Raw genomic sequence first — 115,343 nt, 5'->3', positions numbered from 1 at the left:
CGATGCCTGCCGGATGCCGACGGCATCGGCGATGCCGCGGGTGGAGGTGCTGGCATAACCCTTGGTAGTGAACAATTCCGCGGCGGCGTCGAGGATCTCGGCGCGCGGGGTATGCCCCTGACGACGGCGCGGCTCGAGGCGCGGGCGGCCGGGTCCGAGTTGCGTCACCACTCCATTCTCACTCATCGCCGATCTCCGACCGTTCGCGTACCGGCGCCGGTGAGGTTTCTGTCATTCGACAGAAATATCGGCAACACAGAAGTTACCCCGCGACCCGGGACCGATACATCGACGTCACCGATGCGCCGAACGGGATTGGAAAACTTTCACTCGATAGATATTGGCCGCGACGCCGAAGGAATCCCGCCCATGGCCACCACACTCGCCCCGTCCGCGCAGTCCGACAGCGCCGACCTCGAACGCTTCGGTTACCGGCCGGTCCTGCACCGCAAGCTCGGCCGGTACGCCTCGTTCGCGGCCGGGTTCTCCTTCGTGTCCATCCTGACCACGATCTTCCAGTTCTTCGGCTTCGGCTACGGATTCGGCGGCGGCGCCTTCTTCTGGACCTGGCCTATCGTGTTCGCCGGGCAGTTCCTGGTGGCGCTGAACTTCGCCGAACTGGCCGCCCGCTATCCGATCTCCGGCTGCATCTATCAGTGGTCGCGGCGGCTGGCCGGGGAGCTCGTGGGCTGGTTCGCCGGCTGGATGATGATCATCGCGCAGATCGTCACGGCCGCGGCGGCCGCGATCGCGCTGCAGGTGGTGCTGCCGTCGATCTGGAGCGGCTTCCAGATCATCGGCACCGAGACCGCCCTGACGTCCCCGTCCGGCGCCATGAACGCCGTCCTGCTGGGCAGCGTGCTGCTGGTGCTGACCACCGTGGTGAACGTGATCGGCATCGAGCTGATGGCGCGGCTGAACACCATCGGCGTCACCGTCGAGATCGTCGGCGTGCTGGCGATCATCGCGCTGTTCTTCGCCCGGGCCGACCGCGGTCCGGGCGTCGTCTTCGACACCACGGCCGCGGCGCCCGGGCCCTACTGGGCCGCGTTCCTCGTGTCCGGGCTGATGGCCGCCTACGTGATGGTCGGATTCGATTCCGCCGGTGAGCTTTCCGAGGAGACCAAGGATCCGCGGCGGGTCGCGCCGCGCACCATTCTCACCGCGCTGTCGGTGTCGGCGCTGGGCGGCGGGCTGATGCTGCTCGGCGCGCTGATGGCCGCGCCCAGCCTCGGCGACGGCGCGCTGGCCTCCGACGGCCTGGCGTACGTGATCTCGGCCAAGCTGGCCACGCCGGCGGGCAAGGTGCTGCTGTGCTGCGTCGCGGTGGCGATCACCGTGTGCACGTTGGCCATTCAGACCGCGGGCTCGCGGCTGATGTTCTCGATGGCCCGCGACGGGAAGCTGCCGTTCGCCCGGCGGCTGGCCGCCGTGCATCCGCGCTTCGGCACCCCGGCGCTGCCGGCCGTCGTGATCGGCGTGCTCGGAATCGCGCTGCTGGTGCTGAATCTCGGGAACGCGGCCATCTTCGCGACCCTCGCCAGCGTCTGCATCGTGACCCTGTACCTGGCCTATCTGCTGGTGACGGTGCCGCTGCTGTTCCGCCGCATCGGCGGGTGGACCCGTTCCGGGCCAAACGGGCTGTTCACCCTGGGCCGCTTCGGAATTCCGGTGAACGCGCTGGCGGTCGCGTGGGGAATCGCCATGGTGGTCAACCTGGCCTGGCCGCGGGCCGAGGTGTACACGCCGGACGGCGGCGGATGGTGGATGCTCTGGGCAGCACCGCTTTTCACCGGCGTGGCGGCGGTGGTGGGGATCGTGGTGCATCAGATCGTGGTGGCCGCTCCCGCCCGGCGCGCGGAGGCCGTCGTGCAGCCCGCCTGAACGTCGCGTTCGGTCACGTCCCCTCGTCAGGAGCCGAAATGATGAATCGTCCCGGTCGTACGGACCTATTCGGGAGCAAGCGGGCCGACGCGCAAGGTCCCGAGCCCGACGCGCAAGGTCCCGAGCCAGCTGCCGAAAGTCCCGCACTCGGCGCGCCGGGGCGGCCGATCGACCGAACCTCCGCTGTCGAGAAATCTGCTGGGCGAATGCGGTTTTCGATGACGGGGCCGCGCTCCGCCGCGCTCGGAAGACCGGAACTGGCCACCTTGCTGGCGGCTGCGGTCGGGCGCTGGTTCGCCCGGCTCCGCGCCGGTCGATGAGTCGAACGCCGGAAACGCAGGCAATCGCCCGACGTGCCGGACACGTGAATCCCAATCCCCTACTACCGATCAGGAGTCAGCGATGACAAGTACCGCATCGACGACCGGTGCGCGGGAGCATGCGCGCGGCCAGGCGGCGGAGGCGTACGTCTCCGGGCCCGAGTTGCCGGACGACGTTCCCGCCGAGCGGATCACCTTCGCCCGGCGGATACCCGGCGGCGGGTACGCGAACGTCGTACTGGGGCGGGGCACTCGGGTCCGGATCGCCGATCCCGGCGGCGCGGCCTGCGCGCACGTACTGCTGACGCGGGCCGAATCACCCTGGGAGCGGCTGAATGTCGCCGATACGGTCAAGGTGCCGTGGCAGGCGTACCTGGGCGTGGGGCACCCGCTGCTCTCGGATCAGGGGCGCGTGCTGGCCACGGTCGTCGCGGACTCGTCGGGGCACCACGACGCGTTGTGCGGGCCGAGCAATGCGGCGCGCCGGGCACTGCGGCTGGCCGGCGCCAAACATGGTCTGACACCGCGGGATATCGGGCCGACCGTCTCGTTCTTCCGCGGCGTGCGGGTCGACCACGACGGCGCGCTGGTGCCGACGGGCGGTGCGGGAGCCGGTGCGGCGGTGGATCTCCTGATCCACCTGCCGGTCACGCTGCTGATCGCCGATGCCGCGCATCCGCTCGATCCGGAGCCGCCGACCGATCTCGACCTCGTCGCCTGGCGAGCGCCCGAAGATCTTGCCCGGCAACACAATACCGAGCCCGAATACCTTCGCGCGGTCGAGAACACCGAACAGGCGTGGCGTGCTGCACGGAACGCCGAGGCGTTGGCATGACGTGCCCGGTGGCCGGGCGCCGGCCCCGCGGCAGTACCGGGCGGCGGTGTCACACCGGCTCCGCGCGAGACCGTAACCCCGGTTCCTGTACCCGTTCCCGTACAGCCGGTGCGGCGGTTCGTGCGGCGTACCCACGATGCCCCGGTAGGCACCACCATCCCGGCGACCGGCCCGCCACCACCGGGTCGCGGGTTCGCCCGCACACCCGGCACTCCGATCCGCATCCGCATCCGCATCCGCATCCGCATCCGCATCCGCATCCGCATCCGCATCCGCAGAAAGGATGGTCCCCGAAGTGACCACGCTCGCACGCACCGTCGTCCTGGACGAGATCGTCGGCGCCTGTTCCCCCTGGTCGGCGGTGGTTCGGGCCGGGGAGCAGCTGGAGATCATCGACCTGCACGGCAATCAGGCCGTGGACTGCCTGCTGTACTCGGCCGCCGACCACGCCGACCGCTACAGCGCGCAGGCCACCATCGCGGCGCAGCGCAACGTCTTCGTCACCACCGGCACCGTGCTGCGCACGGACGCGGGTACGGCGCTGATGACCGTCGTCGCGGACGAGGTCGGCAACCACGACACCGTCGCGGGCGCCTGCTCGCAGGAGTCGAATACGTTGCGCTACGGCCACCACACCCGCCACCAGCACGCCTGCGTGGAGAACTTTCTCGCCGAGGGAATGGCCTGGGGCCTGGACAAGCGGGACCTGGTGCCGAACATCAACTGGTTCATGAACGTCCCCGTCGAGGCCGACGGCACGCTCGGCATCGTCGACGGCCTGTCGGCGTCCGGCAAGAAGGTCACGCTCCGCGCCGAGGTGGACACCCTGGTCCTGGTCTCGAACTGCCCGCAGATCAACAACCCCTGCAACGGATTCGACCCGACGCCCGTCCGCATGGTCGTCACCCGCTGAGGCGATTCCGTGCGTGCGCCTCGCCCAGAGCCCGGACCCGGAACCCGGCCACCGCGGCAAGCTTCGGCGGTCGGACCTCCGTCCCCGCGTGCGCCGGCAGCCGGTCTACTCCAGCCCGCGGCCCGGCCCGCCGCGGTGGTCGGTCCGTCATTCCGACGTGTTCGCCACCGGAGTTCGCATGCGCACATCGGTCCGGTCGTGCACGCGCACGTGGCCGGAACCTGTTCGCACAGTGTGAGTCCCGGTTCGGAGTCGGATTACCCACCGAGACTTCGAGACCCGATTGCCGACCCACCACTGGACCAGGCACCGGGCGGTCCATGACAACCCGCCGGGCACGGAGCGCCGAGCACCGTAATGATCCAGAGAGGCCGAGAATGAACGAAGGCAGCACGACAATCACAACGGCGGAGCATCCCGCGGACGTCGAAACAGGCTTCGGCACAGCGGGACTCGATTCTGGAAAGACCACTGATCACGGGAATGCCATCGGCCGGAACAGGGATTCCACGCAGGTACCGCAGCACGCGACAGCCCGTGAACGCGCGGCCGGGCAGGTGGTCGAAGGCTCGCTCGAGGTGCTGCGGCCCGGGATGCTGACCACCGTGCAGGACTGGCCGGGACGGATCGGGTACTGGCATGTCGGCGTGCCGCCGTCCGGGCCGATGGACGATCTGTCGTTCCGGCTCGGGAATCGGGCGGTCGGGAATGCCGAGGGGGCGGCCGGGCTGGAGTGCACGCTGGCCGGGCCCGCCCTGCGGTTCGGCCGGGCGGCCCGGGTGTGCGTCACGGGTGCACCGGTGGACATCACCGTGGACGGAGTGCCGATGCCGATGTGGCGCACCGTCGACGTTCCGATGGACGGCGTACTGGACGTCGGTGCCGTACACGGCCCCGGGATGCGCTGCTACATTCTGATCGCCGGAGCGATCGAGGTGGGCGAATACCTCGGCAGCACAGCGACATTCACACTGGGCAGATTCGGCGGGCAGACAGGTGACGCACTGCGCGACGGCGATGTGCTCCCGCTCGGCGGCGCACACGGCCCGAGTGCCACGGCGATACCGATGGACGAACAGCCGGTGTTCACGCGCCGCTGGGAACTCGCCGTCACCGAGGGGCCGCACGGGGCGCCGGAGTTCTTCACCCGCACCGACTTCGACACGATCCTCGCAACCGCCTACACGGTGCATTTCAACTCCGATCGGACCGGTGTGCGGTTGATCGGCCCGAAACCGGAGTGGGCCCGCACGGACGGCGGCGAGGCCGGCATACATCCGTCCAACATCCACGACAACGCGTATTCTGTTGGGGCACTGGACTTCACCGGCGACACCCCGATCCTGCTCGGACCGGACGGCCCCAGCCTGGGCGGATTCGTCTGTCCCGTGACCGTCACCGCGGCCGACCGGTGGAAGCTCGGCCAGCTGACGCCGGGTGATGAGGTGCGCTTCGTGCCGGTGCGCGCCGATCGCGCCGCCTCGCCGCGCTCGCTCGGGCCCGCCCGGCGCGCGGGGCTGCCGTGCGTCTTGTCGTCCGGGGGCGACGGCGACGACGGCATACTGGCACGCGGCGAGGCCGACGACACCACCGCCGTCACCTACCGGCGCGCCGGCGACGACGGCGTGCTCGTCGAATACGGTGACATGACACTGGATCTGGGCCTGCGGGCGCGTGTTCACGCACTGCACCAGCATCTGCTGCGACGGTGCGAGCCGGGCATCATCGAACTCACGCCCGGAATCCGGTCGCTCCAGGTGCGCACCGATCCCGACCGACTGCCCCCGGCCACACTGCTGCACCTGCTGGCGGAGGCCGAATCGACGCTGCCGCCGTCCGAGGAACTGGTGGTGCCCAGCCGCACCGTGCGGATGCCGCTGTCCTGGGACGATCCCGCGACCAGGGAGGCCATCACCCGGTATATGCACGGCGTCCGCGCGGATGCGCCCTGGTGTCCGTGGAATATCGAATTCATTCGCCGGGCCAACGGATTACCTTCCGTGCAGGACGTTTTCGACACCGTGTTCGCGGCGGAGTATCTGGTGCTGGGGCTGGGCGATGTGTATCTCGGCGCGCCGGTCGCCACACCGACCGATCCGCGGCATCGCCTGGTGACGACCAAGTACAACCCGGCCCGCACCTGGACCCCGGAGAACGCCGTCGGCATCGGCGGTGCATACCTTTGTGTCTACGGCATGGAGGGGCCGGGCGGCTATCAGTTCGTCGGCCGGACCACGCAGGTGTGGAATCACCGATCCTTCCGGCTCTCCCGCGCCGATACGGTGCACGACCCCGATCACGACGAAAATCCATGGCTCCTGCGGTATTTCGACCGTATTCGCTGGTATCCGGTCGCGGCCGACGAATTGCTGGACATGCGAGCGGACTTCGCAGCGGGCAAGGGTGAGCTGGAGACCGAGGAGGGCGAATTCCGGCTCGCCGCGCACCGGCGTTTCCTCGCCGACAACGCCGCCTCGATCGCCGACTTCCGCACCGGGCAGACCGAAGCCTTTGCCGCGGAACGGCTTTCCTGGAAATCCTCGGGAGAACTCGGAGCGCAGGGGTGAGGGTGGCGTTTCGGCTCCGCCGTCTCGGCGCACCCGGCCGTCACCCGGCACGATCCAGCCTGTCCCCGCCTATTGCCCGAGACGGCTCAGCCCGTCGTCCCGGGATGGCTCAACTGTCGTCCCAGGATGGCTCAACCCGTCCACCCGAGACAGTTTCACCAGTCCACCCGAGACAGCTTCACCCGTCCATCCGGGATAACTCCAGACGTCATCCCGGCGCGTTTCGGCCGGGATCTCGCCGTGGATTCCGGCCAAAAGCATGCCGGAATGACAGGAAAACCGGATGCCGGAACGACAGAGAGACCGAACACAGGAACGACCGGGATCGGGTGCCGGAATGGAGGAGAGATCGGGTGCAGGAGCGGCATGAGGGGGATACGACGGTAGCGGCGGCGAATCAGAATGACACGGAAAGGAATTCCGAAATAGCTCGGCGTGTGGACCGGAAATTCGCGGTGAGTATACCGGTACACCTTCGGGAGGTGGACGGGAATGCGCCCGACGGAATGCGGTAGCGGCATGGTAGGCATTTAGTGGACGAGGCGCCCGAGCGGCAGGGAGATTGCGAATCATGAGCGTGTGGATCCATCGACGGCCGGAGAATGAGGTGGCGGCCGAGATCGCCGCCGCACGGGGGCCGCTGGCGGGGTTGCGACTGGCCGTGAAAGACAATGTGGATGTCGCGGGAATGCCCACCACCGCCGGCTGCCCCGAATTCGCGTATACGCCGGATCGAGATGCCGCGGCGGTGGCGGCGCTGCGGGCGGCGGGTGCGGTCGTGGTCGGCAAGACCAATCTGGATCAATTCGCGACCGGGCTGGTCGGAACGCGCTCCCCGTACGGCGCGGTACCCAATGCGCTGCGGCCCGAATTCGTTTCCGGCGGTTCGAGCTCCGGTTCGGCGGCGGCGGTCGCGCTGGGCGAGGCGGATATCGCGATCGGCACCGACACGGCCGGGTCGGGCCGGGTTCCGGCGGCATTTCACGGGATCGTCGGCATCAAGCCGACCGTCGGGGTCGTCGGCACACGCGGCGTGGTGCCGGCCTGCCGCTCCTACGACTGCGTGACGGTCTTCGCCGCCGACCTGCAACTGGCGGACCGGGCGATGGAGGCGATGGCCGCCGGTGCGCCCGACCGGCCGTGGCCGTCCGCGGTCGCACTGGCCGCGCCGCCGGAACCCGTTGTCGCGGTGTTCGATTCGCTCGCCGGTCTCGACCCGGTGTGGCAGGACGCCTTCGACCGGACGGTCGCGGCGCTGCGGGAGCGCGGCGCGCGGATCGTCACCGTGGACCCGGAGCCGTTTCTCGCGGCGGCCCGGCTGCTGTACGACGGCGCCCTGGTCGCCGAAAGGTACTCGGCCGTAGGCGAATTCGTCGACGCGCACGCCGATTCCGTCGACCCCACCGTCGGCGCGATCATCCGCGGCGCCCGCGACATTCCCGCCCACCGGCTGGTATCGGACCTCGCCGACCTGGAGCGGTTGCGGGCCCGGGCGATGGACAGCCTGCGCGGCGCGCACGCCCTGCTGGCACCCACCGCCCCGATCCACCCGACGATCGCGGAGGTGCGGGCCGATCCGGTCGGGGTGAACTCGAAGGTCGGGACCTACACGAACTTCTGCAATCTGTTCGACCTGTGCGCGGTCGCGGTACCGGCGGGCACCGCGGGTCCCGCGCAGTTCGGTGTCACCGTGTTCGCCCGCGCCTTCGAGGATGCCGTCGCACTGGATATCGCCACGCTTGTTCGCAACGGCGACAAGGGTTTTCCGGACCCCGTCGAGGAAGCCTGGCCGTTGCGCTCGGCGCCGGTGCGGGAACTGGTCGTCTTCGGCGCGCACCTGCGCGGGCAGCCGCTGGAACACCAGCTCACCGGCCTCGGCGCACGCTGGGCCGGCCCCGTGCACACCGCGCCCCGATACCGGCTCGGCGCCCTCGACACCGTCCCGCCCAAGCCCGCGGTAACCAGGTGCGCAGACGGCGAAGCGGGGGTCTCGATCGCGGGCGAACGCTGGCTCCTCTCCCCCGCGGCCCTCGGCGATTTCCTGAGCGCCCTCCCGGCCCCTATGCAGCTCGGCTCGGTCGAACTCGACGACGGCACCTGGACCACAGCCTTCGGCTGCGACCCCGCCGCGGCCGCCACCGCGAAGGACATCAGCGACTACGGCGGCTGGAAGCCCGCCCTCGCCGCCGGGGCCGTCTGAGGGCATTACACGCCCGGTGTCACGGCACCGGGCCCGCACGACGCACGCGCGGGCCAACCCCCGCACCGTCGCCGCAGCACAATCGAATTCGCAGCAGCATGCGGAAACTGGATCACTACGTCACCACGGCCTGCCTCTGTGCCCGCCGAACGGTGACACGGTCACGACGACGACCACCGTTTGTGCAGACCTCGTTGAATCGCCGAGACGGCCGCGCAGTGCGGGCGAAATCGCGCACCGGCGCCCGCTCCCGATCAGGCGGGCGGGATCGCCGCCACCGCCTCGATTTCCACGACGGCGCCGGGAACGGCGAAGCCGGATACCTGCACCACCGTGATGGCGGGTGGGTTCGGGCGCTCGCCCCAGATCTCGAGGAAGGCCGCGAAGCCGTCCTGGAGGGACTCACCCTCCTTGGCCAGGATCGTCCACTTCACCACGTGTCCCAGATCGGCGCCGGCGGACACCAGGCAGGTCTGTAGATTCGTCAGTGCCTGGGGCACTTGGCTTTTCACGTCGGGACCGACCACCCGGCCGGTGGCATCGACCCCGTTCTGCCCGCCGACATACACCGTGTCGTAGCCTGCGGGCACCCGGACCGCCTGCGTGAAGGCGGAACTGCTGTGCATGGTCGCGGGGTTGATGTATCGAACGCTCGTCATGGCGGCAGCGTAACCGGGCGCACCGACAACCCGGTCGATCAGCGGTTTACTTCGGTTCGATCTCGGCGAGCAGTTCGGGCCCGTGCGTATCCAGTCGCTTCTCCGCGACCCGCGCCCCCAGGACGGCGGCACCGCATCCCAGCGCCACCCCGATCGGCAGGGCACACCACTGGACGAGCCAACTGTCCAGGGCGACACCGATTCCCAGGATGGCGACGACCGGGAGGTTCACCACCAACTGCCCGAAGCCGACCGAGAGCTGTACCAGCGCCCGGGCGCAGCCGGGACTGCCGCCGCCTCCGGCGAAGGGATTGCCGCTCTGCGGCGGCAGCGGGTAGGCGGCGTACACCGACAGGAACAACGCCGTGCTCACGCCGACGCCGACGAATACGGGCAGGGTCGACACCGCCCACGGGTAGAACTCGGCGTGGCCGAACGCCCCCGGCAGGATCAGGGTGACCAGCACGGCGGGCGGCACGACCATGACCACCCAGGCGATCGCTCGCCCGCGCACATCGGCCCGGTTCGCTCCGGGGATCACCAGCGTGTGCCACAGCGCCGTGCCGTCGAACGCGTACATGTTCGCGCTGGCCATCGCGACCATCCACACCACGAAGGTCCCCACGAACGGGATCGGCGAGCCCGCGCCCTGCAGGGACAGGATCACCGGCAGCACGATGCCGATCGCCAGCAGCGGCAGCAGCGCCGCCCGCCGGCGCCCGTCGCGCCACCAGGTGCGCAGCTCCTTGATCACCACGGCGCCAACGGGATTCGCCGGAAACACCCGATCCAGCAGCCCGCCGCCCTGTGCCCGGACCGGTCCCGCGGGCGCGGCCGTCGTGGTGAGGCGGCGCCGCAACAGCACCGCCCACGCCTGCCACAGCGCCATCGACAGCAGCGCAAGACCCAGCAGGCACAGCACCGACAGCCACCACTGCCCGCGCGCGGCCGTCTCGACGGCGTACGGCGCCCACCCCGACGGGGATATCCGCAGGGCGAGCCGCACCGGATTCGAGGCATGTTCCAGCTTCGGGCCCACGGACGTCACCAGCAGTTGCATCGGGTAGTAGGCCAGGCCCGCCAAGGCGGCCACCAGCACGCCCAGATCGCGACCGCGCCGCGACCGCATGGCCGCGCCGATCCAGGCCAGCAGCACCCGCGACAGCAGCACCACGAAGACCAGGTGCAGCACGGCGCCGACCGCCGCGACGAGCGCCGGCACGACACCCAGCTGGGCCGCCAACAGCACCAGCCCGCCGAACGCGATCAGGTTCACCGCGGCCGCCGGCCCGGTGAAGGCCACGGCCAGCAGGCCGACCGCCAGTCGGCGATAGCTGATCGGCAGGAGCCGGAAATGCTCCGGCTGCAACGTCTCGTCGCTGCTGCCCGCGAGAATCGGCCCGCACAGCCAGCCCAGTGTCCACACCGCATACAGCGCCGCGGCGGCATTGACCGCCGCCCGGATGTCCCAGTCGTGCCCGGCCACGGCCATCAGCGCCGCGGTGACCACGCCCGCGGCAAGCCCGAGCAGGAGCCCGACCCAGAACCCGATCGCGGCCTGACCGGTGCTGAGCGAGCGTGCGGTGAGCCGCCACCGCATCCGGATCAGGACGCCAACCACGACAGTCCCTCGTCGCCGCCGACCCGGCCGCCCACCAGCCGCACGAACGCCTCCTCCAGGGAGCCGTCACCGCGCACCTCGGCCACGGTGCCCGCGCTCACCACCTGCCCGCGGTGGATCACCGCGAGACGATCGCAGAGGTTTTCCACCAGCGCCATCACATGACTCGACAGCACCACCGAACCACCGGCGTCGACGAATCGGCGCAGGATGGTGCGGATCGTCCCGGCCGACACCGGATCGACGGCCTCGAACGGCTCGTCGAGAACGAGCAGTTTCGGCGCGTGCAGCAGCGCTGTCGCCAGGCCGATCTTCTTGCGCATACCGGCGGAGTAGTCGACGACCAAGGTGTTCTCGGCGCCGGTGAGTTCGAGGACGGCGAGCAGTTCCTGCGCCCGCTCGGCCACGGTGCCCGCGGCCATGCCGCGCAAAAGGCCGGTGTAGGTGAGCAATTCGCGACCGGTCAGCCGCTCCGGCAGCGCCAGCCCGTCCGGCAGCACCCCGACGATCGCCTTGGCCCGCACCGGATCCGCCCACACGTCGGACCCGAAGATGTGCGACTGTCCGGCATCGGGCCGCAGCAGGCCCACCGCCATCGACAACGTCGTGGTCTTCCCGGCCCCGTTCGGCCCCACCAGCCCGAAGAACGAACCGGGCGGCACTGTGAGACTCACCCCGTCCACCACCCAGGGCCCGCCGAACCTCTTGTACAACCCGGCCAGCTGAAGCGCCGGTGCATCCGGCAGCATGAATCCCCTCCTCCGGTGGACGCGACCTCAGGATGGAAATCGTCGCACCGGCCCATTACGCAACCGCGACATCCCGATTCGCAAAGTATATACTAGTTGTCGACAGGATATATATCCCGAAGGGCCGCGGTGACGAAACGACTGATCGACATAGACGACGAGCTGCTGGAGGCGGCCCAGCGCGAACTCGGCACCTCCGGGGTCTCGGACACCGTCCGCACGGCGCTCCGCTCGGCGGCGGCCGCCGCGGCCCGCGCCCGCCAGATCGAATGGCTGACCGACGGCGGCATGGAGTCGCTGGCGGAGCCCGAGCAGCGGGCCGACGTGTGGCGGTGACATCACGGTTCCTCATCGACACCAGCGCGGCGGCTCGCATGCGCCACCCCGGCGTCGCGCGGGTGCTCGCACCCATGATGCAGTCGGGCACGGTGGCGACCTGCGCGACGCTCGACGCCGAAGCGCTCTTCAGCGCGCGCGGCCCGGCGGAATACGAGCGGATCCGGTCCGACCGACGAGTCGCCTACGAGTACCTGCCCACCGACGACGACCACTGGCGGCGCGCCTTCTCGGTGCAGCGCGTCCTGGCGGGAAGCGGACGGCATCGGGAGGTCGGCATCGCGGACCTGCTGACAGCCGTTCTCGCCGTGGAACATCGGCTTCTGCTGGTGCACTACGATGCCGACTTCGACACCGTGGCCACGGTCGTCGACCTGAATCACCGCTGGGTCGCACCGCGCGGCAGCCTGGAAGCGGTGACGTCGCCGGGCGGAGCGGAACGGCCGTGACGTGAGGGCTGCCGACCCCGCAAGCACACGGCATTGCCGATCCGGAGGCAGCCGTGGGTAGCCCCGAATCCGGAATTCGCTGCCGGAGAACCGCTTCCGGATAGGACGAACGGCCTGGCACCTTGGAGTCGTCGCCGGCTCCGGCGGTCACCGCGCCGAAACTGCTATTGCGCGCCGGTGATCAGCCGGTCGGCATCCATCTCGCGCCGCCCCGGATGTCGACGACGTCATCGAGATTCCCGGAAACCACTTCGCGCCGATCGAACAGCAGGCGAGTACGGCCGCGGCGGCGGTCGAGTCCTGGCCGACGCGCCGAGGCCGATCCCGGTTCCGCAGGCCCCGAACGGCTTTCAGAGATCGCCCGAGTAGTCCTGGGTGATCCAGCGGTCGGGACGGATGGTGAACAGCACGGACTCGGAGCCCTCCATGCTGTCGGCGAAGGCGCGGCCACCCTCCGGGCCGAGGTAGCGGACGGCGATCTCCTCCCGCGCTCCCCGCGGGGCGGGGATCGCGGTGTCGACGACGGTGCCCTCGACGATGACGTACTGGTACGGCAGCTCTTCCCGCTGCACGACCAGGGTCACCGCGCCGGCCTCCCGGACCAACCGGGCCTTGCGGCTGTTGGCACCGGTGTTGATCCGGATGCTGCCGCCGGGGGTGTAGTCGTACCAGATCGGGACGGTTGCGGGCGGGCGACCGTCGCTCGTCGCGACCGACAGCACGGCAATGTGCTTGTCCGCGAGGAACTCCTGACGCTCGGCCTCCGTGAAAGGTTTCGGCATGCGCCGTGCAGCACGGCGACCGGCGGCCTTATTCCCGCCACACCGCCGACACACCCAACGACTCCGGCTGCCGCACCACGGCGATGATCGACCAGTTGCGGCGGGTTGCCAGCCCGAACCGCATCCGCCCGATCAACCGCTAGCGCACCGCTGTTCATCCAGGTGAGGCAGCGAGTCGGCTGGCGTGCGGCATGTACCCGACTTCGTAGGCCCATCCGACGAGACTCGCGCCGGACTTCACTGGCAGCCACATCTCTGTCGCAAGGAGGTCGTCGACGATCCGCTCCGCCCCGCCACGATCGACGTCATCGAGGACGTGGAGCGCCTCGATGATGATCCACATCGAATCCCGCGCCTGGACCGTGTACTCGTCGGCCTGGCTGATCGCCTCGCGTTCGTCGAGGATCGCGGTGCACCCGTGTGCGTGCGCGTAGGCGATCACCGCGGCTTCACCGGCATGCTCGGCGGGTGTCTCCGCTCCCAGGTCGGACTGGATCGCCAGTTGCACCGCTCCCTCGTCGGAATCGAGGACGACGAGTTTGACCCATTCGCACTCGGCTATCGCCGGAATCCCGGAGTACTTCTCACGCGCCACCTCAACCTCCGCGTTCACCGCGTCCGGGATCAGAATCACCTGCCCGCCAGGGGAGAGCCTTCGCAGTATCTCGCCGTGACCTGCGCGGTGCCAATGGGTGAACACGCTCGTGTCCATAACCCAAGGGTCAAGCATCTCCGTCGATCACCTCGAAGGGTGAGTTGTCGCGTGTGCGTAGCTCGGCGTCACTGATCGATCCGCGCAGCATCTGTAAGGTCCGCTTACGCGTGAGCTTGGCAGCTTCGTACCCTCGGACCACCGCTGCGGCCAGTTGCGGGGACAGCCGGGGGGCAACCAGGTCATCGGCGCGGAACGGAACTCCTACTGCGGCGAAGTCACTGGTGACGGGAACGTCCCGTGCGAGCGCGACGCGGTCGTACTCGTCTATCAGCCCGATGTTTTTGAGCTGGTTGACCGTCGCGGTCCATGACACCCGATAGGTGCCGGCGATGCGGATGGCGCGACGGCGCGGGCTGTCATGCGGGTAGTCACTCCACAGCTTCCCCGCCCCCGCGCGGGGGATCAGGAAGTGGATCGCGACCGACTTGACCATGGTTTCGGAGTCTGAGCTGTGCGCATCATAGGCGTCGCCTATCAACCAGTGCGCCAGCTCATGGGCGACGGTGACCCGCTTGCGGCCTCGCGGCTGCTCAGCGTTGATCACTGCGGCGGCCACTGCCGTGTCGCCGTCCCCGTCGACAATGACGCATGCGCCGTCCGCCGACTCGCCGTAGTCACCCACGAACACGTACATTCCGAGCTTCTCGCAGACGGACAGGACGTCGATGATGGGCTCGCCGTCCAGCCCGATCCGCTTGCGCGTCTCCTGCGCGATCCGCTCAGCGTCCTCATGACAGCCGGGCACCGCCGACTCTGGTCGCGGCACCGCAGAGATCAGCCCTTTACGCATCAGCGATCGCATATCGTCGGCCAGCAACTCGATCGCCTCGTCCACGCGCGCGGTGACCCCGGGATCGAACCCTGCGTCGGTGCGGCGGCTGATCGCCGCAGGTACTTCATCCATCACGAACCACTGCAGAGGCTTGTCGAGCTTCTCGGCGATCGCGAACATCTCGGTAGCCGAGACGCGTCGAGTTCCCGACTCCATTTTGCTGATCGTCGTGTGGTCGACCTGGTCCAACGCTGCGGCCAGCTGCCCCTGTGACATGCCGGCGGCGACTCGAGCCTCCGCGATCCGCCTACCAAGCGCCTTCGCGTCCATATTTGCGATTTTGGCACATCCGGAAACGGGACGTGGGGCGACTCTGCACATGCGGCTCCACGAGCTGTAGCGACGGCTCGTTCCGGCTCCCCGAACAACCGTAAGATCCGCAGTCCACGAAGCCCTGCACAAGGCAACCCGTGGTCGTAGCGTGGGATCTATGGGTGTGGGAAACGAAGGTGGGGTCACCCCGCCGAACGATCTCGGACGGAGGTTGCGGGAAATCCGGGCGTGGCGCGGACAATCCCTCCAAGTGACCGCTGATCTCGCGGGCATCTCCTTCGGATACCTCGGCAAGCTGGAACGAGGAGACAAGCACGTCGACAGCCGCCGATTGCTCGAGGATCTCGCCACCGCGCTACGAGTAGCACCACAGGAATTGACCGGTAGGCCCTTTCCACCTACCGACCCACTCACCAACGAAGCACACGCGGCGATCACCGGAGTCGAGGCCGCCTTGGAGACCTACGATCTCGGCGAAGACCCCGGCGTTGCTGTTCGGCCCTGGCCCGACGTGGCTGAAGCGGTCAGCACCCTCACCGAGCAGTTGCGGGAGAACGCCGACTACGCCGCGATGGGTCATGTCCTGCCCGGCCTGCTCGGGGAACTGCACGCCCACTATGCGCGAGACCCTGAACGCCGCCGGGACGTGCTGGTGGCCTTGATCTACGCGTACCGGGCCGCCGCGTCGGTCTGCAAGAACCTCGGCGTCCGCGGACTGCCGATGATGGCCGTGCGCGCGGCCCACGACTGCGCGCAAGAGCTGAACGAACCCGAATGGCTCGGATACGCCGCCTACCTGCGCGGCATCATGGGCGGACCCGGGGCCCGGCAACGTCAATACGATCTGGCGGTGCGGGCGGTCGACGATCTGACAGCGACGCCGGGACCGAACGCGATTCAGGTTGCCGGCACCTTGCACTTCATCGCGGCGTTGGCGTGTGCCGTCCAGGGGGACACGGTACGCACCTATGACCACCTCGCCGAAGCCGATGACTTGGCGCAGCGGTTGCCCGAGCACCACGAGAACTTCGCTGGGCTGTACTTCGGGCCGGATAACGTGCAGCTGTGGCGGGTGTCGCTGGCTACCGAACTCGGCGAGGGCAGCAAGGTGGCCGAACTCGCTCACGGTGCGCACCCCGACACGATCCCGCTGCGTGCCTGGCAAGCCAGCTTTCACGGCGATCTCGGCCGGGCACTGGCCACCGACCGGGCGACACGAGTCCACAGCGTCCAATCCCTCGTGACCGCCGAACAGCTGGCACCGCAGTACGTTCGCAACAACGTCTTGATCCGCGAAACCGTAACCGATCTGCTACCCACGGCCTCCCGCGACCACACCGGACGAGAACTGCGCGGGCTGGCTCACCGTATGGGAATGGCCCCGCGCTAACCGATTTCGGCTGTTGTCCTCACGGGACAAGAATTCCGCTCTCCCGCGCTTAGCGTTCGAGTGGCCCCGCCGCCGGGGTCCTGGCAACAACTCCCGATCCGACTCCCCGGCGGTGGGTGCCCTACAACCAACCGGCGCGGGAAAGGCAACGGGCTATGCGGGCACATCCGACAGCGTTTGCTTGGGTCGATCCGAACACCAGTCCGTGGGGGGAATGGGAGAACGCCAGAATCCGCCGGCTCGCGCGGCGGCTCGGCTATGCCCTGTACTGGCCCGACCCGTCCGCGCTGCCGCTGGTCGACCAGGTGCGCGCCGCTGATGTCGACGCTGTGATCGTGCCGTCACCCGGTCATCTGAACGCGATCCAGTTGCAGGCGCTCATGTGCATCGTGGACGTTGAAACCGCTACTCCGCGACTGAGTTTCGCGCGCTGGGCGACTTTCCCCTACCAGGTGGGCCGGGCATGAGCACCGCCACAGCCTGGTCGGTACTCATGGCGCTCGTGGTGATCTTCGGCGGCCTGGTCGGGGTGCTGCTGCGCAACGAGCCGGACGAGGAGGCCGAAGGTAACAGCGAGGAATCGATACAGGCCCTCGAGTTCGTGGCGTACACGCACGCTGCGCCGGGGCGGCCGTTCACAATACGGCAGGGTAGGGTCGATCACGGGCGCGGTAATTGCGTTGCCGCAGTTCCGTTTCCCGTGACCGCCCTCCGAACCGGACGTGCGGCTTTCACCGCATCCGGCTCTCCATGGAATTCATGCTGGCGTGGTTGTCGCCAGACGTTGTGCCGCGTTGCTCCAGGGTGTCGGGATGGTGTAGCCACGCCACCGGTAGCGTTCGATTCCGGTGTCGGTCGGGTTATAGAGCACGATCCCGTTCTCTGCTGGGCGGCGCATCGGAGCCGGGGTGCAATACCGGCGAAGCACTTTGCGCCAGCTCAGGCGCGAGTGTCTCTTGTAGAGCCACCTCATGGCGCGAACCCACGTGTAGTGCTGCAGGTAGCGGTAGGTAGCAAACGAGACACCGTGTCGGAAATAGAGACACCAGCCCCGGACCGTTCGGTTCAGGTGAAAGAGCATGTCGGCCAACGTCTTGTAGGGTGCGGATCTGCGCGTGTGAAACTTCACCTTCCGCATGATCGAAGCCAGCGACTTCTTCGACGGATAGGTGTGAATCACTGCCTTGTTCACCGTGCCCGGCTTCGTCCGGCGCTGGATGCGCCAGCCGAGGAAGTCGAACCCGGTATCCATGTGCACCACATGGGTTTTCGGCTCCGACAGGGTCAAACCCATCGGGGCCAGAATGTCCGCGACCTCGGTCCTGGCTTGTTCGGCGTGGTGTCTCTCGCCGTTGACCAGGACCACGAAATCGTCCGCGTAGCGGACGAGCCGGTAGGTCGCGCCCCCGTTGCGGCGCTCTCGTTGCCGTCCCTGCCAGCCCGCGTTCGGCGAGGGCTTCCCGGCAGAGAAGGCATCCCACTTGTGTTGATAGTGGTCATCGAGCACCGACAGGGCGATATTCGCCAGCAAAGGCGACAGAATCCCGCCCTGCGGGGTTCCGGTGAGCGCTTCCCGGTCGATGCCGTCCTCGCTGAGGATTCCTGCTTTGAGAAACGACTTGACCAGGGCGAGAACGCGTTTGTCCCTGATCCGGTGACGCATCCGGTCCATCAGGGCCGTGTGGTCGATCCGGTCGAAACACGCCTCGATATCGGCCTCCAGCACCCAGGTGTAACCCCGGTTGCCGAACAAGTGAATCTCGGCGATCGCGTCCTGAGCGCGACGATTCGGGCGGAACCCGTAGGAACCGGGCTGGAAATCCGCCTCGAAGATCGGCTCGAGTACCAACTTCAACGCCGCCTGAACAATGCGGTCGCCTGCGGTCGGTATCCCCAACCGGCGCTTCTTGTCCGTGCTGCCCGGTTTCGGAATCGACTTCTCCCGGACCCGGTCCGGACGGAAGCTCCGGTCCTTCAACTCCGTTCGCAGCCGCGACAACAAGACCATCGAGTTCCTCGGGATCGAGGCAGGCTTCACCCCATCAACCCCGGCGGTTCGGCCACCTTTGTTGCTACGCACCCGTTCCCAGGCATGCACCAGAAACGCCGGATCACTCACCAGATTGTGCAGATCCTCGAACACGCGACCCGGATCCCGGATCGCCCACCAGTGCAGTTTGGCCTGCATCCGCCGTACTCGCGACCAGGCTTCGTCGAAGTCCGGCCACGATTCACCCGTATTCACAAGCGCCTCCGGCCATTACAGCCCCTCTCCGCTGAAATCCACTGGGGTCCTTCGCCCTGTGACCGGCTCTCCCGGCCTCCGACTACTACGACCCCTCCGCCCCACCCACGCCCCACCAGCCGACGACGGGCCTGCCCACCGCACACCGCTGGCAGCGGTGTGCGGTGGGCGAGACGGGATGGTTCCCACGTTCACTGTCATCCATTCGGGACAGGAGGCAGCCAGCTCTACCCCTGCGGCATCGTCACGGCTACGCCGCAGACCTTCACCGTGACCTCCCCGCCGGACTATGAGACACCGACGGAAAAGTTCCCCGCCGCCCTCACAGGCGACGGGTGCGCACCGCTATCCGGCCCATATCCACCGAGTTCGAGCCGGCGCATAACCTCGAGGGGCTTCTACCACTGGTTTCTCGCGTCTACCTTTGTCCCACGCTTGCCGGACCCACACCATTCGGCAGTACTGACGCGTCCCGGCTTTGTCAGGGCTGCTCCCACCCTCCCCGGCGTCTCCCGGACCAGGCTGCCCTCAGCTACAGCAATCGTGCTGCGACACAATCACTTCGGAGTCATTCCACCTCCAATATGGATAACAGCGCCTCGTGGCGCACCCCATGCGGCGATGCAGCAACACAGGGCCTGCCGCCAGGAGGACTGCCCACGCAAGCGTGCGGCATATCAGGTGCTGGTGGAGGCCCAGCACATCAAGCCGGACACCGGACGGACGCAATAGTGGCCCCGGCAACTGAAGACACGAAACCGGCCTTGGAAAGCCCCTCGGCTCGTCCGCCGAATACGCCGAGAGGCGATTGGACGACCACATCAGAGACAAACGAAAGGCGAACTCTGCGAATGACACTCGGAAGCTCGATGCCTGAGCCCGCGCCGGCTACTCCGCTGCCGACTCTCGACGACGTACTCGACGCGATGGGCGGCACCGACCGCGACAACCCCCTGCACGTCGTTGTCGCCGAGATGCTCCCGCTGGACAAGCAGCGGTTCCTCGCGATCGGAACCCTGATCGATCATCTCCCGTCCGATGCCGACAGCCTGGTCGACGCGGCCTATCGGCTCGCCGCCGTGATGTCGGAGAGAAGGCGCTGCGTCCGCGCCATCGACCGACACATCGCCGAAACGGTGCGGCTCGACCCCTTGCCGGAGGCGCCGCAGGCCGAGTACACGACCGGCGAATTCGTCGCCGCCATCACCTACGCGGCGTTGGTCGGGTCCGCCCAACGCGATGCCGGACGAGATTTCGGCGGCGGCGCCCGGCTGGCGTCGCTCTACCGCGCCTACGACACCTTCCGCGACGAATTGACGTCGGGCGCAACCCGGCTCCCACGGCGCGCCTCCGCTGCGGAACGAGAAATGGAGTCGAAAGGTCAAGTATACGAACGGAATTCATGACGCTTGTCCGGCGCACACGCGACGACGCCGACGGTCGAACCTTCCTCCGCGGGACTCTCTGCGAGACAACCAGGTTCCACGGCTAGAGCCTCCGCACTCGCGGGCAGCGTCGCATCCGCTCGACCACTCGTCCGCATCCACGAAGTCGCACAGCGCTGCGCGAAGGAGGGCACCACCGGCGCGGCCGAACTGACACGCCGGACAGCATCCGCTCGCGTGCCTATCCCTGCCCGGCTGTAGTGCGCTCGACCCACTCCACGTAGGTGTCCAGGCACCAATTGACCGGGGTCGCGGTCATTTCCGGACTGCCCCACGGGTGGAGTTCCGAAATCCGCGCCGCGAGCCGACCGCAGGCCGCTGCCGAGGTGCGGAGCGAGACACGCCACTCACTGCCCTCGCCCAGCGGATAGCGTGCTCCAGCTGATCGCGCCGCATCAGCCCGCGAGGCCGAGAACATCGGCGCGCTCGTCTTGCGAGAGCAGCCCGCCCATCGGGGAGACCTCACGCATCTCGATCGAATCGCGGTCGAGACCGGTGAGCAGGCGGTGCAGTCCTGGCACATCCCGGTGCTTGATCAGCGACTGCCAGCGATCGAGATTGCGCACATGCGGCTGACCCGATACTCCATCGCGAAGTCGCTGTAGATTGCGTTCGATGCGCGGCAGCCACGACTCGAGGCTCGATCGGGTCAAATGCACCGAAAGTCGGCTGTGCAACTGCCATGAGCGGCGCTCGGAGCGGGTCAACTCGGGGACGACGGGCCGCCGCACGACCTCGAGGCGGTAACCCATACAGCACAGCAGCCGCTCGAGCTGCTCATCGCTGAGATTCAGCTTGCCGGACAGGACCTGGCTGATACTGGACTGGCGGACGCCACTGACCCTCGACAACTGGGACTGGGTGGTGCCCGTTTTGCGCATCACCTCGCGCAGCACACCGCTCCGGCTGGTCATACCTCGATTATAGCGCCCGACGCTATAGACGGGCTTACACTTCTCGATCTCGCCCGATCGACCAATAGCCTTGCGAACCTCGCCGCGTGGTGCGGCGTCCGGAACAGGATCTCGTCCTGGACGACCTGACCGATGTCGAGGCGTTACCTGCCCTTCCATGTCGGTAGGACGGCTTCTGCGACAACTCGTTGTTGCTCGGACATGCCCGGCTCGCCGTCCTCCAGGTCCCACAGTGTGTTCTGTAGCGCGCGGCCCAGCGTCCAGCCCGCCGCGCGCCTGCGGTCGAGGCCGAGCATCTCGGTCATGAGGTCGAATCGGTACCGGACTGCTCGCCCTACGTTTCCGCTGGCCACGAGCGCATCCCAGCGATTGTCCAACGCGGGCATCAGATCGAACCCGGGGTCGCCGGCCAATGGTTTCGGGTCTATGGCGAGCCACGGCTCGCGATCGGCGGCAAGCACGTTGTCGTAGTGCAGGTCCCAGTGCAGCAGCCGGTCGCCGGGCTCGTCCACCAGGTCGGCGACCGCCGCGGCACAGGCGAGAATCAGCCCGCGTTCGTCGTCCGGCAGCAGGTGAGCCGCCTCCGGAGTCTGCGCGAGCATCGTGCGGGCAATGTCGTGCAAGCGGCGTATCCCGTGCGGGGCAGGGTGGGCGACGAGGCGTGCGAGGAGACCGGTGAGCAACGTCAGGGCCTGGACGTCGTCGGTCACCGAGGACAGCGAGTGGTGTGGGTGTAGACGTTCGAGCAGCATGACTCCGGTCGCTGGGTCGGCGTCCAGCAGCCGGACCGCACCGTCGCCCGCCCAGGCCCGCAAGCCGGCGGGCTCGCTCTCGGTCTCCTCGTCGAGGAGCTGGAGCTTGAGTGCGGCAGGTGTGCCGTCGGCACGGACGACCGGAAGCACCAGAGAAGCCAGACCGTGTAGCGGCGGTCCGTCTCGGCGGAGCTCCCATTCGGTGAGGTACCGGGCCGCATGGGCGGGTAGCCCCGCGATGAACTCGCGCCCCGCCGCACCGTTGTACCGGAGCTGCGCCTCGGCCAGCTTTGCGGGAACCTCGATGGTCACAGTGCCCTCCTGAATCCTGACGATTGTCTACTTCACCCCGGCGGCACGAAGGAGACAAATCGTAGATGTCGAGGTCCCGAAGCTACGGTCGGGAGTCGATCCAAGGCCGGGGATCTGAAACGACGCCGCCCCGGAACTGCGGTATTTCGCTTCTCGCACAACCCCGCCCACACTTCCCGATGGTCAGTCGCCCAGCCGGGATCGGCGGCTGTTCTGATGTCCGCATCGGCGCCCCCGCTACCGTGGTGAACTCTTGTGGGAGCGTCCGTTGTCCTGGCGTACCGCCCGCGTGCCGGCCGGAAGCCACCTACATCGTGGCGGCCCGGCGCTGCCCCTCCGGCCGGATCCGATGTCACAGCTGTCGAGTTCGCGGTGTCTTGTGTACGACCCCTCGACACGAAGGAGACACCATGAACGGGAACATCGATGTGGTCGTGATCGGTGGCGGATACGCCGGCGTGCTGGCGGCGAATCGGCTGATGCTGCGCGACGACGTGAGCGTGACCCTGATCAATCCGCGCTCGACGTTCGTCGAGCGGATTCGCCTGCACCAGTTGGTGGGTGGGTCCGACGATGCGGTCGTCGAGTACCGGGACGTTCTGCACGAACGCGTCGGGCTGATGGTCGACACCGTGACGCGGATCGATGCGGCCGAGCGCTGCGTGGCGTTGGCGGGTGGCGAATCGGTCGGCTACGACTATCTGGTGTACGCGGTGGGCAGCGGCAGCGCCGATCCGCGCGTGCCGGGGGCGGCCGAATTCGCCTATCCGATCGCTACTTTCGAGGATGCGCAGCGGTTGCGGCAGGCCGTCGAGGCCGTGCCCGCGGCGGCCGCGGTGACGGTCGTCGGGGCAGGGCCCACGGGAATCGAGACCGCCGCCGAGCTGGCGGAGCTGGGCCGTCGGGTGACGCTGGTGTGCGGCGACGTACTCGGACCGTACCTGCATCCCCGGGGCCGACGCTCGGTGACCAAACGGCTTGCCGCACTGGGCGTTACCGTGCTCGAAGGCCCCGACGCGACCGTGACCGGCGTGACCCGCGACAGCGTGCGGCTCAGCGGCGGGCACCGGCTGTCGAGCGCGGTGAGCGTCTGGACCGCCGGATTCGGCGTGCCGGACCTGGCCGCGCGCAGCGGGCTGAGCATCGATGCCGTGGGCCGCCTGCGCACCGACGAGACGCTGACCAGCGTGGACGACCCGCACATCATCGCGGCCGGCGATGCGGCGGCACCGTCGGACCTGCCGTACCGGATGAGCTGCCAGGCCGCGACCCAGATGGGCCCGCAGGCCGCCGACACCGTGCTCAGCCGGATCGGCGGCACCCGGCCCGCACCCGTCGACGTGGCGTTCGGCGGCCAATGCATCAGCCTCGGCCGGCGCGCCGGCATCTTCCAGCTCGCCGCCAGGAACGACGTCGCGAACGGCCTCTACCTCGGCGGCGTCCCCGGCGCGAAGCTCAAGGAGTTCATCTGCAAATACATCGTCAAGCAGCTGGCCGACGAGGCCCGCAAGCCCGGTTCGAAGACCATGAAATTGAAGGACATCAAGCGCCGAGAACTGCTGCGGGCCAAGCATAACGAGGCACCGGCCGCCTCCGGACGGGCCGCCTAGACCGCACATCCGGCAGCCGATCGCCTCGGCTACCAACAGATCTCACCATGTCGTGGTGCGGCGTACCAGTGCGGAACGCCGTCCCACACCGTCCGACCGCCCGCTCGAGACTTCCGGCCGAGCGGCGGCCTGAGTAGGCAGAGCCGGAGTACGTTGCGCGGCAGCCGGTGCCATCTCTGCGGCGAGAACGCAGCACGGGCCGAGCGACGGCGAGTCCGGCCGGATAGGTCGCGAGATGTACTGGTGCGGCGTACCGATCGCGCAACACCGCACCACACACCGACCGGATCGAGATTCCGGCCGAGCGGTGGTCTGCATCGGAATACGTTGCGCGGCAGTCTGTGTCATCTTCGCGGCGAGAACGCGGCACGGGTCAGCCGGCGCCGAGCCGGGCCAGGTAGGAGTCCGGGTGGGCGAGCATGCGCCGGTCGCCGAAGAGGACCCGGACTCCGATGCGGCCGGTGGCTGTCGAGCCGGGAGCGTCGATGGCGACCGAGATGCCCGGGGGCAGCGCCAGGAACTGGGTGGCGAACGGCATCGAACGCGAGACCTCCCAGGTGGTCCGGCGGCGCCACGGGCCGTGATCGTGGCTGTTCAGGCAGCACACCATCCATCCGGAGTCGTCCGGATCGCCGGCCTCGGTGCGGCACAGCAGCAGCGCGGAAAGGTCCGGTTGCACGCATTCGGCGATCGTCACGTACTGGTCGTCGCGCGGAAATGCCAGCTCCTCGACCAGTCCCAGGCTCGCCGCGACCTCCTTCTGGTACCAGGTCTCACCCAGCGTCTGCTCGACGTGTTCCGCCCAGGCGTCCTCGCCGGTCCGTTCCAGCAGTCCGAGCATCCCGTCGTCGCGCTCGGTCAGCCGCAGGGTCCGCCAGCCGATCCGGATCGTCCGACCGGACGCGAAACGGGTGCCCACGGCCATGGCGTCCTGCACATCGTCCAGGACCCATTCGACCAGCGACTCGTCGAGGCCCGGCACCGGCGGATCGGCAATCCGGGCCACGACATCCGGGTGACCCTGCCGCCGGCCGATCGTCGTGCGATACAGCCCCTCCCCGAACCGCTCGATCGAGAAGTGCGGCCTGAGATATTCCGGCTCGCCGGGTGCCGGATCCGGCCCGAAGCGCGCACCGCCGTCCGCGGTGATCATCGTGTTCCGGTACGCCACCTCGGCCACGACGCCGCCGTCGGCGTCCACCGTGTCGCGCGCGATGATCAGACCGGTTTCCGGTGGCAGGGCAAGGAATTGGGCGAGGAACGGCAGGGCGGCGGTCAGCCGGAACAACTTCATGAAGTCCCACGCCGCGTGGTCGTGCTCGTCCCCGCAGCTGACGCCCCATTGGCCGGGCTGGTGCGAGTCCGGGCCCATCCGATTGAGCACGATCACGCCGGCGTCGAACGCACAGGGCTGGACGATCGCGATCTCCTCCTCGTCCAGCGCGTCCTGCACCTCCGGCAGCTCGAGTTCCGCGGCGGCTTTCACCTGCAACCACATGTCGCCCAGCGTTCGGTCGACCTGTTCCTCCCAGGTGTCGTCGCCGACCCGTTCCGTGAGCCCGAGCGTCCGGTCGTCGTGTTCCACGACCCGCATCCGGCGCCAGCCGACCCTGAACTCCTCACCGGCCGCGAAACGGGCACCCTGGGCCACGGCGTTCTCCAGCTGACCCACGATCCACGCCGCGGCATGCGGAGTAGCCGGGGCGCCCCGGAAGACGAGCGTGAATTCGGGGTGCCCGGCGGCAGCACACGCCGTTGTTCGGAAGATGCGCATCAAAACCGTTGTAGCAGCAACCAGTTCGAGACAGTCGGCCGGATCCGGGCCGTGGTGTGCGGCGGAGAGTGAATTCCTCAGCGCAGCAGCGCGGCCGGATCGATGGTGAACTCGAACGGGGAGTGCAGGGTTGCGGGTTCACCGGCGGGTATGCGGTGCGTCAGTTCGTACTCGCCATTGTCGCCGAGGGCATGGGCGAACAGAACCGGCAACGTCTCGCCGGGCAGGCGGCCCTTGAAGGGATTGGCCTCGATTCGCCAGTAGTTCGGAATCCCCGCCTCGGCATAGACGGCGGGTTTTACCATGCGGTCCTGCAGGGTGGTGGACGCGGAGACGATCTCGACTGCGAGGACGACGTGCTCTACCTTGACGCCGCGTTCCTCCATCGGTCTTTCGCCGGTCCCTGCAACAAGGTCGGGTATGGGCTCATCGTCGCCGATCAGAACCCCGATCCCGGGTAATAGCCAATAGCCCTCCGGTAGCACTCCCAGCAGGGCGACCTGAAGCCACTGAAGAAGCACCTGGTGCTTCGGCTTCGGGGCGGCGTTCACGATGAGCTGGCCATTCAGCACCTCGTACCGGATTCCGTTATCGGGCAGGTTGTCGAGGTCGGTCGCGGTCCAACGATCCCCCGCAGGCAGCCGTGTGGGAAACGGTTCGGGAACCGGCATCGCCACGAAAGCCACCTCCTACTCGCTGACCTTGCAGCGGCGCTCTTCGCCGCCTGCCCTCGCAGTCTACCCAGGCGAAACGGCATCGGGCCGGTGAAGGAACGGGTCCATTCCTGCACCGGCCCGATGGCGGCTCACTCCGCGGTGATGAGGCGGATCCGGTCGGTGGCGGGGGCGGTCGGTTCGTCCGGGGTGGTGAACCAGTGGGTGACCTCGCCGTCGGTCAGATCCGTCGGGACGTCGCCGGTCGGGAGGACCGACAGGGCGCCGGCCGTGGCGGCGGCCAGGAACTCGGCGACCGCCGCGGGGCCGCCCGAGGCGGTGGTGAACGTGGTCGACTCGTAGTCGATCTCGTTCTCCTCGCGCAGGGTGGCGGCGCGGTCGAGGGCCTCGGCTTGGGTGAGGGTGGTCCAGGTGCCGTCGGCTGCGCGGACCACGAAGGCCGGGTGGTCCTCGTGCAGCGGGCGCACCCGGTCGGCGTAGGAGACCGGGTGGGCCGGGGCCGCCGCCAGTTCCTCGCGCACCTTCGGATCGGTCGGCACCAGCCACCGCACCGAACTCGCCGCCGGCTCCTCCGTGATGCCGAAACCGGCTCCGGCGGAGACTATCTCGCCGAACGACAGCCCCTCGGCGAGCAGCACCGCGGCACCGGCCTTCTGCACCGCCCAGACCGCGACCGCCGCGTCGACCGAGCGCGGCAGCGTGACCGCGACGATGTCGCCGGGGCCCGCACCGCGTTCGATCAGCGCCCTCGCGAGCTGCGAAGAGCGCGAATCCACCACGTGGTAAGGGATTTCCGCACCCTCGGACAGCAATGCCGGGGCCTGCGGATCCTCCTCGACGACCTCGCCCAGCAGCGTGGCCACCGTGCGCGCGCCGACGCGCGGCGGCTCCGGTACGGATTCCGTTGCGGCGCCGCCGGAGTCGGCCACGATGCGGGCGCGCTCGGCGTCGTCGAGGATGTCGATATCGCCGACGGACACCCGCGGATCGCCCAGCAGCGCCTCGATCACCCGGATCAGCCGGGCGGCCAGGGTCTCCACCTCCTGGGAGGTGAAGCGGCTGGTCAGATACTCCAGGTTGAGCCCGATCGTCGACTCGGCGGTGACCCAGAGGGTCATCGGGTAGTGCGTGCCGCCCACGAAGTCGACGCCGGTCACCGACATGCCGTCGACGGCGCTGGCCTGGGCGATCGCCTCCCGATCCACCGGGTAGGACTCGAAGACCACCAGCGAGTCGAATCCGGCCGCCGGGCCGGCCACCCGCTGGATATCGGTGAGACCCACGTAGTGGTGCTCCAGCAGCGCGGCCTGCTCGCCCTGCAGCGCCGTCAGCAGTTCGGCGACGGTGCTCCGGTCATCGACGTGCACCCGCACCGGCAGCGTGTTGATGAACATGCCGACCATCGACTCGACGCCGGGCAGTTCCGGCGGGCGGCCGGAGACGGTAGCGCCGAACACCACGTCGGTGCGGCCGGTCAGCCGGCCGAGCAGGATGCCCCAGGCCGCCTGGACCAGCGTGTTCACCGTGACGCCGAGGTCGGCGCAGAACTTGCTCAGCCGCTGCGTGCGTTCGACGTCGAATTCGGTGACCAGCTTGTCGATCTCGAAGTTCTCGACCGACTTCGGTTGCGGCGCAAGCTGGGTGGGCTCGTCCACACCGGCCAGCGCCTCGGCCCACGCCCGCAGTGAGGTCTCCTGGTCTCGAACCGACAACCAGGCCAGGAAGTCCCGATAGGACGCCGTCTCGGGCAGGACAGTCCGGTCGCCGTGCGTCGCGTACAGCACCAGCATGTCCCGCATGAGCAGCGGCATCGACCAGCCGTCGAACAGCAGGTGGTGCGCGGTGATCACCAGCCGCCACCGGTCGCCGGTCGCGGCCTCGTCCGCCGTGCCGGTCCGATACAGGGTGAACCGCAGCAGCGGGGCGGATGCCATATCGAAACGGGTGGCCCGATCCTCGGCCAGGTGCCGCCGGAGTTCGGACTCCCGTTCCGCCACCGGCGTTCTGGTGAGATCGACCCGGCGCCACGGCACCTCGACGCGGCCCAGCACGATCTGCGCGGGACGGCCGGCCGAGTCCGTGGTGAAGGCCACCCGCAGGTTGTCGTACCGGTCCACGATGCCCTGGGCCGCCGCCCGCAGCCGCTCGACGTCCAGTGTGCCGCTGAGGTCGACGACGGCCTGCTGGGTATAGACGTCCACGGTGGCCTGCGTCATCAGCGAGTGGAACAGCAGACCGGACTGCAGCGGCGACAGCGGCCACACCTCGGTCATCTCCGGGTAGTCGCGCCGCCACACCTCGGCGTCGGCGTCCGCGACCTCGACCAGCGGGCCCGTCGGCAGGTCCGGTTCGGTCCAGGTGCCCAGAGTCGCGACCGCCGCCAGGCCGGCAATCGTGCGGTGCTCGAACACGTCCCGCGCACCGAACCGCACGCCGCGCGCCTTCGCCCGCGACACCAGCTGGATCGACAGGATGCTGTTGCCGCCCACGGCGAAGAAGTCGTCGTCGACGCCGATCTCCGTCCGGCCCAGCACATCCGAGAACACCTCGGCCAGGGTCCGTTCCGCCGGGGTGGACGGCGCCCGGTACGGGGTGGTCTCGAACTCCGGTTCCGGCAACGCCTTCCGGTCCAGCTTGCCGTTCACGTTCAGCGGCAACGCATCCAGGACCACGAACGCCGACGGCACCATGTAGGACGGCAGCGCCGCACTCAGCGCCGACTTCACCTGCGCCACCTCGAGATCGGTCTCGGCGGGAACGAGGTAGGCGACCAGGCGATCACCCAGGCGCTCGTCCGACCTCGCCACGACGGCGGCCTGCGCCACCTCGGGCAGCGCCAGGACGGCCGCCTCGATCTCACCCAGTTCGATCCGGAAACCGCGGATCTTCACCTGGAAGTCCGTGCGGCCGAGATACGAAAGCTCACCGCGGGTGTTCGATTCGGCGCCCGCGCCGGTGCTCCAGGCCACGAGGTCACCGGTCCGGTACATCCGGGTCCCGGGCTCGAACGGGTTGGCCACGAACCGGTCGGCGGTCAGGTCCGCGCGACCGAAGTAGCCGCGCGCCAACTGCGCACCGGCGAGGTACAGCTCGCCCGGCACGCCGGCCGGCACCGGCCGCAGGCGGGCGTCCAGCACGTACACCCGGCTGTTCCACTCCGGGGCACCGATGGAGACCGACACCCGATCGGCGTCGGTCACACGGTGGTTGGTGACCGACACGGCCGCCTCGGTCGGGCCGTACAGGTTGAACAGCGCGGCCGCGTTCGCCGCGCGGAACCGCTGCGCCGTCGGGCCCGGCAGCGCCTCACCGATCGCCAGCACCCGCCGCAGCGACTCGCTCAGCGCGCCACCGGCATCGGTGAGCAGGGCGTCCAGCATCGAAGGCACCACGTGCAGCGTGGTGACGCCTTCGCGGGCCATCAGCTCGTTCAGGTACGCCGGATCCTGGTGCCCGTCGGCGGTCGCGACGACCAGGCGGCCACCCGAGACCGCGGCGGTCCAGAACTCCCACACCGACAGGTCGAAGGTCGCCGCCGTCTTGAGCAGCACCGCGTCATCGGCGGTCAGACCGAACTCGGCCGTCTCCCAGAGCAACTGGTTGACGATCGCCGCGTGCGACACGGCCACACCCTTCGGCCGCCCCGTCGACCCCGACGTGAAGATCACGTACGCCGTATTCGAAGGCCGCAGCGGCCCAACACGATCGGCGTCGGTGAGCCGTTCGCTCGAAACACCGGAGAGATCCAGGTCGTCGATCCGCACGACATTCCACGCCGACACAACGCCATCGATCACCGAACCTTCCGGCGCGGCGTCGGCGCCGGTCGAATCGCCGGATTCGGCTCCGATCGCTGCCGGGGCTCCGAAGGCGTTGCCGCCGTTGGTCAGTACGCACACCGGGTCGGCGGTGTCGAGGACGTACTCGGTCCGCTCCGCCGGCTGGTCCGGATCAATCGGCACGTACGCACCGCCCGCGACCGACACCGCGTACATCGCCACGACCAGATCCACCGAACGGCGCATCGCCAGCGCCACCCGGGACTCCGGCCCGACACCCAGCGACACCAGGTGCCGGGCCAGGCGATTCACCCGGTCGCCCAGCTCCGCGTAGGTGACGGCCGTGCCGTCCGGGCCCGTCAGGGCAACCGCGTCCGGCGACTCCGACAGGGTCTTCTCCAGTAGCGACACCAGTGTCAGCGACCGGTCCACCTCGTGGTCGGTCGCGTTCCACTCGGTGATCAGGTTCGAACGCTCGCCCGCGGCCAGCAGCTCGAGGTCGCCCACCGGATGCGCCGGCACCGCGACGATCTCGCGGAGCAGGCGCACGAAGCGGTCGGCGAAGCCCTGCACCGTGGCGGCATCGAACAGGTCGGTGGCGTAGGTGAGCACGCCGCCGATACCGGCCGGGGCGCCCGTGTCGTCGTAGCCGTCGGACACGATCAGGTGCAGGTCGAACTGCGACAGCTGGGTGTCGAAGTCGACGCCGGACAGGCTCAGACCCGGCAGCTCCAGGCTGATCCGTCCCAGGTTCTGGAACGACAGGCCGACCTGGAACAGCGGATGCCGCGCCGTCGAGCGCGCCGGGTTCAGCACCTCGACCAGGCGCTCGAACGGCACGTCCGCGTGCGCGAACGCCTGCAGATCCGACTCCCGCTGCCGCGCCAGCAGTTCCGCGAACGGCTCGCCCGCGTCGACCCGGGTGCGGAACACCAGGGTGTTGACGAACATGCCGATCAGATCGTCCAGCTCGCGTTCGCCGCGACCGGCCATCGGGGTGCCGATGGCGATGTCGTCGGTGCCCGACAGCCGCGACAGCAGCACCGCGAATGCCGTGTGCACCACCATGAACAGCGTCGCGCCCTCGCCGCGCGCCAGCGCCGTCAGGGCGCTGTGCAGCTCGGCGTCGATATCGATCTCGACCTTGGCGCCGGTGAACGACTGCACCGCCGGCCGCGGACGATCGGACGGCAGATCCAGCTGATCCGGCAGATCCGCCAATGCCTGCCGCCAGTAGCCGATCTGCTCGGCCGCCAACGACTCCGGATCGTCCTCGCTACCCAGCAGCGCGCGCTGCCAGATGCTGTAGTCGGCGTACTGCACCGGCAGCGGCGCCCAGCTCGGCGGCTCACCCGCGACGCGGGCGGCGTAGGCGGTCATGACGTCGCGGGTCAGCGGCCCCATCGAGGAACCGTCGCCCGAGATGTGGTGGATCACCAGCGCCAGCACGTATTCCCGTGGAGCAGTGCCACTTTCGGTGCCTCCGGCGAGCGCGGCGGTCGTGCCTCCCGGACGGACCGCGGACTCCGTGCCGGTGTTCACCGGAGGCCCGGCGGATTCGGCATCGGCCTCCGCGGCACGCCTCCCGCCGGCACCCGCGGCATCCCCGGCGCTCTCGGCGTCGGTGATCTCGAACAGCGCCACCCGCAGCGGCACCGCGCTCGTGACGTCGAACGAACTCGACACCACCTCGAGGACCGCGGACTGGATCTCCGCCGTGGTCGTCGTCCGGAACTCCAGCTCCGGAACCGCCTGCGCCACCGGCAGAATCACCTGCGCGGGGTCGGAGCCGGAGTCGGTGCCCTCGGGATAGACCGTCCTCAGCACCTCGTGCCGCGCCACCACGTCGGCGATCGCCGCCCGCAGCGCGGGCAGGTCCAGCTCGCCGGTCAGCCGCACGGCCATCGGCACGTTGTAGGCCGCCGACTCGGGATCGAACCGGTTCAGGAACCACATCCGCTGCTGCGCCAGCGACAGCGGAATCCGTTCCGGCCGAACGGCACTGCCGAGGACGGGCGCGTCCGTGTCGCGGGTCTGCGACTCGATCGCCGCGGCGAACACCGTCACCGTCGACCGCTCGAACAGCACCCGCACCGGCACCCGGGTATCCACCGCCGCACCGACGCGCGCGACGACCTGGGTGGCGATCAGCGAGTTGCCGCCGAGGGCGAAGAAGTCGTCGTCGGCGCCGATCCGGTCGACACCGAGCACCTCGGCGAACACGCCCGCCACGATCTCCTCGACCGGGGTGGACGGCGCCCGGAACTCCCGCCGCGTGAACGTCGGTTCCGGCAGCGCCTTGCGGTCCAGCTTGCCGCTCGGGTTGAGCGGGAACGCCGACAGCTCGATGACCTGGCTCGGCACCATGTAGGCGGGCAGATGGCCGGCCGCCACCGCCAGCAGGTGCGACTGGTCGAGGCTCTCGCCCGGCGCCGGCACCGCGTAGACCACCAGCTGGTCGCCCAGCTCGGACGGCACCACCAGCGCGACGGCCTGGCTGACCGACGGCTCCGCCAGCAGCACGGACTCGATCTCGCCGAGTTCGATCCGCTGGCCGCGGAACTTCACCTGGAAGTCGGCGCGGCCGATGTACTCGAGGGCACCGCGAGTGGAAGCGCCACCATCGGACACAGCAGCGCCGCCGAACTCACGCCACACCACCAGGTCGCCGGTGCGGTACATGCGCTCACCCGTCCCGAACGGGTTGGCCACGAACCGGTCCGCGGTCAGGTCCGGACGCCGCACGTAGCCGCGCGCCAATTGGTCACCGGCCAGGTACAACTCGCCGACGACCCCGGCGGGCACCGGGCGCAGCCGCGAATCCAGCACGTACAGGCGGGAATTGCCCTCGGGCCGGCCGATCGGCACGCTCGGGCTCTCCTCGCCCGTTGCGGTCCAGTGCGCGGCGGTGATCGCCGCCTCGGTCGGGCCGTACAGGTTGTGCACGGCCGCATCGGAGATCGCGTGCACCGCGATGACGGTCTCCGGCGGCAGCGCCTCACCGGCCGCGAACACCGTCCGCAGCGTCGGCAGGGCGCCGGCGGCGGTGTGCGCGGTGAGCACGGTCAGCATGGACGGCACGAAGTCGGTCATCGTGACGCCCTGCGCGGCAATGGTTTCCGCCAGGTACAGCGGATCGCGGTGGCCGTCCGGGGTGGCCACGACCAGCTTCGCGCCGACCCGCAGCGGCATGAAGTAACCCCAGAGCGAGACGTCGAACGTCGCCGGCGTCTTCTGCAGGTACACGTCGTCCGGGGTCATGGGGTAGGCCGTCAGCATGACGGAGATCTGGTTGTGGATCGCCGCGTGCGACACCGAGACACCCTTCGGGCGGCCGGTGGAACCCGAGGTGAACAGGGTGTAGGCCGGGTTCTCCGGCAGCACCGGGCTCAGCAGCTCGTCGGGCTGCACCGGGGTGGTCTCGAATCCGTCCAGGTCGATGGTGTTCAGATCGAACACCGTCACACCGTCCGGCACCTCGACCGCGTCCGCGGCGCGGGTCAGCACGCAGACCGGCTCCGCGGTCTCCAGCACGTGCGCGATGCGCTCGGCCGGATGATCCGGATCCAGCGGCACGTACGCACCGCCCGCCGTGACGATCGCGTACATACCGACCACGAGATCCACCGAGCGCCGGATCGCCAGGCCGACCAGCGACTCCGGACCGACATCCTGGTAGATCAGCCGCCGCGCCAGGATGTTGACACGCTCGTCGAACTCCCGATAGGTCAGCTCGGTGCCCTCGTAGGCCACCGCGATCCGGTCCGGATGCTCGGCCACCGCACGGCGATACCCGTCCAGCAGCAGCTCCGGCGGCACCGGCTCGCGAGTGTCGTTCCACTCCACCAGGATTCGGTCGCGCTCGGCCGATTCCAGGATGTCGAGGTCGCGGACCCGGCGGCCCGCACCGGCCAGCAGTTCGTCCACGATCCGCAGCAACCGCGCCGCCAGCGTCTCCGCCTCGCCGGTGGTGAACCGGCTCAGCAGGTGCTCGAGCACGATCTCGATCGTCTGCTCGGCCTTGACCAGCAACGTCATCGGATAGTGGGTGCCACCGTTGATTCCGGCGCCGACCACCGACACACCGTCGATCGCGCTCGCGGCCGCGATCGCATCCTTGTCCACCGGATACGACTCGAACACCAGCAGCGAATCGAACTGTGCGCCGATGCCCGCGGCACGCTGGATATCGGCCAGGCCCACGTAGTGGTGCTCCAGCAGATCCGCCTGCTCACCCTGCAACGCGGTCAGCAACTCGGCGACGCTCGCCTGCTCGTCGACGCGCACCCGCACCGGCAGCGTATTGATGAACAGGCCGACCATCGACTCGATGCCGGGCAGCTCGGCCGGGCGGCCGGACACCGTGGCGCCGAACACCACGTCGTCGCGGCCGGTCATCCGGCCGACCAGCACACCCCACGCCGCCTGCACGAACGTGTTCACCGTGACGCCGAGCTCCGCGCAGAACTCGGTCACGCGGCGGGTGTGCGCGGCGTCCAGGTGCAGGACCTGCTTGCCCATCGCGTAGGTCTCGTCCGCCCGCGGCAGCGGCGCCAGCTGGGTGGGCTCGCCCACCCCGGCGAGCGCCCTGGTCCACGCCCGCAGCGAGGCGTCCCGGTCCCGGCCGGCCAGCCAGGCCAGGAAGTTCCGGTAGGACGGCACCCGCGGCAGCGCGGACGTATCGCCGCGCACCGCGTACAGCATCAGCATGTCCCGCATCAGCAGCGGCATCGACCAGCCGTCGAACAGGACGTGATGCGCGGTGATGGAAAGCTGCCGAGTTGTGCCCCCCGTCCGGTACAGCGCGAAGCGCAGCAGCGGCGGGGTGGTCATGTCGAAGCGCGTCAGCCGGTCCGCCTCGAGCCGCCGCTCCAGTTCGGCCGGGCGGTCGGCCTCGGGCAGATCGGTGAGATCCACGACCTGCCAAGGCAGTTCGACCTTGTCGAGCACGATCTGCACCGGCTCACCGTTCGAGTCGGCGACGAAGACCGTGCGCAGGTTCGGGTAGCGCTCCAGCATGCCCTGCGCCGCGCCGTACAGCCGCGGCACGTCGAGGTCGCCCTCGAACTCGACGACCGCCTGCTGGGTGTACACGTCCACCGTGGTCGCGCTCAGCATGGCGTGGAACAGCAGGCCGGATTGCAGCGCCGACAGCGGCCAGACATCGGTGAGGGCCGGGTACTGCCGCTCCCACATCTCGATATCGGACTGGCCGGCCCGCACCAGCGGCAGGTCCGACGGCGTCAGGCCGCCGGCCGCCGGGCGGCGGGCGTGCTCGGCGAGCGCGGTGAGCGCCTCGACCCACAGGTCGGCGATCTCCCGCACCTGTTCGCCGGTCAGCAGGCCCGTCGGGAAGGCGAACGACGCGCCCAGGCGCGGGCCGTCGTCGCCGTCGGTGACGATCGCATTGATGTCGAGCACCGCGTTGGCGGGCATATCGGCATCCATGACCGCCGACAGCTCGCCCAGGTCGTCCACCGGCACCCAGCCGAGTTCGGCGAACTGCGCGGGCACGTCCGCGGCCGACACGCGGCCCAGATAGTTGAAGCTGATCTGGCCGGTGTCGGGAGCGGAGCGACCCTCGACAGCAGCAGGAGCGGAGCGACCCTCGACAGCAGCGGGAGCGGAGCGACCCGCGACAGGTCCGCCCAGCTGTCCGGCGGTCTCCGGGTTCAGCTGCCGCAGCAGGCCGTAGCCGATGCCCTTGCCGGGCACCGACAGCAGCTGCTCCTTGACCGATTTGATGATGCGGCCCAGGGCATCTCCGCCCGCGAACGCCTCGGTGAGGTTGGCTCCGGCCAGATCCAGCCGCACCGGGTACACGCTGGTGAACCAGCCGACGGTGCGCGAGAGGTCGGCGCCCGGGACCGCTTCTTCCTCGCGGCCGTGGCCCTCGAGCCGGACCAGGACGGCGGAATCGGCTCGGCGGGCGTCGTGGTCGCTCGGGCTCGGGGCGGCGCCCCGTTCGCGACGCCACCGTGCCACCGCCATGGCGAGCGCCGACAGCAGCCCGTCGTTGACGCCGCCGTGGTACAGGCCCGGAATCGCGGTGAGCACCGCGTCGGTCACCTCGGCGGGCACGCTCACCCGCACGGTGTCCACGGTCGCGTTGGTGTCGACCGCCGGATCGAACGCGCGCGCACCCAGCAGCGGGTCGGGCGTGGCCGAAATGTCCTGCCAGACCGGCAGTTCCGCCACCCGCTCCGGCGAGGAGGACTCCTCCGCCAGGGCGTGCGCCCAGCGGCGCAGGGAGGTGCCGTTGTCCGCCAGGGACACCGGCTGACCCGCCGCCAGTTGCGACCACGCGATCGCCAGGTCCGGGATCACGATGCGCCAGGACACGCCGTCGACCACGAAGTGGTGCGCGGCGATGAGCAGCACGCCCGGACGTTCGGCGGCATCGTCGAAGGCGAACCACACGAACTGGACCATGGCCGCGGCGGCCGGATCCAGGCGGCCCAGTGCCGCATCGTATTCCGCGTTCGCGAGGCCGTTCAGCTCCTCGCCGGAGATCCCGGCCGGGACATCGACGCGCCGGATCAGCGGGTCGATATCGATGGCGCCGCGGTCGAGAGCCTCGAAGGCCCAGCCGTTCTCGGCGTCGCCGCGCAGCCGGGTGCGCAGCACGTCGTGGTGGTCGAATACCGCGCCGATCGTCGCGACCAGCGTCTCGCGGTCGATGCCCACCGGCAGCCGCAGCGTCATGGTCTGCGAGAACCGCTGGTACGAGGAGGAATCCGACTTCGCCAGCACCGACGCCATGAACGGCAGCACCGGAATGTCGCCGACCCCGCCGCCGGGCAGTTCGGCCAGCCGCTGCCGCTCGGCATCGGCGCCGGTCGTGGCGATCTCGGCCAGCCCGGCCACCGTGCGCCGCTCGAACACGTCGCGCGGCGAGAACACCACGCCGCGCGCCTTGGCCCGCGACACCAGCTGAATGGACAGGATGCTGTCGCCGCCCAGTGCGAAGAACGAGTCGTCGGCCCCAACTCCACGGCTGCCGACCCGATCCAGGCCCAGCACCTCGGCGACCACCTCGGCGATGAGCGCCTCGATCTCGCCGGTGGGAGCGCGGTATTCGTGCGCGGACAGCTCCGGATCCGGCAGCGCCCGGCGGTCCAGCTTGCCGACCGGGGTCAGCGGGATCTCGTCGAGCACCATGATGCTCGTCGGCACCATGTATTCGGGCAGTCGGCCGGACACGTGCTCCGACACGGCCGCGACATCGACGGTGCGCCCGGATACGGCCCGCACGTACGACACCAGGATGTCCGAACCGGCCGCGGTCGTGCGGCCGAGGGTGACGGCGAAGTCGATGTCCGGATGCGCGGTGAGCGCGGCGTCGATCTCGCCGAGCTCGATGCGGTAACCGCGGACCTTCACCTGGAAGTCGGTGCGGCCCACGTACTCCAGGGCGCCCGCACCCTCGACGTCGCGCCACACCACCAGGTCACCGGTGCGGTACATGCGCTCACCCGTCCCGAACGGGTTGGCCACGAACCGATCCGCGGTCAGGTCCGGCCGCGCCGCATAGCCGCGCGCCAGCTGATCACCGGCCAGGTACAGCTCGCCGGCCACTCCTTCGGGCACCGGCCGCAGCCGGGAGTCCAGCACGAAGAGGCGAGTGTTCCACTGCGGCAGGCCGATCGGGACCGTCCGCCGCTCCGCGCCGCTCACCGGCCAGTGCGTCACGGTGACCGCGGCCTCCGTCGGGCCGTAGACGTTGTGCACCTCGGCATCCGACGCGGCGCGCAGGGCCGCGACGGTCTCCGGCGGCAGTGCCTCACCGGCCGCGAACACCGTCCGCAGGGTCGGCACGCTGCCGGGCTCCAGCCCCGCCGCGAACACCGTGAGCAGCGACGGCACGAAGTCGGTGAACGTCACACCCTGTGCGGCAATGGTTTCCGCGAGGTAGGCCGGGTCACGATGCCCGTCGGGCGTGGCCACGACCAGTTTCGCGCCGACCCGCAGCGGCATGAAGTAGCCCCACAGCGACACGTCGAACACCGTGGCGGTCTTCTCCAGGTACACGTCGTCGATGCCGAGGCCGTATTCGTCCAGCATCCAGGCGATCTGGTTCTGGATCGCCGCGTGCGAGACCGTCACGCCCTTCGGGCGGCCGGTGGAACCGGACGTGAAGATGACGTAGGCCGGGTTCTCCGCCAGGACCGGCCGCAGCAGTTCCCCGGCGCGCAGGGGGCTCGCGTCGACCTCCGACAGGTCGAGGGTGTCCAGGTGCAGGACCGGCGTGCCCTCGGGCACCGGCACCTCGTCCACGGTCCGGCCGAGCACGCAGACCGGTTGCGCGGTCTCCAGCACGTGCGCGATGCGCTCGGCCGGATGATCCGGATCCAGCGGCACGTACGCACCGCCCGCGGTCACGATCGCGTACATGCCGACCACGAGATCCAGCGACCGCCGGATACCGAGCGCGACCAGCGACTCCGCGCCGACGCCCTGCGAGATCAGGTGCCGGGCAAGGCGATTGACCCGCTCGTCGAACTCGCGGTAGGTCAGCTCGGCGCCCTCGTAGGCCACCGCGATCCGGTCCGGGTGCTCGGCCACCGCGCGGCGGTACCCGTCGAGCAGCAGCTCCGGCGCCACCTCGCGCCGAGTGTCGTTCCACTGCACCAGGATTCGATCGCGCTCGGCATTGCCGAGGACGTCGATGTCGCCGACCCGGCCCGCGGGATCGGCGAGCAGCTCGTCGACGATCCGCAGCAGGCGGGTCGCCAGCGACTCCACCTCGCCGGGGGTGAACCGGCTCAGCAGATGCTTGAGGGTCAGCAGCACGGTCGACTCGGCGGTGACCATCACCGTCATCGGGTAGTGCGTGTCGTCGTTGATGCCCGCACCGGTCACCGACATGCCGTCGATGGAGCTGGTCTCGGCGATCGCCGCCTGGTCCACCGGATACGACTCGAACACCACCAGCGAATCGAACTGCGCGCCGACGCCCGCGACCCGCTGGATATCGGTCAGCCCGACGTAGTGATGGTCCAGCAGGTCGGCCTGCGCACTCTGCAGTCCGGTCAGCAGCTCCGCGACGGTCGCCCGGTCGTCGACGCGCACCCGCACCGGGAGCGTGTTGATGAACAGGCCGACCATCGACTCGATACCGGGCAGCTCCGGCGGCCGGCCGGACACCGTCGCGCCGAACACCACGTCGTCGCGGCCGGTCATCCGGCCGACCAGCACACCCCACGCCGCCTGCACGAACGTGTTCACCGTGATACCGAGATCGGCACACAGGCGCTTGATCCGCTCGGTGCGTCCGGCGTCGATCTCGACGTCCCGCTTGCCGATCTCGTAGGTCTCGTCGAGCGTGGGCAGCGGCGCGAGCTGGGTGGGCTCGTCCACTCCCGCGAGCGCCCGCTGCCAGGTGTCCAGCGACTCCTGCCGATCCCGGGCGGCCAGCCAGCCGAGGTAGTTCCGGTACGAGGCCGGGCGCGGCAGCGCGGCGGCGTCGCCGCGAACCGCGTACAGCACCAGCAGATCCCGCAGCAGCAACGGCATCGACCAGCCGTCGAGCAGGATGTGGTGGGTGGTGACGACCAGCCGCCACTCGTCGGGCTCGACCCGATACACGGTGTAGCGCAACAACGGTGGCGACGACAGGTCGAAGTGTGCCGCGCGGTCCTCGGCGATCAGCCGGCCGAGCTCGGCGGCGCGCCGCTCGGCCGGCAGCTCGGTGAGATCGACCTCGCGCCACGGCACGTCGACCCGATCCAGCACCACCTGAACGGAACTGCCCTCGTCGTCGGCGACGAACGCGGTCCGCAGGTTGGGGTAGCGCGCCAGGACGGACTGCGCCGCGACCCGCAGCCTGGTGGTGTCGAGCGTGCCCGCCAGGTTCACCACGGCCTGGATGGTGTACACGTCGAACGTCGCCTGGGTCAGCATCGCGTGGAACAGCAGACCCGACTGCAGCGTGGACAGCGGCCACACGTCGACCAGGTCGGGGTAGCGCCGCTCCCAGCCCTCGATGGCCGGCTGGTCGGCGCGCACCAGCGGCAGGTCCGACGGGGTGAGCCCGCCGGCGTCGGCGTGCCGGGCATGCCCGGCCAGCGCGGTGAGCGCCGCGATCCACAGGTCCGCGAACCGCTGAACGAGGTCGCGGGTCAGCAGGCCGGACGGGTAGGCGAAGGTGGCGCCCAGCTGCGGGCCCCCGTCGCCGTCGGTGACGATCGCGTTGATGTCGATCGTCGCGTTGGCGGGCATGTCCGCGTCCATCACCGCGTCCAGATCGCCCAGGTCGCCGACCGGCAGCCAGCCCAGCCCGGCGAGCTGCTCCGGCACGTCGCCGGCGGAGACGCGGCCCAGGTAGTTGAAGCTGACCTGGCCGACGGCGTCCAGCTCGGCGGCGGTGTCCGCGTTGAGGTAACGCAGCAGGCCGTAGCCGATTCCCTTGTCGGGCACGGACAGCAGCTGTTCCTTGACCGATTTGACGATGTGGCCCATCGACTTTCCGCCCTCGAAGGCGTCGGTCAGGTCGGCGCCGGCCAGATCCAGGCGAACCGGGTAGACACTGGTGAACCAGCCCACCGTGCGGGACAGATCGGCGCCGGGGACCACGTCCTCCTCGCGCCCGTGGCCCTCCAGCTTGATCAGCGCGGCCCCGCCGGCTCGTTCCCCGCGCAGTCTGCCGAGGGCCATGGCCAGGGCGGACAGCAGGCCGTCGTTCACGCCGCCGTGGTACAGGCCCGGAATCGCGGTGAGGACCGCGTCGGTGACCTCGGCCGGGAGCTTGACCTGGACACGGTCCACCGTCGCGTTCGTGTCGATCGCCGGATCGAAGGCCCGCGAACCCAGCAGGGGGTCCGGGGTCGCCGAAACCTGTTGCCAGAACGGCAGTTCCGCCACTCGCTCCGGCGACGCCGCCGCCTCGGCGAGGGCGTGCGCCCAGCGCCGCACCGAGGTTCCGTTGTCGGGCAGCGACACCGGTTGCCCCGCCACCACCTGGGACCATGCCATCGCCAGATCCGGGATCACGATGCGCCAGGACACACCGTCGACCACGAAGTGGTGCCCGGCGATCAACAGCACGTCGCGGCGGTCGGTGCCGGGATCCTCCGCGCGGTCCCCGCCGAAGCCGAACCACACGAACTGCACCATCGCCGCGTTCGCCGGGTCCAGACGGCCCAGCGCCGCATCGTATTCCGTATTCGCCAGGCGGTTCAGCTCCTCGTCGGAGGTGCCGGCGGGCACCTCGACGCGACGCAGCAGCGCACCGACATCCACCGCGCCGCGGTCGAGAGCCTCGAACTCCCAGCCGTTCTCGGCGTCGCCGCGCAGCCGCGAACGCAGCACGTCGTGGTGGTCGAACAGCGCGCGGAGGGTCGCCAGCAGCGTGGCCCGATCGATACCGTCGGGCAGCCGCAGCGTCATCGACTGCGAGAACCGCTGATACGACGAGCCGCTGGACAGGAACTGGGCCATCACCGGCAGCACCGGGATGTCGCCGACGCCGCCGCCGGGCAGTTCCGCCAGCCGCTGCCGCTCGGCCTCCGCACCGGTCGCCGCGACCTCCGCCAGTCCGGCCGCCGTGCGCTGCTCGAACACGTCGCGCGGGGTGAACACCACGCCGCGCGCCTTGGCCCGCGACACCAGCTGAATGGACAGGATGCTGTCGCCGCCGAGCGCGAAGAACGAGTCGTCCGGGCCGACCCGGTCCAGACCCAGCACATCGGCGAACACCTCGGCGACGAGTGCCTCGGTTTCGGTTGCGGGAGCACGGTATTCGCGCGAGGTGAGCACCGGCTCGGGCAGCGCCCGGCGGTCCAGCTTGCCGACCGGGGTCAGCGGGATCTCGTCGAGCACCATGATGCTGGTGGGCACCATGTACTCCGGCAGCGTGGCGCCCACGTGCTCGGACAACTGCGCCGTATCGACCGAACGGCCGGCGACCGGGCGCACGTAGGAGACCAGGATGGTCGAGCCCGCCTCGGTCTTGTGCCCCAGCGTGACCGCGAAGTCCACGGTCTCGTGCGCGGCCAGCGCGGCGTCGATCTCGCCCAGTTCGATGCGGAAACCGCGCACCTTGACCTGGAAGTCGGAGCGGCCCACGTACTCGACCTCGCCGCTGTCGGTCCACCGGACGACGTCGCCGGTGCGGTACATCCGCTCGCCCGCGGTGGCGCCGTTGCCCCCGAACGGGTTGGCCACGAACCGATCCGCGGTCAGGCCCGGGCGGGCGTGATAACCGCGCGTCAGCTGAATACCCGACAGGTACAGCTCACCCGCGACACCGACCGGCACCGGCCGCAGCCGGGAGTCCAGGATCAGCGATCGCATGCCGCGGATCGGGCCGCCGATGGTGACGGTGTCGCCGGGCACCAGCGCATCGCTGATGTTGGTCATGATGGTGGTCTCGGTGGGTCCGTAACCGTTGTGGACGGCACGGAGCGGCGCGCCCTCTCCGAGCGGAACGGCCCACTTGCCCACCAGATCCGCGGGCACGGCCTCGCCGCCGGCGACCAGGACACGCAGGGTGTCCAGGCCGGCCGGGTCGAGGGTCGCCAGCGCCGACGGCGTGATGAAGGCGTGCGTGACGCCCTCGGCGCGGATCAGCTCGGACAGCTCCGCACCGCCGTACACCCCGGTGGGCACGACCACCAGCGCGCCGCCCGACCCGACCGCGAGCAGGAACTCGAGAATCGAGGCGTCGAAGCTCGGCGACGCGAAATGCAGTGCGCGCGTATCGGTGTCGAGCGCGTACCGCTCCGCCTGCTCGGCGCTGAAGTTGGCCAGGCCGGCGTGGCTGACCACGACGCCCTTGGGCAGGCCGGTCGAGCCCGACGTGTAGATGACGTAGGCCGGATGTTCCGGGAGCACCGGTCGCACTCGGTCGTCGTCGGTCACCGCCGTCGCCTCGAACGCGTCGAGGTCGAGAGCGTCGAGGACCAGCCACTGCACCGACTCCGGCAGTTCGTCGCGCACGGCGGAGGTGGTCAGGCCGATCGGCGAACCGGAGTCGGTGACCATGTGCGCGATGCGGTCGGCCGGGTAGGCCGGGTCGATCGGCACGAACGCCGCGCCCGTCTTGGACACCGCCCATTCGGCGAAATACGAATCCGCGGACCGCGGTACGGCGATAGCCACCAGGTCCTCGGTGCCGATGCCGCGCTCGATCAGCATGCGGGCCAGGCGGTTCGAGCGTTCGTCGAGTTCGCCGTAGGACAGACTCGTCTCCGACGGCGAGCCGTCGATTCGGCCCTCGATGACCGCGGGTGCCTGGGGATCGCGAGAGACGGCGTCGGCCAGCAGGTCCGGCAGCGTGCGCGCCGGAACGGCGGGCGCACCGGTGCGCGCGACGAGATCCCGGTGCTCGTCCGCGTCGAGGATCTCCAGATCGCCGACCGGCGTCTGCCGGCGAGCGATGATCTCGTGCAGCAGCCGGGTGAAGCGCCGTGCGAACATCTCCACCGTGGCCTGGTCGAAAAGGTCACGGGCGAAGGAGAACTCGGCGAGCATCTCGCCGCCGGCCGCCTCCCGGACGGTCAGCGACAGATCGAACTTCTCGATACCGGCCTCGAATTCGACCGCGCCGACCCGCAATCCGGGCAGTTCGAAGGTCGTCTCGGGCAGGTTCTCGAACGACAGCGCCACCTGGAACAGCGGATGCCGCGCGGTCGACCGCTCCGGCCGGAGCAGCTCCACCAGCCGCTCGAACGGGATGTCGGCGTGCGCGAACGCCCGCAGATCGGTGTCGCGGACCTGCGCCAGCAGCTCGTCGAAGCTGCGCTGCCCGGCCACCTCGGTGCGCAGCACCACGGTGTTGACGAACATGCCGATCATGTCGTCGAGTTCGGCCTCGCCGCGACCCGCGATCGGGCTGCCGACGGCGATGTCCTCGGTGCCCGACAGTCGCGCCAGGAAGACCGCGAGCGCGGTGTGCACAACCATGAACAGGGTGGTGTGCTGTTCGGCCGCGATCCGCCGCAGCGCCGCGCGCAGGTCCTCGTCGATCGGGAAGACCACGCTGCCACCGCGATACGACGGCACGGTCGGCCGCGCATGATCGGCGGGCAGGTTCAGCTCGTCGGGCAGGTCGGCCAGCGCGGTGCGCCAGTACTCGGCCTGCGTGGCGATCAGGCTCGCGGGATCGTCCTCCGAGCCCAGCACCTCGCGCTGCCAGACGCTGAAGTCGGCGTACTGCACCGGGAGCGGGGCCCAGTCGGGTGCCTCGCCGGCGGTCCGGGCGGTGTAGGCGACCATCACGTCGCGGGTCAGCGGGGCCATCGACCAGCCGTCGGCGGCGATGTGGTGGGCCACGAAGACCAGCACGTACTCGGGAGTCGCCGGGTCGTCGCCGGTGTCGACGCGCAGCAGCCGGGCGCGCAGCGGCACCTCGGCCGTCACGTCGAAGCCGGTGGCGATCAGCTCGGCGATGGTGTCCCGCAACCCATCCGGGTGCACCGGCACCGGCGTGACGTCGGTGACGACCCGGGCGGCGGGCAGCACGACCTGATGGGCGACCCCGTCCGTCTCCGGGTAGATCGTGCGCAGAATCTCGTGGCGCTCCACCAGATCCCGCACGGCCGCGCCCAGCGCGTCGATATCCAGCTCGCCGGTCAGGCGCACCGCGACCGGCACGTGGTATGCGGCGGACCGCTGGTCGAACCGGTTCAGGAACCACATCCGCTGCTGCGCCAGCGACAGCGGCACCAACTCGGGGCGCTCCCCCGCCACGAGCGCGGGCCGCCCGGCCGATCCGGCATGCAGCGCCGCCCGCGACGCCAGTCCGGCCACCGTCGCGAACTCGAACAGATCCCGCATCGGGATTCGCACGTCGAGGGCGGTGCTCAGGCGGGCGATCACCTGGGTGGCGATCAGCGAGTTGCCGCCCAGGGCGAAGAAATCGTCGTCCGCGCCGACCCGGTCGCCGCCGAGCACGTCGGCGAACACGCCCGCCACGATCTCCTCGACCGGGGTGGACGGGGCACGGAACTCCCGCTGCGCGAACGTGGGTCGCGGCAGCGCCTTGCGGTCCAGCTTGCCGCTGGTGTTCAGCGGGAGCGCGGCCAGCTCCACCAGCGCGCCCGGCAGCATGTACGCGGGCAGCGTCTCGGCCGCGGCCGCCAGCACCTCGGCCTGGTCGATCCGCGCCTCCGGCGCCGGGACCACGTAGGCCACCAGCTGGTCGCCCAGGTCGGACGGCAGCACCAGCGCGACGGCCTGGCTCACCGACGGCTGCGCCAGCAGCGCCGACTCGATCTCGCCGAGTTCGATGCGCTGGCCGCGGAACTTCACCTGGAAGTCGGTGCGGCCCAAGTAATCCAGAACACCGGACGCGCGCCAGACGACCAGGTCGCCGGTGCGGTACATGCGCTCGCCCGTCCCGAACGGGTTGGCCACGAACCGGTCCGAGGTCAGGTCCGGACGCGCCACATACCCGCGCGCCAACTGGTCACCGGCCAGGTACAGCTCACCGGCCACACCGGCGGGCACCGGCCGCAGCCGCGAATCCAGCACGTACACCAGCGAATTCCACTGCGGCCGGCCGATCGGCACGCTGGTGCGCTCGTCGCCGGTGGCGGGCCAGTAGGTGATCGACACCGCGGCCTCGGTGGGGCCGTACAGGTTGTGCACGGCCGCATCGGAGATCGCGTGCACGGCGGCGGCGGTCTCCGGCGGCAGCGCCTCGCCGATGACGAAGACGTGGCGCAGCGTCGGCACGGCGGGGGCGACGTGCCGCTGGTCAGAGGGCGGCAGCGGAGCGTCGGCGCGCCCGGGAGCGCCGCCATCGGACACGGCGGCGGCCTGCGTAGCCGTGGACGCCGATCCGGCGCCGGCCGCGATCTGGGTGGCGAAGACCGTGAGCATCGACGGCACGAAGTCGGTGACCGTGACCCGCTGTGCAGCAATGGTTTCCGCGAGGTAGGCCGGGTCGCGGTGGCCGTCCGGGGTGGCGACCACGAGCTTGGCGCCCGCCCGCAGCGGCAGGAAGTAGCCCCACAGCGACACGTCGAACGTCGTCGCCGTCTTCTGCAGGTAGACGTCGTCGGCGCCCATCGGGTACTGCGACAGCATCCACTCGATCTGGTTGTGGATGGCCGCGTGCGAGACCGCGACGCCCTTCGGGCGGCCCGTCGAACCGGACGTGAAGATCACGTAGGCCGGGTTGTCCGGGAGCACCGGGCCGAGCAGTTCGCCGGAATGCACCGGGGTGCCGTCGAATCCGTCGAGATCCACGGTGTCCATGTGCAGGACCGGGATGTCGCCGGGCACCGGCACGTCGTCGGACGTCGTGCTCAGCACGCACACCGGCTGCGCCGTCTCCAGCACGTGCGCGATGCGCTCGGCCGGATGATCCGGATCCAGCGGCACGTACGCACCGCCCGCCGTGACGATCGCGTACATACCGACCACGAGATCCACCGAGCGCCGGATCGCCAGGCCGACCAGCGACTCCGGACCGACATCCTGGTAGATCAGCCGCCGCGCCAGGATGTTGACACGCTCGTCGAACTCCCGATAGGTCAGCTCGGTGCCCTCGTAGGCCACCGCGATCCGGTCCGGATGCTCGGCCACCGCGCGGCGATAGCCGTCGAGCAGCAGCTCCGGCGTGACCTCGTGCCGAGTGTCGTTCCAGTCCACCAGGATTCGATCCCGCTCGGCGGACTCGAGCAGCCGCAGGTCGCCGACCGGGGTGCGCGGCGCGGCGACGATCTCGCCGAGCAGCCGCACCAGCCGGTCCGCGAAGCCCCGCACGGTCGCCGCGTCGAACAGGTCGGCGGCGTAGGTGAGGAAGCCGCCGATACCGGCCGGCGCGCCGGACTCGTCGTAGCGGTCCGACACGATCAGGTGCAGATCGAACTGCGACAGCTGGGTGTCGATGTCGAGCCCGCTGAGGGTCAGGCCCGGCATCTCCAGCGTCGACAGCGCGATGTTCTGGAACGACAGGCCCACCTGGAACAGCGGATGCCGCGCCGTCGACCGCGCCGGGTTCAGCACCTCCACCAGCCGCTCGAACGGCACGTCCGCGTGCGCGAACGCCTGAATGTCGGTGTCGCGCTGACGCTCCAGCAGTTCGGCGAACCGCTCGCCCGAGTCCACCCGGGTCCGGAACACCAGGGTGTTCATGAACATGCCGATGAGGTCGTCGAGCACGGCCTCGCCGCGGCCGGCCATCGGAGTGCCGATCGCGATGTCGTCGGTCCCCGACAGGCGCGACAGCAGGACCGCGAAGGCGGTGTGCACGACCATGAACAGCGTCGCGCCCTCGGCGCGCGCCAATTCGGCCAGCGCCCGGTGCAATTCGGCATCGATGTGCACGTCGACCCGGCCGCCGACCGACGACCGCACCGCGGGGCGCGGCCGGTCCGCGGGCAGATCCAGTTGCTCCGGCAGGTCCGCCAGCGCGGACCGCCAGTACGCGATCTGCTTGGCCGCCAACGACTCCGGGTCGTCCTCGTCACCCAGCAGCGCGCGCTGCCAGATGCTGTAGTCGGCGTACTGCACCGGCAGGGCCGCCCAGTTCGGCGCCTCGCCCGCGGCGCGGGCCGCGTACGCGGTCATCACATCGCGGGTCAGCGGGCCCATCGACGAGCCGTCACCGGAGATGTGGTGCACCACCATGGCCAGCACGTACTCGCCGTCGCCGGTCTCGAACAGCGCCACCCGCAGCGGCACCTCGGCGGTGACGTCGAAGGGGGCCGCGAAGAACTCGACCACGGCGGCCTCGATCTCGCCGGGACCGACGGCCCGCACCTGGAGGCCGGGCACCGCCTGCGCCGGCGACAGGATCACCTGCACGGGGCCCTGTCCGGTCTCCGGATAGACGGTCCGCAGCACCTCGTGCCGGGTGATCAGGTCGCCGATGGCGGCCCGCAGGGCCTCGACGTCCAGCGCGCCGGACAGCCGGACGGCCATCGGCACGTTGTAGGCCGCCGACTGCTGATCGAACCGGTTCAGGAACCACATCCGCTGCTGCGCCAGCGACAGCGGGATCTGCTCCGGGCGCTCCGCCGCGGTCAGCGCCGGACGGCCACCGGCCCCGGCGTCGCGCTCCACGCGCGCGGCCAGGCTCTCGACGGTCGGCGCCTCGAACAGCACGCGCACCGGCACCTGTGTGTCCAGCGCGGCGCCGATCCGGGCCGCGACCTGGGTCGCCAGCAGGGAGTTGCCGCCCAGGGCGAAGAAGTCGTCGTCGGCGCCGACGCGCCGGGCGGAGCCGGTCGGACGCTCCGCGTCGAGACCGAGCACCTCGGCGAAGACGCCGGCCACGATCTCCTCGATCGGGGTGGCCGGGGCGCGGAACTCGCGCGCCTCGAACTCGGGCTCCGGCAACGCCTTCCGGTCCAGCTTGCCGTTCACGTTCAGCGGCAACGCATCCAGGACCACGAACGCCGACGGCACCATGTACGACGGCAGCGCCGTCTCGAGGGCAGACTTCACCTGTGCCACATCGACATCGGCGTCGGCGGGCACCAGGTAGGCGACCAGGCGGTCGCCCAGCCGCTCGTCCGACTGCGCCACCACCGCGGTCCGCGCCACCTGCGGCAGTGCCAGCACGGCCGCCTCGATCTCGCCCAGCTCGATGCGGAAGCCGCGGATCTTCACCTGGAAGTCCGTGCGGCCCCGGTACTCCAGCTCACCGTCGGCATTCCAGGCCACCAGGTCGCCGGTGCGGTACATCCGGCTGCCCGGCTCGAACGGGTTGGCCACGAACCGGTCCGCGGTCAGGTCCGCGCGGCCGAAGTAGCCGCGCGCCAGCTGCACGCCCGCCAGATACAGCTCACCCGCGACACCGTCCGGCACCGGGTGCAGGCGCGAATCCAGCACGTAGGCTTCGCTGTTCCACTCCGGCGCGCCGATGGACACCGACACCCGGTCGGCGTCGGTCACGAGGTGGTGGGTAACCGAGACGGCCGCCTCGGTCGGGCCGTACAGGTTGAACAGCGCGGCCGCGTTCGCCGCGCGGAACCGCTGCGCGGTCGGCCCGGGGAGCGCCTCACCGATCGCCAGCACGCGCCGCAGCGAACTACTCAGCGCACCACCGGATTCGGTCAGCAGGGCGTCCAGCATCGACGGCACCGCATGCAGCGTGGTCACCGACTCGCGAACCATCAGCTGGTTCAGATATGCCGGATCACGGTGACCGTCCGGCGCGGCGATCACCAGGCGGCCACCCGACACCGCCGCCGACCAGAACTCCCACACCGACAGGTCGAATGTCGCCGCGGTCTTCAGCAGCACGGCATCGTCGGCAGTGAGCCCGAATTCGGCCGTCTTCCACAGCAACTGGTTGACGATCGCCGCGTGCGGAACGGCCACGCCCTTCGGGCGGCCGGTCGAACCCGAGGTGAAGATCACGTACGCCGTGTTCGAGGGCCGCAGCGGGGCAACACGATCCGCATCCGTCACCGCGGGGCCGGACGACAGGTCCAGCTCGTCGATCCGCACGACGGTGCGGCCCGCCGGACCCGATCCGGCGTCTGCCCCACCCTGCGCGGTACCGGCCGAATCCCCCGGCTCCACCCCGGCATCCGCCGAGAGGACGGGCTCGGCGGCCGCGGTCGCCGCATCGGTCAGCACGCACACCGGATCGGCGGTGTCGAGGATGTATCCGGTCCGCTCCGTCGGCTGGTCCGGGTCGATCGGCACATAGGCGCCACCGGCCACCGAGACCGCGTACATGGCCACGACCAGGTCCACCGAGCGGCGCAATGCCAGCGCCACCCGGGACTCCGGCCGCACGCCGAGCGAAATCAGATGCCGCGCAAGGCTGTTCACCCGGGCACCGAGCTCGGCATAGCCGACGGCCGTACCGTCCGGCCCCACCAGGGCGACGGCGTCGCCGTGCGAGTCCACCGCCTGCTTCAGCAGCGACGCCAGGGTCGCCGCCGCGTCGACCTCGTGGCCGGTGATGTTGCGGCCGAGCACGATCTGGGCGCGCTCGGCATCGCCGAGGAGTTCCAGATCGCCGACCGGCGTGCGCGGCACCGTGACGATCTCGCTCAGCAACCACACGAACCGGTCGACGAAGCCCTGCACCGTGTCCCGGTCGAACAGGTCGGTGGCGTAGGTGAAGAAGCCGTCGATGCCCGCGGGTTCGCCCGCCGCGCCGTAGTTGTCGGCCACGATCAGGTGCAGGTCGAACTGCGACAGCTGGGTGTCCAGGTCGAGCCCGGACAGCCGCAGGCCGGGCAGCTCGAGGCTGGTCTGCGCCAGGTTCTGGAACGACAGGCCCACCTGGAACAGCGGATGCCGCGCCGTCGACCGCGCCGGGTTCAGCACCTCCACCAGCCGCTCGAACGGCACGTCCGCGTGCGCGAACGCCTGAATGTCGACCTCGCGCTGACGCGCCAACAGATCCGTGAACGACTCGCCCGCGTCCACCCGGGTGCGGAACACCAGCGTGTTCACGAACATGCCGATCAGGTTGTCGAGGGCGGCCTCGCCGCGGCCGGCCATCGGGGTGCCGATCGCGATGTCGTCGGTCCCCGACAGCCGCGACAGCAGCACCGCCAGCGCGGTGTGCACGACCATGAACAGCGTCGCGCCTTCGGCGCGCGCCAATTCGCCCAGCGCCCGGTGGGTTTCGGCGTCGATCCGGACGGGCACCTTGCCGCCGGCGAAGGTCTGCACCGCGGGACGCGGCCGGTCGGCCGGCAGATCCAGCTGATCCGGCAGGTCGGCCAGCGCCCGCTGCCAGTACGACACCTGCCGGGCCGCGGGCGATTCCGGATCGTCCTCGCTGCCCAGCACCTCGCGCTGCCAGATGCTGTAGTCGGCGTACTGCACCGGCAGCGGCTCCCAGCTCGGCGCCTCCCCCGCCGCGCGGGCCGCATAGGCCGTCATCAGGTCCCGGGTCAGCGGGCCCATCGACGAACCGTCACCCGAGATGTGGTGAATCACCAGTGCCAGTACGTATTCGGACTCGCCCTCCGGGGTATCCGCGTCGGCTATTTCGAACAGCGCGACCCGGACCGGCACCTCGGCGGTGACGTCGAAGACCGTCGAGGTCAGCTCCACCACGGCCGCCGCGGCGTCCGCGGTCGAGATCGTGCGCAGCTCCAGCTCCGGAACCGCCTGCGCCGCAGGCAGAATCACCTGCACCGGACCGTCCTCGGTCTGCGGATAGACGGTGCGCAGGATCTCGTGGCGGGCCACCAGGTCCGCCATCGCCGCGCGCAGCGCGTCCACATGCATCGTGCCCGTCAGCCGCACCGCGCCCGGCACGTTGTAGGCCGCCGACTGCTGATCGAACCGGTTCAGGAACCACATCCGCTGCTGCGCCAGCGACAGCGGAATCCGTTCCGGCCGTGGGCCGGCCACGAGGGCACGCCGACCGGCGCCGGCCTCGCTCTCGATCCGCCGCGCCAGCACCCCGACCGTCGGCGCCTCGAACAGCAGCCGCACCGGAATCCGGGTGTCGAGCGCGGCGCCCAGCCGGGCGATCACCTGGGTGGCGATCAGCGAGTTGCCGCCCAGCTCGAAGAAGTCGTCGTCGACGCCGACCCGCCGGCCCGAGTCCAGCCCGAGCACATCGGCGAAGGTGCCCGCGACGATCTCCTCGATCGGGGTGGACGGTGCGCGGAACTCGCGCGCCTCGAACTCGGGTTCCGGCAGCGCGCGCCGGTCCAGCTTGCCGTTCGGGTTCAGCGGCAGCTCGGCCAGAACCACGAACGCGGACGGCACCATGTAGGACGGCAGCCGCGACGACAGGTGCTCGCGCAGGGCGTCGATGTCGACATGCCCGCCCGCGGCCGGATCACCATGGCCGTCCGCGGGCACCACGTAGCCGACCAGCCGGTCGCCGGTGTGCGCGTCGGAGTGCACGAGGGCCACCGACTCGGCGACCGACTCGTGATCGGTGAGCGCGGTTTCGATCTCGCCGAGCTCGATCCGCAGGCCGCGCAGCTTCACCTGGAAGTCGGTGCGGCCCAGGTACACGATCGCCCCGTCGGCGTTGCGCCGCACCAGGTCACCGGTGCGGTACATGCGGGAGCCCTCGACGCCGAACGGGTTCGCGACGAACCGGTCGGCGGTCAGGTCGGTGCGCCCGAAGTAGCCGCGCGCGAGCTGATCGCCCGCCAGATACAGCTCACCCGCGACGCCCGAGGGCACCGGGTGCAGCCGCGAATCCAGCACGTACGCCTGGGCATTCGACACCGGCAGGCCGATCGGCACGGCGCCGTGCGTATCCTCGGCGACCGGCGCGTGCGTGGCGTGCACGGTGAATTCCGTGGGGCCGTACAGGTTGTACAGGTGCGCGGTGCCGATCCGGCGGAACGCGTCGACGGTGTCGGAGGTGAGCGCCTCACCGGCGACGAGCAGTGCGCGCAGCGAGGTCACGGCCCCGCTGTCGGCGCCGGCGGCGAACATCCGCAGCATCGACGGCACGAACGAGGTCATCGTGACCCGTTCGTCCTCGATCACCTCGGCGAGGTAGCGCGGGTCGCGGTGACCGTCGGGGTCGGCCACGACCATCCGTGCGCCGGAGGCCAACGGGGCGAACAACTCCCAGACCGACACGTCGAACGTGGCGGGGGTCTTGAACAGCACGATGTCCTCGGCGCCCAGGCCGTATTCGCCGGCGACCCAGCGGATCTGGTTCACCGCGGCGGCGTGCGGAACGGCCACGCCCTTCGGCCGACCGGTCGAGCCCGAGGTGAAGATGACGTAGGCCGGATGCGACGGGCGCAGCGGCGCACGGCGTTCCGCATCGGTCAGCGGCGTCGCGGCGTAGCCCGACAGGTCCACCTCGTCGATGCGGACGGTCCGGTGTGCGGGAGTCCCGGCGGCGGACCGGCCGTTGGTGGTGGCCGCCGTGCCGGTCCGGACGTCGGCGACGGTCCCGGCATCCGCGGTCGTCTCCGCGGCGCCGATGACCTGCGTATCGGTGGCGGCCTCCGCACCGGTGGCCGCCTCGGTGACAGCGGCCGTCCCAAGGTCGGCAGCGGCCTCCACACCAGCGATCGCCTCGGTATCAGCAGCGGTCCCAAGGCCGGCGGTGGCCTCGGCATCCGCGACCCGGACGTCTGTGGTGGCCCGGAGTCCGCCGGTCACCGCCGCCAGATCGTCGGCATCGCGGGCCGTGGTCAGCACGCAGACCGGATCGGCGGTCTCCAGCACGTAGGCGATGCGCTCGGCCGGTAGCCCGAGATCCAGCGGCACGTACCCGCCGCCCGCCTCGAGCACGGCGTACGCGGCGATCACCAGATCCGACGAACGCCGGATCCCCAGCGCGACAAGGGTTTCCGGGCCGACTCCGAGTTCGGTCAGATGACGGGCCAGGCGATGCACCCGCTCCGCGAACTCGCGGTAGGTGAGGGTCTGCCCGGCCTGCCGGTCGACGATCGCGACCGCGTCGGGCGTGGCCCGCACCTGAGCGGCGAACAGGTCGACCAGCGAGGACTCCGGACCCGACCCGACCGCGGTGTCGTTCCACCCGCGCAGCTGCTGCGCGGCCTCCCGCGCGTCCAGCATCGGCAGATCGCCGATCGGCCGGTCCGGGGTCGCGGCCATGGCCCGCAGCAGCCGGTTGAACCGGCGCGCCAGCTGGGCGATCGTGGCGGCGTCGAAAAGGTCGGTGGCGTAGACGAATTTGGCCGTGATGCCCCCGGCCATAGCCGCGCCGTTGCCCGCCTCGATCGGGCGACCGCTCTCGGTGAGCTCCAGCTGTAGATCGAATTTCGCCGTCTCGATGGGCAATTCGACGCCGCTGACGGTCAGCCCCGGCAGCTCCAGGGTGATCTGGCGGGTGTTCTGCAGCGACAGCATCACCTGGAACAGCGGGTGCCGGGCCTGCGAGCGCGGCGGATTCATGATCTCCACCAGCCGCTCGAACGGCAGATCCGCGTAGCCGAACGAGGTGATGTCGCCGACCCGCACCTGCTGCAACAGCTCGGCGAAGCTCGTGCCGCCGTCGATGTTCGTGCGCAGCACGAGCGTATTGACGAACATGCCGATGACGTCGTCCAGCGCGCGCTCGCCGCGGCCCGCGACCGGCGTGCCGATGGCGATGTCCGACTCGCCCGACAGCCGCGACAGCAGCACCGCCAGCGCGGCGTGCATGACCATGAACGTGGTCGCGCCGCGGGTGCGCGCGATCTCCGCCAGCCGGGCCTGGGTCTCGGCGTCGATCTCGAAGTTGTGGATCGCGCCGCGGCCCGTGGCCACCGCCGGCCGCGGGCGGTCGGACGGCAGGTCCAGCTGGTCGGGCAGGCCGCGCAGGGTCTGGGTCCAGTACGAGATCTGCTGCGAGATCACCGATTCCGGATCGGCCTCGGAGCCGAGCACGTCGCGCTGCCACAGCGCGAAGTCGGCGTACTGCACATCCAGTGGCTGCCAGGCGGGTTCGCCGCCGTCGACGCGGGCGCTGTAGGCGGTCATCACGTCCCGGGCGAACGGGCCCATCGAGAAGCCGTCCGCGGAGATGTGGTGCACCACGATCGCGAGCACGTGCTCGGTCGGGCTGACCTCGAACAGCCCGGCGCGGAACGGCACCTCGCCGGTGACGTCGAAGCCGCGCAGCACCAGCTCCGAAAGCCGCACCGGCAGTTCGGTTTCGGTGACGTCGATCGGCGTCAGGTCGGGTATCACCCGACCGGTGTGCACGATCTCCTGGTAGGCCTCGCCGTCGCTCTCCGGGTACCGGGTGCGCAGCGATTCGTGCCGGGCCAGCACGTCGGCGACGGCGATCTGCAGCGCCTGCCGATCGAGCAGCCCGGACAGCCGCACCACGACGGGGATGTTGTCGACCGCGGAACCGGGATCGAAGCGGTTCAGGAACCACATGCGCTGCTGCGCCAGCGACAGCGGCAGGCGGTCCGGCCGCGGCTGCGGCGTCAGCGGCTTGCGCGTGCCGGCGCCCGACGGCGACTCGGCCCGCGCCGCCAGCGCGGCGACCGAGGACGCCTCGAAGATCTCGCGCACGCCGAGCTGCGTATTCAGCGCCGACGACAGCCGCGCCGCCACCTGGGTGGCGATCAGCGAGTTGCCGCCGAGGGCGAAGAAGTCGTCGTCCAGGCCGACCCGTTCCAGGCCCAGCACCTCGGCGAAGGTGCCGGCGACGATCTCCTCGACCGGCGTGGTGGGCGCGCGGAAGGTCGCGGCCTCGAACACCGGCGCCGGCAGCGCCCGGCGGTCCAGCTTGCCGGAGGGGTTGAGCGGCAGCGCATCGAGCGCGATCACCACCGACGGCACCATGTAGCTCGGCAGCCGCTGCCCGAGCTCCTCGCGCACGGTCTCGATGTCGATCGAATGTCCCGCCGCGGCAACGACATACGCCACCAGCTGGTCGCCGGTGTGCTGATCGCCGCGGACCACGACGACCGCCTGCGCGACCTCCTCCTGCGTGGTCAGCGCGGCCTCGATCTCGCCGAGTTCGAGGCGCTGGCCGCGCAGCTTCACCTGGAAGTCGGTGCGGCCCAGGTACTCCAACTCTCCTTCGGCGTTCCAGGCCACCAGATCGCCGGTGCGGTACATGCGTTCGCCCGCGCCGCCGAACGGATCGGCGACGAAACGGTCCGCGCTCAGGTCGGCCCGCGCGACGTATCCGCGCGCGAGCTGGTCGCCCGCGAGATACAGCTCACCCGCGATACCCACCGGAACCGGCCGCAGCCGCCCGTCCAGCACGTACACCCGGGTGTTGGCCACCGGGCGGCCGATCGGCACCGAGTCGGTGTCGGCGTCGACCACGCGGTGATAGGTGACGTCGACGGCCGCCTCCGTGGGGCCGTACAGGTTGTGCACCTCGGCGCCGGTCCGCTCGCGCAACCGGTGCGCCGACCGCGCCCCCAGCGCCTCACCGGAGGAGAACACCATGCGCAGCGAATCACCCTGCTCGACAGCGGGTTCCTGGACGTACACGGTGAGCATGGACGGCACGAAGTGGGTGACGGTCACGCCCTCGGCGGCGATCAGCTCGGCCAGGTAGGCCGGATCGCGGTGCCCGTCCGACTTCGCGACGACCAGCCGGGCGCCGATCGGCAAGGGCCAGAAGAACTCCCACACCGACACGTCGAAGGTCGCCGGCGTCTTCTGCAGCACGACGTCCGCGGCGGTGAGCCCGTACTGCGACTGCATCCACACCAGGCGGTTCACGATCGCCCCGTGCGACACCGCGACGCCCTTCGGGCGACCGGTGGACCCGGAGGTGAAGATCACGTAGGCGGTGTTCTCCGGCCGCAGCGGCGCGCGCCGCTCGGCATCGGTGACCGGCTCGCCCGAATACCCGGACAGCTCCAGCAGATCGATGCGGACCTGCGCGGTCTCGATCTCCAGATCCGCGCCGGAGGTCAGCACGCACATCGGATCCGCGGTCGCGAGGATGTACTGCGTGCGCTCGGCCGGATGCTCCGGGTCCAGCGGCACGTAGGTTCCGCCCGCGACCGTCACCGCGTACATGCCGGCCACCAGGTCGATCGAGCGCCGCATGCCCAGGGCCACCAGGGATTCCGGCCCGACGCCGCGCTCGATCAGCCAGCGCGCCAATTTGTGGACGCGGGTGGCGAATTCGGCGTAGGACAGGGTCGTCCCCTCGAACGTCACCGCGGGTGCGTCGGGGGTGCGCTCGGCCTGCGCCTCGAACATCGCGGCCAGGTCGGCGCTCGGCACCGCACCGTCGGACAGCGCGGCCGCGACGTCGAAATCGGTGGCGTTCCACCGCGAGACGAGTATCTCGCGCTCGTCCGCGTGCAACAGCTCGATGCCGCCCACCGGGGCGTCGGGACCGTCGACGATCGCGCCGAGCACCCGGATCAGCCGCTCGGCGACGCCGCGCACCGTGTCCTCGTCGAACAGGTCCCGCAGGTATCCCGCCCGGATCCGCATGTTCTGCCGGTCGGCGTGGGTGTCGAGCTGCACGATCAGCGTCAGCGGGTAGTGCGTCGCGTCGGCGGCGTCCAGACCGGTGACGGCCATGCCGTCGATATCGGCGGCCTGCTGCCGGATGCCCTCGGCGTCCACCGGATACGACTCGAACACCACGAGGGTGTCGAACAGCCCGCCGACACCGGCGGCGGCCTGGATCTCGGTGAGACCGACGTAGTGGTGGTCCAGCAGGTCGGCCTGCTCGCCCTGGACGCGCACCAGCAGTTCCCGCGCCGACTCCGATTCGGCGAAACGCACCCGCACCGGCACGGTGTTGATGAACAGGCCCACCATGGATTCGACGCCGGACAGCTGCGGCGGCCGACCGGACACCGTCGTGCCGAACAGCACGTCCTCGCGACCGGTCCAGCGGCCCAACAGGATTCCCCAGGCGGTCTGCAGCACGGTGTTCGCGGTGACGCCGAGTTCCGCGGCCAGTTCGATGAGCCGTCCGGTGGACTCCTCGCCGAGCTCGAAGACGTATTCGCCGGACAGCGCGGTGATCTCGCGCCCGGCATCCGGCCGGGTGAGCAGCGTCGGCTCCGAGATCCCCCGCAGCGCCGTCGTCCAGGCCGCGATCGAGGCCGAGTGGTCCTGCCGCGCAACCCATTCCAGGAAGTGCCGGTAGGACCGCGCGGGCGGCAGGGCGGCGGTGTCGCCGCGAGTGGCGTACAGCACCAGCAGATCCCGCATCAGCAGCGGCATCGACCAGCCGTCGAGCAGGATGTGGTGGTTGGACACGGCCAGCCGCCAGGTGTCGGCCCCGACCCGGATCAGGGTGAACCGGATCAGCGGCGGCTCGGTGAGATCGAACCGGTGGATCCGGTCGGCGTCGATCAGGTCGGTGGCGTCACCGACGGCGTCGGGGGCGGCCGGGCGGCGATCGTGTTCCGCCCAGGCCACCTGCACGTCGTCGAGCACCAGTTGCACCGGGTTGCCCTCGGCATCGGTGACGAACGCGGTCCGCAGATTCTCGTAACGGTCGACGAGAGCCTGTGCGGCCGAACGCAATCGAGCAGCGTCGAGGCGACCGGTGAGGGTGAGCACCGCCTGCGCGGTGTAGACGTCGACCGAGGCAGCGGCCAGCTGGGCGTGGAACTGCAGGCCCGCCTGCAGCGCCGACAGCGGCCACACCTCGCGCAGGCCCGGGAAGCGCTGCTCCCAGCCGTCGATATCGCGCTGCGCGACGCGCACCAGCGGGAAGTCCGACGGAGTGTGCCCGCCGGCCTCGTCCGACTCCGCGTGCCGCGCCACGGCCTCGACCGCGGCGGTCCACAACCGCCCGAACTCGGCGACCGTGCCGGCGTCCAACAGCGTTGTCGGATAACCGATATTGGCGCTGAGCCGGTCGCCGACCACGATGGCATTGATGTCCAGCGGGGCCATCACCGGCATGTCGTCGTCGTAGCCGCCGCCGAGCGCGCCGAGTTCGGGCGCCGGGATCCAGCCGATGCCGCGCGCCTCCTCGGGCACCGTACTGTCGCCGACCCGGCCGAGGTAGTTGAAGCTCACCTGGCCGGGCAGCCGCTCGGGCAGCCGCGTCGCGGTGTCCGGGTTCAGGTAGCGCAGCAGGCCGTAGCCCAGGCCCTTGTCCGGGACGGCGAGCAACTGCTCCTTGACCGCCTGCACGGCCCGCCCCATCGCCGGGCCGCCGCTCAGCGCGTCGTCGATGTCGATGCCGGACAGGTCGATGCGCACCGGGAAGATCGCGGTGAACCAGCCGACCGTGCGCGACAGCTCCGCGCCCGGCACGACATCCTCCTCGCGCCCATGGCCTTCCAGGCGCATCAGCACGGAATCGTCCGCGGCGTCGGCGGATACCCGATCGGCGCGCCACTTCGCCAGCGCCAGCGCCAGCGCCGCCACCAGGCCGTCGTTGACACCGCCGTGGAACAGCTCCGGGACGGTCGTCAGCACGGTCCGGGTGACGTCCGCCGACAGCTCGACGCGATGCCGCTCCAGTACCCCGGACACGTCGACGTTCGGGTCCATCGGCCGCTCGGTGAGCAGCGGATCCGGGCCCTCGACCACCGCGCGCCACCGGTCGAGCTCGTCGGCGCGCTCGGCCGCCAGCCGCTCCAGCGCGTGCGCCCAGGTGCGCATGCTGGTGCCCGGCGCCGCCAGTTCCGGTGTCCGCCCGGCGGACAGCTGCCCCCACGCGGACAGGAAGTCGGGCACCAGGATGCGCCACGACACACCGTCGATGACCACGTGGTGGGCGACGACGACCAGGCGCCCCGCCCGCTCCGGGGCGGTATCCGATTCGCGGCCCGCCGCGGTATCCCGTTCGCGGCCCGCCGCGGTATCCCATTCGCGGCCCGCCGCTGCATCCCGTTCGCGGCCCGCCGCGGTCGGCTCCAGCCACACGAACCGGATCACCACGCCCGCTTCGGGATCCAACCGGTCCAGCGTGGAATCCAATGCGGCCGACGCGATCTCGAACAACTCGGCGTCGCCGGCAGCGGCGTCGAACTCGACCCGGTCGATCAGCGCGTCGGCGTCGACGGTGCCCGCCGGGGCGGTCTCCACGATCCACTCCGCGCCACCGTGCCGGCGCAGCCGCGCGCGCAGCATGTCGTGCCGGTCGATCACGGCGCCGACCGTCGCCACGATCCCCGCGCGGTCGATGCCGGCCGGAAGTTCCAGCGCCAGTGTCTGATTGAAGCGCCGGAACAGGCCCGGCCGCTCCACCATGAACCGCACCACCGGCGTCAGCGGCATGGCGCCCACACCGCCGCCGGGCAGCTCGGCCAGCACCGGCCGCGTCTCGCCCGCCGCGCCACCGGTTTCCGCGACCGCCGCCAGTCCGGCGACCGTGCGCTGCTCGAACACGTCGCGCGGGGTGATGATCACGCCGCGCGCCTTGGCCCGCGACACCAGCTGGATCGACACGATGCTGTCGCCGCCGAGCGCGAAGAACGAGTCGTCGACGCCGACCCGAGGCACGCCCAGCACCTCGCTGAAGACCTCGGCGAGGGTCTGCTCCAGCGGCGTGCGGGGAGCCCGGAACTCGGCCTCGGTCTCGAAGACCGGCTCCGGCAGCGCGCGGCGGTCCAGCTTGCCGACCCCGGTCAGCGGGATGCCGTCGAGCACCATGATCGACGACGGGACCATATAGGTCGGCACCCGCTCCTCGAGGTGCGCCCGCAGCGTCGCGGTGTCGATCGAATGTCCCGGCGCCGCAACCACATACGACACCAGCACGACCGCGCCCGCGGCGTTCTCGTGGCCGATGGTGGTGGCGAAGTCGACGGTCTCGTGCGCCGTCAGGGCGGTGTCGATCTCGCCCAGTTCGATGCGGAAGCCGCGCACCTTGACCTGGAAGTCCGAGCGCCCCACGTATTCCAGCCGGTACTCGGTGCGGCCGCCGGGCCGCGGCCGCGAGGTCCACCGGACCACGTCGCCGGTGCGGTACATCCGCTCGCCGTCCGCGTAGGGGTTCGCGACGAAACGGTCGGAGGTCAGCGCGGCGCGCGCGTGGTAGCCGCGCGTCACCTGCACACCGGCGACGTACAGCTCACCGGCCACCCCGTCGGGCACCGGCTGCAACCGGTTGTCCAGGACCAGCGACCGGATGCCGCGGTTCGGCCCGCCCATGGTCAGCGCGTCCCCCGGCAGCAACGGCTCACCGATATTGACCACGATGGTGGTCTCGGTGGGTCCGTAGATGTTGTGGAAAGCGCGCACGGGGCGATCCGGGAGCGATTCGTCGCCGAGCGGAATCGCCCACTTCGCCAGCAGCTCGGGCGAATACGCCTCGCCGCCGACCGCCAGCACGCGCAGGCTGTCCAGGCCGGTCGGGTCGAACGTCGCCAGCGCGGCCGGCGTGATGAACAGATGGGTGACCCGTTCGCGCCGGATCAGCCCGTACAGCTCCTCACCGCCGAACACGCCGGTGGGCACGACCACCAGCGCACCCGCCGGGCCGACCGCGAGCAGCAGCTCCATGAGCGAGGCGTCGAAGCTCGGCGACGAGAAATGCAGTGTGCGCGAATCGGAGTCGAGGGCGTAGCGCTCGACCTGCTCGGCGCAGAAGTTGGCCAGGCCGGCGTGCGGCACCACCACGCCCTTGGGCACACCGGTCGAGCCGGAGGTGTAGATGACATAGGCCAGGTTGTGCGGGCGCAACGGCCGCACCCGGTCGGCGTCGGTGACCGCCGCGGCGCTGTACGCGTCCGTATCCAGGTCCTCGAGCACCAGCCAGTCCACCGAATCCGGCAGGTCGGCGCGTACCGAGGCGACGGTCAGGCCGACGGGCGAACCCGAATCGGTGAGCATGTGTTCGATGCGATCGGCCGGATAGGTCGGATCGATCGGGACGAAGGCGGCACCGGACTTGGTGACGGCCCACTCCGCGAAGTACGAATCGCTCGACCGCGGCACCGCGATGGCCACCAGGTCCTCGGCACCCAGCCCGCGCTCGATCAGCAAGCGCGCCAGGCGATTCGACCGCTCGTCGAGTTCGGCATAGGTGAGCCGGACGTCCCGGAACACCACCGCCGTCGCCGACGGGGCGCGAGAGACCGCGTCCGCCAGCAGATCCGGCAGCGTCCGCGGCGGAACCTGCGGGCCGCCGGTGCGTTCCACCAGCTCGGCACGCTCGGCCGCGTCGAGGATATCGATGGCCCCGACGGCGATCTCCGGATCGGCGGCCACCGCCGCCAGCACCCGCTGCCAGCGCGTCACGATCGCGGCCGCGGTCGACTCGTCGAACAGCTCCGTCGCGTAGGTCAGCGCCAGAGCCATCCCACCCGCACGGGCGGCCGCGTTGTCCGACAGGGTGAACTGCAGGTCGAACCGGGCGATGTTCTCCTCGAGGTCCAGCGCCGACACGGCCAGACCGGGCAGTTCCAGGGTCGGGCGCTCCATGTTCTGGAACGACAGCGCCACCTGGAACAGCGGATTGCGGGCCTGCGACCGCTCCGGCGCCAGCAGGTCCACCAGCCGCTCGAACGGCACGTCGGCATTGCCGAACGCCTCGAGGTCGGTGTGCCGGACCCGGTCGAGCAGCGCGGTGAACGGCTCGGCCGGATCGACCCCGGCGCGCAGCACCAGGGTGTTGACGAACATGCCGACCAGGTCGTCCAGCGCCGCCTCGCCGCGACCGGCGATCGGGGTGCCGACGGCGATGTCGTCGCCGCCCGACAGCCGCGCCAGCAGCACCGTCAGCGCGCCGTGCAGCACCATGAACAGCGACGAACCCCGTTGCCGGGCAATATTTTCCAGCGCCGCCACCAGCTCCGGCGACAGCGTGGTGTGCAGCGTGGCGCCGCGATGCGAGGCCACGGCCGGGCGCGGCCGATCGACCGGCAGGGTCAGCTCGTCCGGCAGCCCGTCCAGCGCGCGCCGCCAGTACTCGACCTGCGCGGCCAGCAGCGATCCCGGATCGTCCTCGGAGCCGAGCACCGCCCGCTGCCACATCGCGAAGTCGGCGTACTGCACCGGCAACGGCGCCCAGCCGGGGGCCGCGCCCTGGGTGCGCGCGGTGTAGGCGCTCATCGTGTCCCGGGCCAGCGGGCCCATCGAGAAGCCGTCCGCCGCAATGTGATGCACCACGACGATCAGAACGTGGTCGGTGGTCGCGGCCGCCGACTCCACCCGGAACAGCCGGGCCCGCAGCGGGACCTCCTCGGCCACGTCGAAGCCGTCGGAGGCGAATTCCGCTGCCGCGGTGGTGAGATGAGACTCCTCGACCGGGTACGCGTGCAGATCGAGAGCGATCTGCTCGGCCGGGACGGTTACCTGCGTCGCGGTGCCGTCGCTCTCCGGATACCGGGTACGCAGCGACTCGTGCCGGCGCACCACGTCGAAGATCGCCAATTTCAGTGCGGCGATGTCCAATTCGCCGGTCAGCCGGATCGCCAGCGGCAGATTGTAGGCCGACGACGAGGTGTCGTACTGGTTCAGGAACCACATCCGCTGCTGCGCGAACGACAGCGGCGCGGGCTGCTCCGCCGACCGCTCGCGCGCCACCAGGCGCGGCCGGGCCTCGCCGCCGGAGTGCGACTCCAGGCGTGCCGCAAGGGATTCCACCGTCGGCGACTCGAACAGTGCCCGCACCGGGACCGAGAGGCCCAGCTCCGCACCGATCCGCGACACCACGCGGGTGGCGATCAGCGAGTTGCCGCCGAGGGCGAAGAAGTCGTCGTCGAGCCCGACCCGGGCCAGCTCCAGCACCTGCGCGAACACCGCGGCGACCGTCTCCTGCACCGGCGTCTCCGGCGCCCGGAAGGTCCGGGTCCGCGCGGCCGGCGCGGGCAGGGCGCGCCGGTCGAGTTTCCCGTTGACGGTCAACGGGATTCGATCGAGCAGCACGAACCCCGACGGCACCATGTAGGACGGCAGGCCGGCGGCGGCTCCGTCGCGGACGGCCTCCAGCGACGGCGCGGCATCCGGCTCGGGCACCAGATACGCGACGATGCGCTGATCGCCGGGCTGGTCCTCGCGCACGATCACGGCGGCCTGGGCGATGCCCGGCTGGGCCAGCACGGCGGCCTCGATTTCGCCGAGTTCGATCCGGAAGCCGCGGACCTTCACCTGATCGTCGGCGCGGCCCAGGTATTCCAGCTCCCCGCGCCGGTTCCAGCGCGCCACGTCACCCGTGCGGTACAGCAGGGACCCGGGCTCGCCCGCGCCCCCGAAGGGGTCGGCCACGAACCGCGCGGCGGTCAGGTCCGGTCGCCCGAGGTAGCCGCGCGACAGCTGCGGTCCGGCGACGTACATCTCACCGGCCACGCCGACCGGGACCGGCCGCAGCCGCTCGTCGAGCACGTACACCCGCAGCCCGGCGATCGCCCGCCCGACCACGCTGCCGGTGGCGGCGGCGATGGTGGCGGCGTCGAGCGCGCGGTACGACACGTGCACCGTGGTCTCGGTGATGCCGTACATGTTCACCAGCCGCGGCACCGAATCACCGTGCCGGGCAACCCAATCGGCGAGGCGGCGCAGTTCCAGCGCCTCGCCGCCGAACACCACGTAGCGCAGCGACAGCGGCCGGGCGACCGGCTCCGGGTGGTAGGACTGCTCCTCGGCGAGCTCCGCGGCGGCCAGCTGATAGAACGCCGACGGCGTCTGGTTCAGCACCGTGACCCGTTCGCGGCGCAGCAGTTCCAGGAACTGCTCGGGCGAGCGGGAGGTGTAGTAGTCGACCACGACCATGGTGCCGCCGAACAGCAGCGGGCCCCACAGCTCCCACACCGAGAAGTCGAAGGCGAAGGAGTGGAACATCGTCCACACGTCGCCGGGCCCGAAGCCGAAGTCGCGATCGGTATTGGCGAACAGCCGCACCACGTTCCGGTGCTCGACCGCGACGCCCTTCGGGCGTCCGGTGGAGCCGGAGGTGTAGATGACGTAGGCGATGTTCTCCGGGCTCAGCGGCGCGAGGCGATCCGCGTCGGTGATCGGTCCCTCACCCGCGTCGACCACATCGGGGACATCCATGCCGAAGTCGTCCATGAGGACCCTCGGCAGGCCGCGCGGCAGGTCGACATCGATACTGCTGTCGACGATCACGCTCGCGGGCCGGGCGTCGGAGAGCACGTAGGCGATGCGCTCGGCCGGGTAGCTCGGATCGACCGGCACGTAGCCGGCGCCGGACTTGATCACCGCGAGCAGTGCCACCACGAGGTCGGCCGACCGCGGCAGGATGACCGCCACCAGCGTCTCCGGACCCACCCCGTCGTCGATCAGCCTGCGCGCCAACTGGTTCGCGCGCTGATCCAGCGACTCGTAGGTGACCCGGTCCTCGCCGAAGATGACCGCGACGCGATCGGAGTGCGCGCGGACCGCGGCGTCGAACACGTCCGACAGCGTCGCGCGGCGATCGGCGAGACGTTCGGCGGCCGTGCCGATTCTGGCCCGGCCGGAGGCGAGGACGTCGTTCCCGGACGACACCCACCGCTGCGACACGTCCAGCCGCTCGGCCTCGCCGAGCAGATCGATATCACCCACGATCGCGGCGGGATCCTCGACGATGCTGCGCAGGATCCGCAGGAAGCGCTCGGTGAACGCGGTGATCGTCTCCGGATCGAACAGATCGGTGGCGTAGTTCCAGGACAGCCCCAAACCGCCATCACCAGTGGAGCTTTCGGAGCCGACGGTCAGCTGCACATCGAATTTCGCCACGCCCGGGTCGAATTCGACGACGCCGACCTCCAGCCCCGGCAGGGATACGGTGGTGGCGTCGCGCTGCCCGGCGGCCTCGAACGTGAGCGCCACCTGGAACAGCGGATGATGCGCCTGCGAGCGCACGGGGCTCAGCACGTCCACCAGCTGCTCGAACGGCACGTCGGCGTGCGCGAACGCGGCCAGGTCGGTGCGCCGGACGGCCTCCAGCAGATCGGTGAACACGGCGTCGGGCCGCACCTCGGTGCGCAGCACCAGGGTGTTGACGAACATGCCGATCAGGTCGTCCAGCGCGCGCTCGCCGCGGCCCGCGATCGGAGTACCGATGGCGATATCGCTGCTGCCCGCCTGCCGGGCCGCCCAGGTCGCCAGCGCCGCATGCATCAGCATGAACAGCGTGACCCCGCGCGAGCGCGCGAGTTCCACCAGCGCGGCATGCAATTCGGCGTCGATCGAGAACTCGTGGGTGGCACCGGCATTGGTGGCCACCTCCGGCCGCGGCCGGTCCGCGGGCAGCTCGATCTGATCGGGCAGGTCGCGCAGTTGCTCGGTCCAGTAGGCGATCTGGCGGGCGGCGAGCGACTGCGGATCGCGCTCGGCGCCGAGCACCTCGTGCTGCCACAGCGCGTAGTCGGCGTACTGCACCTCGAGCGGCGCCCACTGCGGCGCCTCGCCCTGCGCGCGGGCGGCGTAGGCGGCGACGATGTCCCGCAGCAGCGGGCGCAGCGAGAAGCCGTCGGCGCTGATGTGGTGCGCCACCAGGACCACCACGTGCTCGGCCGGCGCCACCGTCAGCAGGGTGGCGCGGAACGGCAGATCCCGGGTCACGTCGAAGAAGACGCCGACGAGTTCGGCGACGCGCGAAGGCAGTTCGGCGGCCGTGATCGTCTCGGCGGCCAGTTCGAAGCCCGCCTCGTCGACGGTCAGCACCCGCTGGTAGCCCGTGCCGTCCACGTCGGGGTAGACGGTGCGCAGCGACTCGTGCCGGGCCGTCACGTCCCGCACCGCGGCGGCGAATACCGCCGGGTCGAGTTCACCGGTCAGCCGCACCGCGACCGGGATGTTGTCGACGGCGGTGCGGCTGTCGAGCCGGTTGAGGAACCACATCCGCCGCTGCGCCGGCGACAGCGGCACCAGCCGGGCCGCCTCGCCGGTCGGCAGGATCACCGGCGCCGGGCGCTGCCGCGCGGCCAGCGGCGTCCGGCCGCCCTCTCCCGCATGCGATTCCACCCGTGCGGCCAGCGCGGCCACGGTGGGCGCCTCGAACAACAGCCGCACCGGCACCTCGGTGTCCAGGGCGGCGCCGAGGCGGGCGGTGACCTGGGTGGCGATCAGCGAGTTGCCGCCCAGTTCGAAGAAGTCGTCGTCGAGGCCCACGCGCTCGAGGCCGAGCAGCTCGCCGACGGTATCGGCGACCGCCTGTTCGACCGAGGTGGCCGGGGCCCGGAAGACCTTGGCGGCGAAGGTCGGCGCAGGCAGCGCCCGGCGGTCCAGCTTGCCGGAGGCGTTCAGCGGGAACTCGTCGAGCAGCACGTACGCCGTCGGCACCATGTAAGACGGAAGCCGGTGCGCCAGAGCGGCTTTCACCTCGTCCGTGGCCACCGTCGCACCGGCGGCCGGGACCAGGTAGGCAACCAGCTGATCGCCGGTGCGTTCGTCGCCGCGCACCACGACCACCGCCTGCGCGACGTCGTCGAGGGCGGTCAGCGCGGATTCGATCTCGCCCAGCTCGATGCGCTGGCCGCGCAGCTTCACCTGGAAATCGGTGCGGCCGAGATAGACGAGCTCACCGGCGGTGCCGGATTCGGCGGTCCAGGCCACCAGGTCACCGGTGCGGTACAGCCGTTCGCCGTCGCCGAACGGGCTGGCCACGAACCGATCCGCGGTCAGGTCCGGCCGCGCCACGTAACCGCGCGCCAGCTGCGCGCCCGCCAGATACAGCTCACCCGCGACACCCACCGGAACCGGCCGCAGCCGCGAATCCAGCACGTACACCTGGGTGTTGAACACCGGCGCGCCGATCGGCACCGAACCGGTGTCGGCCTCGGTCACCTCGTGGTGGGTGACGTCGACCGCGGCCTCGGTCGGGCCGTACAGGTTGTGCAGCCGGGCGCCGGTCCGCAGCCGCAACCGCTGCGCGGTCGCCGCGGGCAGCGCCTCACCGGAGGCGAAAACGTTACGGAGACCGGTGCATTCGCCGATCCGATCGGCCGCCACGAAGGCCGCCAGCATGGACGGCACGAAGTGGGTGACCGTGACACCCTCGTCGACGATCAGCGCGGCCAGATAGGCCGGATCGCGGTGGCCGTCCGGCCGCGCCACCACCAGCCGGGCACCGACCTGCAAGGGCCAGAAGAACTCCCACACCGACACGTCGAAGGTCGCGGGCGTCTTCTGCAGCACCACGTCGTCGGCGGACAGGCCGTACTGGGCGTGCATCCACACCAGGCGGTTGACGATGGCCGCGTGGCTCACCGCCACACCCTTCGGGCGGCCGGTCGAGCCGGACGTGAAGATCACGTAGGCGGTGTTCGACGGATACAGCGGCGCACCGCGGTCCGCGTCGGTCAGCGGGGTGGCGGCGAGATCGTCCAGCTCCAGCCGATCGATCCGCACGGCCGCGTCCGCGCCGTCCGGCAGATCGACCGCATCGCGCGAGGTCGTCAGCACGCACACCGGTTGCGCGGTATCGAGGATGTAGCGGGTGCGCTCGGCAGGATGATCCGGATCCAGCGGCACGTACGCGCCACCGGCGGCCGTCACCGCGTACATGCCGACCACCAGGTCCAGCGAGCGCCGCATGCCCAGGGCGACAAGCGATTCCGGCCCCACGCCCTGTCCGATCAGCCAGCGCGCCAGCCGGTGCACCCGGGCGGCGAACTCGGCATAGGACAGACTCGTCCCCTCGAACGTCACCGCCGTCGCGGCGGGACCCCGCGCCACCTGCGCCTCGAACAGCGAGGCCAGGGTCGCCGCGGCGTCGTCGGAGGCCCGGGGCAGCGCCGCGTCCAGCGGAAACTCCGTGTCGTTCCAGTACCGCAGCACCAGCGCGTGCTCGGTCGGGTCGAGCAGTTCCAGATCGCCGACCGGGGTGGTCGGATCGGCGGCCACACCGCCGAGCATCCGCAGGAACCGCTGCACGAAGGTCGCGGCGAACTCGGCGTCGAAAAGGTCGGCGGCATAGACGAGTTCGGCCGTCATCGCCGAATCCTCGCCCTCGCCGGCCGGCTGCTCCGACAGGGTCAGCTGCAGATCGAATTTCGCCGTCGGCGGATCGACGCCGAGTTCCGACACCGTCAGGCCCGGCAGTTCCAGGGCGGTGTGGCCGACGTTCTGGAACGTCAGCATCACCTGGAACAGCGGATGCCGGCCCTGCGCGCGGGCGGGTTCGAGCACGTCCACCAGCCGTTCGAACGGAACGCCCGCATGCGCGAAGGCGGCCAGGTCGCGCTCGCGGACCTGGGCCAGCAGATCGGTGAACGTCGCGCCGGTGTCGACCTCGGTCCACAGCACCAGCGTGTTGACGACCATGCCCACCAGATCGTCGAGCGCCTGCTCGCCGCGACCGGCGACCGGCGTCCCGATGGCGATGTCCTCGGTGCCGCTCAACCGCGCCAGCATCGCGGCGAAGGCGCTGTGCACCACCATGAACAGCGTGCTGCCGTGGCGGCGCGCGATGGCGCCGAGCTGCTCGACGAGCGGTCCGGGCACCTCGAACCGGTGCGTCCCGGCCCGGTAGGCGGCCACCGCCGGCCGCGGCCGGGTCGACAGCCGCAGTTCGTCCGGCAGACCCGACAGCGTGGTGCGCCAGAAGTCGAGCTGCTGGGACATCACCGAGCGCGGATCGTCCTCGGACCCGAGCGTATCCAGTTGCCACAGCGCGTAATCCACGTACTGGACCGGCAGCGGCGGCCAGTCGGGCACCTGGCCGGCCGCGCGCGCCAGGTACGCGGTCATCAGGTCGCGCACCAGCGGGCGCATCGAGAATCCGTCGGCCGCGATGTGGTGCGCCACCACCACCAGGACCCGATCCTCGTCGCCGAGTTCGTAGACGCGCAGCCGCACCGGGGGTTCGGCGGTGACGTCGAAGCCGCGGTCGATGAATTCGCCCACCTGGCCCAGCAACTCGTCCGTGCCGGCGGGAACCACGTCGATGTCCGGAACGGCCTGCGCGGACGGCAGCACCTGCTGATAGCCGATGCCGTCGGCGGACGGGTAGACCGTGCGCAGCGATTCGTGCCGCGCCACCACGTCGGCGACCGCGCCGCGCAGCGCGTCGAGGTCGAGCGCACCTGTGAAGCGGACCGCGACGGGGATGTTGTCGGCCGCCGAACCGCTGTCGAACCGGTTCAGGAACCACATCCGCTGCTGCGACGGCGACAACGGCGGGCGCTCGGGGCGCGGACGGGCTGTGAGCGGCCGGCGCGCACCGGTTCCGGCGCGCGCGCCGACGCGGGCGGCCAGTCCTGTCACGGTCGGCGCCTCGAACAGCGCCCGGACACCGACCTCGGCGTCCAGCGCGGCCGCCAGGCGCGCGGTGACCTGGGTGGCGATCAGCGAGTTGCCGCCGAGTTCGAAGAAGTCGTCGTCGGCGCCGACGCGTTCGACGCCGAGCAGATCGGCGAAGATGCCCGCGACGATCTCCTCCAGCGGCGTTGCCGGAGCGCGGTATTCGCGCGGCGCCAGTTCGGGTTCCGGCAGCGCCTTGCGGTCCAGCTTGCCCACCGGGGTCAGCGGGATCTCGTCGAGCACCATGATGACCGTCGGCACCATGTAGGCCGGCAGCCGGTCGGCGACGTGCGCCGACAGGGCGGCGACATCCACCGCGCGGCGGCCGACCGGCCGGGTGCCCGGCGTGATTTCGGCAGCGGCCGCGGCGGTGTCCGGCGACGCCGCCTCGGAATCCGGCCGGGCAGCCTCCTCGCCCGTGCCGAGCCCCCGCTCGCCGGAGTCGGCGACCGGTCGCACGTAGGACACCAGGAACGTCGAACCCGCCTCGTTGGTGCGGCCGACCGTCACGGCGAAGTCCACGTCCGGATGGCTCGTCAGCGCGGCGTCGATCTCGCCGAGCTCGATCCGGAAGCCGCGGATCTTCACCTGGAAGTCGTTGCGGCCCACGTACTCCACCACGGGGTCACCGGCCGCGTCGCGCCGCCAGCGCACCACGTCGCCCGTGCGGTACAGCCGCTCACCCGGCGCCCCGTAGGGGTCGGCCACGAAGCGGTCTGCGGTCAGCGCCGGGCGCGCGAGATAGCCGCGGGCCAACTGGATTCCGCCGACGTACAGCTCGCCGACCACGCCCTCGGGCACCGGACGCAGCCGCGCGTCCAGCACCAGCGCCCGCATGCCGCGCACCGGGCCGCCGATGGTCACCGGATCGCCCGGCAGCAGCGGGGCGCTGATATTGGTCGCGACGGTCGCCTCGGTGGGGCCGTAGGCGTTGAACAGCTTCCGCTCGCCCGAATCGCCGGGCACCACGGCCCATTTCGCGACCAGGTCCGCGGTCAGCGCCTCGCCGCCGGCGATGATGGCGCGCATACCGGTCAGCGCCGCCGGATCCAGCGAGGCCAGCACCGACGGCGTGATCAGGCCGACCGTGACGCGTTCGCGGGAGATCAGCTCGCCGAGCTCGTCGCCGCCGTAGGTGCCCGGCGGCACCACGACCAGCGCGCCCGCCGAGCCGACGGCGAGCAGCAGCTCCAGCACCGACGCGTCGAACGACGGCGAGGCGAACGCCAGCGCGCGCGAATCCCGGTCCAGGCCATAGCGTTCCACCTGCAACGCGGTGAAGTTCGCCAGGCCGGCGTGGCTGACCACCACGCCCTTGGGCACACCGGTGGAGCCCGACGTGTAGATCACGTACGCGACGTTCCCGGGGCGCAGCACGCCCGCGCGGTCGGCATCGGTGATCGGATCGGCGGACCGCGCCGCGACCCCGGCGGCGAACTCCGGCTCGTCGACCGACAGCCATTCGCCGTCGGCGATCGGCGGCAGCCCGTCCACCTCGGCCATGGTCGTAATACCCAGCCGCGCACCGGAATCCGACATCATGTGGGTGATGCGCTCGGCGGGGTAGGCCGGATCGACGGGCAGGAAGGCGGCACCGGCGCGGGCCACCGCCCACACCGCCCGGATCTGCTCCGGCGACCGCGGAACGGCCACGGCCACCAGCACATCCGGCCCGGCCCCGCGCGCGATCAGCGCCCGCGCCAGCCGCGCCGACGACTCGTCGAGTTCGGCGTAGCTGAGCGAACGATCCCGGAAGACGACGGCCTGCGCCTCGGGATCGACGGCCGCGGCGGCCGCCAGCAGCTCCGGCAGGGTGCGCGGCGGCACGGCCGGGCCGCCGGTGCGATCCAGCAGATCGCCGCGCTCGGACTCCGCCAGGATCTCGAGTTCACCGATCGGCAGCTCGGGCCGCTCGGTGATCTCGTCGAGCAGCCGCATGAAGCGGGACGCGAACTCCTGCACGGTGTCGTCGTCGAACAGGTCGCGGGCGAAGGAGAATTCGCCCAGCATGCCGCCGTCGGTGCCCTCGCCGGCCTCCCGAAGGGTCAGCGACAGATCGAATTTCGCGGTGTCGACCTCGAAATCGACCGTGGAGACCCGCAATCCGGGCAGCTCGAAGGAGTTCTCGGGCAGGTTCTCGAACGACAGCGCCACCTGGAACAGCGGATGGCGCGCCTGCGACCGGGCCGGATTCAGCACCTCCACGAGCCGCTCGAACGGCACGTCGGCGTGCGCGAACGCCTGCAGGTCGGTGTTGCGGGCCTGCCCGAGCAGCTGCGCGAAGGTCTGGGCGCCGTCGACGTCGGTGCGCAGCACGAGCGTGTTGACGAACATGCCGATCAGGTCGTCGAGCGCGGCCTCGCCGCGGCCGGCCACCGGCGTGCCGATGGCGATATCCGACGTGCCGGACAACCGGGCCAGCAGCACGGCCAGCGCGCTGTGCATGACCATGAACAGCGACGCGTTGTGCCGACGGCCGAGTTCCACCAGCCGGACCTGGGTGTCGGGCGAGATCACCAGCGAGTGCACGCCACCGCGATAGGACGCCACGGCCGGCCGCGGCCGGTCCGCGGGGAGCACCAATTCGTCGGGGAGATCGGCGAGTTCGCGCCGCCAGTGCCGGATCTGGTCGGAGATCAGCGAATTCGGATCGTCCTCGGAACCCAGCATCTCGCGCTGCCACAGCGCGTAATCGGCGTACTGCACCGGCAGCTGCACCCAGGCCGGCTGCTCCCACATGGTGCGCGCGGCGTAGGCGATCATGACGTCGCGGGCCAGCGGCCCCATCGACCAGCCGTCGGCCGAGATGTGGTGCACCACCATGCCGAGCACGTACTCGGATTCGCTGATCTCGAACAGCCGGGCGTGCAGCGGCACCTCGTTGGTGACGTCGAACGCCATGGTGGCCAGCTCGATCAGGTGCGCGATCAGGTTGTTCTCGGTCACCGGGACCGGCGTCAGGTCGGGCACGATCTGCGCCGCGTCCAGCACCACCTGGACCGGCGCGCTGCCGGTCTCCGGGAACACCGTGCGCAGCGATTCGTGCCGGTCGATCACGTCGATGACCGCGACCTGCAGCGCCGCCACGTCGAGCTCACCGGACAGCCGGATGGCGACCGGGATGTTGTTCACCGCCGACGCGGTGTCGTACCGGTTGAGGAACCACATCCGCTGCTGCGCCAGCGACAGCGGCACCTCCTCGGGCCGCTCCCGGGCGACCAGCGCCTTGCGCGCCCCGTCACCGGCATGCGATTCCACTCGCGCGGCGAGCGCGGCAACGGTGCTGGCCTCGAACAGCATTCGGACCGGCACCCGGGTGTCCAGCGCCGTGCCCAGGCGGGCGGCCACCTGGGTCGCGATCAGCGAGTTGCCGCCGAGCGCGAAGAAGTCGTCGTCGACGCCGACCCGGACGATGCCGAGCACCTCGCCGAAGATCTGCGCGACGATCTCCTCGATCGGCGTTGTCGGAGAACGAAATTCGGAGACCGCGAACAGCGGCGCGGGCAGCGCCCGGCGGTCCAGCTTGCCCGAGGCGTTGAGCGGGAACTCGTCCAGCGTGACCACGGCCGAGGGCACCATGTAGGCCGGAAGGCGCTGCACCAGAAAGGCCTTCACGGTCTCGCCGTCGACGCCGGAGTCGGCCGCGGGCACCACGTAGGCCACCAGCTGGTCGCCGGTCACCGTGTCGATGATCAGCACCACGGCCTGGTTCACGTCGGGGTGATCGAGCAGCGCGGCCTCGATCTCGCCGAGTTCGATGCGCTGGCCGCGGAACTTCACCTGGAAGTCGGTGCGGCCGATGTACTCGAGAACACCGGGCTCCGGCACACCGGGCTTCGAGCCGCCCGCATCCGAGCCGTGCACATTCGGGCCGTGCACATTCGGGCCGTGGCCATCGGCGGCGGCCCAGCGCACCAGGTCGCCGGTGCGGTACAGGCGGCTGCCGGGCTCGCCGTAGGGATTGGCGACGAAGCGTTCGGCGGTCAGATCCGCGCGACCCTGATAGCCGCGGGCGATCTGAGCGCCGCCCAGGTACAGCTCGCCCGGCACCCCGACGGGCACCGGCCGCAGGCTCTCGTCGAGCACGAACGCTTGGGCATTCCATACCGGGCGGCCGATCGGCACGGCGGGGTAACCGTTTTCGGCGGGCAGCGTCCACGCGGTGGCGTTGACCGTGAACTCGGTGGGGCCGTACAGGTTGTGCACCGTGGCGGCGCTGAACCGGCGGAAGGCCGACACGGCGGCCGGCGGCAGCGCCTCACCGCCCACGAAAACCGCACGCAGCGGCAGGCATTCCTCGGCCGAGGCGCTGGAGGAGAACACCGGCAGCAACGACGGCACGAACGAGGTGTGGGTGACCCGGTGCCGCGCGATCACCTCGGACAGATACATCGGGTCGCGGTGGCCGTCGGGCACGGCGACGATCACCTTGGCGCCGACGGCCAGAGTGGCGAACAGCTCCCACAGCGAGGCGTCGAAGGTGAACGGCGTCTTGTGCAGCGCGACGGTGGTCTCGTCGAGGCCGAATTCCGCGATCTTCCAGGAGATCTGGTTCACCATCGCGGCATGGGTCACCGCGACGCCCTTGGGCCGGCCGGTGGAGCCGGAGGTGTACAGCACGTAGGCGACGTGCCCGGGGCGCAGTGGTCCGCGCCGCTCCTCGGAAGTGACAGGCGCGGAATCGAATTCACTCAGGTCGACCGTGTCGACATACACGGTCGAGCAGTCGTCGGCCGTGACGTCGTCGTGTGTGGTGGTGAGCAGCACCACCGGCTTCGAGCTGTCCAGCACGTATTCGGTGCGCTCGTCCGGGTGGTCCGGATCGATCGGCACGTAGCCGCCGCCGGCGGCCAGCGTCGCGTACACCGCGACGTACATGTCGATCGACCGCCGCATCCCGACGGCGACCAGCGACTCGGGGCCGACGCCCTCGTCGATCAGCTTGCGCGCCAACCGGTTCACGCGCTCGGCGAACTCGGCGTAGGTCAGCTCACCGGCCGGGCCGAATTCGTCGTCGCGGTCGCTCGGGTCGAAGATCAGCGCGGTCGCCTGCGGGCGCACCCGCACCCGCTCGGCGAACAGGTCCAGCACGGTGGTGAGCGATTCGCCCGCGGTACCCGATTCGCGGCCCGCCGCGGTCGGCAACTCGCGTGCCGTGCGGTTCCAGTCGGCCAGCACCGTCCGGCGCTCGGCGTCGTCGAGGATCTCGATATCGCGCACCCGCGCCTCCGGCGCGGTCACGGCGGCGGTGAGCACCCGCAGGTAGCGGCGGGCGAACTCGGCCACGGTGGACTCGTCGAACAGGTCGGTGGCATACGACACCACCGCCGACACCCCGGCCGGATGGCCGTCGCTGTCGCGCTGCTCGGTCAGCGTCCAGACCAGGTCGAACTTGGCGATGTCGACGGTCAGTTCCTCCGCCGACACCGTGAGCCCCGCCATCTCCATGGTGGCGTGCGACAGCTCCTGGAACGACAGCATCACCTGGAACAGCGGGTGCCGCGCCTGGGAGCGGGTCGGGTTCAGCACCTCCACCAAGCGCTCGAACGGCACGTCGGCGTTGGCGAAGGCGGCCAGATCGGCGTCGCGGGTGCGGCCGAGCAACTCGGTGAACCGCTCGGCCCCGTCCACCTCGGTGCGCAGCACCAGCGTGTTGACGAACATGCCGATCAGGTTGTCGAGGGCCTGTTCGCCGCGGCCGGCGACCGGGCTGCCGATCGCGATGTCGCCGGTCCCCGACAGCCGCGCCAGCAGCAGCGCCAGCGCGGAGTGCAACACCATGAACAGCGAAACACCCTGCGCCCGAGCCAGTCCCGCCAGCTCGGCATGCAGCTGCGGATCGATGTCGAAGGTGACGCGGCTGCCGTGGAAGCTCTGCACCGGCGGGCGCTGCCGGTCGGTGGGCAGGTCCAGCTGGTCCGGCAGCCCGGCCAGCGTCCGGCGCCAGTGCGAGATCTGCTGGGAGGCAATGGACTCCGGATCGGATTCGGAGCCCAGCAGCTCGCGCTGCCAGAGGCTGAAGTCGGCGTACTGCACCGGCAGCGGCGACCAGCCCGGTTCCTGCCCGGTCACCCGGGCCAGGTAGGCGGCGGCCATGTCCCGCGCCAGCGGGCCGAACGAGAAACCGTCGGCGGCGATGTGATGCACCACGAAGGCCACCGCGTAGTCGTCGGCGTGCTCGGCGTCGGCGAGCGCGGCGCCGGCCACCCGGTGCACCCGGATCCGGATCGGCAGGCCCCGCGATACGTCGAAGCCGGTGGAGGCGAATTCGGCCAGCACACCGGGCAGTTCGGCCTCGCCGGTGTCGCGCACCTCGATGCCGAGGTCGACCTCCTCGATCGGCACCACCCGCTGGTAACCGCCGTCCTCGGATTCGGGGAAGATCGTGCGCAGCGACTCCTGGCGGCCGATCACGTCGAGCAGCGCCGCCTGCAGCGATTCCAGGTCGATCTCGCCGCTCAACCGCACCACGAACGGCAGGTTGTAGGTCGGCACGCTCGGATCGAACTGGTTGATGAACCACATCCGCTGCTGTGCCAGCGACAGCGGCACCCGCTCCGGCCGCGGCTGCGCCACCAGCGGCGGGCGGGAAACGCTTGCGGGCGTGGCGGATTCGACCCGCACCGCGAGCGCGGCCACGGTCGGCGTCTCGAACAGCGCGCGGACACCCAGCTGGATGCCGAACGCCGCGGAGATCCGGGCGACCACCTGGGTCGCGACCAGCGAGTTGCCGCCCAGGTCGAAGAAGTTGTCGTCGATGCCGACCCGCTCGTGCCCGAGCACGTCGCCGAAGACACCCGCGACGATCTCCTCCACCTGGTTGCGCGGAGCCCGGTACCCGGCGGCGTCGGCACTGAACACGGGCGTCGGCAACGCCTTTCGGTCCAGCTTGCCGGAGGTGTTGAGCGGCAGCGCATCCAGCACCATGATCGACGCCGGCACCATGTAGGCGGGCAGCTGCTCGCTCGCGTACCGGGTCAGCTCGGCCGGATCGACCGACAGCCCCGGCGCGGCCACGACATACGCGGCCAGCTGCTGACCGGTGGCGGTATCGGCCACCAGCACCACGGCCTGGCCGACGGCGGGATGGGCCAGCAGATCGGTCTCGATCTCGCCGAGTTCGATGCGCTGGCCGCGGAACTTCACCTGGAAGTCGGTGCGGCCGATGTATTCGAGAGCACCGTACTCGAGCCCGTCCGCGTGCGCGGAGCGAACACTCCAGCGGACCAGGTCACCCGTGCGGTACATGCGCGCGCCGGATTCGGAGAACGGATTGGCGACGAACCGGTCCGAGGTCAGGTCCGCGCGGCCCAGGTAGCCGCGCGCCAGCTGGCGACCGGCCAGATACAGCTCGCCCGGGGCGCCGATCGCGGCGGGTCGCAGCCGCGAATCCAGCACGTAGACTTCGACATTCCATTCCGGACGGCCGATCGGCACCGTGCCGGTGTCCGCCTCGGTCGCCTCCCAGTGGGTCACCGATACCGCGGCCTCGGTGGGGCCGTACAGGTTGTGCAGTCCGGCTCCGGTGACCTGCCGGAACCGCGTGGCGGTCTCCGGCGGCAGGGCCTCGCCGATGACGAAAACCGTACGCAGCGAGGCGCATTGCGCGGGGGTGGCATACGAGACGAACACCGTCAGCATGGACGGCACGAAATCGGTCACGGTCACGCCGTGCCGCTCGATCGTCTCCGCCACGTACACGGGGTCGCGATGCCCGTCCGGGGTCGCGATCACCAGCTTCGCACCGGTCATCAGGGGCAGGAAGTAGCCCCACAGCGAGACGTCGAAGGTGGTCGCGGTCTTCTGCAGGTAGACGTCGTCGCCGGTCAGGCCGTACTCGTGCAGCATCCACAGCTGCTGGTTGACGATCGCGCGATGGGTGACCGCCACGCCCTTGGGCCGGCCGGTGGAACCGGAGGTGTAGATGACGTAGGCGGTGTTGTCCGGCCGCAGCGGCGCCGGACGCTCCTCGTCGGCGATCGGAGCGTCGGAAAAGTCCTGGGTGTCCAGGGTGTCGATCGCAACCCGCCGCACCGAATCCGGCAATTCCGGCTCGTCGCCCGATACGGTGAGAACGCACACGGGAGAAGCGGATTCGAGAATGAAGGCGGTGCGCTCGGCCGGATGATCGGGATCGATCGGCACGTACGCGCCACCGGCCCGCAGCACCGCGTGCATGCCGATCAGGAGCTCCAGGGAGCGCCGCATACCCAGGGCGACAAGCGATTCCGGCCCGACGCCGTCGGCGATCAGGGCGCGCGCCAGCCGGTTGACCCGGGCGCCGAACTCGGCGTAGGTCAGCGTATCGCCCTCGAAATCGACCGCGATATCGTTGGGGCTCAGCGCTATCCGGTCGTCCAGCAGCGCCGTCAGGGTGGTGTCGGGCACCTCGTGGTCGGCGTCGTTCCAGGCCGCCAGCGTGCGATCCAGCTCCGACTCGGTGGTGATCGGCAGTTCCCACAGCACCTGCTCGGCCTCGGCCGCCAGGAACCGCTCGAAGAACTCCAGGAAACGCGAATGATGCTGGTGCGCTTCGTCTTCGGTGTAGAGGTTCGGGTTGGTCTCGAAGTCGATGCGGGACCGCTCACCGCCCGCGGACTGATAGAAATTGACGCCCAGGTCCTCGATCGACCCGGTCGACAGCACGTGCATCTGCCCGACCATCGTCCCGAGGATCGCCTGGTCGTTGAACAGCATGATGTTGAGCCACGGGCCGAAGAACTCCGTGGTGACCGCCTCGCCCACGGTGCCCGGCTCGCGGCCGGCCGTGGCGGCGTCGCGGCGGATGTCCTCGTGCCGGTACCGCTGATGCCGCAGCGCGCCCGACACCTCCACCGTCACGGCCTTCAGCAGGTCGGCCACGGTCGTGCGATGGCCGACCGGCAGCCGCAGCGGCACGATATTGGAGGTCACGTGGGCCGAGCGCCGCATCGCCGCGGTCGTGCGCGCGGTCACCGGCAGGCTGAGGATGACGTCCTCCGAGCCGGTCCACTGCGCCAGGTAGGTCGCGAAACCCGCGATCAGCAGCGCCGCCGGCGAGGAATCGTGCCGCCGCACGGCCGCTTCCATCAGCTCGTTCTGCGACGGCGACAGCTCCACACTCGACACGCCGTTCAGCGGAGCGGGCGGGGCCGAATGCCCGGCCAGGCTGGTGGCGCCCTCGAAATCGCGTACCCGCTGCGCCCAGTGCTCCTTGTCGGACCGGAAGCGCGTGCTCTCCCGGTAGGCGAACTCCGACTCGACCAGCTCCCGCAGGCCGGTGGTGGCCTTCATCGGGGCCGTCTCGGCCCCGTGGTACATGGCCGTGTAGTGCTCCGCCATGCGGATCAGGTAGTTCACCGCACCGAAGCCGTCGAGCATGATGTGGTGGCAGCGCAGGTACAGGAAGCAGCGGTCGTCGCGCAGGTGCAGCACCACGATGCGCAGCAGCGCGGTGTGCGAGATCATATTCAGCGGCCGGCTGTACTCGGCGCGCATCCACTCCTGCGCCGCCGCCTCGGGATCCGCCTCGCCGCGCAGGTCGATGTAACCGATTTCGTCGCGATCGGGAATCGTGGGGTCCAGGAACAGCCACGGCGTACCGTCCCGCTCGGTGATGCGGACGAAGCCGTCCATCTCGAGCGCGGTCCGGATCGTGGCCTCCCGGAGCAGGGAACGATCCGGCTCGCCCGGCAGGTCGATGTACTGGGCGATGTTGATCGGCACCTGCGGATCGAGGTGCTGGGCATACCAGATCCCGAGCTGCGCCGGGGTCAGCGGGATGAGATCCTCCCCCGAGTTCGGCGTAGGCGCCACCTCGCTGCCAGCTTCGCCGTTTCCGCCGAAATCCAGCCGGTCCAACCGTAACCTCACTTCCGGAACACCGTGTACGCAGCGCTCCCCGATGGCACACCGACGCCGACGCTCACCTATCCCAGCGTGACGTCCGACGTTCGGGGCTCACTTCGAATCTCAATCAGACAAAAATGTTCATTGGAGCTATCCGTTGGCCAGGCCGATCTTGTTACATGGACCTGACCACACCCACCGGACACGGATCGCCCACTCGCTGAACCTCACTGCAGACCACCGAACCAATCTACCGCCCGCTCCGGCCGCCCGACTAAAAAGGGCCATAGCCGCTGGGCATCATGGGAGTTCGTGTTTTCGGGCCCCTCGGAACCGCGCACGACACGGCCCGGTGGGCAAGAGTAGGCAATCTACCGCACCCCTGCCGAACTCGTCGAACGCGTATCGGCGACGGTTCCCGGTTCCGTGTCAACCGGCGCAGACGGCTGCGGTCAGGCCCCCGAGGACGACGTCGGCAGATGCCGGCGATCGCGCGCAGGGTCGTACAGATGAGACTGCACACAGCGATCGGGTTCGGCGAGCGCGCGGCCGACCAGGATGACCGCCGCCTGCCGCAGGCCCGCCGCCTCGACCCGGCCGGCGATATCGGCGAGGGTGCCGCGCAGGACCAGCTGGTCGGGCTGGCTGGCGCGGAACACCACGGCGGCCGGGCAGTCCGCGCCGTAGTCGGCCGACAGTTCCGCCGCAAGCGGGCGGATGCGGGTGACGGCCAGGTGCAACACCAGGGTGGCCCGGGTGCGGGCGAAATTCGCCAGCGCCTCGGATTCGGGCATCGCGGTGGAGCGGGCCTGCGTGCGGGTCAGCACCACCGACTGCGCCAATTCCGGCACGGTCAGCTCGGTGCCGAGCAACGCGGCCGCGGCGGCGTAGGCCGGCACGCCGGGTGTCACATCCCACGGGATTCCCCGGGTATCGAGCCGGGCGGTCTGCTCGGCGAGCGCCGAATAGATCGACGGATCACCGGAACACAGCCGCGCCACATCCTTTCCGTCGGCATCGGCCCGCGCGCAATGGTCGACGATCCGGTCGAGATCCAGCCCCTGGGTATCGACGAGTTCGGCGTCCGGCGCACAGTGGGCGAGCACCTCCGGATCCAGGTAGGTGCCGGCGTACAGGCACACCGGCGACTCCCGCAGCAGTCGCACGGCCCGCACGGTCAGCAGGTCGGCGGCCCCCGGCCCGGCCCCGATGAAGTGCACGGTCATGCGGTGAGTGTAGGGCTCACCGCAGCCTGTCCACCTGGATGGTCGGTGGGCAGGGAGAACTCGTGCGGAACGTGCCGGTCGTGTCCCCCTCGTCGACATAACCCAGCTCGTTCGTCCGCCGGAACGAGAGCAGACTCACCGGTGGAGCGACGTCGACGATCCAGTAGTGCGGCACACCGGCCTCGGCATATTCGCTGGGCTCTGTCACCGTTTCGCTGGGCTCTGTCACCGTGTCGGTCCGGCGCGATCCGGGCGAGATGATCTCGACGCCACGGCTGTCCTGTCGATGACCGCCGCGAGGGCAAGGTCCGACCGCCCAGTCCCCCTCCGGGTGATCGATCCGGCCGGGCACGATGCGCTGCCGAAGTCGGCGGCAGTTCCGTGCGGCTCTCGAGTCAGTGGCCGGAGCGCAGGTACTCCTCGTGGTCGCGGTCTTCCTGGTAGTAGCGCTGGGTGAGGGTGGTGAGGCGGTGGATCTCGGCGGCCAGGCGGGGCTGGTCGATGGGTTTGGCGATGATCGGGTCGCCGGTCTTCACGTAGTAGCGGCCGTCGTCGTAGTCCATCCACCAGAAGCCGCGGCCCGGGGTGGGGCGGGCGTCGACCGCGGCGCCGGGAAAAATGGCCATCTCGCCGAGGGCGAGGCGGGGGCGCTTGAAGATGCGGTCGAGCTGCTCGGTCAGGCTCACCTCGTGGGCGCGGCGCACATGCCGCTCCCGATCCGCGGTCACGTCTTCGCGGCGCACCTCCAGGGACGGCCGGGTGCCGGGGCCGGTGGGCGGCAGCGCCGTCACCGCCTGCTGCGCGACTTCCTTTGCGGTGCAATAGGTCAGGATGACATCACCACCGGTATCCGGTGCGGTGCCCGGCTCCTGCGTCACCGTCGCGCCCGCCTGTCCGCGCACCGCACCGTGGAAGCGATACACCCGCGACATGTCCGGCCCACCGAAGCCCTTGGACTCCACCCGGACCTCCGGCTCCAGCAGGATCCCGAGCGCCCGCTCGACCTCGGCCTCGTACTTCCCCAGCAGACTCTCGACCGCGGCCTCCCGGTGCCGCTTCAGCTCGTCGAAGTCGGCGATATGCGTGCGGTAATGCAGCGGATAGGGCAGACGATCGCGACCGTACGCGGCCCAGAGGATTTCGAACTCCTGCCCGGTGTATCTAACGTGGTGCACGGTCGTAGTCCCCGCCGATCACCGGAGGCGCAAGCTTTTCCAGCGAATCCAGCCCGGTGACCTCGTCGCCGTGCTCCTCGGTCACCAGATAGTCGGGCGTGCCCTTCTCCTTCTCGTCATCGCCGCCAGGCCGCGCGGCACCGGGCATTCCCATCCCCGGCATACCGGCCGCGCCCGGTTTGGCAACCCCCGCACCGGATCCCGCGGAGGCGGCCGCCGGAACCGCTCCCGGCATCTGACCACCCGGCCCGCTGCGGCCCGGTGCCCCGGCCGCCGCGCCCGGCCCGCCGGTACCGCCCGTTCCCGCGGATCCGCCCGTGCTCCCGCGTGAGCCACCGCCGGATCCGCCTGCGCCCCCGCCCGTTCCGGGCATCACCGCACCCGGGCCGCCGGATGTCGGTCCGACCCCGGCCGGCGTGGTGGCCGAGGGCGAGCCGGATTGCGTCGCCTGCGCGGCGGCCTGCTGTGCCGCCGACGCGGGATCGGTCGCGGCGGGCGCCGTCGCCGCCGGCTGTGTCCCGGGCCGACCTTGGCCACCGTCCTGGCCGTCGTCGTTCGAACCCTCGGGGTCGTTCGGCTGCCCGGTCTGCCCCGAAGGGCCTTGTTGCCCATCGGAATCCGAGCCTCCAGGCTCGGCAGGACCACCCGTTCCGGCAGGTCCGGGGGTTCCGCCCGGAACCGGCGGGACGGGCGGCCCGCCGGGAGCGTCGACGATCTCGGGCGCCGCGGGCATGTACGGCACACCGACGTCGGTCTGCCCCGCGACCTGGGCGTACACGGTCCGCAGGATGCGCCGCCCCTCCTCTTCGGCCTCGGTCCGGTTGTGGTCGTCCAGCTTCATGACGCCACCCTTGGGCAGCGTCTTACCGGTGACGTTCACCGCGTCGGCGACGCCCGGCATCAGCAGCTGCGTCTCCTCCAGTCCGGTCCGCATCTCCTGCAGCTTCAAGCTGATCGCGCTCGCCGCCTGAGCCAGCGGCACCGACTTCTCGTGGTATCCCTTGACCGCGTCGACCGCCGCGGAGGCCGCCGCACCGGTCCACCCACCGCGATCGTTGGCCCCGCTGATCGTCCGCTCGAACTCGACATTGAAGTTCGAAACGGCCACGGCCAGTTGCATACCGATGCTCAGCCACGCCCGATAGGCATCCTCGACGAGCTTCGGCTTCATCGCCGACACCGCCCCCGTCATCTGTTCGAGCGTCAGATGATCATAATTGTCCGGCCCGATGATATGCGGCGGCTGCATCCCCTCCGCAAACTTCGTGTTATACCCATCCTGCATCTTATAAATCGAATCCCGCTCGTCATTCCACTGCTTCTGAGCGTCGATCACCCGATTCCGATAATCCTCATAACTCATCTCGGCCCCTCGGTAGCAGCAATCTGCGACGCAGCGGCCTGATCCTGAGCAGTGAAGTTCGCAATGGCTTTGGCCACAACCTCTTTCGCCGTCTGCACAGCATCGATGTGCTGCATGATCACGGCATCCAGAGCACGTTCATCGCCGGAGGCCGTCACAGAGAACTTTCTCTCCAGCACTTGGCCCGAGTTGAACGTCCCGAACCCGGTAATGTGTGTAACGTCACGGACCTTATCCAGTACTGCATTGAGACTGTCGATGTGGTCGTCGCACACTTTGTCCAGCCCCCTCCCGACTTCCGGGTCCAAGGTGAGCTGGCCCGCATTGGCCTGAGCGAGCAGTCCCTTCCATTCGTTGGGATCGACGCCTAACTTCATTCTCCCCCTCCTCAGCTAGGCAGATATTGGGCAAGCGCTGCGCTCAACCGCTGCACTTCATCGCAAGGATCACCGGCGGTTTGGCCGCCGCTCTGACCTCCATAGCGGTTCATTACTTTGAAGTCGACGGTGCCATTCGGCACCTCGGCGCTGACCCAGCACTCGATATCACGCGTTGCGCCAACTGGCCTGAACTCGAGCGCCGAGTGCGTACCCACTGTCAAAGGTGTGTAGCCCTCATAGTCGGACCTCTGCTGGGTCTCGGCAAGAGTGTGTTCAGACGACAACACTGTGACGTAGTAGGTCTTGGCAACAGACTGCCAGTGGCATGCCTTCCACCCGTCGAACTCGGTCCCCGCAACCTTATTGTCCTTGGTAGCCACATTCAGCCCGAGTTCAGAGATCGCCGAGTCCGGAACACTGCACGGATCCCACTGCGCCGAAGCCGCCGAACTCACCGGCACCGCACTCCCCGCACTGTTCTGCGAAGTCGGCGTCCCCTCCTCCGACCCCCCACACCCCGCAAGCACCAGCCCGGCCCCCACGCCCAGAACCGCCACCCGCAGAACCGTCTGCTTCAACGCCATGTGCACCCCTTCGCCACCGGAATCCTCGACGGGGCGGCCCGGCTGATCCCCCGTACCAGCGAAAACCTTACCGCCGCACCACCCCGCCAGCAAGCTCGCGCCCGTTCCCGCACCCCGTGCACGAACCCTCCACCCCACCGACCCGCACAACCGGCATTTCCGCTGGTAGCAAGGGCCACAGCCGAATCCGCCGCCGCCCGATCGTCCGGCGCGGCGTTTGAACGTACGCGCCGGGGTTATTACGCGCGGCGTCACCGTTTCGGGCCACTCGGCGCAAGCCGGTTCGAGTCCGGGTGACGCGACGGCGGAGACCTGCTCGATCCCCTGCGCGGCGATGCCGCTCGGGCAGGTCTCCTCCGATACGCCACGCGTCCGCAGCGCGGCGGACGGCATGAACCGCGGGGACAGTTGGTCTTCCGAGCGACGAGGAGAATCGACGACAGGTTATGCCGGACGACAGCAGAGAATCTCCGGAACCCACGCCCGGTCCGGGTAGCACGTCGAATGCCCGAGCAACGATCCCATCCCGAGGCCGACGCGGAGAGGTACCGACATCGTGCCGGACAGCTCGCCCCCAGCACGCATACCGGGATTCGGTAACGCGTAGCCCCTCGGCAGAACCTCGGTAGTCGTCACCCGACCGCACCGAAACGAACAGCGGCACGAAGTACGCCATATCGCTCCACCACCCCGAAACAGCGACCGGAGCTACCGACCGAAGCCGGAAGGAGAACCTCGTGGGGTTGATGCTCGTCTCGGCCATCATGCTCGCCATCCTCCCGATCGCGGCAGGAACCGCGTATTCGACTGTGGCGGTGATGTATTGGGTTCAGTCCCGTAGCCACAAGCGGGATCATGCCGGACAGCGCGACCCGGTCGAACTCGCCCGCGATGCCCGCGCCCGACTCGAAAGCCGGGGAACGCTCGAAAGCTCAGGAGCGCTGTAACCGCTCGATCGGACGGGTCAGCGCCCGGGCATGCCGGTTCATCCCGGCCCACGGATCCCCTTGTCCGGCAACCCGTTCGGGCACATCGCAAACGGTGAATCCGTCGGGCCGCAGCGCGCGATCGTCCAGCTCGGCCCAGTCGAGCGGGGTCGCCACCGGCGCACCCTCGCGAGCCCGCACCGCGTACGGCGCAACGGCCGTCTGCGCGTATGCATTCCGCATCACATCGATGTACACGCGCTCACCACGCTTGTCCTTGCGCGCCTCCACCGTGCGGTGCGCGGGATCGTCGTCGACGAGCACCTCGGCCACGTCCCGGGCGAACTGCCGCACCGTACCGAAGTCGGCGTTACCGCGCAGCGGCACAACGACATGCAACCCGCGCGACCCGGTCGTCTGCACGTAGGTGGCCAGGCCGAGATCGTCCAGCACACCGGCGCAGGCGCGGGCGGTGCCCCGGACGGCACCGAAGTCGTCACTGGACGGATCCAGGTCGAAGACGAGCCGATCGGGTTCGTGACTCTGCCGTGACAGCCAGGTGTGCAGGGTGATGCAGTCCTGGTTGGCCAGCCACACGAGCGCCTCGCGGCGATCGGCGACGGGATGCACGACGGTCCCGCCCTCCTTCTCCATCTCCGCGCGACTCATCCAGTCCGGCATCGACTTGGCGAAGTCCTGCTGAACGAAGCCCTGCGCGCCGATGCCACGGGGATACCGCCACAGCGTCAGCGGCCGGGACCTCAGATGCGGCAGCATCACCTCGGCCACCTCGGAGTAGTAGTCCACGAGACCACCTTTGGTGATGCCGTCGCGCGGGAACAGCACCCGATCGGCATGGGTGATCTCGACATCGAAGCGGGGCATCAGGAACTCTCCTTCACCACGTCGCCGGCGTTCTTGTCGGTGCGCAACCCGGTGTAACGCGGGTGACGGAGCTTCCCGTCGCGGGTCCACTCGGTGAACGCCACCTCGGCCACCATCTCGGGCCGCACCCAGTGCGCGCCGGACGAGCCGGTCAGCCCCCGGGTGAACGGCGGACCGTCCTGTTCGAGCCCGGACAGCCGCTCGTGCAGGCTGCGCAGCGTCGCGGTGTCGAAGCCGGTACCGACCTTGCCGGCATAGACCAGGTCGCCGCCGCTGTGGTAGCCGACCAGCAGCGCTCCCAGCCCGACCCGGCTCCCCTGCGGCGGGGTATAGCCACCGATCACGAATTCCTGATCCCGCACGCATTTGAACTTCAACCAGGCGGTCGAGCGGCGGCCCTCGTAGCCCGTCTCGGCCGACTTGGCGATCACCCCCTCGTCCCCGCGCTCGCACGCCTCCCGATAGGCGGCCTCCCCGGCACCGACTCGATGCGGGCTGTAGCGCAGCGGATCCTCGAACTCGAATGCCTTGCGCAGCAACCGCTTACGCCACGACAACGGCAGCCTGTCGGTCGCATACCCGTCGAGGTGCAGAAGATCGAACAGATAGTAGAAGACGGGCACCCCCGATGCCCGGGCCGCGCGCGGGTCGGTGAGGCCGATGCGCTGCTGCAATTGCGCGAAACTGGTCCGGCGCCCCTCGAACGCCGCTACCTCGCCATCCACCACGAACCGCGACGGCCCGTGCGCGGCCAGCGCGTCGACAAGTTCCGGGTAGGTGTCGTTCAACGGTTGCCGATTCCGCGACATCAGCCGCACCTGCTCGCCGTCGCGGAAGGCCAGGCAGCGCATGCCGTCGAACTTCCGCTCGAACAGCCAGCGATCGTCGGAGAAGCGCCCGTCGGTCAGCGTGGCCAGCGTCGGTGAGCGCCACGCGGGCACGTCCTCGGCACGCAGCAGTCCCCGCATCTCCTCCGGCAGGTCAGCGATCATGACGACTCCGACAGGTCGTCGAGGGTCTGCCCGGACAGCACCGACTCCGGCCGATCACCGACCGGCCGCCGCCGCGCCTCGGCATCGGACTTCTTGACCAGCAGCCATGTCTCGTCCTTGCCCTGACGAATGCGGGTGAGCGCATAACCGCCCCGCAGTTTCTCGCCATCGAGAGTGAACGACAGATGCCCACGCTCCAGCGCCTCCGCCGTCTCGTGCTCGCCGTCGTCGGCGTAGGTGCCGCGATCCCAGACGATGACCCGGCCCGCGCCGTATTCGCCCTCGGGAATGACACCCTCGAACGTCTCGTAATCCATCGGATGGTCCTCGGTGCGCCGGGCCATCCGCTTGTCCCTCGGATTCGCCGACGGCCCCTTCGGCACCGCCCAGGACACCAGCACACCGTCGATCTCCAGCCGGAAGTCGTAGTGATCGGTGCTCGCCGCATGATGCTGAACCACGAAGTGCGGACCACCGGCCTTCCGGCCCCGCGACCGCCGTCCCCGGGGCTCCGGACCACGCCCGGAACGCTTGTCCCGATACTCCGCCAAGCTCATACCCAGGCCCTACCCGCTGTCCGAGCAAACAATCACGGGCCCGCACAGCCCGGCTGCCACGACCATCCGCGAGCGACATACCCACCGCCGTGCAGAACGGCATCGGACGAATCAGCGGCCGGGCGGCCTCACACGCCGGCCCCAGCCCCGCACACCCGCCCGAGTTCCATTGCCGCCCTCGCCCACATACCGAATCCAGGCCGCCATTGCCCAGCGATTCGCAGGACCGGAACGCGATCGGCGGGAAGGGGCTTCGGTGTAGTCCGGAGATGTCGGACCCGGTCGTTATGGTGCATGCCATGAAACCGGCCACCGCCCTCGTCTCCGAGATCGTGCAAGGGCTGACGCCGCTGGATGCACTCGAGCGGCAGCACATCGATGAGACGCTGACCTGGCTCGCCGCCACCGACGACATCTTCCGCCGCATCAAGCCCGCCGCTCCATCGCCGCACCTGGTCAGCTACGTCGTACTGGTAGATCCGGCCGGCCGTGCCCTGTACCTGGGCCACCACCGCAAGTCGAATCTGGAGCTGCCGATGGGCGGGCACGTCGAACCGGGCGAACATCCCCTGGAGGCGGCGCGACGGGAAGCCACCGAGGAGATCGGTATAGCGGCCGATTTCTCCGTCGCCGGCGAGCGGCCGCTGATGCTGACCGTCACGACAACGGTCGGCGCCGATCCCCATGTAGACGTCAGCCTGTGGTACGCCGTCCGATGCGACCGCTCGCGCGAATACCCGCTCGCCCCTGCGGAATTCACGAGCGCTCGCTGGTGGGACCTCGACCCGTACGGCCTGCCGCAGTCCGATCCGCACCTGCCACGATTCATCCGCAAACTCGACAGCACCCTGCCTCCGGTCACCCGATGACCTACCGCCGACCCGAATCCGGCACCCCGCCCACCCAGAATGCCCAGCCCACGCAGGCCGAAATCCGGCAAATCCGGCACTGTTCGCGCTGCACGAGAGTGCCGGGCCGGCCCGACGCGGAGGCTCCTCGCATACCGTTGGTCCAGGTGCGCACCCCGGCGGTGCAGAGCGGTGCGAATTCGCTCGAGGACGGGGAGAGGGTTTCGGTAGAGGTGCTTGGCGCTGACGCGAATGATGCACCAGCCGAGGGCCTCGAGCATCGCGAGCCGATCGATATCCTTCATGCGCTGATCGGGATCGGTCCAGTGCTTGTCACCGTCGTACTCCACACCCACCTGCCACTCCCGCCAGCCCATGTCGATGTAGGAGACGAAGCCGGTGTGCCGATCGCGGACCGCCAATTGCGTTGCGGGAGAAGGAAGTCGGTCATCCAGAAGCATCAGCAGCGACCGCTTCCTGCGACAACGCCGCCAAGCTTCCTGATGATCCGTAGTCCAGGTTCGGTGCTCAGGGCGCGGCCGTGAAGAGTTCGTAGCTGTGGCCGTCCGGGTCGCGGACGTAGACGCCCCGGCCGCCTGCCAGGTGATTGATCCGCCGGTCCCAACCGTGTTCCGGGCCCGACCCGTAGTCGACCGCCGGCCACTGCGCCAAGCGTTCGAGCACGGCGTCGAAGGTGGCGTCGTCGACCAGGAAGGCGTAGTGGCCGGGTTCGGCTCGGCCGCGCTGGTCGAAGTCGAGCGTGAGGTCGTCGTTGACGCGCACCGGAGTGAACGGGCCCGCCGGCGCCGCCACCGACAATCCCATCAGATCGGCGAAAAATGTTGCCGCCGTGTGCTTGTCGGTGGCGGGCACGATCGTGTGGTTGAGAACGATGGACATGGCAGACCTCTTCGGCTGTGGGCATCCCCAGTTTTGTATGCGATACGCATACAAATATACATGCAGATCGCATACAATTGCCATCGTGAGCAATCGACGAGAGGACCCGGCCGCGGAGGGCGGTCCGGCCCTCTTCCGGCTGGTCCGGTTCTGGTCACGCCGCTGGGTCAACCAGACCCTGGTTCCGGGCGAACCCGACGGCGACGTGCGCCGGGTCCAGTACATCCAGGCCGTGGAGGCGGTGTCGGCCGCGCACCGGTCCGGGCAGGAAGCCACGGTCACGACCGTCGCCACCCAGCTCGGCCTCGACCACTCCGGTGCCAGCCGCATCGTGCGCGACACCGTGACGGCCGGTTACCTCGCCCGGGCCGACTCGGCCCGCGATCGCCGCCGGGTCGTCCTGGAACTCGCCGAGAGCGGCGAACGACTCCTCGCCGCCGCCCACGACTGGCAGCGGCGCTGCTTCGACGAACTCACCGCCGACTGGGACGAGCCCGACCGCCGACAATTCGCGGGCTACCTGCGCCGACTCGCCGACGAGGCCACCTGACTACCCGGTCATATCGAACCCGCCGAGGATCTTGCCGGGCCGCAGCCGGACCACCAGCTCGCCCGGCACGGCATTGCGCTTGCCGAACTCCTCGGCCCGGTCGGCACCCATGTACCGGCCGGCGATCGCCGTGGCGGTGCGCAGCAGCTCATCGGGATCCTCGGAGACGGCGGCGACGCCTTGCACCTGCAGGTACCCGAACGGCGGTTCCTCCAGGTCGACGCATAACGCCAAGCGCGGATCGCGCGCGATCGCCCGCCCCTTGGCGGTGTCCTTCCCGGTGTTGAACACCAGTTCGTCGCCCTCCAGGATGAACCAGACCGGATTGATGACCGGCCGGCCATCACTGGCCACGAACGCGAGCTTGCCGGTGCGCGTGCCGTGGGACAGGAATTCACGCACTTGGGGATCGGTAATGGAGGCCATGTCGCCAGCCTACGACCGAGGACCGACGAATCTCCGCAACCGCGCGACCACAGCCGCCTTCCGGCCGACGTATCCGTCCCGAGTTCCGTCGATGTCACCGGCCGACCTGGATCACGACCAATCCGCATCGGAGCCCACTGCTCCGACCGCCCGAGCCGAACCCACGAAGTGTCCGGACCGGACGGTCCCCGGGTTGGCGTGTTCGAGCGATCTTCTTTAGCCTGAGCGAGATTCGAAGGCCCGTACCCGCACCGGTGCATACACCCAGTGATCCCGGTCGGCCGGCAGCGATAGTGGGGGATCATAGTGAGAACTGTTCTGAGAACGGCGGTGACCGCGGCCGCGATCGCCGCCTGGGGTGTCCTCGGCACGCATACGGCCTCCGCGACACCGCCGACACCAGCTCCCGAACCCGGTGGCGTCATCCGGTTCGACCTCCCGCCCGGCGAATGGTGGAACTGCCAAGGCGTGAGCCCGCAGCCACCGTTTCTCGAATACGCGCCGGCCTACTACGTGTGGGCGCAGGGCCCCGCACCGATCTACCTGCGGTTCACCCCTGGCGCGCAGGTGTGGGTCAGTTGCACCGGGACCGGCCTGCCGGTCATCTGGTACGGACCGATCGTGACGGCAGGCCAGTAGCGTCGATCGACGGCAGACGCGGGCATACCGTCGCCCGTTCGCCGCTGCGGCAACAGGCCCAGAACAGCGTGCCGACCGCCCGGGGCCGATCCCGCATGCGCGCTACCCGGACAGCCTCTCAGATCGCCCCGCTCTCCCGGGCCCGCGCGACCGCCGACGTCCGCGACTTCACGCCGAGTTTCGAATAGATGTGCACCAGATGGGATTTCACGGTGGTCTCGCTGAGGAACAGCCGCTTGCCGATGTCGCGGTTGGAGTGGCCGTCGGCGACCAGGCGCAGTACCTCGATCTCCCGGGCGCTCAGGGTGGTGTCGGGCTTGCGCTCGCGGGTTCTGAGCCGGGAGGCGACCGAGGGGGACAGGACGCTCTCGCCCACCGCCGCGCCGCGCACGGCCGCCAACAGCTCGGCGGGCGGCGTGTCCTTGAGGATGTAGCCGCAGGCGCCCGCCTCGATGGCGCCGAGGATGTCGGCGTCGGTGTCGTAGTTGGTCACGACGAGCACGTTCGGCGGATGCGGCAGGCCGCGCAACGCGGCCGTCGCGTCGACCCCCGACTTTCCCTGCCCGAAGCGCAGATCCATCAGCACCAGATCGACATCGGTTGTGCCGCAGAAGGTTATGGATTCCTCCGCGGTCGCGGCCTCGCCGACCACCTCGACGTCCGCGCCCGAGTCCAGCAGGGCACGCAGCCCGGCGCGGACGATGGCGTGGTCGTCGGCCAGCAGCAGACGGATCATGACGAGCCCTCCAGCGGGAACGACACGGCGACGGCGGTGTGTCCGGGTTCGGATTCGACGTTCATGGTGCCGCCCTGCCGTTCGACCCGGCTGCGCATGGCCTCGAGCCCGAACGTGCCGCGCGCGAAGACCTCCGGGTCGATGCCGATCCCGTCGTCGACCACGTCGAGGTGCACGGCGTCGACGGCATAGGTGAGGGTGATGTGCATCCGCTCGGCCCGCGCGTGCCGCACCACGTTCGAGACCGCGCCCTGCGTCACCCGCACCAGCGCGGCCTCGGTCGACATCGGCAGCCGCTCCGGCGTTCCCTCCACCCGCATCCCGGTCCGGAGTCCGGGGGCGCCGGCGCGCTGGGCGATCCGGTCCAGCGCCTCGGTCAGCGATTGCCCGTCCAGCGCGGCGGGCGTGAGTTCGCCGATCAGCTGCCGGGTTTCGGCGAGGCTGTCGGCGGCGGTCTCCCGAGCCAGCCGAATCTGTTGCAGTGCGGGATGTTCCGGTCCGGAGCGCTCGGCGGCGTGCAGCAGCAGCTGGATGCTGGACAGCCCCTGCGCCACCGTGTCGTGGATCTCCTGCGCCAAACGCTGTCGTTCGGCCAGCTTACCGGCGGTGCGCTCCTGTTCGGCCAATGTGGCACGGGCGGCGAGCAATTCGTCGATCAGCCGCTGGCGTTCGGCGGCCTCCTGGAACATCGCCCGGTACCCCAGGCCGATCGCGACGGCGACGAGCGCACCGAGCAGCGGGCCCACGACGCCGCCGATCGTCCACCCCTCGTGCAGCGCGAAGCCGATCACCGATGCCGCCGCGGCGGCAGCCACCGCCACCGCACCCCAGATCCGCGGCAGCAGATGCAGATACAGGAAGTACAGCCCGAACGCGAGATACACCGCATCCGGCGCGAGCGCCACCAGCCCCAGCCACAGGACGGTCAGCACGCCCAGCCACGCCCGCGCCGCCACCGGCCGCCCACGCAGCACCCCACCGGCGAAGTACACGGCCAGGAACAGCACCGTCAGCGCGACCGCACCCCACCGATGCTCACCCCCCACCAGCGCCCGCCCTGCCACGACCGCCGACAACACCACCATGAGCACATGCAGCCCGAGCTGCAGCGCTGCGAAGACGGGAGCCAGCGGCGATCGATGCACGCCTGCCACCTTATGCGGGGTTATCGGCGCGATCTGCCACAACGACACCCGCGTCGCGAATACCGGCCTTTCAAGATTTCTCGGAATCGCCGGACGGCTCGACCGCCGCGTACCAGTCCAGCAGGCCGGGATTGTCGACGGCGCTGCGTTCCACGACGCGGGCCGCGTCGGCGCCCTGGAAGATGCGCTTGATCGGGACCTCGAGTTTCTTGCCGGTGCGGGTGTGCGGCACGCCCGGGGCGGCGATGATCTCGTCGGGGACGTGCCGGCGGGAGACCTCGGTGCGGATCGCGTCGCTGATCCGCCCGCGCACCTCGTCGGTGAGTTCCGCGCCCTCGGCGAGCACCACGAACAGCGGCATCCAGTAGCCGCCGTCGGGCTGTTCGGCGCCGATCACCAGGGCCTCGGCGACCTCCGGCAGGCGCTCCACCGCCTGGTAGATGTCGGCCGAGCCCATCCGAATCCCGTGGCGGTTCAACGTCGAATCGGACCGGCCGTGGACGACGATGCTGCCGTGCTCGGTGAGGGTGATCCAGTCACCGTGCCGCCACACACCCGGGTACGTCTCGAAATACGCACTGCGGTACCGGGTTCCGTCCGGATCGTTCCAGAACTTCACCGGCATCGACGGCATCGGCCGGGTGATCACCAGCTCACCGACCTCGCCACGGATCGGATGCCCGGTCTCGTCCCAGGCATCCACGGCCGCACCGAGGAACGGCACCGACAGCTCCCCGGGCCACACCGGAACCGTGCGCACGCCGCCGATGAACGCCGACACCACATCGGTGCCGCCGCTGATCGAGGCCACCTGAACTCGCTCACCGACGTTGTCGCGCAACCACAGTGACGAGGACGGCGGCAGCGACGACCCGGTGATGCCGACGGTCCGCAGTGCCGACAGATCGTGGTCGCGACCGGGTACCGCGCCCGCCTTGATGCACGACAGCACATAGCCGGGGCTGGTCCCCAGCACGGTGGTCCCGGTGCGGGCGGCAAGATCCCACAGCGTATCCGGGGCCGGGTAGCTCGGACTGCCGTCGTAGCAGACGATGGTGGCACCCACCAGCAACCCGGCGATCTGGTAGTTCCACATCATCCAGCTCGGGCTGGTGAACCAGAAGAAGGTGTCGTCCGGACCGATATCGGCCTGCAGGCCGACGCCTTTCAGATGCTCGAGCAGTACGCCACCGTGACCGTGCACGATTCCCTTGGGCAGCCCGGTGGTTCCGGAGGAGTAGAGAATCCACAGCGGATGATCGAAATCGACCTTCCCCGTGTCGATCTCGGCACCGACGGGCACCGTGACCTCCGCCCAGTCCAGCGAGTTCGGCACCTCGGCACCGATCCGCGACACCACCACGGCGGCCCGCAGCGTCGGCAGCCCCGCACGCAGATCGGCGATCTCGCCGGTCTTGTCGTGGGTCTTCCCGCCGTAGTGGTAGCCGTCGGCGGTCACCAGCACGACGGGTTCCAGCTGGCCGAGCCGATCGAGCGCCGCCTTGGCGGAATAGTCCTGGCCGCAGGCGCTCCAGACGGCGCCGAGGCTCGCCGTCGCGAGGAAGGCGATGACGGTCTCCGGGATGTTCGGCAGATAGCCGGCGACCCGGTCGCCCGGCTCGACGCCCTGCGCACGCAGCACCCCGGCGAACGCGGCCACCCGCCCCAGCAGCTCGTCCCACGAGACCTCGGTCAGCGCCCCGCCCTCGGCGGGGTAGACGATCGCGGGACGGTCCGAACGCGCCTGCCGCACAACCTGATCGACATAGTTCAACCGAGTACCCGGAAACCACTGCGCCCCCGGCATTTCCGCACTCGCGAGCACCTGTTCCGGGGCCGCGCCGAGACCGAAGTACTCCCACAGCGCACCCCAGAACCCGGACAGATCGTCGACCGACCACTGCCACAGCGAGCGATAGTCGGGGAACTCCAGCCCGGTTCGCCCGGCGACGAACCGCGCGAAGTCGGTCACCTGCGCATTCGCGACATCCTGCTCACTCGGCACCCACTGCGGTTCCACGACGATCCTTCCTACGACCTCGTCAGACGGTTGTCCCGGCCGGGCAACCCGAATACCCGGCCCCTCGCCCCGGCGCGCTCCCGCTCGGCAACCGCATCGTCTTCCCGGCCTGTCACACCGGCGGGTGGCCATCTCGTCGGCCCGGCATGCGTTCGGCCGGGATCCGCACGGCGATCGGCCGACGGCGTCAGGGGATTCCGGCCACGAGCGCGCCGGAACGACGGAAGCGGGGCACGCCCGCACAACGGGACCGCGACAACGCGAACGGCCGCGTCGGTGCCCATCGACCCCACGTCAGCCCTCGGACCCCGGCAGAGCCCGTTGCAGGACGCGTTCCGCGTGCCGGAGGACCGGGCCGTCGACCATGCGGCCCTCGAAGGTGAAGACGCCACGGTTGTTCGGCACCTCGGCGAGAACCTTGCGGGCCCAATCCACTTCCTCCGGCGTCGGTGCGTAGGCCGCGCGAATCACCGGCACCTGACTCGGATGGATCGCCACCTTGGCATCGAAACCCACCGCCACCGCATCGTCGGATTCCGTGCGCAGGCCGTCCAGATCGCGAATGTCCAGATAGACCGAATCCAGCGCGATCTTGCCGTACGCCTTGGCCGCCAGCAGCGACGCCGAACGCACATGGCGGGCGACATCGCGGTACCGGCCGTCGGCGAACCTGCTCGCATTGCCGCCCAGCGCGGCCACCAGATCCTCGGCGCCCCACATCACGGCGACCGCATTGTCCGCGCGCACGACCTCACCGACCGTCAGTGCGCCCAGCGGCGATTCGATCAGCGCGATCACCTCGTACTCGGACAGCCCCGAGACCTGTTCGATCGCTTCGCATTTGGGCAGCATGATGCGCCGATAGCGAGTACCGGCCAGCGCCTTCAGATCTCGGGCGTGCTCCTCGGTGCCGGCCGCGTTCACCCGCACCACCGTGCGCTCGGGGTCGAGCGGCGTCGCGGACAGCGCCTCCCGGGCCGTGGCCTTATCGGCCGCTCCGACACCGTCTTCCAGATCGAGGATCACCACATCCGCCGCCGCGGCGGCCTTCTCGTAGCGTTCCGGGCGATCCGCGGGACAGAACAGCCATGCCGAGCCGGGAATCTCCCACGTCATATCCACGCCTCCTGAATTCGTCCTGTGCGACCGGCGGTGCGATCCCCCGTACCCGGGTGCCCGCTCATTCCGGCGCCTTCCGCACCAGAGTCTTCCGGATCGCCGTCGCCACCACATCACCGTGCTGATTGCGGCCCGTATGCGCGAACGTCAGGATCCCTTCCCCCGGACGACTCTTGGACTCCCGTTTGTCGGTGACCACGGTCTCGGCATACAGGGTGTCGCCGTGGAACAGCGGCTTGGGAAAGGCCACCTCGGAAAAACCCAGATTCGCCACGATGGTGCCCTGCGTCAGCTGCGTGATCGACAGCCCGATCAGCGTCGCCAGCGTGAACATGGAATTCACCAGCCGATCGTGGAACGGCGCCTGAGCCTCGGCGAACGCGGCATCCAGATGCAGCGCCTGGGTATTCATCGTGGCCGTCGTGAACAGCACATTGTCGGCCTCGGTGATGGTGCGGCCGGGCCGGTGCTCGTACACCACATCGGTCTCGAACTCCTCGAACCACAGGCCACGCTGCACCACCCGGCGCATGTCCTCACGCTGTGCCGATGGTTCACTCACAATCTCACGCTGTGCCGATGGTTCACTCGCAAGCTCGCTCACAGCCCCAGCTCCCGTCCGATGAGCATCAACTGCACCTCCGTGGTGCCCTCGCCGATTTCCAGGATCTTGCTGTCCCGGTAGTGCCGGGCCACAGCATATTCGTTCATGAACCCGTAGCCGCCGAAAATCTGGGTGGCGTCCCGGGAATTGTCCATGGCCGCCTCGCTGGCGACGAGCTTCGCGATCGCGGCCTGCTTCTTGAACGGCTTACCGGACAGCATCAGTGCGGCCGCGTCGTAGTACGCGGTCCGGGCCGCGTGGGCGCGCGCCTCCATCCGGGCGACCTTGAAGGCGATGGCCTGATTGCGTCCGATCGGCTGCCCGAACGCCTCCCGTTCGCGCGCGTACCGGACACTTTCGTCGACGCACCCCTGGGCCGCACCGACCGCCAGCGCGGCGATGGCGATCCGCCCCTCGTCCAGGATGCGCAGGAAATTGGCGTACCCGCGCCCGCGCTCGCCGAGCAGATTCTCCTGCGGCACACGGACATCGGTGAAGCTGAGCGGATGGGTGTCGGAGGCGTTCCAGCCCACCTTGTTGTACGCCGGTTCGGCGACGAAGCCCGGGGTGCCGGCCGGCACCAGGATCGTGGAGATCTCCTTCTTGCCCTCGCGCTGCCCGGTCACGGCCGTGACGGTCACCAGGCGGGTGATGTCGGTACCGGAATTGGTGATGAACTGCTTGCTGCCGTTGATGATCCAGTCGTCGCCGTCGAGCACGGCCGTGGTGCGGGTGCCCCCGGCGTCGCTGCCGGCGCCCGGTTCGGTGAGGCCGAAGCCCGCCAGCGCGCGGCCGGAGGTCAACTGCGGCAGCCATTCCTGCTTCTGCTTGTCGTTGCCGAACCGGTACAGCGGCATGGCGCCCAGCGAGACGCCCGCCTCCAGCGTGATCGCGACGCTCTGGTCGACCTTGCCGAGTTCCTCCAGCGCCAGGCACAGCGCGAAGTAATCGCCGCCCATGCCGCCGTACTCCTCCGGGAACGGCAACCCGAACAGGCCCATCTCGGCCATGCCGGCCACCACTTCGTACGGGAAGCTGTGCTCCGCATCGTGTTTCGCGGCCACCGGCGCCACCACACGGCTCGCGAAGTCGCGCACCGTCAGCGCGAGTTCGCGGTATTCGTCGGGGAGGGTGCCCGTGGACAGGTAGTCGGTCATGCTCGATCCTTCGATTCGTCGGTGTCCGGCCGGGCCCGATCCGCACCGTCCTCGTCGCCGGTGGGCGGCGCCGCGTCGCTCCCGGCCGCGAGCGGCACGATGCGCGCCAGCACCTGCTCGACCTGCACCTGCCGCCCCGATTCCACCAGCAGCTCAACGGTTCCCGCGATCGGCGCGGTGAGCGTGTGCTCCATCTTCATGGCCTCCACCACCACGACGGGCGCACCCGCCGCCACCACGGCCCCGGCCGCGGCGGGCACCGCGATCACGGAACCCGGCATCGGACTGCGTATCTCGGCATCGCCGGTCTGCTCGGCATCGGCCCGCGGGTTGGCCTCGGCCACCTCGCGCAGCATCGCCACACCGCCGGAGTCGGCCACCCACAGCTGTCCGTCGTGCTCGGCCACCCGGAACCGGCGGCGCACCCCGTCGAGGGTCAGCGTCAGCACATCACCGTCGAGACCGGCCGACAGCGACCGCGATTCGCCGTCCTCCACCCTGGCCTCGGCGGCCGCCGGGGTGCCGGTCAGATACACATGGGCCGTGCGATCACCACCGGTCAGGCGGATCGCGACCGGTGCGGGTGCACCGACCCGCCAGCCGTTCGGGAGATCCCACGGATCGTCGGCCGCCGAGGGCCAGCGCCGCACCCACCACAGCGCGGCGGCCGCGACGAACTGTTCGTCGGATACGGGCGCGGGACGGAAGTCCACCGCGCGCCGGTCCAGCAGCCCCGTATCCAGCCGTCCCGCAACCACATCCGCATCGGCCAGCAGGAACCGCAGGAAGTCGGTATTGGTCCGCACACCGAGCACGAGCGTATCGGCCAGCGCCCGATCGAGTCTCGCGACGGCCTCGCCGCGATTCGGCGCGTAGGCGATCACCTTGGACAGCATCGGATCGTAGTCGCTGCCGACCGCGGTTCCGGCGCGCAGGCTCGAATCCACCCGCACCCCGGTGCCGTCCGGCTCCGCCAGCGCCAGCACCGTGCCGCCGGTCGGCAGGAAATCGCGCCCCGGGTCCTCGGCGTAGACGCGGGCCTCGATCGCGTGCCCCGTCATCCGGACGTCTTCCTGTGCCACCGCGAGCTTCTGGCCGGCCGCCACCCGGACCTGGCATTCCACCAGATCGACGCCGGTGACCAGCTCCGTGACCGGATGTTCCACCTGCAACCGGGTATTCATCTCCATGAAGAAGAATTCGCCGGGCCGGTCGGCGGACACGATGAACTCCACGGTGCCGGCGCCGAGATACTCGACGCTGCGCGCCGTGTTGCACGCCGCCGCGCCGATCCGGGCCCGGGTCTCGGCGTCCAGCAGCGGCGAGGGCGCCTCCTCGATCACCTTCTGATGCCGGCGCTGCAGGCTGCATTCCCGCTCACCGAGATGCAGCACCTGGCCGTAGCTGTCGGCGAGAATCTGCACCTCGATATGCCGGGGCCGCGTGACGAACCGCTCCAGGAACAGCGTGTCGTCACCGAAGGCCGCCGCCGCCTCGCGCCGCGCACTGCGCAGCGCGTCGGGTAGCTCACCGGCCTCGTGCACCAGCCGCATGCCCTTGCCGCCGCCTCCGGCCGACGGCTTCACCAGCACCGGATAGCCGATATCGGTGGCGGCGTCGATCAATTCGGCATCGGCGAGCCCCGGACGGGCGATCCCCGGCACCACGGGAACGCCGAAGGCGGCGACCGCGTTCTTGGCCGCGATCTTGTCCCCCATGACCTCGATCGCTCGCGCGGACGGACCCAGGAACACGATCCCCGCCCGCACCAGCGCCGCCGCGAACGCCGAATTCTCCGACAGGAACCCGTATCCGGGATGCACCGCCTGCGCGCCCGTGCGCACGGCGGCGTCGACCACCCGCTCGATATCGAGGTAGCTCTCCCGCGCGGGCGCCGGGCCCAGCCGCACGGCGGTGTCGGCCTCGTGCACGTGCCGCGCACCGGCGTCGGCGTCGCTGTACACCGCGACCGAGCGAATTCCCATGGTGCGCAACGTCCGAATCACCCGCACCGCGATCTCGCCGCGATTGGCGACCAGCACGGTGTCGAACGGAACCGGTGAGGTACTCAGCATTGTCATCACATCCGGAACACGCCGTAGGAAACGGGCTCGAGCGGCGCCTGCGCGCACACCGACAGGGCAAGTCCCAGCACGGTTCTGGTGTCGGCGGGATCGATCACGCCGTCGTCCCACAACCGTGCGGTGGAATAGTACGGATTCCCCTGTTCCTCGTACTGATCTCGAATCGGCGCCTTGAACGCCTCCTGCTCCTCGGCGCTCCACGCCTCGCCCAGTTGGTCGCCGCGCACGGTGGCCAGCACCGAGGCGGCCTGCTCGCCGCCCATCACCGAGATCCGCGCGTTCGGCCACATCCACAGGAAGCGCGGGGAATACGCGCGGCCGCACATCGAATAGTTGCCGGCGCCGTAGGAGCCGCCGATCACCACGGTCAGCTTCGGCACCCGGGCACAGGCGACCGCGGTGACCATCTTCGCGCCGTGCTTGGCGATGCCGCCTGCCTCATAGTCGCGCCCGACCATGAAGCCCGTGATGTTCTGCAGGAACACCAGCGGGATCGACCGCTTGTCGCACAGCTCGACGAAATGCGCGCCCTTCTGGGCGGATTCACCGAACAGCACGCCGTTGTTGGCGACGATGCCGACCGGATGGCCGTGGATCCGGGCGAACCCGGTGACCAGGGTCTTGCCGTATTCGGCCTTGAACTCGGAGAATTCGCCGCCGTCGACGACCCGGCCGATCACCTCGCGCACGTCGTACGGGGTACGCAGCCCGACCGGCACCACATCGTAGAGTTCCGACTGCGGGGCAACGGGTTCCACCGGCGGCGCCACCTGCCACGGGGTCGGCTCCTTCGGGCCCAGCGTGCTCACGATATCGCGCACGATCCGCAACGCGTGCTGATCGTCGTCGGCGAGATGGTCCGTGACTCCCGAGGTGCGCGAATGCAATGCGCCGCCGCCCAGCTCCTCGGCGGTGACCACCTCGCCGGTGGCGGCCTTCACCAGCGGCGGCCCGCCCAGGAAGATAGTGCCCTGGTCGCGCACGATGACGGCCTCGTCACTCATCGCGGGCACGTACGCGCCGCCGGCGGTGCACGAACCCATGACGGCGGCGATCTGCGCGATTCCCTTGGCGCTCATGGTCGCCTGGTTGTAGAAGATCCGCCCGAAGTGCTCCCGGTCCGGGAACACCTCGTCCTGCCGCGGCAGATACGCACCGCCGGAGTCGACGAGGTAGACGCAGGGCAGGCGGTTCTGCAGCGCGACCTCCTGCGCCCGCAGATGCTTCTTGACCGACATCGGATAGTAGGTGCCGCCCTTGACGGTGGCATCGTTGGCGACGATCACGCATTCGCGGCCGGACACCCGGCCGATCCCGGTGATGATTCCCGCGCCCGGACATTCGTCGCCGTACATGCCGGTGGCCGCCAGCGGCGACAACTCCAGGAACGGGCTGCCCACATCGAGCAGCCGATCCACCCGCTCGCGGGGGAGCAGCTTGCCGCGGGCCACGTGCCGTTCCCGGGCCTTGGCCGAGCCGCCGAGCGCGGTCGCCGCCAGCCGCCCGCGCAGGTCCTCCAGCAGCGCCAGATGCTCCGTCCGGTTGTCGGCGGCGGTATCCGCGCCCGCCGCGTCTCGCGTAACCGTCATCACGCCATCCTGCTCAGTCGGTTAATCGCCAATAACTGGAATTTAAGATAACCTTCATTAACTGAGTTGTCCACACTCGGCGAGAGGAGGCGCGTTGACCAGCAGCGACCCGGCCGCGCCCACGCGCCGCGAGCAGCTGAAGGCGAAGCGCCGACAGCAGCTACTGGACGCCGGTGCCCGGCTGATCGCCGACCGTGGCTTCCCCGGCGTCCGGCTGGACGACCTGGGCGCCGCCGCCGGGATCAGCGGCCCCGCGGTGTATCGCCACTTCCCCAACAAGGAGGCGGTACTGGTCGAATTGCTGGTCGGCGTCAGCCGACGGCTGCTCGAGGGCGGCAGAGCGGTTGTGGCACAGTCCGATTCACCGCGGGAGGCACTCTCGCGGCTGATCGAGTTCCATCTCGACTTCGCCCTCGGCGAGCCCGAACTCATCCGCATCCAGGACCGCGATCTGGAGAACCTGCCCGAGGCGGCCAGGCGTCAGGTGCGCCGCACCCAGCGGCAGTACGTCGAACTCTGGGTCACCGTCCTACGCGAGCTGCATCCCGGCCTCGCCGAACCGGCCGCCCGCGTCCGCGCCCACGCCACCTTCGGCCTGATCAACTCCACGCCGCACAGCGCCTCCGCGACCCTGGCCGGCCGAGCCCGCCCCATCCTGCGCGAAATGGCACTCGCCGCGCTCACGTGACCCGGTGCGGCCCAGGGCCTTTCACTTGCGCAGTTCACGGGCCGCGGTGGCGAGCACCGAACGGATGCCGAGCACCACGAGCGGGGCCAGCGCCATCGTGTACATGTCATCGAAGAACGGTGCGGCGACGCCGAATTGGGCATGCCAGCGCACCCGGGTGCCGTCCTCCACCTCGTCGAAGGACAACCGCCCGTCCTGAGAATGCAAGGGCGGGAAGGCGGTGAGCCTCCGGTAGCCCAGCGTCCGGGGCGGGTCGTATTCCACGATCTCCTCGGTGACCCGCAGCAGCGGTGTCACGATCAGCCGGACCGCCCCGACACCGTGTTCGGCGACGTTCCCGGGACGCACCAGGGTGACCCGCCGAACCCAGATCGCCCGTTGAAAATTCGTGGCATCGGTGAGCCAGTCGAATACGTCGTCGACGGGCGCCTGGATGGTGCGTTCCAGGTCCACCGTGCGCATCGGTACTCCGTTCGGGCTGCGGGGATTACGAGACTCGACGCAGCTTACGGTCCGGATCCCGGGTCGAGACAGCGCATCGGTGGGAACCGATGCGATTTCGATACCGCCGCGCAGCATACCGGCTATACCAGGTCAGCCGACCGAATCGGGGCCCGGCGACGCGGCGGACCGAGTTCCCGCGCGGCCGTGTGCAATACCACCCGGAACCCCCCGGCGATGATCGGCGCGTAGAGGGCCGTGAACATCCTCGACAACACCGGCGACGCGATCTCGTACTCGGTGCGCCAGCGCACCCGGGTGCCGCGGGGCACCTGGGTGCAGGCGATGAAACCGTCCCGATGCCGCAGGGGCGGAACGGATTCCACGATCCGGTACCGCATCAGCATCGGCGGCCGGTACTCCAGGATCTGCTCGGTCAGCCGCAACAGCGGCGTGACCACGACGCGCACCGCGCCCTCCCCGTGTGCCGCACAGTCGCCGGGCCGCACCAGGATCACCCGGCGCACCACGGGAACGCGCTGGTAGTTGGTGGCGTCGGTGAGCCAGTCGAACACCTCGCCCGCAGGCGCCCGGATGGTGGTCTCGATATCCACGGTGCGCATGGCGAACTCCGAAATCAGATGAGCGCCTTGTGCTTACGCAGGCGGCGCCGCACGTCCCGCATCATGGACTTGGTGCCGAAGAAGCGGATGAACTTGGGAATGAACCGGTTGACGAATCCCACGAAGACGAACAGGTGCTCGAACCGGCGCTGGTCGGCGGCGGTCCACTCGATGCCCATCTGCTGCCGGAAGTACGGCGGCAGGTAGCCGGCCGTCAGGAACCGCAGCAGGCCGCCGAACAGAATGCGGAAGTACCAGGCGATCATTCGCAGATGCAGCAGGTCGTCGATGTAGGCGCCGACCTTCTCGTCCACCACGATCCGCCGGCACGCCTCGTTCCAGAACTCGTCGAACTCGGCGCGGGTGCTCGGCCACATGTCCTCGGGCACCTGCAAAGTGGTACCGAGCGTCGAGGAGGTCTGGTAGAAGTGCTCGGCCTGCTCCGGATTCATCTTGCCGTGCAACAGCTGATAGGAATCCTCGAAGCCGATGTAGAGGCAGGCCGCCACCCACAGCTGCAGATCGCGGTCGAAGGCGTTGTACTTCACCGGTGCGCCCGGGGCGGAGCGAACCTGGCGATGCGCCACGTTCACCGCCTCGCGGAACGACTTCTTCTCCTCCGGGCTGCCGAGGATCGCCACGGCCAGGTAGGACGCCGTCGTGCGCAACCGCTTCCACGGATGCACCATCAGCGCACCGGATTCGACCGTGGAGTCCGCGACGCCGTGACCCACGCCGGGCCGGGCCATCTGCATGGCCACATTCGCCGCGGCGCCGGAGAACTGCCAGAAGTCCAGCGCGTCCTGTAACCGCGGCGGCCGCTTGGTTGCGGGCCGGTGCGTGGCAGAGATGTGGATGCGGGTCTGCTCGGTGGTCAGCGGCGGCAGCGGCGGCACTGTCGCGGTCGTGGTGGACGTGGGCGTGGTGGACGCTGTCGTGGTCATACGAGTCCTTTCCCGGTACCTCTGGCGCGCCGGAACACCGGAACCACCCGGCGCCGCCGCTATGTTACTAGATATTCTCACCTATCAGGTTGATTATTCATGGAGAATACTCAGGTTATCGAGCTACTTGGCGTAGAGATGTACTCAGAGGTTCCGAGTATACCTGATTGAACCACCGGACCGGACGGGGCGCGGGGCGACGGCCGCACAGACCGAGCACCCCAGCACGTCAAGGGCGATTCATATCAAAGAATCATAAGTAACTTACCAAGATCACAAGTGCCTGCGCGCACCACGTACTACATCGTTCTACATATGACTATGCAGCACGAGAAGTTCCGACGAGCTGTTCCATTATCGAGAATCTCGAGTAACATAACGAGCCGCGGCCACCGACGCCCGACGGGGACAGTGGCGCAGCCACGCGAAAGGACCACGCCACCATGCTCAAACGGTTGGACCGGTTGCTCAGTTACGAGATGAAGGTCTCGGAGTTCCTCGGCACGCTGATCATCCTGGGTATCCCGTACGGCATCGCCGGGGTCGTCTGGACCCTCACGCACACTTCGCATCTGAAGAATCTGCACGGCATCGACGTCGTGATCTCGTTCCTCGGCTCCGTCGTGTGCTGGCCGGTGCTCACCTTCTCGAATGTGTGTATGACCTGATGATGGCGCTGGTATGGCTCATCGACATCCTGGTGATCGGCGTCAAGATCCTCGGTGGGCGGATGGAAGTGAATCCCGTTCTGCGCCTGGGCCTCTGGCTCGCGGTGCTGTCCGTCCTGACGGCCGGCGTCGCGGTGCTCGGCGTGCTGCTGGTGTTGTTGCACCACTGGCTGACGAGCCTGCCGTGACGAGGCGGTACGGAGAAAGGACCGATGCCCGGTGACCTCGACCGAGACCGAGACCGAGACCGAGAAAGCGGCCCGGCGACCGGTCGAGCCCTGGAAGGAACACGACGAGGGCGAGCTGCAGCGGATCACCGGCCTCGCGAGCGGCCTGTGGCAGCGGCACCCGCAGCGATCGCTGGAGACGCTGGGGCGCCAGGTCACGCTGGGGCGTGCGGCCATCGTGCAGTTGTTCGTCTCGCTGGTGCGGCGGAAGTTCCCGTATCAGGAGTTCATCAGGCAGTGCGCGTTCATGGCGAATGTGTCCGCCGCGCCAACGGTTTTCGTCGCCATACCGATCGCGGTGGTGGTGTCCATCCAGGTCGGCGCGCTGGTGAACCAGGTCGGCGCGACGACGTTCATCGGCGCGGTGGCCGGGCTGGGCATCATCCGGCAGGGCGCGCCGCTGGTGTCGGCGCTGATGATCGCCGGGGCGGTGGGCTCGGCGATCACCGCCGATCTCGGCTCGCGCACCATCCGGGAGGAGATCGACGCCATGATGGTGATGGGCGTCGACCCGGTGCGCCGGCTCGTGGCGCCCCGGCTGGCCGCCGCGGTGCTGGTGAGCGTGCTGCTGTGCGGCTTCGTCGTCTTCGTCGGCTTCGCCACCGCCTACATGTTCAACGTCTACGCGCAGTCCGGCACGCCGGGCTCGTTCATCGGCTCGTTCGCGTCCTTCGCGGTCGCCCACGACCTGATCATCGCGCTGGCCAAGGCCGCCATCTTCGGGGTGCTGACCTCGATCATCGCCTGCGACGTCGGGCTGCACACCCGCGGCGGCCCGGCCGGCGTGGCCAACTCCGTGAACTCCGCGGTGGTCACCTCCGCGCTGATGTTGTTCGCCACCAACATCATTCTCACCCAGCTGTCGAATACCCTCTTCCCCGCAAAGGTGGTCTGAGATGGCCGGCTCCTCCTACATCCCGCCCGCGGTCCGGCCGCTGCGTGCCGCCGGCACCGCGGCGCTGGCGCCCGTGCACGCCAATCAGCGGCTCGGCCATCAGGCCATCACCTTCTTCCAGGCGCTGGTGGCAATTCCGTTCGCGCTCGAGCACTATCGCAAAGAGGTGGCCCGGCTCGTCGCCGACGTCAGCTGGGGCAACGGGTCGCTGATCGTCGGCGGCGGCACCGTCGGCGTGGTGCTCGTGCTGTGCTCCTTCGGCGGAATCATCGTCGGGATGGAGTCGTTCACCGCGCTGAACCTGCTCACCATGGGCCCGCTCACCGGCGCCATCTCCGGCTTCGCCACCACCCGGGAGCTCGGGCCGATCCTGGCCACCCTGGCATTCGCGATCCAGTCCGGCTGCCGGTTCACCGCGCAGCTGGGTTCGATGCGGATCTCGGAGGAGGTCGACGCGCTGGAGTCGTGCGCGATCCGCCCGCTGCCCTACCTGGTCAGCACCCGGATGTTCGCCGCGACCGTGACCATCGTCCCGCTGTACACCGTCGGGCTGGCGGCGGCCTACCTGACCACCAAGGTCACCGTCCTGTTCCTCGGCGGCACCACCGCCGGCACCTACGACCACTACTTCTTCCAGTTCCTGCTCGGGCCGGACGTGTTCTACTCGCTGCTCAAGGTGGTGGTGTTCACGCTGCTGGCGACGTTCATCCAGTGCTACTACGGCTACATCGCCACCGGCGGCCCGGAGGGTGTCGGCGCGGCGGCCGGCCGCGCGATCAAGATGGTCATCGTCGTGATGGTGTTCGCCAATCTGTTTCTGACACTGGCCATTTGGGGCATCGACCCCGGATTCCGGATCTCGGGCTAGGGGGCCTTTCGTGATACTCGATCCCAGTGGCCGCGGCGCCACCGCCCGCCAGCTCACCCTCGCGGGCCTGGCCGTGCTGTTGACCATCGCCGGGCTGCTGTATCTGCTGGCGCTGCGCTATACCGGCCACTTCACCGAGAAGGTCCCGGTGACGGCCGCGCTCACCAGTACCGGCGACGGCCTGCCCACCCGGGCCGACGTCAAGTTCCGGGGCATGGTCGTCGGCACGGTCGATGCCGTCGAGATGGTGGCCGCGGGTGAGCGGCAGCGCGCCGAGATCGCGCTGAAACCCGGTATCGCCGAGACGATTCCGGCCAACGTCACCGCCCGGGTCATCCCGAACAATCTGTTCGGCGTGACCGCGATCGAGCTGGTCGACAACGGGAAGGCGACCGGCACACTGCGCGCCGGGTCGACGATCCAGGAGGACACCGGGCCCGCGACGGTCCAGCTGCAGACGACCCTGAACGTCCTGCGCAACGTGCTGAACAACATTCAGCCCGAGAAGCTCGGCCGGGTGCTGGCCACGCTGTCGGCGGCGCTCGAGCCCGGGGCGCGGGTGCCCGGCTCCACGGTCGAGCGGCTGGACAACTGGCTCACCCAGATACACGGCATACCCGAGATCGGCGATCTGCTCGGCAATCTGGGCCGGGCGGCCACGGCGCTGAGCCAGTCCGCGCCGGAATTGGTCGGCGTGCTGTCGGATTCGGTGACCACCGCCCGCACGCTCACCGAGCACCGCACGAATCTCGTTGCGCTGCTGACGAATGCCGGCGGCGCTGTCGATTCGGTCAACTCGGTGTTCGCCCGCAATCCCGACTCCGGCAAGCTGCTCGTCGGCGGCCTCGACGATCTGTTCGGCGGCCTGGCCCGCGACCCGCAGGCGCTGCCGTTCGCCGCCGAGAACCTCAATACCGCACTGCAACGGCTGAAGACGACGTTCCGGTGGGGACCCAGACAGCAGATGATCTGGGCGATGGACGCCTCGTTCACCCCGTTCCAGCAGTACACGGCGGCCGACTGCCCGCAGTACGGCGAACTGCGCGGACCGCGCTGCGGCGGGCCGAGCGTGCCGGCCGTCGCGCCGCCACAGGACTATCCGCCGCAGATGCAGCCCCGGTGGCTCGACGCGGCGGGCCCGCAACCCGCACCGGCTCCCGCGCCGACTCCGCAACCGGGTGCCCTGGGCATCCCGGGAACACCGGGCGCCCCGCTGCTGCCCGGCATACCCGGGCTGCCCCCGATTCCGGGGATTACCGCACCGGCGGCGAACCGCTCCCCCGCACCGGATTCCACCGCTCCCGGCGTCCACCCGGCGGCGCTGCGCGGGCCCGACGCCGTCGCGGCGATCGTCGGCGGCCGCCCGAACATGGCCCAACTGCTGCTGCTGGGACCGGCGCTCGCGGGCGGCTCGGTGACCGTATCGACCATGCCGGAAGGAGATGCGACACCATGAAATCCGGTAAGGCGCTGATAGGTTTCAGCCTCTTCGCGGTGATCGCGATCGTCCTCACCTACACCATCTACTCCACCCTGCAACGCTCGGTTTCCGGTGATACCGAACGCTATTCGGCCGTATTCTCGGACGTGCTCGGACTGCGCATCGGCGACGACGTGCGCGCGGCGGGCGTGCGCGTCGGCCGGGTCGACAAGATCGACTTCGCCGACGGCTACCGGGCCCGTGTCGATTTCAGCATCGGGACGGAACAGCACCTGACCACCGGCACGAAGGCCATGGTGCGCTACCAGAATCTGATCGGGCAGCGCTATATCGCCCTCGGTCCGGGCGACGACCCCGGCCTGCCGCTGCCGGCCGGTGGGCAGATCCCGATCGAGCACACCGAGGCGTCGTTCGACGTGTCGGCGCTGCTGTCCGGGTTCGAGCCGCTGTTCAGCGTGCTGCAACCGGATCAGGTGAACTCGCTGTCGGAGACGCTGGTGCAGGCCCTGCAGGGCAACGACGTGTCGCTCGCCCACCTGATCACCCAGGCGGCGGAGCTGGCCGGCACCTTCGGTCAGCGCGACCGGATCCTCGGCGACGTGCTGTCCAATCTCAGCAGCGTCATCTCCGGCCTCAGCAATCGCAGCAACGAGCTGGAAACTCTGATCACCCAGACACATTCGCTGATGGACGGGCTCTACGCCCAGGGCGAGGCGCTGAAGTCCTCGGTCGATCAGGTCGCCACCACCACCAACGGCCTGGTCGACCTGGTCCAGCAGGTGAAGCCGGGAATGGCGCAGGCACAGGACCAGGCCACCACGGGAATCCAGCTGCTGCTGCTCAACGGGGCGTCGCTGGATCAGTCGGCGGTGGAGCTGCCGAACATCCTCAACCGGGTCGCCGCCTTCTCGAGTTACGGCACCTACGGCAACGCCCTGTTCTGCAGCCTGGACGTCTCGCTGTGGGGGATCCTGCTGCCACCGGGGTTGTTCTCCCAGGTCGGCGGCAACTCGCATTCGGAGGTGTGCCGCTGATGCCCGCGATCCGACTCCCGAAGGCCCTGGGGTTCCTGCGCAACCGGTATCTCCGGCTCGGCCTGCTGGCCGCGGGGACCGTCCTCGTCCTGCTCGCCGGGTCCAGCCTGCTGACCCAGGCGCGGTGGGAGGACAAGACGATTCGGGCCGAGTTCGCTCAGGCGGCCGGCCTGCGTGCCGGCGCCACCGTCGACGTGTCCGGCATCGAGGTGGGCACCGTGCGCGCCGTCCGGCTGGCGGGCGACAGGGTGATCGCCGACCTGAAGGTGCGCCGGGATCTGCGGCTGGGCCCCGACGCGCGGGCGGCCGTCAAGATCTCCACGATCCTCGGCCGCCTGCACGTCGATCTGGTACCGGGCAACGGTCAGGGACTGCCGGACAACACGATTCGTCTCGATCACACCAGCGTCCCGTACAACCTCGGCAAGGTCATCCAGGACCCGCAGTACAAGCAGTCGTTCGACCGCGTCGAGCAGATCGACCCGCAACGCCTGCGGCTGGCCCTGGACGCCATGAACACCCAGATGGGCGACTCCCCGCAGCTGGCGGTGCAGGCGCTCGACAGCATCGGCTCGCTGGCCAAGGTGATCAACGATCGCCGCGGCGAGGTCGACACGCTGTTGAAGGGCATGGATCAGGTCTCGCAGCTGGTGTCGGACAACCAGAACAGCGTGCTGATGCTGCTGACCCGCGGCGAGGCCATCGGCGACGCGGTGCAGAAGCGGCAGGAACTGCTGCGGCAGCTACTGGACAACGTGGCCGCGCTGTCGAAGCTGCTGCAAGACATGGGTGTGGAGAACAACGATCAGCTCGGCCCGATGATCACGGACCTGAACACCATGTCGGAGGGGCTGGCCAAGAACAAGGAGAACCTGGACCGGCTCTACGAGATCATGCCGGTGACGTTGCGGCAGTTCAACAACGTACTGGGCAACGGCCCCTACGGCGAGGTCTACGTGCCGTGGGGGTTGTTCCCGGACAACTGGATCTGCTTCGCGCAGGTCGTACAGGGGTGCAAGTGATGAGGATCCGCACACTCGCCAAGGTCGCCGCGCTCTGCCTGATCGCCGCGCTCGGGTCGAGCTGCTCGCTGCTGCCGGGCTCGCTGGGCTCGACGGCGGATCAGTATCTCGGCGAAAATCTGCGCATCAGCGCCGATTTCGAGAATACGGCCGGCCTGTACGCCGGCAACGAGGTGGACGTGCTGGGCGTTCCGGTCGGCCGGGTCGAGACGATCGAGGCCAAGGGCAGCTACGTGCAGGTGACGATGCTGCTGGACAAGGGCGTTCAGGTGCCGGCCGAGGCGATGGCCGCGCTGGTGAATCCGCAGCTGATCACCAATCGGCACATCGAACTGTCGCCCGCCTACACCGGTACCGGCCCGGCGATGACCGACGGCACGCATATTCCGTTGCCGCGCACCAGAACTCCGGTGGAGCTCGACCGGATCCTGGAGACGTTCGACCAGATCGGCGCGACGCTGAAGGGCGACAACGAGACCGGGCCGATGGCCAGCCGGGTGCTGTTCCCGCTGCTGAACGGCAACGGCGACCGGCTGCGCGAAACCCTCGACGCGCTCTCCGGCGCGTTCGAGACCACGTTCGCCAACAAGGACCAGATCTCCAACACCATCATCAAGCTCAACGAGATCACCCAGGTCATCGCCCAGAACGACCAGACGGTACGCGATTTCAGCGGCCGGCTGACCGAACTGGTGAACCTGATGGGCGAGCAGGCGCCGGGCCTGCAGGCGGTGCTGACCCAGCTCAACGATTTCGTCACGAACACCTCCGCTGTGGTCGGGCAGAACAAGGACCAGCTGGCCGGCGCGCTGAACCGATTCGTCGCGATCAGCGACCAGATGCGCGCCAACGCACGCAATCTCACCGAGATCGTCGACGTCGGTCCGCTGATGTTCCAGAACCTGGCCAATGCCACCAGCTACGAACATCAGGCCCTGCGCCTGCACGGCCTGCTGGACAAGTCGGTCCTGGACGGCGAGGCGCTGTCGATGTTCTGCGAACGCGTCGCGATGCGCCTGGACGGCTGCCGCACCGGCAAGATCGCCGATATGGGTCCCGATTTCGGGCTCACCGCCGCACTCCTGGGGATCAGCGGACAATGACGAAGTCTTATCGCAGAAAGTCTTATCGCAGAACGATTGTCGCGGCGGCGGTCGCGGCGGTGACGGCCGGCGCCACCGGCGGCTGCGCGGTGACGGTGGAGAACCTGCCGATGCCCAAACCCGGCATCGGCGCTCCCGGCTACACCATCCACGCCTCCTTCCGCGACGCGCTCAATCTGCCCGACCACGCCCATGTCCGGATCGGCGGCACCGATATCGGAACCGTCACCGGCATCACGTCGACGAATTTCATCGCCGACGTGGAAATGCTGATCCGCCAGGATATTCCGCTACCCCGCGGGACGACCGCCGAACTGCGCCAAGCCACCCCGCTCGGCGACATGTCCGTGGCGATGACACTGCCGGCGACCCCGGAGGCGGGCCCGCCGCTGCGCGACGGCGACACCATCGGCATCGACCACACCGGCACCGCGGCCTCCGTGGAACAGCTGATGATGTCGGTGTCCATGCTGATCAACGGCGGCGGCATCAACCAGGCCGCGCAGCTCACCTCGCAGATGAACTTGATGTTCGCCGGGCGCGGGCCGCAGCTGTCGCACCTGCTGACCGAGATGACCTCGGTCATCGAGGCGCTGAACAAGCGCACCGGCGACATCGACGCCACGCTACAGGGGCTGAACACGCTGTCCGGCGAATTGGCCCGGCGCAAGGCGGAACTCGGCGCCGCGGCCGACACCTTCCCGCAGTTGCTCGGCCTGGTCAACGAGAACAACCAGCGCATCGTGGAGCTGACGACGAAGGTGTCGACGACCATGGCCGCGCTGGGCGATTTCACCGACACCAGCGGACCGCAGTTCCTCAACCTGTTCGACAGCATCCGGAAACTCATGTCGGGCTTCACCGAGATGGGCGACAACCTCACGCAGGCGCTGGGCAACCTGCACGAGATGTACCCCGGCGTCATGGCCAGCCTGCGCGGACCGGGGCTGGCGGTGATGGCCCGGGTGTCGTATCTGAGCGTCGGCGCGCTGACCGACCCGACCGGCAGCCGGTGGCCCGAGATCGGTGACGTGCCGGCCTTCATCGGCAGCCTGGTCCAGGTCTTCGAGAGGGTCTTCGGGCGGGTCATCAGCCCGCCGCGGCCGATGCCGGCCGCGCCACCGGCCCCACCCGGCGCTCCGGCGGTGGCGGAGATACCGGGCATCACCGTTCCGGCCGGTCCCCAGCCGGACGACGCCCACCCGGAACCGGCTCCGTCGGACACCACGCAGGACGGTGAGCGGTGAACATCCCCCTGTGGCACTGGGTGGTTCGGCACCGCGTCGCCATCGCCAACATCGGCCTGGTGATCGTGCTGGTCATCGGTACCGGTTACCTCGCGCGATACGTGTTGCGGTTCAACCCGATTCCGCACACCTTCCGCGTCACCGTGGAACTGCCCACGTCGGGCGGACTGCTGCCCGACAACGACGTCACCTTCCGCGGCACCCGCGTCGGCAAGGTCGCCGACGTCCGGGTCTCGGGGGACGGCATCGCCGCGATCGCCGAAATCGAGGACGACGCAAGGATTCCCGTCGGTGGAACGGCCCATGTCGGGCGGCTCTCGGCGGCGGGTGAGCAGTATCTCGACCTCCGGCCGGACGCCGACACCGGCCCCTACCTGTCCGACGGCGCGGTCGTCGACCGCTCGCGCACCAGCGTGCCGATCCCGGTGCAGAACGTGCTGGCCGATCTCAGCGGGTTCATCGGCGGCATGAACCCGGACCGGCTCGACGTCATCATCGATGAGCTCGACAAGGCGCTGGCCGGCGGACCGGATGGGTTGCGCAACATGATCTCCGGCATCAGCCGGGCCATGGCGGGCCTGACCGATCTGCTGCCGCAGACCGAGCAGCTGATCGCGAACCTGGAGGTGATCGCCGAGACCACCTCGCACGCCCAGCCGGACCTCGGCACCGTCACCGCCGCCGGCAGCACGCTGTTCCAGCAGGCCACCGCGGCCGATCAGGAGGTCCGGCGTTTCCTCGACCAGGGCCCCGGGCAGCTTGCCACGCTCGGCGGCGTCATCGCCGACAACCAGGACCCGATGACCGATCTGGTCACCAACTTCGTCGCCATCACCAAGGCCGCGAAGCTCCGCCAGCCGGCGATCGAGGCGCTGTTTCCCTCGCTGCGCCAAGGCATTCAGGCGCTCGGGGTGCCCGCACACGACGGCGCCTACCACACCCTCGCCGACTTCTATCCGCGGCCGTCCTGCGAGTACGACACCATCCCGGTGACGCCCAACAAGGAGGACACCGACACCCGGATGCGGCTGTACAACTACTGCGTCACTGCCGATCCGGCGCTGCAGGTCCGGGGTTCGGCGAACGCGCCGCGCCCGGCCGTCCCCGACAACGGCTCCGGACCGCCGCCCGGCGTCACCGGTAACGAACTGTCCCAGCCGATTCCCGGCAATTAGGAGCGAGAAACCATGACCGACAAGGAATCCGACGCGCGGCCGGACGATACCACCCCGACGACCGGGGAATCGACCACCATCGAGCCCGCCTCCGGCGCCACCGAATCTCGCCCCGCGACGAGCGACACCGAAACGGACGCGGGCACAGACGAATCCACCACGGCCGGGTCGACATCCGGTGCGGCAGAGAAGTCCGGCGCGGAACAACGATCCGAGGCCGGCACCGCGTCCGAATCCGGTACCGCGACAAAGTCCGGCACCGCGTCCGAACCCCGTACCGCGTCCGAATCCCCTACTGCGACAGCGTCCGGCACCGCGACAGCATCCGGCGGTGCGACATCGAGCAGCGGCACCGCGCAGACCGCGGCGGACCCCGACACGCCCGGCAGACTCTCCCGGCTGCCGAAACTGCGCAAGCCCTCGTTCGGCCGCGCCGGCCGGATCGCCACGCGCGCGGTCGCCGCCCTGGTGCTCGGCGCCGCCGTCGGCTCGAGCATCTTCTTCTACCTCCAGAACCAGGACAAACAGGATCTACTCGCCGCACAGCAACAGGCCCGCGAGGCCGCCTGCACCTACGGCCCGGTCCTGTCCACCTACGACGCCGAGAACCTGGACCGGTATGTGCAGAGCGTGCTGGCCGGCGCCACCGGCGAATGGCGGGAGCAGTTCGAGTCCACCAGCAGGGACCTCGGCGACGTGCTGGTCAAGGGCGAGGTGGTGGCGAAGACCGACGACGTTCAGTGCGCCGTCCGCAGCGCCGACAAGACCTCCGCGGAGGCGATCGTGGTGATGGGGCAGACCATCACCAGCCTCGGCACGAAAGGACAGCCGGAGAAAGGCCAGCTGTCGGTCGTGATGCGGTTGCGGAAGGTCGGCGATCGCTGGCTGATCGGCAAGATCGACACTCCGCTGGCCCCGCCGCGGTCCTGATATCACATCTCGACATCCGAAACCGTCGGTAACACTGACCGGCGGTGGTTCGCCCGCTGGCTACCATGGCGACCAGGAATGCCGGGGGATACCGCAGCGTGTCCACCACACGCGCCGGTGTCCCGTAGTCCACGCGTGTCTCCCGTATCCGACCCGACGCGCCGCACCAGAGAGACAGGCCAGAACCGTGAGCCGAGGACAGCGCGGTACCGCGCACGACGCAGAACAGCCGACAACAAAACCGGAGGAGCGCGTGATCCGCCGGCGGCCGAAGAACCGCCGGGCGCAGATCGCGGCCACGTCGGCGGCCGCGTTCGGCTCGCTGGGCTATCACGGGGTCAGCATGGAGGACATCGCCGCCAAGCTCGGCATCTCCTCCGCCGCGCTGTACCGGCACTACCCGAGCAAATACGCGCTGTTCCGGGAGGAGTTGCTGCGCCTGGGCGCGGCCACCCGGGCCGCGGCCACGCTGCCGGAGGGCGCCGAGGAATGGCCACCCGAGCGGCGGCTGCGCCATGTCATCGACGCGATCGTCACCGACACCATCGGCAACCGCCCGACGGTGGCGCTGGTGCGCTGGGAGGTCCGCTACCTGGACGACACCGACCGCGAGACCCTGAACAACCAGTTCAGCTCCGCCCTCGTCGATCTGCGCGACCTGATCGGCGAGTACCGGCCCGAGCTGTCGCGCCGCGATCGGCTGGTGCGCGCGGTCGCCGTCTTCAGCGTGATCAGCAGCATCGGTGACCATCACGCCACGCTGCCGGTGAAAACCATGACGGCCCTGCTGAATTCGGCGGCCTGGTCGCTGATCCACG

At 69.7% G+C, this 115,343-nt stretch carries 64 protein-coding genes and 1 pseudogene (2 of these 65 only partly in view); 28 read left to right on the top strand and 37 right to left on the bottom strand.

Annotated features, from left to right (window positions below):
* Positions 1–186 carry the start of a TetR/AcrR family transcriptional regulator gene (locus D892_RS0115680; protein ID WP_304413528.1) on the bottom strand. 501 nt of this gene lie to the left of the window's left edge, so only the first 186 of its 687 coding nucleotides appear in the window; it begins with the start codon at positions 184–186; the stop codon falls past the left edge of the window.
* Positions 187–369: 183 nt separating this feature from the next.
* On the opposite strand from D892_RS0115680, the gene D892_RS0115675 reads away from it, so the two are divergent.
* The 5 genes from D892_RS0115675 (at position 370) to atzF (ending at position 8,719) form a co-directional block, all read left to right on the top strand.
* Positions 370–1,884 carry an amino acid permease gene (locus D892_RS0115675; RefSeq protein WP_024802147.1) on the top strand — a complete coding sequence of 505 codons (1,515 nt, stop codon included), beginning with the start codon at positions 370–372 and terminating at the stop codon, positions 1,882–1,884.
* 402 nt (positions 1,885–2,286) lie between these two features.
* On the top strand, positions 2,287–3,039 hold the full coding sequence (locus D892_RS0115665) for a DUF1989 domain-containing protein (protein ID WP_024802146.1): 753 nt from the start codon (positions 2,287–2,289) through the stop codon (positions 3,037–3,039).
* A 283-nt stretch (positions 3,040–3,322) separates the two neighbouring features.
* The gene (locus tag D892_RS0115660) at positions 3,323–3,952 is read left to right on the top strand and encodes an urea amidolyase associated protein UAAP2 (protein ID WP_036567101.1); all 630 of its coding nucleotides are present in this window, start codon (positions 3,323–3,325) and stop codon (positions 3,950–3,952) included.
* Between the two features lie 377 nt (positions 3,953–4,329).
* Positions 4,330–6,519 carry a 5-oxoprolinase/urea amidolyase family protein gene (locus D892_RS0115655; protein WP_024802144.1) on the top strand — a complete coding sequence of 730 codons (2,190 nt, stop codon included), beginning with the start codon at positions 4,330–4,332 and terminating at the stop codon, positions 6,517–6,519.
* Positions 6,520–7,090: 571 nt separating this feature from the next.
* Positions 7,091–8,719, top strand: coding sequence for an allophanate hydrolase (gene atzF / locus D892_RS0115650; protein WP_024802143.1), 1,629 nt, complete (start codon positions 7,091–7,093; stop codon positions 8,717–8,719).
* A 254-nt stretch (positions 8,720–8,973) separates the two neighbouring features.
* On the opposite strand, the gene D892_RS0115645 is transcribed toward atzF, so the two are convergent.
* From D892_RS0115645 to D892_RS0115635, 3 genes are read right to left on the bottom strand one after another with little or no spacing between them, the layout of a single operon-like run.
* The gene (locus D892_RS0115645) at positions 8,974–9,378 is read right to left on the bottom strand and encodes a RidA family protein (RefSeq protein ID WP_024802142.1); all 405 of its coding nucleotides are present in this window, start codon (positions 9,376–9,378) and stop codon (positions 8,974–8,976) included.
* Positions 9,379–9,424: 46 nt separating this feature from the next.
* A complete protein-coding gene (locus D892_RS0115640) occupies positions 9,425–10,999 on the bottom strand; it encodes a hypothetical protein (protein ID WP_024802141.1) in 1,575 nt (524 codons plus the stop codon).
* Positions 10,984–11,748 (bottom strand): ABC transporter ATP-binding protein, encoded by a 765-nt coding sequence (locus D892_RS0115635; RefSeq protein ID WP_024802140.1) that lies wholly within the window; start codon positions 11,746–11,748, stop codon positions 10,984–10,986. The genes D892_RS0115640 and D892_RS0115635 overlap by 16 nt, the downstream gene beginning before the upstream one ends.
* 129 nt (positions 11,749–11,877) lie before the next feature.
* On the opposite strand from D892_RS0115635, the gene D892_RS0115630 reads away from it, so the two are divergent.
* Positions 11,878–12,084, top strand: a complete 207-nt coding sequence (locus D892_RS0115630) for a hypothetical protein (protein WP_024802139.1) — start codon at positions 11,878–11,880, stop codon at positions 12,082–12,084.
* Entirely contained in the window at positions 12,081–12,533 is a 453-nt protein-coding gene (locus D892_RS0115625) for a PIN domain-containing protein (protein ID WP_232236095.1), read from the top strand. Before D892_RS0115630 ends, D892_RS0115625 begins: the two co-directional genes overlap by 4 nt.
* 350 nt (positions 12,534–12,883) lie before the next feature.
* Here the strand turns inward: D892_RS0115625 and D892_RS0115620 are convergent, their stop codons facing one another.
* The 3 genes from D892_RS0115620 to D892_RS0115605 all read right to left on the bottom strand — a co-directional run bounded on the left by D892_RS0115620 (position 12,884) and on the right by D892_RS0115605 (position 15,132).
* A complete protein-coding gene (locus D892_RS0115620; protein WP_024802137.1) occupies positions 12,884–13,315 on the bottom strand; it encodes a pyridoxamine 5'-phosphate oxidase family protein in 432 nt (143 codons plus the stop codon).
* A gap of 154 nt (positions 13,316–13,469) precedes the next feature.
* A complete protein-coding gene (locus tag D892_RS0115610) occupies positions 13,470–14,027 on the bottom strand; it encodes a hypothetical protein (protein WP_024802136.1) in 558 nt (185 codons plus the stop codon).
* A 10-nt stretch (positions 14,028–14,037) separates the two neighbouring features.
* Positions 14,038–15,132: a helix-turn-helix domain-containing protein gene (locus D892_RS0115605; RefSeq protein WP_024802135.1), complete on the bottom strand. Its 1,095-nt coding sequence runs from the start codon at positions 15,130–15,132 to the stop codon at positions 14,038–14,040.
* Between the two features lie 160 nt (positions 15,133–15,292).
* On the opposite strand from D892_RS0115605, the gene D892_RS0115600 reads away from it, so the two are divergent.
* Together D892_RS0115600 and D892_RS0115595 are read left to right on the top strand one after the other, a co-directional pair.
* Positions 15,293–16,525, top strand: coding sequence for a helix-turn-helix domain-containing protein (locus D892_RS0115600; protein WP_024802134.1), 1,233 nt, complete (start codon positions 15,293–15,295; stop codon positions 16,523–16,525).
* A gap of 155 nt (positions 16,526–16,680) precedes the next feature.
* The gene (locus tag D892_RS0115595; protein WP_024802133.1) at positions 16,681–16,992 is read left to right on the top strand and encodes a hypothetical protein; all 312 of its coding nucleotides are present in this window, start codon (positions 16,681–16,683) and stop codon (positions 16,990–16,992) included.
* 290 nt (positions 16,993–17,282) lie between these two features.
* Here D892_RS0115595 and ltrA read toward each other — a convergent pair whose 3' ends face one another.
* Complete coding sequence (gene ltrA / locus D892_RS0115590; protein WP_024801232.1) at positions 17,283–18,770, bottom strand: group II intron reverse transcriptase/maturase; 1,488 nt, start codon at positions 18,768–18,770, stop codon at positions 17,283–17,285.
* Positions 18,771–19,639: 869 nt separating this feature from the next.
* Between ltrA and D892_RS0115585 the strand changes: the two genes are divergently transcribed.
* The gene (locus tag D892_RS0115585) at positions 19,640–20,176 is read left to right on the top strand and encodes a hypothetical protein (protein ID WP_156959523.1); all 537 of its coding nucleotides are present in this window, start codon (positions 19,640–19,642) and stop codon (positions 20,174–20,176) included.
* A gap of 220 nt (positions 20,177–20,396) precedes the next feature.
* Here D892_RS0115585 and cutA read toward each other — a convergent pair whose 3' ends face one another.
* The 3 genes from cutA to D892_RS0115575 form a co-directional block, all read right to left on the bottom strand.
* Complete coding sequence (gene cutA / locus D892_RS49625) at positions 20,397–20,633, bottom strand: divalent cation tolerance protein CutA (protein WP_084161087.1); 237 nt, start codon at positions 20,631–20,633, stop codon at positions 20,397–20,399.
* Positions 20,611–21,129, bottom strand: coding sequence for a helix-turn-helix transcriptional regulator (locus D892_RS0115580; RefSeq protein WP_232236094.1), 519 nt, complete (start codon positions 21,127–21,129; stop codon positions 20,611–20,613). Before D892_RS0115580 ends, cutA begins: the two co-directional genes overlap by 23 nt.
* Positions 21,130–21,272: 143 nt before the next feature.
* Positions 21,273–22,193: an aminoglycoside phosphotransferase family protein gene (locus D892_RS0115575; RefSeq protein WP_036567097.1), complete on the bottom strand. Its 921-nt coding sequence runs from the start codon at positions 22,191–22,193 to the stop codon at positions 21,273–21,275.
* A 410-nt stretch (positions 22,194–22,603) separates the two neighbouring features.
* On the opposite strand from D892_RS0115575, the gene D892_RS0115570 reads away from it, so the two are divergent.
* Positions 22,604–23,803 (top strand): NAD(P)/FAD-dependent oxidoreductase, encoded by a 1,200-nt coding sequence (locus tag D892_RS0115570; protein WP_024802129.1) that lies wholly within the window; start codon positions 22,604–22,606, stop codon positions 23,801–23,803.
* A 373-nt stretch (positions 23,804–24,176) separates the two neighbouring features.
* On the opposite strand, the gene D892_RS0115565 is transcribed toward D892_RS0115570, so the two are convergent.
* The 9 genes from D892_RS0115565 to D892_RS43685 all read right to left on the bottom strand — a co-directional run bounded on the left by D892_RS0115565 (position 24,177) and on the right by D892_RS43685 (position 84,042).
* Positions 24,177–25,577, bottom strand: coding sequence for a hypothetical protein (locus D892_RS0115565; RefSeq protein ID WP_024802128.1), 1,401 nt, complete (start codon positions 25,575–25,577; stop codon positions 24,177–24,179).
* A 77-nt stretch (positions 25,578–25,654) separates the two neighbouring features.
* Entirely contained in the window at positions 25,655–26,248 is a 594-nt protein-coding gene (locus D892_RS0115560; protein WP_024802127.1) for a Uma2 family endonuclease, read from the bottom strand.
* Positions 26,249–26,382: 134 nt separating this feature from the next.
* Positions 26,383–79,338 carry a non-ribosomal peptide synthase/polyketide synthase gene (locus tag D892_RS0115555; protein ID WP_156959521.1) on the bottom strand — a complete coding sequence of 17,652 codons (52,956 nt, stop codon included), beginning with the start codon at positions 79,336–79,338 and terminating at the stop codon, positions 26,383–26,385.
* Between the two features lie 428 nt (positions 79,339–79,766).
* Entirely contained in the window at positions 79,767–80,540 is a 774-nt protein-coding gene (gene cobM, locus D892_RS0115550; RefSeq protein WP_024802125.1) for a precorrin-4 C(11)-methyltransferase, read from the bottom strand.
* Positions 80,541–80,556: 16 nt separating this feature from the next.
* The gene (locus D892_RS41225) at positions 80,557–80,769 is read right to left on the bottom strand and encodes a hypothetical protein (protein WP_369801751.1); all 213 of its coding nucleotides are present in this window, start codon (positions 80,767–80,769) and stop codon (positions 80,557–80,559) included.
* 166 nt (positions 80,770–80,935) lie between these two features.
* Positions 80,936–81,715: an ESX secretion-associated protein EspG gene (locus D892_RS0115540; protein ID WP_024802123.1), complete on the bottom strand. Its 780-nt coding sequence runs from the start codon at positions 81,713–81,715 to the stop codon at positions 80,936–80,938.
* Entirely contained in the window at positions 81,702–83,078 is a 1,377-nt protein-coding gene (locus D892_RS43690) for a hypothetical protein (protein ID WP_156959519.1), read from the bottom strand. Before D892_RS43690 ends, D892_RS0115540 begins: the two co-directional genes overlap by 14 nt.
* Entirely contained in the window at positions 83,075–83,455 is a 381-nt protein-coding gene (locus D892_RS0115530; protein ID WP_024802121.1) for a hypothetical protein, read from the bottom strand. The genes D892_RS43690 and D892_RS0115530 overlap by 4 nt, the downstream gene beginning before the upstream one ends.
* A gap of 11 nt (positions 83,456–83,466) precedes the next feature.
* Positions 83,467–84,042: a DUF3558 domain-containing protein gene (locus D892_RS43685; protein WP_024802120.1), complete on the bottom strand. Its 576-nt coding sequence runs from the start codon at positions 84,040–84,042 to the stop codon at positions 83,467–83,469.
* Between the two features lie 737 nt (positions 84,043–84,779).
* Here D892_RS43685 and D892_RS0115520 point away from each other — a divergent pair.
* A complete protein-coding gene (locus D892_RS0115520; RefSeq protein WP_156959518.1) occupies positions 84,780–84,989 on the top strand; it encodes a hypothetical protein in 210 nt (69 codons plus the stop codon).
* Here D892_RS0115520 and ligD (D892_RS0115515) read toward each other — a convergent pair.
* Genes ligD (D892_RS0115515) through D892_RS0115505 form a run of 3 tightly spaced genes read right to left on the bottom strand, consistent with a single transcriptional unit; the run spans position 84,975 to position 87,402 of the window.
* Positions 84,975–85,853 carry a non-homologous end-joining DNA ligase gene (ligD, locus tag D892_RS0115515; RefSeq protein WP_024802118.1) on the bottom strand — a complete coding sequence of 293 codons (879 nt, stop codon included), beginning with the start codon at positions 85,851–85,853 and terminating at the stop codon, positions 84,975–84,977. The genes D892_RS0115520 and ligD (D892_RS0115515) overlap by 15 nt on opposite strands.
* Complete coding sequence (ligD, locus tag D892_RS0115510) at positions 85,853–86,845, bottom strand: non-homologous end-joining DNA ligase (RefSeq protein WP_024802117.1); 993 nt, start codon at positions 86,843–86,845, stop codon at positions 85,853–85,855. The genes ligD (D892_RS0115515) and ligD (D892_RS0115510) overlap by 1 nt, the downstream gene beginning before the upstream one ends.
* Positions 86,842–87,402 carry a DNA polymerase ligase N-terminal domain-containing protein gene (locus tag D892_RS0115505; protein ID WP_024802116.1) on the bottom strand — a complete coding sequence of 187 codons (561 nt, stop codon included), beginning with the start codon at positions 87,400–87,402 and terminating at the stop codon, positions 86,842–86,844. The genes ligD (D892_RS0115510) and D892_RS0115505 overlap by 4 nt, the downstream gene beginning before the upstream one ends.
* A gap of 299 nt (positions 87,403–87,701) precedes the next feature.
* Between D892_RS0115505 and D892_RS0115500 the strand changes: the two genes are divergently transcribed.
* Positions 87,702–88,271: an NUDIX hydrolase gene (locus D892_RS0115500; protein WP_036568903.1), complete on the top strand. Its 570-nt coding sequence runs from the start codon at positions 87,702–87,704 to the stop codon at positions 88,269–88,271.
* A gap of 224 nt (positions 88,272–88,495) precedes the next feature.
* Here the strand turns inward: D892_RS0115500 and D892_RS48535 are convergent.
* Together D892_RS48535 and D892_RS0115495 are read right to left on the bottom strand one after the other, a co-directional pair.
* A pseudogene (locus tag D892_RS48535) lies at positions 88,496–88,627 on the bottom strand (hypothetical protein); the annotation flags it as partial.
* A 151-nt stretch (positions 88,628–88,778) separates the two neighbouring features.
* Entirely contained in the window at positions 88,779–89,150 is a 372-nt protein-coding gene (locus D892_RS0115495) for a VOC family protein (protein ID WP_024802114.1), read from the bottom strand.
* 85 nt (positions 89,151–89,235) lie between these two features.
* Here D892_RS0115495 and D892_RS0115490 point away from each other — a divergent pair, with 85 nt between their 5' ends.
* The gene (locus D892_RS0115490; RefSeq protein ID WP_024802113.1) at positions 89,236–89,700 is read left to right on the top strand and encodes a MarR family winged helix-turn-helix transcriptional regulator; all 465 of its coding nucleotides are present in this window, start codon (positions 89,236–89,238) and stop codon (positions 89,698–89,700) included.
* On the opposite strand, the gene D892_RS0115485 is transcribed toward D892_RS0115490, so the two are convergent.
* Entirely contained in the window at positions 89,701–90,126 is a 426-nt protein-coding gene (locus tag D892_RS0115485) for a PPOX class F420-dependent oxidoreductase (protein ID WP_024802112.1), read from the bottom strand. It abuts the gene before it with no gap.
* A gap of 306 nt (positions 90,127–90,432) precedes the next feature.
* On the opposite strand from D892_RS0115485, the gene D892_RS0115480 reads away from it, so the two are divergent.
* On the top strand, positions 90,433–90,765 hold the full coding sequence (locus D892_RS0115480; RefSeq protein WP_156959516.1) for a hypothetical protein: 333 nt from the start codon (positions 90,433–90,435) through the stop codon (positions 90,763–90,765).
* A 118-nt stretch (positions 90,766–90,883) separates the two neighbouring features.
* On the opposite strand, the gene D892_RS0115475 is transcribed toward D892_RS0115480, so the two are convergent.
* The 8 genes from D892_RS0115475 to D892_RS0115440 all read right to left on the bottom strand — a co-directional run bounded on the left by D892_RS0115475 (position 90,884) and on the right by D892_RS0115440 (position 101,219).
* On the bottom strand, positions 90,884–91,501 hold the full coding sequence (locus D892_RS0115475; RefSeq protein WP_024802110.1) for a response regulator transcription factor: 618 nt from the start codon (positions 91,499–91,501) through the stop codon (positions 90,884–90,886).
* On the bottom strand, positions 91,498–92,646 hold the full coding sequence (locus tag D892_RS0115470; RefSeq protein WP_024802109.1) for a sensor histidine kinase: 1,149 nt from the start codon (positions 92,644–92,646) through the stop codon (positions 91,498–91,500). The genes D892_RS0115475 and D892_RS0115470 overlap by 4 nt, the downstream gene beginning before the upstream one ends.
* A 70-nt stretch (positions 92,647–92,716) precedes the next feature.
* The gene (locus D892_RS0115465) at positions 92,717–94,666 is read right to left on the bottom strand and encodes an acetoacetate--CoA ligase (RefSeq protein ID WP_024802108.1); all 1,950 of its coding nucleotides are present in this window, start codon (positions 94,664–94,666) and stop codon (positions 92,717–92,719) included.
* Positions 94,667–94,960: 294 nt separating this feature from the next.
* Positions 94,961–95,782, bottom strand: a complete 822-nt coding sequence (locus D892_RS0115460) for a CoA ester lyase (protein WP_024802107.1) — start codon at positions 95,780–95,782, stop codon at positions 94,961–94,963.
* Between the two features lie 64 nt (positions 95,783–95,846).
* Complete coding sequence (locus D892_RS0115455) at positions 95,847–96,317, bottom strand: MaoC family dehydratase (RefSeq protein ID WP_036567091.1); 471 nt, start codon at positions 96,315–96,317, stop codon at positions 95,847–95,849.
* A gap of 68 nt (positions 96,318–96,385) precedes the next feature.
* Positions 96,386–97,546 carry an acyl-CoA dehydrogenase family protein gene (locus D892_RS0115450; RefSeq protein ID WP_024802105.1) on the bottom strand — a complete coding sequence of 387 codons (1,161 nt, stop codon included), beginning with the start codon at positions 97,544–97,546 and terminating at the stop codon, positions 96,386–96,388.
* Positions 97,543–99,627 (bottom strand): biotin carboxylase N-terminal domain-containing protein, encoded by a 2,085-nt coding sequence (locus D892_RS0115445; protein ID WP_084161085.1) that lies wholly within the window; start codon positions 99,625–99,627, stop codon positions 97,543–97,545. The genes D892_RS0115450 and D892_RS0115445 overlap by 4 nt, the downstream gene beginning before the upstream one ends.
* Complete coding sequence (locus tag D892_RS0115440; RefSeq protein WP_024802103.1) at positions 99,627–101,219, bottom strand: carboxyl transferase domain-containing protein; 1,593 nt, start codon at positions 101,217–101,219, stop codon at positions 99,627–99,629. Before D892_RS0115440 ends, D892_RS0115445 begins: the two co-directional genes overlap by 1 nt.
* Before the next feature lie 94 nt (positions 101,220–101,313).
* On the opposite strand from D892_RS0115440, the gene D892_RS0115435 reads away from it, so the two are divergent.
* Positions 101,314–101,907 (top strand): TetR/AcrR family transcriptional regulator, encoded by a 594-nt coding sequence (locus D892_RS0115435; RefSeq protein WP_024802102.1) that lies wholly within the window; start codon positions 101,314–101,316, stop codon positions 101,905–101,907.
* A gap of 21 nt (positions 101,908–101,928) precedes the next feature.
* Here D892_RS0115435 and D892_RS0115430 read toward each other — a convergent pair whose 3' ends face one another.
* The 3 genes from D892_RS0115430 to D892_RS0115420 form a co-directional block, all read right to left on the bottom strand.
* Positions 101,929–102,369 carry an SRPBCC family protein gene (locus D892_RS0115430; RefSeq protein WP_024802101.1) on the bottom strand — a complete coding sequence of 147 codons (441 nt, stop codon included), beginning with the start codon at positions 102,367–102,369 and terminating at the stop codon, positions 101,929–101,931.
* A 122-nt stretch (positions 102,370–102,491) separates the two neighbouring features.
* Positions 102,492–102,971, bottom strand: a complete 480-nt coding sequence (locus D892_RS0115425) for an SRPBCC family protein (protein WP_024802100.1) — start codon at positions 102,969–102,971, stop codon at positions 102,492–102,494.
* Between the two features lie 14 nt (positions 102,972–102,985).
* On the bottom strand, positions 102,986–103,915 hold the full coding sequence (locus tag D892_RS0115420; protein WP_024802099.1) for an oxygenase MpaB family protein: 930 nt from the start codon (positions 103,913–103,915) through the stop codon (positions 102,986–102,988).
* Positions 103,916–104,358: 443 nt separating this feature from the next.
* Between D892_RS0115420 and D892_RS0115415 the strand changes: the two genes are divergently transcribed.
* The 12 genes from D892_RS0115415 to D892_RS0115360 all read left to right on the top strand — a co-directional run.
* Entirely contained in the window at positions 104,359–104,583 is a 225-nt protein-coding gene (locus tag D892_RS0115415) for a hypothetical protein (RefSeq protein ID WP_024802098.1), read from the top strand.
* On the top strand, positions 104,571–104,771 hold the full coding sequence (locus D892_RS0115410; RefSeq protein ID WP_024802097.1) for a hypothetical protein: 201 nt from the start codon (positions 104,571–104,573) through the stop codon (positions 104,769–104,771). Before D892_RS0115415 ends, D892_RS0115410 begins: the two co-directional genes overlap by 13 nt.
* A 115-nt stretch (positions 104,772–104,886) precedes the next feature.
* Positions 104,887–105,705 (top strand): ABC transporter permease, encoded by an 819-nt coding sequence (locus tag D892_RS0115405; RefSeq protein ID WP_036568896.1) that lies wholly within the window; start codon positions 104,887–104,889, stop codon positions 105,703–105,705.
* Between the two features lies 1 nt (position 105,706).
* A complete protein-coding gene (locus tag D892_RS0115400) occupies positions 105,707–106,573 on the top strand; it encodes an ABC transporter permease (protein ID WP_024802095.1) in 867 nt (288 codons plus the stop codon).
* A 10-nt stretch (positions 106,574–106,583) separates the two neighbouring features.
* Positions 106,584–108,029: an MlaD family protein gene (locus tag D892_RS0115395; RefSeq protein ID WP_024802094.1), complete on the top strand. Its 1,446-nt coding sequence runs from the start codon at positions 106,584–106,586 to the stop codon at positions 108,027–108,029.
* Entirely contained in the window at positions 108,026–109,048 is a 1,023-nt protein-coding gene (locus D892_RS0115390) for an MlaD family protein (RefSeq protein ID WP_024802093.1), read from the top strand. The genes D892_RS0115395 and D892_RS0115390 overlap by 4 nt, the downstream gene beginning before the upstream one ends.
* A complete protein-coding gene (locus tag D892_RS0115385; RefSeq protein ID WP_024802092.1) occupies positions 109,048–110,070 on the top strand; it encodes an MlaD family protein in 1,023 nt (340 codons plus the stop codon). Before D892_RS0115390 ends, D892_RS0115385 begins: the two co-directional genes overlap by 1 nt.
* Positions 110,070–111,173, top strand: coding sequence for an MCE family protein (locus D892_RS0115380; RefSeq protein WP_024802091.1), 1,104 nt, complete (start codon positions 110,070–110,072; stop codon positions 111,171–111,173). The genes D892_RS0115385 and D892_RS0115380 overlap by 1 nt, the downstream gene beginning before the upstream one ends.
* Positions 111,170–112,420, top strand: coding sequence for an MCE family protein (locus tag D892_RS0115375; protein ID WP_084161084.1), 1,251 nt, complete (start codon positions 111,170–111,172; stop codon positions 112,418–112,420). The genes D892_RS0115380 and D892_RS0115375 overlap by 4 nt, the downstream gene beginning before the upstream one ends.
* On the top strand, positions 112,417–113,595 hold the full coding sequence (locus D892_RS0115370) for an MCE family protein (protein WP_024802089.1): 1,179 nt from the start codon (positions 112,417–112,419) through the stop codon (positions 113,593–113,595). Before D892_RS0115375 ends, D892_RS0115370 begins: the two co-directional genes overlap by 4 nt.
* A 12-nt stretch (positions 113,596–113,607) precedes the next feature.
* Complete coding sequence (locus D892_RS41210; protein ID WP_024802088.1) at positions 113,608–114,525, top strand: hypothetical protein; 918 nt, start codon at positions 113,608–113,610, stop codon at positions 114,523–114,525.
* A 253-nt stretch (positions 114,526–114,778) separates the two neighbouring features.
* Positions 114,779–115,343 carry the beginning of a TetR/AcrR family transcriptional regulator gene (locus D892_RS0115360; protein ID WP_369801750.1) on the top strand. It continues 623 nt past the right edge of the window, so only the first 565 of its 1,188 coding nucleotides appear in the window; it begins with the start codon at positions 114,779–114,781; its stop codon lies off the right edge, out of view.

Origin of the sequence: Nocardia sp. BMG51109, assembly GCF_000526215.1 — a bacterium.
In the GTDB taxonomy this organism is placed as follows: domain Bacteria; phylum Actinomycetota; class Actinomycetes; order Mycobacteriales; family Mycobacteriaceae; genus Nocardia.
The sequence above is the reverse complement of the archived record's forward strand: the minus strand, read 5'-3'. Positions and strand labels throughout refer to the sequence as shown.

Excerpts from the sequence above, each read along its gene's own strand:
- D892_RS0115620 (WP_024802137.1), bottom strand. The coding sequence starts at position 13,315 with ATGCCGAAACCTTTCACGGAGGCCGAGCGTCAGGAGTTCCTCGCGGAC.
- D892_RS0115655 (WP_024802144.1), top strand. The coding sequence starts at position 4,330 with ATGAACGAAGGCAGCACGACAATCACAACGGCGGAGCATCCCGCGGAC.
- D892_RS0115600 (WP_024802134.1), top strand. The coding sequence starts at position 15,293 with ATGGGTGTGGGAAACGAAGGTGGGGTCACCCCGCCGAACGATCTCGGA.
- D892_RS0115495 (WP_024802114.1), bottom strand. The coding sequence starts at position 89,150 with ATGTCCATCGTTCTCAACCACACGATCGTGCCCGCCACCGACAAGCAC.
- D892_RS0115380 (WP_024802091.1), top strand. The coding sequence starts at position 110,070 with ATGAGGATCCGCACACTCGCCAAGGTCGCCGCGCTCTGCCTGATCGCC.
- D892_RS0115635 (WP_024802140.1), bottom strand. The coding sequence starts at position 11,748 with ATGCTGCCGGATGCACCGGCGCTTCAGCTGGCCGGGTTGTACAAGAGG.
- D892_RS41210 (WP_024802088.1), top strand. The coding sequence starts at position 113,608 with ATGACCGACAAGGAATCCGACGCGCGGCCGGACGATACCACCCCGACG.
- D892_RS0115585 (WP_156959523.1), top strand. The coding sequence starts at position 19,640 with ATGCCTGAGCCCGCGCCGGCTACTCCGCTGCCGACTCTCGACGACGTA.
- D892_RS0115565 (WP_024802128.1), bottom strand. The coding sequence starts at position 25,577 with ATGCGCATCTTCCGAACAACGGCGTGTGCTGCCGCCGGGCACCCCGAA.
- cobM (WP_024802125.1), bottom strand. The coding sequence starts at position 80,540 with ATGACCGTGCACTTCATCGGGGCCGGGCCGGGGGCCGCCGACCTGCTG.
- D892_RS0115440 (WP_024802103.1), bottom strand. The coding sequence starts at position 101,219 with ATGACGGTTACGCGAGACGCGGCGGGCGCGGATACCGCCGCCGACAAC.
- D892_RS0115460 (WP_024802107.1), bottom strand. The coding sequence starts at position 95,782 with ATGACGTGGGAGATTCCCGGCTCGGCATGGCTGTTCTGTCCCGCGGAT.
- D892_RS0115485 (WP_024802112.1), bottom strand. The coding sequence starts at position 90,126 with ATGGCCTCCATTACCGATCCCCAAGTGCGTGAATTCCTGTCCCACGGC.
- D892_RS0115450 (WP_024802105.1), bottom strand. The coding sequence starts at position 97,546 with ATGACCGACTACCTGTCCACGGGCACCCTCCCCGACGAATACCGCGAA.
- D892_RS0115530 (WP_024802121.1), bottom strand. The coding sequence starts at position 83,455 with ATGAAGTTAGGCGTCGATCCCAACGAATGGAAGGGACTGCTCGCTCAG.
- D892_RS0115595 (WP_024802133.1), top strand. The coding sequence starts at position 16,681 with ATGCGGGCACATCCGACAGCGTTTGCTTGGGTCGATCCGAACACCAGT.
- ligD (WP_024802118.1), bottom strand. The coding sequence starts at position 85,853 with ATGCCCCGCTTCGATGTCGAGATCACCCATGCCGATCGGGTGCTGTTC.
- D892_RS0115430 (WP_024802101.1), bottom strand. The coding sequence starts at position 102,369 with ATGCGCACGGTGGACCTGGAACGCACCATCCAGGCGCCCGTCGACGAC.
- D892_RS0115390 (WP_024802093.1), top strand. The coding sequence starts at position 108,026 with ATGAAATCCGGTAAGGCGCTGATAGGTTTCAGCCTCTTCGCGGTGATC.
- D892_RS0115665 (WP_024802146.1), top strand. The coding sequence starts at position 2,287 with ATGACAAGTACCGCATCGACGACCGGTGCGCGGGAGCATGCGCGCGGC.
- D892_RS0115415 (WP_024802098.1), top strand. The coding sequence starts at position 104,359 with ATGCTCAAACGGTTGGACCGGTTGCTCAGTTACGAGATGAAGGTCTCG.
- D892_RS0115445 (WP_084161085.1), bottom strand. The coding sequence starts at position 99,627 with ATGACAATGCTGAGTACCTCACCGGTTCCGTTCGACACCGTGCTGGTC.
- D892_RS0115570 (WP_024802129.1), top strand. The coding sequence starts at position 22,604 with ATGAACGGGAACATCGATGTGGTCGTGATCGGTGGCGGATACGCCGGC.
- D892_RS43690 (WP_156959519.1), bottom strand. The coding sequence starts at position 83,078 with ATGAGTTATGAGGATTATCGGAATCGGGTGATCGACGCTCAGAAGCAG.
- D892_RS0115580 (WP_232236094.1), bottom strand. The coding sequence starts at position 21,129 with ATGACCAGCCGGAGCGGTGTGCTGCGCGAGGTGATGCGCAAAACGGGC.
- D892_RS0115400 (WP_024802095.1), top strand. The coding sequence starts at position 105,707 with ATGGCCGGCTCCTCCTACATCCCGCCCGCGGTCCGGCCGCTGCGTGCC.
- D892_RS0115375 (WP_084161084.1), top strand. The coding sequence starts at position 111,170 with ATGACGAAGTCTTATCGCAGAAAGTCTTATCGCAGAACGATTGTCGCG.
- D892_RS0115610 (WP_024802136.1), bottom strand. The coding sequence starts at position 14,027 with ATGGACACGAGCGTGTTCACCCATTGGCACCGCGCAGGTCACGGCGAG.
- ligD (WP_024802117.1), bottom strand. The coding sequence starts at position 86,845 with ATGATCGCTGACCTGCCGGAGGAGATGCGGGGACTGCTGCGTGCCGAG.
- D892_RS0115605 (WP_024802135.1), bottom strand. The coding sequence starts at position 15,132 with ATGGACGCGAAGGCGCTTGGTAGGCGGATCGCGGAGGCTCGAGTCGCC.
- D892_RS43685 (WP_024802120.1), bottom strand. The coding sequence starts at position 84,042 with ATGGCGTTGAAGCAGACGGTTCTGCGGGTGGCGGTTCTGGGCGTGGGG.
- D892_RS0115500 (WP_036568903.1), top strand. The coding sequence starts at position 87,702 with ATGAAACCGGCCACCGCCCTCGTCTCCGAGATCGTGCAAGGGCTGACG.
- D892_RS0115385 (WP_024802092.1), top strand. The coding sequence starts at position 109,048 with ATGCCCGCGATCCGACTCCCGAAGGCCCTGGGGTTCCTGCGCAACCGG.
- D892_RS0115560 (WP_024802127.1), bottom strand. The coding sequence starts at position 26,248 with ATGCCGGTTCCCGAACCGTTTCCCACACGGCTGCCTGCGGGGGATCGT.
- D892_RS0115455 (WP_036567091.1), bottom strand. The coding sequence starts at position 96,317 with ATGCGCCGGGTGGTGCAGCGTGGCCTGTGGTTCGAGGAGTTCGAGACC.
- atzF (WP_024802143.1), top strand. The coding sequence starts at position 7,091 with ATGAGCGTGTGGATCCATCGACGGCCGGAGAATGAGGTGGCGGCCGAG.
- D892_RS0115675 (WP_024802147.1), top strand. The coding sequence starts at position 370 with ATGGCCACCACACTCGCCCCGTCCGCGCAGTCCGACAGCGCCGACCTC.
- D892_RS0115660 (WP_036567101.1), top strand. The coding sequence starts at position 3,323 with ATGGTCCCCGAAGTGACCACGCTCGCACGCACCGTCGTCCTGGACGAG.
- cutA (WP_084161087.1), bottom strand. The coding sequence starts at position 20,633 with ATGTTCTCGGCCTCGCGGGCTGATGCGGCGCGATCAGCTGGAGCACGC.
- D892_RS0115645 (WP_024802142.1), bottom strand. The coding sequence starts at position 9,378 with ATGACGAGCGTTCGATACATCAACCCCGCGACCATGCACAGCAGTTCC.
- D892_RS0115475 (WP_024802110.1), bottom strand. The coding sequence starts at position 91,501 with ATGATCCGTCTGCTGCTGGCCGACGACCACGCCATCGTCCGCGCCGGG.
- D892_RS0115420 (WP_024802099.1), bottom strand. The coding sequence starts at position 103,915 with ATGACCACGACAGCGTCCACCACGCCCACGTCCACCACGACCGCGACA.
- D892_RS0115505 (WP_024802116.1), bottom strand. The coding sequence starts at position 87,402 with ATGAGCTTGGCGGAGTATCGGGACAAGCGTTCCGGGCGTGGTCCGGAG.
- D892_RS0115425 (WP_024802100.1), bottom strand. The coding sequence starts at position 102,971 with ATGCGCACCGTGGATATCGAGACCACCATCCGGGCGCCTGCGGGCGAG.